The sequence below is a fragment of the Gemmobacter lutimaris genome, from assembly GCF_003570715.1.
GTDB classification, from domain to species: Bacteria; Pseudomonadota; Alphaproteobacteria; order Rhodobacterales; family Rhodobacteraceae; genus Gemmobacter; species Gemmobacter lutimaris.
Window position 1 is genome coordinate 278887 of sequence record NZ_QXXQ01000002.1, and the last position, 111981, is coordinate 390867.

The window sequence follows — 111981 nt, forward strand, 5'->3', positions numbered from 1 at the left end:
GTTTTCAGATCAGCGGAACGGCGGGGCGTATTGCAGGCCGCCCTGCGTCCACAGCGCGTTCAGGCCGCGGGCCAGACCGATCGGGGTGCCCGAACCGATGTTCGCCTCGAAGATCTCGCCATAGTTGCCGACCGCGGCAATGGCGCGCTTGGCCCATTCCTTGTCGAGGCCCAGCTTTTCACCCAGTTCACCCTCGACGCCCAGCAGGCGCTTCACTTCCGGGTTTTGGGTGGTCGAGGCGACTTCCTCGATATTGGCCTTGTTCACGCCGTATTCTTCGGCCGCGACCAGCGCGTAATAGGTCCAGCGGACCACATCGCCCCACTGGTTGTCGCCATGGCGAACCAGCGGCCCCAGCGGCTCTTTCGAGATGATTTCCGGCAGGATGATGTGGTTTTCGGCATCCGGCATCGAAGCGCGCGAAGCGGCAAGGCCCGAGGCGTCGGTGGTGTAGGCGTCGCAGGCGCCAGCCAGATACTGACGCTGGCCTTCCGAATCGTCGGCCACGGTCACGGGCGTATAGCTCATGTTGTTGGCCTTGAAGAAGTCGGCCAGATTGAGCTCGGTCGTGGTGCCGGTCTGGATGCAGACGGTGGCGCCATCAAGTTCCTTCGCGGACGACACGCCCAAGTCTTTCTTCACCATGAAGCCCTGACCGTCATAGTAGTTCACGGCGACGAAATCGAACTTCAGATCGACGTCGCGCATGAAGGTCCAGGTCGAGTTGCGGACCAGAACGTCCACCTCGCCCGAGGCGAGCGCGGTGAAGCGGGTCTCGCCGGTGGTCGGGATGTATTTCACCTTGGAAGCATCGCCCAGCACGGCCGCGGCCAAAGCCTTGCACATCGCAACGTCAAAGCCCTGATAGTTGCCGTTGGCATCCGGGGCGCCGAAGCCGGTAAGGCCGGTGTTCACGCCGCAGATCAACTCGCCGCGGCCTTTCACGTCGTCCAGCGTGGCAGCGCCGGCGATCCCGGCGATCAGCGCTGCGGCCGAAAGCGTGCCAAGGAATACGGATTTTTTCATGCGTACCTCTTCCTGAGTGTCCACCCTTTGCGGGCGGTGTTGTGGCCCCGTTCGGGACAGAAGACTGAGGGAGGCTTCCCTCTCAGTGACGGGCAGTTTCGTGTAAAGCGCTTTGGGCCGTCAAGTGAAACCGAGTTGGTAGCGCAAACCTGCGCATTTGCGCGGGATTTTTCGGAGATCACGAAAGAAGCGCCACATCTGCCCGAAAAATGGGCAAGATTGTTACCCGCACAATGCGTAGAACCGCGCAGCATCCTCGACGGCCTGACGCTTCACCGCTTCGGCGGCGGCAGCCTCGGTATCTTCGCCCCATTGTTCGATCTGCCAATGTTCGTCGATTCGGCTCAGGTCGAAAGCTTCGCCGGGGCTGAGGTGGCCGTCCGCGACGGCAAGACCCAGAACGGCAGAGCCGGTAATGGCAATCAGGTCGTGCAGGGCAGCCAGTTGAAACGGGCTTTGTGCGAATATGGCGGCGCGCAGCGCGGCAAGGCTGGCAGGCGCCTGCGGGATGTGCATGACACCCGCCGTGGCAATCAGGGGGGCACCATGCCGTTGCGCCGCCCAGTCCAGCAGCGGGTCCCACCCGGCCGCTTGCCGCAAGATCAGGGCCTGTGGCTCCTCGGCTCGATAGCACAGCAGGTCGGTTCCTGCATAATCCGCAAGCATTTCAGCCACTTGAGAAAATTGCGGTCGCACCTTGTCGATGGCGGAATTGGCAGCGCGGGTCGCGGGCATGGTTTCAGGGCGGACCTGACCTTCCTGCGCGTCCCATTCGGCGGCAATGGCGGCCGCCAGCGCCCGCGTCGGCAACACCAGAGCGGCCTTGGCCGGGGTCTTCACCGCACGGCCATCAAGGTGCACCGCAAAGCCGCCATCAACGGCTTCGGCGCTGGCCGATTTCCAGAAACGCTTCGGGGTCCAGTCGCTCATCCGTGCAGCTTTTCGAAGGGGTCTTCCGGCACATCGCTCTCTTTCCAGTCGAGCAGCTTCCAGGTGCGGGCCATATGCTCGGGCAGGGGGGCGGTGAATGTGATGGGTTGCTTGGTGATCGGGTGCTCGAAGCTCAGCCGCCGGGCATGCAGATGCAGCTTGCGTGACAGGTCGCCGCCGGTGCCCGCGCCCCAGCCATCGCCCAGATTTTCAGCTTCCGAACCGCCATATTTGCCGTCACCAAGGATCGGATGACCGAATTCGGCCATATGGGCGCGCAGCTGGTGGGTGCGGCCGGTGATCGGCTCCAGCGCCATCCAGCTCAGCCGGGTGCCAAGGAACCAGAGCGTGAAATAATCGGTCTGCGCCCGCTTGGCGTCGGGGTAATCACCGACCTTGGCGGGATGGATGCAGACCATCTTTTCGCCCTCGCCACCCCGGCCACGGCCCGGCGCCTTCATCAGCGCGTATTTGATGGAACCCTGCTTCGGCTGCGGGACACCGGCGACGACGGCCCAATAGATCTTGCGCGTATTGCGGTGGCGGAATGCCTCGGACAGCGCACGGGCCACCCGGTCGGTGCGGGCCAGAACCAGCACACCCGAGGTATCCTTGTCGAGCCGGTGCACCAGCTTTGGCCGATCCTTGTAGCCGAATTTCAGCGCCTCGGTCAGCCCGTCCACATGTCGGTCGCCCTGACCCGAGCCGCCCTGCGAGGGCAGGCCCGGCGGCTTGTTCAGCACGATGATATGTTCATCCTTGAAGATCACCGCGTTCTGGATCATCCGCGTATCCGCCGCACTGACGCCATCGGGACGTGGCCGCGAGGGCGCGTCGTTCTCTGGCAGCGGCGGCACGCGGATCACTGCGCCCGGCACAACGCGATCCGCCGCCTTGGCGCGCTTGCCATCCACCCGCACCTGCCCGGTGCGGCACATCTTTTCGACCGCGCCCTGCGTTACATGTGGAAAGCGGCGTTTGAACCAGCGGTCCAGCCGCTGTTCGCCCTCATCCTCGGAAACGGTCAGCAGTTTCACACCGGTCATGTCAGAATGCTCCGCGTCAGGTGGACGGCCAGCACAAAGGCCGCCAGTGCGATCAGGACCGAGGCCGCGACATACAGCACCGCCGCGGCCATCTGGCCGCGTTCGGCCAGCGCGACCGTATCCATGGAAAAAGCCGAAAAGGTGGTGAAGCCGCCCAGAAGCCCGGTCATCAGCAGGGGCGCCAGATGCTGATGCCCGCGATGTGCCAGCGCCACCATCAACACGCCCATCGCCGCCGAACCCAGCACATTCGCGGCCAGCGTATGCCAAGGGAAGCCGCTGCCCAGCAGGCGCTGCATGCCCAGATTGACGCCATAGCGCAGGCTCGCCCCCATGGCGCCGCCAAGCGCGACCTGCACCAGTGCGTTCATTCCAGCCCCGCGATGATGGCGCGCAAAGTGGCGATGCCATCGCCCTTTTCCGAGGAGGTCATCACGATCTCGGGGTAGGCGGCCGGGTGCTTTGCCAGCGCGGCGCGCACCTGATCGAGGTTCTTTTCACGTTCCGGGCGCGACAGCTTGTCCATCTTGGTCATCACCACCTGGAAGGTGACGGCGGATTTGTCGAGAAGCGTCATGATCTCCTCATCCACCGTTTTCACGCCGTGACGGCTGTCGATCAGCACAAAAGCGCGGCGCAGGGTCTGGCGGCCTTGCAGATAGGCCTTCAGCAGCGTCTGCCATTTCTGCACCGTCGCCACCGGCGCTTCGGCGAAACCATAGCCCGGCAAATCCACCAGATAGCGGCTTTCGCCGAGGGTGAAATAGTTGATTTCCTGCGTCCGGCCCGGCGTATTCGAGGCGCGTGCAAGGTTCTTCCGGCCGGTCAGCGCGTTGATCAGGCTGGATTTCCCGACGTTCGAGCGGCCTGCAAAACAGACCTCCAGCCGGTCGGCCGGGGGCAGGCCGGGCATGGCGACCACGCCTTTCACGAAATCGACCGGACCGGCGAACATCAGCCGACCACGCTCGCGCGCGAAATCGTCGGGCTCTTCGGCAAGCGGGAAGGGCAGGGCGGTCATTGGATGGTTACCTCCATGCCGGGGGCAATCTTGCCCCCTTCGACGACGACGGCGTAAACGCCGAAATCCTGATGCCCGAAAGCACCGCGCAGCGCGCCCAGCGTATCGCCTTCAATGCGCCCGGTCGCGGGGTTGGCCTTTGTGGCATTGCACCGCTCGATTCGCTCGCGCACTTCCAGAAGCGTATCGCCGATCCGCAGCTTGCGCCCGATCAGATCCCATTCCGCCCAAGGTTCCCAGCCCTCGATCCAGAGATTGCCGCGCCAGCGCAGCGGCGACAGGTCCATCCCCATCCGCGCGCCCAGATCGGTGTTCGAGGCCAGATTCAGGATAGAGACCGACGGATAATCGGTGTCCGACATGATCCGCCCGGCGCCGACGATGCGTTCAGGCATCGCCCGGCCTGCGGGGTTCAGTTCGCGCACCCAATCCAGAAACCGCGGCAGGTCGGCCGCATCATCGGGCCGGAAGCTCAGCGGTTCACGTTCCGGGTGGGTCAGCGTCACGGTTGCAGTCGATTCGTCCAGCGCGGCATTGATCGCCATCAATGCAGGCGCCTTGGACCCCCGCGCAAAGTTCACGCAAGGATTCCAGCCCTCGACCAGCCGGGCCGCATCATGCGCCACGGCCCAGTGCCGGTCCCACGGCAGACCGGCCCCCGCCGAAAGCCGAACGGACGCGAGGCTCTCGCGTCCGTGGCTCTTGATCGGATGTCGGCAGATGGTGTGCAGCCGTGCCGTCATTTCTTGCCCTTCGCAGGTTCCGGCTGCTTCTTCGAGAAGCCCGCCTTGATATTGCCGAATATATCCGGCTTGTGGCCATGGCTGCGCATGATCAGGTACTGCTGGATGAAGGTGATCGTGTTGTTGGTGATCCAGTAAAGCACCAGACCCGAGGCAAAGCTGCCCAGCATGAACATGAACACCCAGGGCATCCAGGCGAAGATCATTGCCTGCGCCGGATCGGTGGGGGCCGGGTTCAGCTTCTGCTGCAGCCACATCGAGATGCCCAGCAGGATCGGCAGCACACCGATGAAGATCATGGCGAGGAAGGTGCCATGCGCCGGGGCTGCCCAGGGCAGAAGGCCAAACAGGTTGAACAGCGAAGACGGATCGGGCGCTGACAAATCGTTCAGCCAACCGAAGAACGGCGCCTGACGCAGTTCCAGCGTGACGAAGATCACCTTGTAAAGGCTGAAGAAGATCGGGATTTGCAGGAAGATCGGCAGACAGCCCGCTGCCGGATTGACCTTCTTTTCCTTGTAAAGCTGCATCATTTCCTTTTGCAGCTTCGCCTTGTCGTCGCCGGCCCGTTCCTTCAGCGCCTCCATCTCGGGCTGAAGCTCCTTCATCCGCGCCATCGAGACATAGGATTTGTAGGCCAGCGGCAGCACGAGGATCTTCAGAACGAAGGTCAGCGCGATGATGGCCAGACCCATATTGCCGATCCAGCCGTGCAGATGGTGCAGCAGCCAGAAGATCGGCTTGGTGAAGAAGAAGAACCAGCCCCAGTCGATCGAATCGATGAACCCGGCGATTCCGTCATTGTTCTGGTAATTGCGGATGGTTTCCCATTCCTTCGCACCGGCGAACAGGCGCGATGAAACCTCGGTGCTGGCGCCCGGCGCCACGGTCACGACGGGCAGCCGCGTCTCGGTCTGATAGATGTCGGACTGGGCGTTGTATTTCACCACGGCGGTATAGGGTTTGCCCTGTTCGGGGATCAGGACGGTCATCCAGTATTTGTCGGTGAAGCCCAGCCAGCCATCGGCTGTCCCCTCGGTCACCTCTGCCTGCGCGCCTTCGCGCGCGACCTCCGGCAGATCGGCGACATCCTTGTATTTGACCTCGGCCAGCTTGCCGTCGGTCCGGCCTACAACGCCTTCGTGCAGAACGTAAAAGCTTTGCAGATCTGCGGGTTTGCCATGTCGGGCCACCACGCCATAGGGTTGCAGCGTCGCCGCCTCGGTGCCGCTGTTGGCAACGGAATCGGTGACGGTGAACATGTAATTGTCGTCAACGGCCAGTTGACGCGTGAAGGTCAGGCCCTTGTCATTGGCCCATTCCAGAGTGACGGGCTTGCCGGGGGCCAGAGTGTCGCCGCCCACCTGCCGCCATTCGGTCGCCGCACCGGGAACGTCAGCACTCGCCAGTGCCCCACCCGGAGCCCAGCCATAAAGCGCGTAATAGGCATGCGGCTCTCCCACCGGGGTCAGCAGGCGCACGATGTCCGATTTGGGGTCGATGGTCTGGTGATAGGCTTTCAGCGACAGATCGTCGATCCGCCCGCCCAGCAGTGAAACAGAACCCGACAGTTTCGGAGTATCAATCGGCAGGCGCGGCGCCTCGGGCACGGGGGCGACCTCGGGCTGTGCCTGTGCCGCCGTCACGGCGGCGGGCGCATCCGCCGGTTGCGTAACCGCAGCGGGGGCGGTGGTCGGGGCCGTCTCTTCCGGCGGGAACAGCACGAACCACACGAGGATCACGAGGAAACTCAGCGCCGTTGCCAGAATGAGGTTCTTGTTCTGATCGTCCATATGCGATCCCCACCGTTCCGCTTGAATAGGCCCGACCCCTGTGTGGGTCAGGCGTGGTTCAACAGAAGGGGGGCGGAAAGGTCAAGCGGTTTTCCCCGGCGCAGGGCTGCAACCGTCGCGCGATGGCCTTATTTCGTCGCGCCCGATCCGATCCGGGGCAATGGCGCCAGCCTGGAATCGTGCCGGGCCATCCAGTCCTGAACCTGATCGAAGGGCATGGGGCGGGCGATGCCGAAGCCTTGCACATGCCGGCAGCCCAATTGTGCCAGAATCGCATGTTCACCCGGTGTTTCCACCCCCTCCGCCAGCGTGTCGAGGTCAAGCTGTTCGGCAAGCGACAAAATGGCGGCCACGATCTTCTGCTGACCGGGGTCCGTGTCGATATGCGTTACAAAGCTGCGGTCGATCTTCAGCCGGTTTACGGCGAAGCGCCGGATATTGGTGATCGAGGCATGGCCAGTGCCGAAATCGTCAAGGTCGATCCCGCAGCCGAGTTTCGCCAGGGCTGCGATATTGCGCACGATCACGTCATTCTCGGTCGTGGCGACCACGGTTTCCAGAATTTCGATGCCAATACGGTCGGGGTTCAGGCCAAAGCGGTCGATTTCCCATTCCAGCTTTTCGACGAAACGCGGATTACGCAATTCGGCGGCCGACAAATTCACGCCGACCCGTGGCACTTTCAGCCCGGCGCGATCCCAGCGTGTAAGGGCGGTCAGGGCCTGAAAAAGCATCACCTCGCCCAGCCGTTCTGCCAGCCCTGCTTCCTCGATTGCGCCCAGAAATTCCGCAGGGGGCACGATGCCGCGTGCGGGATGCTGCCAGCGGGCCAAAGCCTCGAACCCGGTGATTTCCCCGGTATCCGTCGAGATTTGCGGCTGGAAATGCGCCCTGATCTCGCCTTGGTCCAGCGCGGTTTCCAACTGCCCGCGCAGCGCATCACGGTCGGAATGCTTGCGGGCCATGTCCGGGGCGAAAGCCCGAATGGCGGAGGGGCCGTTGCGCAACGCCTCATCCGCGGCGATCTGGGCAGCGTCCAGCAGGGACCGCCCGTTTGCAGACGGGGCTGCAAGACCAAGACAGAATCCGATCGAACAGCTGACATAAAGACGTGCGGCATTCAGGCTGATCGGCGGTGCGATGGCGGCCTGAAGGCGCGCCGCAAGCTGGATCATGCTTTCCAGATCCAGCCGCCGCTGCGGGTGCAAGGCAATGGCGAAGCCACCACCCTCCAGGCGGGCCACGACATCGCCGCTGCGCAAGGCGCTGCAAAGACGCTCGGCGCAGCGGGCAAGCACTTCGGTCTGGGCTGCGCGCCCGTGCCGGTCGAGCAAAAGGGCGGCGTCATCGAACTGCACGACAATACAGCCGGTCTGTAACCCGCTGACCGGGGCGTCACGCAAGGCGGTTTCCAGCACGCCGATCAGTTGTGGGCGCAGCGCAAGGCCCTGCAAGCCATCGGGCATGGGCGGTATGGCCGCTTCGGGCCGATTCAGGGCGCCGAGCGCAAATCCGGCAAGCGGGGCGCCAAGGGCAACAAGCAGCAGACCCGTCTCGCCCCCCAGCCAGAAGCCGGCCAGCGTTGCTGTCGGCAGCAGGAACAGAACTTCGGGCTGCCGCAATCGCCGCAGCATTTCTGTCAGGCCATCCGAAAGCCGTTTCCCGATTCGCCCCGACATCGCATCCCTCGCCGCATCCGCAGCCCTTCGGCCGCCGATGCACCCTAGGTGCGCATCCTCGACGCTTCGTTAAAATTCCTGCCCGAGATGCGGAGGATTTTCGCTAAATGTTCCGGTTTTCGGCGCCAGCGCCAGAAAATCGAAGATCGACGGGTCAAGCAGATGCGACGGGCGCGCATTCATCAGCGCGCGGAACATGACCTGCCGCCGACCGGGGCTGCGCGCCTCCCAGCCGTCCAGCAATTGTTTGACCTGCTGCCGCTGCAAGCCTTCCTGACTGCCGCAGAGATCGCAGGGAATAATGGGGTAATTCATGGCTTTGGCGAATTTCTCGCAATCGGCCTCGGCCACGAAGGCGAGCGGGCGATAAACGAACAGATCGCCTTCCTCGTTCAACAGCTTGGGCGGCATGGTCGCCAGCCGCCCGCCGTGGAACAGGTTCATGAAGAAGGTTTCCAGTATATCATCGCGGTGATGGCCCAGCACCACGGCGGAACAGCCCTCTTCCCGCGCGATGCGGTAAAGATTGCCGCGCCGCAGCCGCGAACACAGGCTGCACATGGTCTTGCCCGGACCGATCTTGTCCATCACCACAGAATAGGTGTCCTGATATTCGATGCGATGCGGCACGCCCATGCGTTGCAGGAATTCCGGCAGCACGGTCGCCGGGAAATTCGGCTGCCCCTGATCCAGATTGCAGGCCAACAGGTCAACCGGCAGCAGGCCGCGCCATTTCAGTTCATGCAGCACGGCCAGCAATGTATAGCTGTCCTTCCCGCCGGACAGGCAGACCAGCCAGCGGGCGCCGCGTTCGATCATACCGTATTTCTCGATCGCGTCGCGTACCTCGCGCACCAGACGCTTGCGTAGCTTGCGGAACTCCGTCGAGGTTGGTGCACCATGAAACAGCGGATGGATGTCTTCCGCCAGATCGTCGGTGGCCGGGTCATCATTGGAAAGGTGCAGGTCGTCCGCCATCGGCCCCTCACGCGCTGGAACGCGTTGCATATGCCAGAAGCGGCGCAAGCTTGCAAACCGGACGGGATCACCGGGAGACAGGATGTTGTCGCGTGACAATAAAGCCGGGCCAGCAAATGCAAAGGCGGCTATGCTCAGGGTGTGAGGCTGAAGGCGATCCTGCCCGACCCGCTCTCCTGCACCCGCGACTGTCCGCTGCACCCGCGACTGTCCGCGCCCGGCGCCATCGCACCAAGACCTGGGGTTGGGCCGCAGGATGGCCCTGACGCCCCCAAATTGTGGGTGGCCTCTTCGCCACGACCACCTTCTGTCGGCTGCTCGGGATGGCCCGGCTTGACCGCCTCTCGGCCGAAGACAACCTCGCCCCGCCGCCGCCCACCTGTCGCCACGATCTACCGCGCACGCGGAGGCGGCATCTGCTTGACGCGCTGAAAGAGCCGGTTGCCAGATCAGCACCGGACACAGGCCCTGCGCGTGGGGTGATACGCGAACAGGCGGGGTGGGGAGCCATACGCTCCGGCGGTCACCGGGATACTGTGGCCGTCACGCGGCGGGTAAAATGCGACGGGTCGTCGGCAATTTGGGCAGAGCGCAGCGAAGCCCGGCCGCGGCTGTATCGGCCGCCAGTTTCACGACGGGCGGGCTTTGTCATGGATGCGGAGCGGAACGCGACCAGAACGAGAGTGTTGAGAGGCTTGTTGAGAGCGGAAATCTGAAATCCGCTAACTGCCGGAGGCGGGTGGCGGGATCAAACCGGTCTTCACGGATTTGCAATCCGCACTGCCCTCAGGTCCAACAAGCCAGCGACAATTCCCCAGAGTGTGGGGCAAGATACTGATTTCATTGGTGACCCCGACAGGACTCGAACCTGTAACCTGCCCCTTAGGAGGGGGCTGCTCTATCCAGTTGAGCCACGGGGCCTTGCGGGCCTTCTTGCGGTGATTTGGCCAGCCTTGCAAGACTTTCCTGCCCTGACGGAATGAAAAAGGGGGAGCGCTTTTGGCCCATCGCTCCCCCTTGGTCCCTCGCGCCGGTTGAGAGCTTGCTGGCGCGGTGGATATGTCTGGCACATGTGCCGTTAGCGCTATCACTAACAGGGAAACAGCCCTTGGACAAGCGAAAGGTTTGGCGCTAACAAGGATTCACGTTCTTGCGAGAATTTTGCAGAAGGCCATCGCCCGTGTCCAAGCCACCCGTTGCCGACCCCCGCCGCACCCTGACCCTGCGCGATGTCTCCGAAGCCTCTGGCGTCAGCGAGATGACCGTCAGCCGGGTTTTGCGCAATCGCGGCGATGTGTCGGAAACCACGCGGGAACGGGTGCTTCAGGCCGCGCGCGCACTGGGCTATGTGCCCAACAAGATTGCGGGGGCGCTGGCCTCGCAACGGGTAAATCTGGTGGGCGTCATCATTCCCTCCATGTCCAACATGGTCTTCCCCGAGGTGATGACGGGAATTTCCGAGACGCTGGAAGATACCGGCCTGCAACCCGTGGTGGGCATCACCAATTACAGCCCCGAACGCGAAGAGGCGGTGCTGTATGAGATGCTCAGCTGGCGTCCTTCAGGCGTCATCATCGCGGGGCTGGAGCATAGCGAGGCTGCACAGGCCATGCTGGAAAGCGCGGGCATTCCGATTGTCGAGATCATGGACATCGACGGCATGCCCGTAGACAGCGCGGTCGGCATCTCGCACCGCCGCGCCGGTCTGAAGATGGCCGAGGCCATCGTGGCAGCGGGTTATCGGCGAATCGGGTTCCTCGGCACCAAGATGCCAGACGACCACCGCGCCCGGAAACGGCTGGAAGGATTCAAGGAAGGGCTGGCGGAGGCGGGGCTCACGCTTGCGGACGAGGAATATTATGCGGGCGGTTCCGCGCTGCTGAAAGGCCGCGAGATGACCGAGACGATCCTGACCCGCAGCCCGGATCTGGACTTCCTTTATTACTCGAACGACATGATCGGCGCGGGCGGCCTGCTTTACTGTCTGGACAAGGGCATTGACGTGCCGGGGCGGCTGGGTCTGGCGGGGTTCAACGGGGTGGAACTTCTGGACGGTCTGCCGCGCAAGCTGGCCACGATGGATGCCTGTCGCCGCGAAATCGGCGTTCACGCGGCCGAGATCATTGCGGGCAAGCACCCGACAGCGGTGGTTGGTGGCGAGGTGATCGAACTGTTCCCGACGCTTGAGCCGGGCGATACCATCCGCAAGGGATGATCGCGCCCGGCGCTTTGGGTTAGTAGACCAGCCCGTCAAACAGGCCGTAGACGCCAGCGGCGCTGCCCAGATCGCGGCCGCGCCCACGGTCGTTGGCATAGGCCACGATGGCGGAATAGGTGCCGGGCCCGAAAGCGCCGTCGATCCCGCCCCGATAATAGCCGCGCGCGGCCAGTCCTCCCTGGATGCGGCGGCGGTCATAGATGTTGTAGGAATTGAATGCCTGCGCGGCCGGTGTCATCCATATGCTTGGCCGGACCGGCGGCTGATAGCGATCATGGTGCGGGGCAGGGCGATAGACCTGCCGGTAAACCGGGCGCGGCTGCACATATTGCGGCTGCACATACCGCGGCTTTTGATTGCGCCGTGCCTCGTCCAGCAGGCGATCGACCAGCATGGCGGCGGCAACACCTTTCAGGAAGTTGCGTTCGTTCCGGCCAAGCGCCTGTGCCGGGGCGGCGGCGGTCAGCCCGATGGCCAGCGCGGTGACGGCGGCGATGGCTGCGCGGCCGAAGCGGCGCGGCGTGCGGGATACTGGGGCAGACACGGGGGCAGTGATGACAGCGGGCAGCATGTCCGTTCCTTTCGGTTTGCGGTTTCGCTGTCCCGACCGATGCGCCAAGGTGTCGCGCTAGGCAAAATCGGCGGCCTGTTATCCGATAACAGATGCGGATCGACGTGGACGTGTCACAAAAAGCGCCCTAAACGTCGGCAGATGTAACCCAGCAGTGGTGGTAGTGATGACCGTGCTTGCAAAAGGGGGGCCGACGCCCCAGACGATTGACCTGCACGAGGCTTTCCATGACCGGCTGGGCTGGACGCAGTTCGACACCGTCTATCGGGCCGACATCATCCTGCATTTCGGTCAGGGTCACCGCCTCCGCATCGACGTTCCGAACCCTGACCTCATGTATGCCAGCCGGTTGCAGGATTCGAGTGACGAGCGCGAGGTGCAGATTTCCGGCGATTTCGTTCTGTCGGACGACGGGATGATTACATCGGGCCGGGTGACCGAACTGCATGTCCAGCGCAGCGAATGGCCGGGGGACGGGTATTCCACCTTCACGCTGAGCGGCCTCGATCTGGATGCCGCAAGGGTAATGGCGGCTGCGGCGACATCGGGGATGGCCGATGACCAGCGCCTTTATGACAGCGCGCTGCGGGGCGACGACCTGCTGATCGGTCTGGGTCTGCCTGCGGCTGATCGCGTGCTTGACGGGCTTCGGGGCGATGACCTGATTCTCGTGACCGACGGGCCGGGCCGTCTGATCGGCGGTGCAGGGCATGATCTGCTGGAATCGCGCGAAGGGCGCGATTGGCTGCGGGGTGGCGCGGGCAACGATCTTCTGATGGCGGGCACCGGCGCGGACCGGATGTATGGCGGCGGCGGGGCTGATGTGCTGGCGGCGCAGGGCGGTGCCGATACGATGACCGGCGGTTCCGGCGCCGATGACTTTGTATTCTCCACGAAGGCACGCGGCATGGTGATCCGGGATTTCACGCCCGGCACCGATCGGTTGCTGTTCGCCTTCGCCGATGACTTGTCGGCCGATGATCTGCGCGTCGTCGATACCGCCGATGGCCTGCGTCTGCGCATGGATGGTTTCGCCGTCACGTTGCAAGGGCTGACCCGCGCCGATCTTCCCTTGGTCGATCTGGTCTTCGGGGCCGAGGCCGCCAGCCGGATCGACAGTGCCATCGACAGCTTTCTGGGCCGTTGGGACTACGCCTGACGCCGCAGGGCTATACAAGGGTCAGGATTTGCTGTAGGCGCGGAGGCAAGGCTCCGAATGATTCCGGGGCAGCACGGGCAGGGAGGCCCTGCTGCAAGGGGAATGGCAGGGCCGTCACAGGGCCTTCCCGCCCCTTCAGGTAACAGACATGACCGATCTTCCGATTGCGGCCCCGCTGGCAGCGGCGCTTGCCGCCAAGGGCTATGAAAGCCTCACCCCCGTCCAAGAAGCCGTGCTTGCGCCCGAATTGCTGGGCCGCGACGCGCTGGTTTCGGCGCAGACCGGCTCGGGCAAGACCGTGGCTTTCGGCCTTGCCATGGCGCCCGAGGTGCTGGGCGGTTCTGACATCCTCAAGCCCGCCGAGGCGCCGCTGGCGCTGATCATCGCGCCGACGCGCGAACTGGCGCAGCAGGTCGCGCGCGAGCTGGAATGGCTTTATGCCGAGGCCGGTGCCCAGATCGCCACCTGCGTCGGCGGCATGGACTACCGCACCGAACGCCGCGCGCTGTCCTTCGGCGCCCATATCGTCGTCGGCACGCCCGGTCGTCTGCGCGACCATATCGAACGCGGCAGCCTTGATATGTCGCTGCTGCACGTCGCCGTGCTGGACGAAGCCGACGAGATGCTGGACCTTGGTTTTGCCGAGGATCTGGAGTTCATCCTCTCTGCCGCGCCGGAAGGCCGTCGCACGCTGATGTTCTCGGCCACCGTGCCGAAAGAGATCGAGAAGCTCGCTTCCACCTTCCAGCGCGACGCGATCCGCCTGCAAACGGCGGGCGAGGCGAAGCAGCATGGCGATATCGAATATCGCGCCTTCAACGTCAGCCCGCGTGACCGCGAACACGCGATCTTCAACGTGCTGCGCTACTATGAGGCGCGCACGGCCATCGTGTTCTGCAAGACCCGCGCCAACGTCAATCATCTGCTGGCGCGGATGGGCAACCGGGGATTTCAGGTCGTCGCCCTGTCGGGGGAACTGAGCCAGACCGAACGTATGCATGCGCTGCAAGCGCTGCGCGACGGGCGGGCGCGGGTCTGTATCGCCACGGACGTTGCGGCGCGCGGCATTGATCTTCCGGGGCTGGAGCTGGTGATCCACGCCGATCTGCCGTCGAATTCGGAAACCCTGTTGCACCGTTCGGGCCGCACCGGCCGGGCGGGCAACAAGGGTGTCTCCGCGCTGATCGTGCCGCCGTCGGAATTCCGCAAGGCCACGCGCCTGCTGCAAGGCGCCAAAGTCGTGGCGGAATGGGCCAAGGCGCCTTCGGCAGACGAGGTGCAGGAACGCGACGACGCGCGGCTCATGGAACTGCCGCTGCTGTCCGACCGGCCGGGCGACGAGGCCGCGCTGGCGCGGGATCTGATCGAGCGCTACGGCGCCGAGCATATGGCGGCGGCCTTCGTGCGGCTGTGGCGCGATGCGCGTTCGGCGCCCGAGGTGCTTCAGGACATGGCGCCGCCCGCCTCTGCCGCGCCTTCGGCCCCGCGTGACCGCAATGCCTTTGGCGAGGCGGAATGGTTTCTGCTGACGGTCGGCCATGAAGGCCGGGCCGAGGCGCGCTGGCTGTTGCCGAAGATCTGTGATGGCGTCGGCATCACCAAGAACGAGATCGGCGCGATCCGCGTGCAGCAGACCGTGACCTTCGTGCAGATCGCCAAGGCGGCTGCAGGCCGCATCGGGGCACAGGTGGAGCTTGAGCCGGGCCTGAACATGGAACGTGTCGAGGGCGAGCCGCAGTTCGGCCGCCCGGAACGCGGTGGCCCGCGTCCTGAACGCGCCCCGCGCCCGGATCGCGGTGACCGGCCCGACCGCGCGCCGCGTCGGGACAAGCCTGCCTATCAGCCGAAGCCTTCGCGCTTTGTCGAGGAGGGCGAAACCACGCCGCGCCCGGCGCGTGACGACCGTCCTGCACGGGATCGGGACGAACGCCCGGCGCGCGCCTGGGAAGATCGTCGCCCCGCAGCGGCCGAGGGGACTCGCAAACCCTATGCCAGCCGCGAGCGTGACTATCCGCAACGCCCGGAAGGCGCCGAGACGGAAAAGCGCAGCTACAAGCCGCGCGAAGCCGCGCCGTATGGCCGCAAGGCGCAGGGCGATGATGCCGCCCCGGCGCGCAAGCCCTATACCCCGCGCGACTCGGGGGACCGCAAGCCCTATGCGCCCCGTGACGGAGGGGACCGCAAGCCCTATGGTGCCCGCGATGCCGGTGACCGCAAGCCCTATACCCCGCGGGACGGCGGGGATCGCAAGCCTTACGGCGCGCGGGACGAGGGCGACCGCAAACCCTATGCGCCGCGCGCAGCAGGGGCGGAAGGGGGCGAGCGCAAGCCGCGCTGGTCGGCCGGGGATCGTGTGACCAAGGGCGGCGATGCCAAACCGGCGACGAAATCGGCTGGCTTCAAGTCGCATGGCGGCGGCAAGGACAAGCCTGCCCGCGCAGCCGGAACGAAGTCGCACAAGACCGAAGGCGGTTTCGCTGCGAAGTCCGGCAAGGGCAAGCCCGCGCCGCGCCCGGTGGATGCGCGCGACACCTCCAAGCGCTTCGTGCCGCCGAAGAAAAGGTAACGCGCGGTTGCGGGGCATTCAGCCCCGCAGCGGCACCATTGCCTTGATTGCCGCGACATGGGCGGGGGTTGCCCCGCCCGCATCGCCCGCAAGCTCGGTCGCTGTCGGCATCAATGCCTCTGGCGCTACGATGCGGTCCAGAAGACCCCAGGCCAGCGCCTCATCCGCACTGGCTTTCGCCCCCGCCATCAGGATCATCTTGGCCCGTGACGGCCCGACGAGTGCCGCCAGTCGGCCGGGGTCCGATGGCTGCGGCAGGAAACCAAGCTTCATCACCGGATAGAAGAACTTCGCCCCCGGCACGCCGATCCGCAGATCGCAGGCCAGCACCATGCCCATGGCGCCCCCCGCCAGCGTGCCGTTCAGCGCGGCGATGGTCAGACAGGGCAGGGCGGCGATGCGTCCCGACAGCCGTTCCCAGACATCGGCGGTGGCAAGCCCCGCGCGCGCTTCGTCCAGATCGGCGCCAGCGGAAAACACCTTGCCCGTGCCGGTCAGCACCAGCACCCGCGCGCCCTCTGCCCCCGCCCTGATGGCGACGGCGTCCAGCTCCTCCAGCATGGCGCGGGTCAGGGAATTGGCCTTGTCGGGCCGGTTCAGTGTGACGGTCCAGACCCCGCCGTCAATGTTCAGTTCGATCATGCCACCAACCCCACCTTGCGCCGGATGTCCTCGTCCCGGAGAGAGATTTCCTCGCCCCGCCAAGCTTCGGCGCCGTCGCCGCACATCCACAGCAGCGCGCGCGCGGGCCAGTCGGCGGGGATGTGATCCGTAACCTCAAGCTGGCTGACCGGGTTGATGCCGGATGCCTTGATCTGCACCTGCATCCCGGTTGCAACCGTGCCGGGGGACAGGCCCATGACGCGCAGCCACTGGCCTTCCTCCAGATGCAGTGCACGGGTCAGCATCGCCGCCCCGGCCTTCGAGGCGCAATAGGCGCTCCAGCCTTCCAGCGGTCGGTGCGCCGCGCCGGAGGAGATGGTTATGATCGTGCCTGCCCCGGCGGATTTCATCACCGGAAGCGCCGCGCGGATACCGTTGAACACCCCGGCCAGATTGACCTGCACAGCCTGCGCCCAAAGCGCGGGATCGGCGTTTTCGATCCGGGCAATCGGCTCGATCATCCCGGCATTGTTGATCAGAACGTCAAGCTGGCTCCAACGCGCCACGATCTGTGCCACCGCCGCCGAAACCGCCGCTGCATCCGCCACGTCGCAGGCCAGTGCCATGGCGCGATCCGCACCGATTTCAGCCACCAACGCCTCGATTTCCGCGGCGCTGCGGGCAATCAGGGCGACTTTTGCCCCGGTTTCCGCGAAAACCCGCGCCGCTGCTGCGCCGATCCCCCGGCTTGCGCCGGTAATCGCCACTACCTTGCCGTTCATCATCATGCCTTCTTCCCTCCGTCACGCGGGCTTGATACCTCATATGCCATCGCGCCGGAAAGTCTTGACCGACCAAGGGCGCTCGCGGATGCTGTTGCATCATTTTCAGCAGAGAGGTTTCGTTATGACCCGGATTAAATTCATGTGCTCGACCGCCTGCCTGGCGCTGCTGGCGGGTAATGCCGCATTGGCGGATGTGACACCGGAACAGGTCTGGGAGAACTGGAAGAGCCTCAGCACCTCTTACGGGCAGTCGATGACGACCGGCAGCGAGGCGCGCGAAGGCGATACGCTGGTGATTCGCGGTATCGACCTCACCTCGAAGAACGAGGGCGCAGAGGCAGTGATCCATCTTGATGAGGTGCGGCTGAAAGATCAGGGCGACGGCACTGTCGAAATGACGATGAGCGACGCCTCCACAATGACCGTCAAGACCGAGGCCGATGGGGACCTTCCGGCCACAACGACCAGCCTGAACATGGGCATGTCCGGCCAGCGTATCCTTGTCTCCGGCACACCGGAAGAGGCGCGCTACGATTTCACCGTGCAGAACGTGTCGCTGGCGCTGGGCGCAATCGAAGGGCCGAAAGATGTGCCGACGGATCTGAAGGTCGAGGCGACGCTGCGCGGCATGAGCGGCAGCTATCTCGTTTCCGGTGCAGCCGACAAGGTGGTGACCAGCACTGTCGTGGCCGACAGCCTTGGCATCACCATGAGTGGCACCAACCCCGAGGATAATAGCAAAATTGACCTCAAGGCCGATATGAGCGGGCTTACGGGGCAGTCCACGTCCAAGATCATCGGTGGCGATGTCAGCGACCTTGTTGCTGCGCTGAAGGCGGGCAGCGCCATGGACGGCAGCTTCGCCTATGCCGGGGGCACGCTGGACATGAAGGTCGATGGCGCTGACGGGCCGATGCAGGTTTCGGCCTCGAACACCGGCGGCAGCCTGTCCTTTGCGATGGATGCCGCGCGGCTGGCCTATGGCGGCACCGCCAAGGATGCGCAGGTCACTCTGTCCGGTGCGCAGATCCCCTTCCCGCAGGTGAATTTCGGCTACAAGGAAGGCGCGTTCAATCTGCTGATGCCGGTCTCGAAAAGCGATACGCCGGCCGATTTTGCCTTCCTGACCAAGATCATCGGCCTGACCGTCTCGGACGAGATCTGGGGTATGCTGGACCCGACCGCGCAACTGCCGCGGGATCCGGTGAATGTGGTGCTCGATACCAAGGGCAAGGTCACGCTGACTGTCGATCTGATGAACGAGGCCGAAATGGCTGCCTTGGGCGAAGGTGCGCCGGGCGAGATCAATGCGCTGGACATCAACGAACTTCAGGTCACCGCTGCCGGGGCCGAGGTCACGGGGTCGGGCGCGCTGACCTTTGACAACAGCGATATGGAAACCTATGGCGGCGTTCCGGCGCCGACCGGCCAGATCGACCTCAAGGCCGTGGGCGTGAACGCGCTGCTGGACAAGCTGATGGCCATGGGTCTGGTCCCCGAGGATCAGATGATGGGCACCCGGATGATGCTGGGCATGTTCGCCAAGGTCGATCCCAGCGCGCCGGATACCATGACCTCCACGCTGGAGTTCAAGGACAAGCACTTCTTCGCCAACGGCATGCAGCTTCAGTAACCTGCACCCGGACCCCCTCGGGCCGCCCTTTTCGGGCGGCCTTTTTCGTGAAAGGAAACGCCCCTCATGCAATCAGACGCGCTGTTCGCCCAGTTGCACCGCGAAGCCGAGGCGCTGGGCGGCGCGCGGCTCTTTACCGTCAGTGTGCAGGACCCCGATGTGGGGCTGGCGCGCCGGGCCTACAGTTCGGATCACACGGCCTATCCGCTGTCCGTGCCAAAGCCGATCCAGCAAGACGCCTGGTCGCGCCGCGTGCTGATCGAGGGGCAGCCCTTCATCGCCAATACCACGGCGGAGTTTGCGCCTTATTTCTTCGATCACGCGCAGATCAATGCGCTGGGCTGTCATTCCGCGATCAACCTGCCGGTGCTGGATGGCGGGCAGGTGATCGGCACGGTGAACATTCTGGATGTGGAAAACCACTTCACCCCGGATCGGGTGACGGCCTTGCAGGACTTGCTGGCGGCGCGGCATGCGGCGCTGGTTGCTGCCATGCGCGCCGTGCCGGTGGGCGGTTCGGTGGCCGAGGCGCGTCTGGCGCGGCTGCGCGTGCGGATGGTCGAGGCGGGGGTGGATCTGGTGGCGCTGGCGCCCGGCGCACATCTCCGCTGGCTGCACGGGTTCGCGCCGATGCCGGATGAACGGTCCTGCCTCGCGCTGATCGGTCACCGCACCGCTGGCTGGCTGATGCCCGCACTGAACGGCGAGGAGGTGGCGGCGCACAGCGACTGGGCGCAATGGCGCTGGGCGGATGATCAGGGGCCAGCCGCCGCGCTGGCCGAGGCGCTGGCGGCTCTGGGTGACATTGGCACGGTCAGTCTGGATGAAACCATGCGCGCGGATCATGCGCTTTTGGTTCTGGACGCGCTGCCCGCTGCCCGTCGGGTGTTTGCTTCGGAAACCGTGGGGCATCTGCGGCTTTGCAAGGACGCGGCCGAAATTGCCGCCCTGCGCGAAAATGCCCGCATCGCCGATCTGGCGCAACAGGCCCTGCGCGCCGCGATCCGCCCCGGCCAGACGGAGCGGCAGGTGGCCGAAGCCGCCCGCGCCGCCTTCAAGGCCGAAGGCGCTGTGCCAGAGTTCACCATCATCGCCAGCGGCCCGAACGGGGCCTTCCCCCATCATCACACCGGCGACCGGGTCATCGCGGAAGGGGACATCCTCGTCTGTGACATTGGTGCCCGCAAGGACGGCTATTATTCCGACATCACTCGCATGGCGGCCTGTGGCCCTGCGCCAGAAGGCTATGCCGAGGTGCATGCTGTAGTCGAGGCGGCGGTGCAGGCCGCGCTGGCCGTCATTCGCCCCGGAACCCCTGCGCGCGAGGTCGATGCGGCAGCGCGCGCCGTGATCGTGGCGGCGGGCTATGGCGATTTCTTCACCCACCGCACGGGCCATGGCGTCGGGCAGGAAATCCACGAGCCACCCTATATCAGTGGGACGTCCGACGTGGTTCTGGCGCCGGGAATGGTGTTCTCGGTCGAGCCGGGTATCTATCTGCCCGGTCGGTTCGGCATCCGGCTGGAGGAACTTGTCGTCGTCACCGAAACCGGATGCGAGATCCTGTCGTCGCTGCCGCGCGATCTGCATATCGCATAAGTCTTGCACGCAGGCGCGGGGCGGCTTAGCTCGGTCCTGCACAGGAAGGACATGCCATGACCGATCTCGCCACCCTGACCCATGCCCTGCTCGACGCGGCCCGCAAGGCGGGCGCCGAGGCCGCCGATGCACTGGCGGTCGAGGGCACGGCGCTGTCCATCGACATCCGTCAGGGCAAGCTGGAACAGGCGGAACGCGCGGAACAGATCGACCTTGGCCTGCGCGTGCTGATTGGCGGGCGGCAGGCTTGCGTCTCGGTTTCCGATACCTCGCCGCGCACGCTGGCCGAGGTGGCAGAACGCGCCGTCGCCATGGCGCGCGAGGCGCCGGCCGATCCCTATGCCGGGCTGGCCGATCCCGGTCAGATCGCGCGCGACTGGGATCTGGCGGCGCTGGATCTTGCCGATGACGCGGCTGAACCCAGCCCTGCCACGCTGGAGCAGGCGGCCCGTGCCGCCGAAGAGGCCGCCATGGCCCGCGCCGGTATCCGGCAGGTGGAGGCCTCCGCCGGTCATTCGCGCCGCCGCATGCATCTGGCAGCCAGTAACGGCTTTTCTGGCGGCTATGCCCGCAGCGCCACCTCGGTTTCCGCCGTCGCCTTCACCGGCGAGGGCACGGGGATGGAACGCGACTGGGCCGGGGAATCCCGTATCCATATCGCCGACCTGCCGCCGCCCGAGGAAACCGGCGCCTTGGCCGCCGAACGTGCGCTGGCGCGTGCGGGCGCGCGTAAACCCGCAACCGGCACCTATAATGTGCTGTTCGACGAACGGATCGCGCAAAGCCTGATCGGCCATCTTCTGTCGGCGGTGAATGGCGCCTCCATCGCACGCGGATCAAGCTGGCTGCGCGACGCGCTGGGCGAACAGGTGCTGCCCAAGGGGCTGTCGGTGATCGAAGACCCGCATCGCGCCCGCATCTCCGGCTCGCGTCCCTTCGATGCCGAAGGGCTGCCGACGCGGCGCCGTGCCATCGTGGAAAACGGTATGCTGACCGGCTGGACGCTGGATCTGGCCACCGGGCGCAAGCTCGGGATGGCTTCCACCGCCAATGCCGCGCGCGGCACCACCTCGCCGCCCTCGCCCGCGACCTCGAACATCGACCTGACGCCGGGCACCGCGACGCGCAAGCAACTGATCGGGCAGATGGGGACGGGGCTTCTGGTCACCTCGATGATTGGCTCGACCATTAACCCGACCTCGGGTGATTATTCGCGTGGCGCCAGCGGCTTCTGGGTCGAGGATGGCGAGATCGCCTATCCGGTGAATGAATGCACCATCGCGGGCAATCTGCGGACGATGCTCCTGTCGATGATCGCCGCGAATGACGCGCGGCCGCATCTTTCGACCCGTGTGCCCAGCCTGCTGGTGGAAGGGATGACGCTTGCGGGACAATGAAGACGACCTTGCGCTGATCGCGGATGCAGCCCGGCAGGCGGGCGCGCTGGCCATGCGCTATTGGCGGCAATCGCCGAAATCCTGGGAAAAGCCGGGGCAGGGGCCGGTGACCGAGGCCGACCTCGCGGTGAACGCCCTGCTGCGTGACCTGCTGCTGGCGGCGCGTCCGGCCTATGGCTGGCTGTCGGAGGAAGATGCCGACACCCCCGAACGGCTGGAGGCCGCCCGGCTGTTCGTGCTGGACCCGATCGACGGCACCCGCGCCTTCATCGCGGGTGAGGATACCTTTGCCGTTTCGCTGGCGGTGGTCGAGCAGGGCGTGCCCGTGGCGGGCGTGGTGCATCTGCCCGCGCTGGAGCGCACTTATACAGCTGTGCCGGGGCAGGGGGCCAACAAGAACGGCATGCCGATAAGGGCTTCTGCTCAGGCAGGGATCGCGGGGGCGACGTTGCTGACCACCGGGCCGAACATGGCGGCCGAGCACTGGCCCGGCGGTGTGCCGGACCTGAAACGCAGCTTTCGCCCCTCGCTGGCCTATCGGCTGTGTCTGGTGGCCGAGGGGCGGCATGACGGTATGTTGACGCTGCGCGATGCTTGGGAATGGGACATCGCCGCCGGGGCGCTGATCGCGGCCGAAGCGGGCGCCACGGTGACTGACCGGCTGGGCCAACCCCTGCGGTTCAATATCGCCCATCCGCAGGCGGCGGGGGTGATCGCTGCGGCGCCGGGATTGCATGCGGCGCTGCTGTCGCGCTTGGGCCATGGCTGATCGGGCGCTCCACCTCTATCTGCCCGCACATCTGCGGGCCGATCACGAAGCGGGCAAGACCAATATCCTTAGCCGCATCATCGAGGCGCTGCCGGATTGGGTGCTGCATCACCACCCGGAGGCGGAAGGCGCCGAGCCGCCCGCGCGCGGCGGCTTTGCCCTGACCCATATGCAAGAGCCGCAGGACCGCCGCACACTGTGCCTGCGCCGCGCCTATTACTATCCGTTCTGGCGGATCGAGTCGACGAACGAACGCTGGAACTTCGCCGTTGCGCGCAAGGCGCCTGATTACAGCCGCATCCCGCCCCGCGCCCGAGCCTTCCATGCCCGGTTGCGCGAACGCGTGCTGGCAGGGCGCGAGTCCACGCGCGAAGGCTTTGTCTTCATGCCCTTGCAAGGCCGCCTGCTGGATCACCGCTCGTTCCAAAGCATGAGCCCGATGGCGATGATCGCCGAGACGCTGGCGCGTCAACCCTTGCCGGTGGTGGCGACTCTGCATCCCGGTGAGACCTATACCGAGGCCGAACGCGCCGCGCTGGCCGGGGTGACAGACCCGCGTTTCCGGCTGGTCGAAACGCCTGCCGCCGAGCTGATTGCGCGCTGCGATTATGTGGTCACGCAAAACTCCAGCGTGGCCTTGCAGGCGATGATCGCGGGCAAGGGGGCGGTGCTGTTTGCCGGGATCGACTTTCACCACCCCGCCGGTTCGGTCCCGCGCGACGGGATCGAAGCCGCCTTCGCGCGTGGGGCCGCGCCGCCAGACCGCATGGCCGAATATCTGTGGTGGTTTTTCCGGCACGAGGCGATTGACGCGCAGGCGCCCGACGCCCCTGCCCGGATCGCGGCGCTTCTTCGGGCGCAGGGCTGGCCAGTCGCATAAAACAACTCGCATAGAAAAGGCGGCCCCGAAGGACCGCCCTTTCCGAAATTCAGCGCAAAATCAGATGGCCGAGCTGATCCAGTTCGCCAGCGCGGCTTTCGGCGCGGCGCCGATCTTGTTCGACACGACCTGACCGTCCTTGAACAGGAACAGCGCCGGAATGCCGCGCACGCCCAGAACGGCCGGGCTGTCGGGGTTTTCATCCACGTTGACCTTCACGATCTTCACCTTGCCCGCATATTCGGTGGCAAGCTCTTCCAGCGCCGGGCCGATCTGGCGGCACGGGCCGCACCATTCGGCCCAGAAATCCACCACGACCGGGATCGGCGATTTGCGGACTTCTTCATCGAAGGTGGCATCGGTGACGGCTACGGTTGCGGCGCCCATGATCGTTCTCCAAGGGAATCTGTCAGGCAAGGAACGTAAGGAGCCGGGCGCGCAGCGTCAAGGACTAGCGGCTGCGGCATAGCCGACCTCACGATATCGGGATGCTTGCCAACCGCCGCGCCGCCGCGCGCCCCGCATGCAGGCCGGTGGCCCAGCTTGCGGTCAGAAGATAGCCGCCGGTCGGCGCCTCCCAGTCCAGCATTTCCCCGGCGGCAAAAAGGCCCGGCAGGGCTTTCAACTCCAGATCATTGGTGAGGGCCGCGCGCGCAATCCCCCCCGCCGAGGATATCGCCTCGTCCAGCGGGCGGGGGCCGCCATGGGGCACTGGCAGATGCTTCAGCAGGGGGGCCAGATCGGTGGGCAGGGGGCGGGCCAGTTCCATCACCAGCGCGGCTGTCGCGGGCGCCAGCCCCAGCTTGCGCAGCCGGTTGCTGGCGCTTTCGCCCTGCCTCATCCGCGCCAGCCGGTCGCGCAGTGCCGCCAGTGTCAGATCGGGGAACAGATCCAGCGCCAGAGGTGCCCCCAACCGCAAGTCGCGGCTGATTGTGTAGATCCCGCCGCCTTCAAGCCCGCGGGCAGAGATCACGAACTCGCCCCGCTCGCGCCGGTCGTCCGCAATCAGGCAGACGCCTTTGACAGGCTGGCCGAAATGCCGCGCCATATGGGGGGACCAGTCCATGCAAAAGCCCATGTTCGCCGGCGCGAAGGGGGTAATCTCCACACCGTGATTGGCCAGCCAGGGCAACCAGGCCGCATCCGACCCCAGCCGGGGCCAGCTTGCCCCGCCAAGCGCCTGCACGGTCACCTGCGGTTGCACGACCTGCGCGCCCTCCGGCGTGTCGAAGGTCAGCGCGTCGCCGTCAAATCCGGTCCAGCGCCAGCGGCGGCGCAGATCGACGCCCTTTTGCGCCAACCGCTCCAGCCATGCGCGCAACAGGGGCGAGCCTTTCAGCGCCACGGGAAACACCCGCCCCGACGATCCGGTGAAGACCTCTTGCCCCAACCCGCGACAGAAGTCCTGCACCTGTTCTGGGCCAAAGGCCGCCAGCATCGGCGCCAGCCACCCGGCATCGTAATGCGCGGCGAAGGCGGGCAGCGCTTCGTCCTTCGTCACGTTCAGCCCGGATTTCCCGGCCATCAGCAGCTTGCGCGCGGGCGAGGGCTTGGCCTCCGCCACCACGACCGGATACCCCGCATCGGCCAGCGCCTCGGCTGCCATCAGCCCGGCCGGACCGGCGCCGATGACCAGCGCCCTCATGCGACGTTGGCCTCGGGTGTGGCGTTGCGGATATGGACCACGCGCTGCGGGAAGGGCATCTCGATCCCGTTGTCCTTCAGCGCGTTCCAGATCGCGAACAGCACGGGCGAGCCGAAGCGGTTCTTGCCGTCGTCAATGCCGTTCACCCAGTATTCCACCGCGAAATCGACCGAGCTTTCGCCAAAGCCGCGCAATTCGCAATCGGGTCCGTCGGGTTCGGTCAGCACGAAGGGCAGGGCGGCGACGGCCGCCTCGATGATTTCCGGCACCTTGTTGATATCGGTGTCGTAGCTGACCGAGAACTCTGCCTCGTAACGGTTGGCAGAGCCCTGATCGGAATAGTTCACGACCCGTGAGGTGACGAAATGGTCATTCGGGACCACGATCCACTTGCCGTCAAAGGTTTCCAGAATACAGGCGCGGGCGGTCATCTTGACGATGGTGCCCTTTTCGCCGCCATCCAGTTCCACATAATCGCCGACGGTGGTCTGGCCCTCCAGCAGAAGGATGATGCCGGACACAAAGTTCGCGGCGATCTGTTGCAGACCAAGCCCGATCCCCACACCCAGAGCACCGCCAAGAACCGCAACGGCGGTCAGGTCGATGCCCATGATCGACATGAGCAGCAGGAAAGCCGCGCCGAAGATCATCACCTCTGTCGCCTTCACGGCCAGTTCGCGCGTGGCGGGGCGCAGTTCTTCCTGCTTCTTGATGTAATCGGCGCTTTGGCGGTTTGACCAGCTTCCCAGCCAGAACAGCAGTGATCCCACGATCACGCCGCGGATCAGCGCCATCACCGAAAACCGGATATTGCCAAGCGCGATGATGGTTTCTTCCAGCCGGAGCGAGATTTCGTCGAGAATGCCAAGCGCATACAGGGCCGCGACCGGGATCAGCACATAGCGCCCCAACAGCCGCAGGAAGCCGTCGCGCAACACCTCGCGCACAAAGATCCGGGCGGCGATGAACAGGAAGACGCGCTTGCCGAAGGCGATGACCGCGCCTGAACCAAAGAGCGAGCGTGTGATTTCCTCGCCCATTGCCGTCAGCCCCCAGGCGAACAACGGCAACAGCAGCGGCAGCAGGCGACTTGCGAAATGCCGTGCGGTGACCAGAGCGCCGGTCTTGCCCTCGGGCGGGGTGATGAACCGTTCCAGGACCGGACGGGCGCGCAGGCTCAGCAGGCGTGCGGCCATGAAGGCCACGATCAGCAGCGCGAATTGCGACCATGCAGCCGGTGACAGCAGCCAGAGTTTCGCGGTTTCTACCGCCGGAGCCAGCCATTCGTTCAGCATCAGGATGAATTCGGGTTGCGTGTCCATTGCCATGCCCTATTCCAACAGACTGGCCGATCAGGCCCTTGAGGGACGCTTCGCAGATGACCGCGCGCCGCGCAAGCTTTGGCAGATCTGCAGGGGGCTGCCGTGACGTCAGATCATGCGGATCGTATCTTTCTCGACCGACAGAACATAGCCACGCCGTGCGATGGTCTTGACCAGCAGTTCCGATACCAGTTGATTGCCCAGCGCATCGCGCAGCCGTTTGACACGCGTGGCGCCCGAAGCCTCGTCGCAATCGGCCTCGGTCCGGCCCGAGATGACCGCCTCGATCTGCGCGCCGGTCAGCACCTCGTCATCCATCCGTGCTTCGGCCAGCACCGACAGGGTTTCGATGGCGGCCTCGGTCAGCTTGAATTCCAGATCATTGATATAGACCGCCCGGCTTTCCCGGCTGATCATAAGCGAGGACACCGTGATCCCTGATCGCTGGATGGCTGACATGCGGCGGTTCTGCCCCACGATGGTCAGCAGGAACACAAGGCACGCGACCAAAAGCCCGGCCGAAAAGACCAGCAGCACGAAGATCACCATGCGATAGCTTGACAGCACCTCCTGAAAGGTGGTGCCGGATTGCGCGATGATCTCCAGCAGCTTGATCTCGGCCAGGGTGCGCAGGTCGTCGTTTTCGACGAACAGCTTTTCCACCCGCGCGTTGAAGGCATTGGCATCGGGCAGGCTGAGAAACAGGAACACCGCCGCCGCAGCGAGAATCGCAACGATTGCAGCGACGCCGAAAGCAGCCGTGCGGTTCCCCGCGCGGAGGCTTTCAGTAACGGAGGAAGTAGTCTCCGGCACTCGATCGCCTTTCATTGAGGCCCTCGGGGCCGAAGGTGGACACGATATTCAGAAGCTTCCAGCCCTGCGCGGCCAGACGTGGGGCCAGTTCTGCCCGAGCGCCCTTCTTGTTGCAGGCGGAAACCTGTGCCACGCCATAATGCAGGCGCAGCGGATTGTCCTGCTTGGCCTTGTAATCCGCATAGCATTCGGCGGCCGCAGGCATGGCGACAAGGCAGGCAAAGGCGGCTGCAAGAAGAACGCGGATCATGGCGCAGGCTCCGGTTGGGACATCTGCATACTGCGGGTGAAGCGCCTGTAATTCAATAACCTGAGCGAAGATTGGCCGTTGTTATCGGATAACGCGGCCGTGTCATTGCCTGTCGCACCGTGCCGGGCGAATATGCCTGCAATGACCGGCGAACGATGAGTCGCCGGCATCGACGCAGAGCAGAAAGAACAGGAGATTCCAGATGACCCAACCCCGGCACCGGGGACGGCTTTCGCCGCAAACCCGCTTTGCCCTGACCATGATGGCCGCGCTTGCGGTGATGACGGCGCTGACGCTTTCCGCCCTTCCGGGACAGGGAAATGCCACCACCACCTGCAAGCTGGAACTGTCGGAACCGGCGCATCGCGCCTGTGACGTCTGATCCGTGGCGCGTCCGGTTCCCGATCTGAGTCTTGAGGCCGAGGCCCTTGCCAACGGCCCCGGTCCTGTTGTCGGTATCGACGAGGTGGGCCGGGGTCCGCTGTGCGGTCCTGTTACGGCGGCGGCTGTGATCCTTGACCCTGCGCATCTGCCGCAAGGTATATCCGACAGCAAAACCCTGTCATCGGCGACGCGCGAACGGCTGGCCGAAGAAATTCACGCTTCGGCAAGGGTCGGCATCGGTCATGCCAGCGTCGAGGAAATCGACGCGCTGAACATTCTTCAGGCCAGCTTTCTGGCCATGCGCCGCGCGGTCGCGGCGCTGGGCGTCACGCCGGGTTTTGCCCTGATCGACGGCAACCGCCTGCCACCGGGCCTGCCCTGTCCGGGGCTGGCTGTGGTGAAGGGGGACGGGCGCAGCCTGTCCATCGCCGCCGCGTCGATTGTTGCCAAAGTGGCACGCGATCGCATCATGGTGGATTTGGCGCAACAGCATCCCGGCTATGGCTGGGAACGCAATGCCGGTTACCCGACCAAGGATCACCTTCAGGCGCTTCTAGATTTGGGGGTGACCCCTCATCATAGGCGTTCGTTCCGTCCGGTCCACAATATCTTGTATCAAGACGTTTCTATAACTCGTTGATTCAAAAAAGAATTTGACGGCGAATCGTCTCTGACTCATCTTGGGACACAAGATAACGGCCCGCAGAGGCCGCAGACCGAGGCAGTAATGACGATCAAGAAGACCCGTGCGGAGGCCCCCGGCCTGCCGCTTAACCAGATCATTGCCGGTGACTGTATCGAGGCGATGAACAGCCTTCCGGCTGGCTCGGTGGATCTGATTTTCGCGGATCCACCTTACAACCTTCAGCTGAAGGGCGAGCTTCATCGTCCCGACAATAGCAAGGTGGATGCGGTCGATGATCACTGGGACCAGTTTTCCAGCTTCTCGGCCTATGATCGTTTCACCCGCGAATGGCTGACTGCCGCGCGGCGCCTGTTGAAGCCTGCCGGGGCGATCTGGGTCATCGGCAGCTATCACAACATCTTCCGCGTCGGTGTCGCCATGCAGGACGCGGGCTTCTGGATGCTGAACGATGTGGTCTGGCGCAAGTCGAACCCGATGCCCAATTTCCGCGGCAAGCGCCTGACCAATGCGCATGAGACGCTGATCTGGGCGAGCCGCGACGAGGCGGCGAAATATACCTTCAACTACGAGGCGCTGAAGGCGCTGAACGATGGCGTGCAGATGCGCAGCGACTGGGTGCTGCCGATCTGCACCGGGCATGAACGGCTGAAGGATGAAAACGGCGACAAGGCCCATCCGACGCAGAAGCCCGAAAGCCTGCTGCATCGCATCCTGATCGCCACGACCAATCCCGGCGACGTTGTGCTGGACCCGTTCTTCGGCACTGGCACCACAGGCGCCGTGGCCAAGATGCTGGGCCGCGATTTCATCGGGATCGAGCGCGAGGAAAGCTACCGCAAGGTCGCCACCGAACGCATCGCCCGCATCCGCAAGTTCGATGCCTCGGGACTGGAAGTCACCGGCAGCAAGCGCGCCGAGCCGCGCGTCCCCTTCGGTCAGGTTGTCGAACGCGGCATGCTGCGTCCGGGCGAAGAGCTTTATTCCGTCGGCAACCGCTTCAAGGCCAAGGTGCGCGCCGATGGCACGCTGGTGGGCAACGACATCAAGGGCTCGATCCATCAGGTCGGGGCGGCCTGCGAAAAGGCGCCCTCCTGCAATGGCTGGACCTACTGGCATTTCAAGCGTGACGGCAAGATGATCCCCATCGACATCCTGCGCCAGCAGATCCGCGCCGAGATGGAGGCCGACGAGCGTCAGCACCACTGATGCGGGCCTTCTTTCTGTAAAGCACAGTTACGCCTGTGCCCCGGTTCCGCCGGGGGCACACCTCCCCGCCATGCCTGCATGGCGGGGCTTTTTGATGAAACTGTCCGGGCCGACGTTCCGGTTTTCTTGCCAAGTCGTTGCAATATGGGCGAAGTTTTCGGTTAGACCATATGCAGAACTGGCGTAACATATTGAAATTGATCGAATTCATAAAGGGGAGGTAAAGATGAGTCGCAGTAGTGTAATTGACGACTATGACAGTGACCATGCGGGCAGTCCGCGCGGAACCGTTCCCTATGAACTGGGTGCGCTGGGAATTGCACTGGATTATCTGCTTGGAGGCAATCTGTCGGCATTCCGCTACCTCAGCTTCGCCGGCAATCTGCTGACGCTGACCTATAGCGCGGCCCTGCTGCGCGAACTGGTCAGCCTGTCAGCAACGACTTTCAGTGGGATCGAACGAAACTCTACCGCCTCGGTTCAGTTGATTGATGGTGAAGTTGATTTCGGGCCGGACGGCAAGCTGACCACGCTGAGCGGCGACGTGCAGTTCTTCTTCCGGGAAAACAGCAGTGGCAGCCGCGAGACAGAGCTTTTCGTGCCGGTTTCCATCGAATCGCTGATCGAACGTGCGACCGGCATCGGCCCTGACAATTCGCTGCGTTATGCGGGCGAGATGATGAACAGCGTCATCCCCGACAAGTCGGTCGATTATTTCTATTCCGGGTCCGGGGCAGGCGAGGATGTTTATCTGGGGCGGGGCAGCAACTTCGCTTCGGTCTTCGGTGGAAATGATCGCTTCTGGGGCAAGCCCGGCGGCGGCGAGATGGATGGCGGCGTGGGCAATGACCGGTTCAACGTCAATCCCGGCGGCCGTGGTGCCCTGCTTGGGGGCGACGGCAAGGACGCATTCTCGGCAAGCACATGGAATGTGGGTGTAAAACTGAACCTTGATGCCGGAACCGCGCAGGGTGTGGGTCTGAAGGCCCGCTATACGCTGGACAGTATCGAGGATGGCTATGGCAGCAATCTTGCGGACCGGCTGATTGGTAACCTGCTGAAAAACACCCTCAAGGGCGCGGGCGGGGCCGATCTGATCGACGGTGGCAACGGCAATGACCGGCTGTATGGCCAGGGTGGGGCCGATACCGTTCTGGGCGGCGGCGGGCGCGATTTCATCTATACCGGCGAAGGAAATGACAACGCGGAAGGTGGCGCCGGTGGCGATACGCTGAAAGGTGGAAAGGGCAAGGACACGCTATCGGGCGGGGACAGCAACGATACGATTGACGGTGGCGACGGCAATGACGAACTGTTCGGCGGCAAGGGGGACGATTCCATCCTCGGAGGCACTGGCCGCGACGTCCTTGAAGGCGGGGAAGGCAATGACACGCTGAACGGTGGGGACGGCAAGGACCTTCTGAAGGGCGATGAAGGCAACGATGTGATGACCGGCGGCCGGGGCGCGGATGCGTTCCTTTTTGTGCCCAAGGTCGTGCAAGGCGATGACGTGATCGAGGATTTCAAGCAGGATGACCATATCCGCTTCATCCAGAACGCGCTGACCTTCGGGGATCTGCGGATCACGACGACACCGGAGGGTGACAGCCTGATCCGATATGACGATGGCGCGGGCGGCGAGAACTCGATCAGGGTCAAGGGCGTCATCGTGACCGAGGATAATTTCGAGTTCTTCGGGCTTTAAGCCTCTGCCCCGGCACGCCAGTCGATGATGTCGGGGTAGTATTGCCTGCGCCATGCCCGCACACGCGGATTCATGCGGCGGCGCCACAGCGGCGGGATCATCGCCAACACCCCCATGGCGGGGTATCCCATGGGCAGCATCGGCGCGTCATCGGTGGAATAGGTTTGCAGCAGCGGAAAGCGCCGGTCGGGCTTGTAATGGTGGTCAGAATGGCGTTGCAGGTTGATCAGCAGCCAGTTTGACGCCTTGTGCGGCGCGTTCCAGCTATGATGCGGGCGGACGGGCTCGTATTTCCCGCCCGGAAGCTGGCGACGGGTCAGGCCATAATGTTCGATGTAGTTCGTCAGCTCCAGCTGCCAGACCGCGAAGAAGGCTTGCAGCAAGAACAGCGCCAGACCAACCCAGCCGCCTACCAGCCAGGCCAGTGCCAGCGCTGCCAGTTGCAGCCCGCCATAGCGCCAGAACGGGTTAGACGGGTGCCAGACCGGGCGGCCCGCGCGGGCGAGCTTTTCCTTTTCCGCCATCCAGGCCGAAGCCGGACATTCGCGCAGCACCCGCCAGAAGAAGCGGTGGAACCCCTCGTTATACCGCGCCGTCACCGCGTCGCGCGGGGTGCCGACATGACGGTGATGCACCAGCAGATGTTCGGTGCGGAAATGGCTGTAAAGCACCGTCGCCAGCAGCAGATCGGCCAGCCAGCGCTCGCCCCGGTTGCTCTGGTGCATCAACTCATGCGCATAGACGATCCCGATCGTGCCCGAGGCGACCCCGACCCCGAACATCAGCGCCACCTGTTCCAGCACCGACAGCCCGCCAGACCGGGTGATCCACCAGATCGAGCCATAGATGACCAGCCCCTGAAGCGGCAGCCAGATCAGCGTGATGGCGCGATACCAGAACAGGTCGTCCTCGTCGGTCTGCGGGTCGGGGTTTTCCTCGTTCCGGCCCAGCAGCAGGTCCAGCAGCGTGGTCAGCGTCCAGGCGTAGGCGGGCATCAGAGCCACGGTCCAGCCGCCCTGCGTGACGCCAATCATGGCCAGAGGCACAAGGCCCAGCGACAGCCAGAAGGGCAGGGCGTTGCGAAAATCGGCGATGTTGCGCATGGGAGCCTCCGTCGCGGCGGAGTGTAGGCGGGCGCCGGGGCGGGCTCAACCACCCGTGATGTCGCGGGGCACCAGATCCCAGCCCTTGCGCATCACCGTGGGCAGGGCGGCGGGGCGGAAGGCGGCGCGCGGAAGGAAGGCGCCGCGCTCGGGGCGCGCATCGGTGACGGTGGTCAGCACCTGAAGCACCAGATGGAAATGGGTGAAGGTGTGGCGCACCTCGCCCACGCGCTGCCAGTCGGCCAACAGCGGGGCGGGGGCGTCCGTCCCGTCCCAGCCGGCGGTCGGAAAGCCTGCCATGCCGCCCAGCAGCCCGGATTGCGGCCGTTCCTCCAGCAGCACCGCGCCATCGGGGCGCAGGGCGATCCACAGCAGGCCTTCGCGCACGGGCTTCGCGGCTTTCGGGGTCTTGCGTGGCAGGTCCGCCTGCACCCCGGCGGCACGGGCCGCGCAATCAGCGTTCAGCGGGCAGATTGCGCAGGCCGGTTTGCGTGGCGTGCAGATCGTGGCGCCAAGGTCCATCACCGCTTGCGCATAGTCGCCCGGCCGCTCCGCCGGTGTCAGCCGCTCGGCATGGGCCACCAGAACAGGCTTCGCACCGGGCAGCGGTTCTTCGACCCGAAACAGCCGCGCCATCACCCGTTCGACATTGCCATCCACCACCGTCTCGGCCCGGTCAAAGGCGATGGAGGCCACCGCCGCCGCCGTATAGGGCCCGACGCCGGGCAGCGACAGCAACTCCTCGTGCGTGTCGGGAAAGCGGCCGCCGTGATCGCCCGCGACGGCGCGGGCGCATTTCAGCAGGTTGCGGGCGCGGGCGTAATAGCCAAGCCCGGCCCATTCGGCCATGACCTCGGCATCCTCGGCCGCCGCAAGCGCCGCGACATCCGGCCAGCGCGCGGTAAAACGGTGGAAATAATCGCGCACCGCCGCCACGGTGGTTTGCTGCAACATCACCTCGGACAGCCAGACGCGGTAGGGATCGGCCCGCATCCCGGCGGCGCGGTCGGCGGGCGAAACGCGCCAGGGCATGATCCGGTGGTGCCGGTCATACCAGGCCAGAAGCAGCGCCTGCACGGTGGCGGGGTCTGTCATGCTCGGTGTGGCTCAGGCCAGATGCGGGCGAAACTGCGCCACGACCTCTTCGTAGACCGCGCGCTTGAAGGGCACGATGGCGGCGACCATCGCATCGGCCTGCGTCCATTGCCAGCGGTCGAACTCGGGGTGTTCGGTGGCGATATTCACCTGATCGTCGCGGCCCAGATAGCGGAACAGGAACCATTTCTGCTTCTGCCCGCGATATTTGCCGCCCCAGACCTTGCCCAGAAGCTCGGCCGGCAGGTCATAGGTCACCCAACCGTCGGACTTGGCAACGAACTCCACCAGATCTTCGGTGATGCCGGTTTCTTCCCACAATTCGCGCAGCGCGGCCTTGCGGGGCTTTTCGTCCTCGTCGATGCCACCCTGCGGCATCTGCCATGCGGCGCTGGTGCTGTCCTTGCGGTTGCCGGTGAAGATCAGCCCCGCGGGGTTGATCAGCATGACGCCCACGCAGGGGCGATAGGGCAGGGATGCGGGATCTGTCGCCATGATATGTCGGGGCCGGTCGCCCGGCCCCCCTTTCCTGAACTTACTCGGCTTTCGGGGCGATGGCCTCGGCCCCGCGCAGGATGTCCACCGCATAGGCGAGCTGATAATCCTCGTCGCGCAGCTTGGCGGCTTCGGCGGCGCGCTCCTGCTCTTCCTTGTATTGGCGTTTTTCGTCCTCGGTCATCGAGTCGTTGGACAGAACGCCGCGCAGATCGGCTTCGCTGCGCGCCTTCGCCGCCGCTTCGGCCGCTGCCGCCTCGGTGCCGGCCTCGCCTTCCTTCTTCATCGGCTGGTTCACCACGATGTCGGGCGAGATGCCAAGCGACTGGATCGACCGGCCCGAGGGCGTGTAATAGCGCGCCGTGGTCAGCCGCATGGCGCCTTCGCCACGCAGCGGGATGACCGACTGCACCGAGCCCTTGCCGAAGCTTTTCGTCCCCACCACGATGGCGCGGCGGTGATCCTGCAAGGCGCCCGACACGATTTCCGAGGCCGAGGCGGAACCGCCGTTGATCAGCACGACCATCGGTTTGCCTTCGATCAGATCGCCCGGCGTCGCGTTGAACCGTTCTCCATCCTGCGGATTGCGGCCACGGGTCGAGACGATTTCGCCCTTGTCAAGGAAAGCATCCGACACCTTGATCGCCTGCGTCAGCAGCCCGCCGGGGTTGTTGCGCAGGTCGAGCACCACGCCGTTCAGCTTGTCCTTGCCGCCAAGCTGTTCAAGCGCCTTCTTCAGCTCGGTCTCCAGCCCCGGATAGGTCTGGTCGTTGAAGGTGGTCAGGCGCAGCACGGCGGTATGGCCGACCACGCGGCCCTTCACCGCCGTCAGCTTGATCGTGTCGCGGATGATCGACACATCGAACGGGTCTTGCACGCCGTCGCGCACCACGGTGATGACGATTTCCGAACCGACCTCGCCGCGCATCTTGTTCACCGCATCGTCGAGGCTGAGCCCCAGCACGCTTTCGCCATCGACATGGGTGATGAAATCGCCGGACTGGATGCCGGCCTTGTAGGCGGGCGTGTCATCCATCGGCGAGACGACCTTGATAAAGCCGTTTTCCTGCGTCACCTCGATGCCCAGGCCGCCAAATTCACCGCGCGTCTGCACCTGCATATCGCTGAAATCATCGGCGGGCAGATAGTTGGAATGCGGGTCGAGCGAGGTCAACATGCCGTTGATCGCGGCTTCGATCAGCTTCTTGCTATCGACGTCTTCCACATATTCGGCGCGGATGCGTTCAAAGATGTCGCCAAACAGATCAAGCTGTTCATACACCGAACTGTTCTTCGCGGCTTCCTGCGCGATGAGCGGGCCTGCGACCTGCGTTGACAGAAGCACACCTGCCACGGTGCCGCCCAGTGCGGCCATCACGAATTTCTTCATCGCCTTCGTCGTTCCCTTTCTCAAGGCTTCCGCCTGATCGCACCTTTACCCGTCACGGCACCTGCTGGCGCGCGGCAAGCGGGGCGGTGGCCTCGAACCACGGCATCGGGTCCACCGGCTCCCCCCCCTGCCGCAGCTCCACATACAGCGTCGCGGTTTCGCGCGTGGCGCCATCCTGTGCCGGGACGAGGAATTCGTCTACCCCCGGTTCGCCGCCACCCATCAGGCCAAGGGGGGCGCCCGCCGAAACGACCTCGCCCACCTCGCCATATACGGTTTCCAGCCCCGCAAGAACCAGAAGATAACCGGGACCGGGTTCAAGGATCATCACGTTTCCGAAATTGAGCAGGGGCCCGCGATAGCGGATCGTGCCCGACCACGGGGCGGTGACCAGCGCGCGGGGGCGGGTGGCCAGCACCATGCCGGGGCGGCGGACGCCCGCGCTGTCGGCCTCGTCCGGGCGGCGCAGCAGCGTGCCCAGCGCGGGCAGCGGCAGCTTGCCATGCGAGAAGCCGAAATCGGCCATGCCCTCGGCCTCGACCTCGTTCAGGGCCAGCCCGGCGGCAAAGGCATCCAGTGTATCGGCGCTTTGCAGCAGGTTTTTCAGCACCTCGGGATCTTCGGTGAACCGCTTCGGCAGTTGTGTGCGTTCCGAAATCGCCTGGCTCAGTGCGGTGCGGGCCTCTTGTGCGGCGCGCAACCCGTCGGCCAGCGTGCGCCCGGCGGCGGTTTGCAGGGCGCGCAGGTCGCGGACCTCCTGCAACTGGGCGCGCAGGGTTTCGGCCTCGGCCCGTATCGCGGGGGTCACATCGGCGATCATCATGCCCGAACGTACGGTGCCCAGTGGCCCCGAAGGGTGCAGCAGCAGCAGCGGCGCCGGGTCGGATTCCATTCGCCCCAGAACGCCCAGCAATTGCGCCAGCCGGTCGCGCTTGGCCTCGAACTGGTAAAGCAGCGTCGCCTCGCGGATCGAGGCCTGCCGCAGGCTTTCGCGCAGGGCGGTCAGCCCCTGTTCATAGGCGGTAATGGTGCGGGTCAACGCCTGCACCCGGTCGCGCGCCTGCCGCGCATCGCCCAAGGCGGTAACCGCCTCTTGCAGATTGCGCGCCGCCGTCTGCGCCTGTTCGGCAACGGAAGCCGCCGCCGCCGGCCCGCCAAGGGCCAGTGTCGTCGTCAGGACAAGGGCGGCGAGGCGGCGCATCATCCGGCGATCAGGCTCTGCCCGGTCATTTCGGCCGGTTGCGGCAGGCCCATCAGGTGCAGCACCGTCGGCGCCAGATCGGCAAGTCGCCCACCGGCGCGCAGATGCGCTCCTTCCGGCCCACCGACAAGGATCACCGGCACCAGATTGGTGGTATGCGCGGTATGCGGCCCGCCGGTCACGGGGTCCACCATCAGTTCGCAATTGCCGTGATCGGCGGTGACGATCATCGCGCCGCCCGCCTTTTCCAGCGCCGCCAGCGCAAGGCCAAGCCCGGTATCCACCGCCTCGCAAGCCTTCATCGCCGCCTGAAGGCTGCCGGTATGGCCCACCATGTCGGGGTTGGCGAAGTTCACCACGATCAGGTCATAGCCATGCTCAATGGCGCCGACCAGACGCTCGGCCACCTCGGGTTCGCTCATCTCGGGTTGCAGGTCATAGGTGGCGACCTTGGGCGATTTCGGCATGAACCGATCTTCGCCCGCCGAAGGGGTTTCCTTGCCGCCGTTCAGGAAGAAGGTGACATGAGGGTATTTCTCGGTCTCGGCCAGACGGAACTGGCTGCGGCCATGGCTCGCCACCCATTCGCCCAGCGTGTTCACGATGTCCTGCTTGGGGTAACAGGTGGTCATGAAGCCGTTGTGGGTGGTCGAATAATCGACCATCCCCAGCAGGGCGGCCCATTGCGGCCGGGCGCTGGCGTCAAAGCCGTCGAACCCGGGCTGACCCAGTGCCAGCAGGATTTCCCGCGCGCGGTCGGCGCGGAAGTTCAGGCAGAAGAAGCCGTCGCCATCCTTCGCACCCGCATAGCCCGCGACCACGGTGGGGGCGATGAATTCATCCGTCTCGCCGCGCTGATAGGCGGCATCGACGGCGCGGGCGGCAGTGGTCGCACACTCGCCCTCGGCTTTCACCATGGCGTCGAAGGCGCGGCCCACACGCTCCCACCGATTATCGCGGTCCATCGCCCAATAGCGGCCGATCACCGTGCCGATGCGCGCGCCTTCCGGCAGCCCCTCGACCAGTTCGCGCATGAAGGTCACGGCGGAAGAGGGCGCCACGTCGCGCCCGTCGGTGATGGCGTGCAGCACCACCGGCACCCCGGCACCTGCAATGGCGGTGCAGGCTGCCAGCACATGCCGTATGTGGCCATGCACCCCACCATCCGAGATCACGCCCATCAAATGCGCCGTGCCGCCGGTCTTCTTCAGCGTTTCGATGAAATCGAGCAGCGCCGCATTACGGAAGAAGCTGCCATCCTCGATGGCGAGGTCGATCTGCCCCAGATCCATCGCCACCACACGGCCCGCACCGATATTGGTGTGCCCGACCTCGGAATTGCCCATCTGCCCGGTGGGCAGGCCCACATCGGGGCCATGGGTGATCAGCAGTTCATGCGGGCATTCGGCCCAGATACGGTCGAAATTCGGCGTTGCGGCCAGCGCGGGGGCATTGGCGGCGCGTTCCTCGCGGTAGCCCCAGCCATCCAGAATGCACAGAACGACGGGTTTCGGGATGGTCATGCGCGGCCCCTCTGCTTGGCGTTGCCGGGGTTTTACGCCGCCCGGCGCTGTGCTGCAACTGCCCGCCGTGTGTCAGGCGCCTTCCGCCGGGCCCAACACCTTTTCTGCCGTTCCGGCATGCAGCATGTCTTCCAAAGTCAGCGAGTCGATGATGACCAGATAGGACCAGAACACCTCGGCAAAGACCTTGCGGATGCGGCAGGTCGCCTCATCCGTGCAATCCTCGCAGCGCTGATAGGCACTGCGCGACAGGCAGGTCAGCGGCGCGATGGGCCCGTCAATCTTGCGAAGAAGATCCGAGATCGAGACATCGCGCGGCGCCTTCACCAGCGAATATCCGCCCGAACGCCCGCGCGTCGAGGCAATCACCCCGGCATTGCGCACATCCAGCAGGATATGTTCCAGAAACCGTTTCGGCGTGGCGGCGCGGCGGGCGATTTCCTCGATGGTCAGCGGTTCGGGCCGATCCGCCCGCGCCTCGTCGGCGAGAACCAGCAGCGCCTTCAGCGCGTATTTCATCTTCTGGGTGATCATCTCGTGCCGGGCCGCTTGCGGAATGTTTCCCTGCATACCGGCGCGGCGCGGGCTGTGCAATGTTTCAGGCCCTGACGCAGGCGTGAACGGCGCGGATGTAGCAGTTCGCGCCAAGGTGCGTATTGCCTTATAGAAGTGGGATGGAGGCAGGCCGATGGCCAGCGGGCAGAGAGCAAGGGGAAACGGCATGAAACGGCCTTTGCTGTTTCTTGGATTGGCGGCGGGTGTCGTCGTGGCGGGCTTTGTGCTGCGCGACGCTGTGCCCGATCTTGCGACCCTGCGTGCGCATCTGGCCGGGGTCGAGGCGTGGCGTGCGGCGCATCCATGGCTGGCGGCCGGGCTGTTCTTCCTGCTTTACGTTGTGGTCACCGCGCTGTCCCTTCCGCTGGCGGTTTGGCTCACGCTGGCGGGCGGGGCGCTGTTCGGCTTCTGGGCCGGATTGGCGCTGGTGTCCTTTGCCTCCACCATCGGGGCGACGCTGGCCTTTCTGGCGGCACGGCACCTGCTGCGGGACTGGGTCCGCGCGCGGCTGGGTGAGCGGAGGGCGGCCCTTGATGCGGGCCTGAGCCGTGACGGCGCCTTCTACCTGTTCAGCCTGCGGCTGATCCCGGTGGTGCCCTTCTTTGCCGTCAACCTGCTGATGGGGCTGACTCCGATCCGCACCGGAATGTTCTACGGTGTCAGTCAACTGGCCATGCTGCCCGCCACGGCGGTTTATGTGAATGCGGGCACCCAGCTTGCGAAGATCGACAGCCTGTCCGGTCTCGTCTCGCCCGCGCTTCTGGCCTCTTTCGCGGTCTTGGGCCTGTTCCCGTGGCTGGCGCGGCTGGTCGTGAGCGCCTTGCGCCGCCGCCGGATGCAGGCGCGCTGGACCCGGCCGCGCCGGTTTGACCGTAATCTGGTGGTGATCGGCGCGGGCTCCGCCGGTCTGGTGACCGCCTATATCGCCGCTGCCGCGCAGGCGAGTGTCACGTTGGTCGAGGCCGGTGAGATGGGCGGCGATTGCCTGAACACCGGCTGCGTGCCGTCGAAGGCGCTGATCCGCAGCGCGAAGCTGGCGCAGGAGATGCGGCAGGCTTCGGTGCTGGGCATCGGCGGCCCGGAGCCGCAAATCCGCTTCGCAGAGGTGATGGAGCGTGTGCATCGCACCATCGCAGAGATCGCACCGCATGACAGTGTGGAGCGGTATACCTCCCTCGGGGTCGAGGTGATGCCGGGTCGTGCCCGTATCCTCGATCCCTGGACGGTGGAGGTGACGCTGAACGGGGGCGGCACAGAGCGGCTCACCACGCGCAGCATCGTCATCGCCACCGGCGCACGCCCGGTGGTGCCGCCGCTGCCGGGCATTGATACGGTGGACTGCCTGACCTCGGATACGCTCTGGTCCCGCCTGCGCGGGCGCGAAACAGCCCCGTCGCGGTTGGTGGTGCTGGGTGGCGGGCCGATCGGGACGGAGCTTGCACAGGCGTTTCAGCGGCTCGGGTCACAGGTCACGCAGGTGGAAATGGCCGACCGCCTGATGATCCGCGAAGACCCGGAGGTTTCCGCCCACATCCGCACCGCGCTGGAGGCCGATGGCGTGCAGGTGCTGACCGGGCACAAGGCGCTGGCCTGCGGGCGTGACGAAAGCGGCAAATGGATCGAGGTCGAGGGGCCGCAGGGCCGTCAGCGCCTTCATTTCGACGAGATCATCGCCGCCGTCGGCCGCGCTGCCCGCTTGAAAGGCTTCGGGCTGGAGGAGTTGGGCATTCCGACCGACCGTGTGGTGCAGACCAACGAATACCTCGAAACCCTTCACCCCAATATCTACGCGGCGGGCGATGTGGCCGGGCCTTACCAGTTCACCCATACCGCCGCGCATCAGGCATGGTTTGCCGCCGTCAACGCCATGGCCGCGCCGTTCTGGCGCTTCCGCGCCGATTACAGGGTCATCCCCTGGGCCACCTTCTGCGACCCCGAGGTCGCCCGCGTCGGCCTGTCCGAGACCGAGGCGCGCGACCGTGGCATCGCGCATGAGGTCACGCGCTACGGTATCGACGATCTGGACCGCGCCATTGCCGACGGTCGGGCGGAGGGCTTCGTCAAGGTGCTGACGGTACCGGGCAAGGATCGTATTCTGGGCGTCACCATCGTCGGCCATCATGCGGGCGATCTGATCGCGGAATTCGTGCTGGCGATGAAGCACGGGCTGGGGCTGAACAAGATCCTTGGCACCATCCACATCTACCCGACTCTGGCCGAGGCCAACAAATACGCGGCTGGCAACTGGCGTAGGGCGCATGTGAACCCGAAGCTTCTTGCGCTCGCCCGCCGTTTCCACGACTGGAGGCGCGGATGATCGACGCCGCGCTTCTGCCCCTGCAACACCGCCTGCTGCGCGCCCCGGCGCAAGCGCTGGTGGCGCGCGGCATCAGCGCCGATCAGGTGACGCTGGCGGGTTTTGCCCTCGGGGTATTGGCGCTGCCCGCGCTGGCTTTCGGCGCCTGGGGACTGGCGCTGGCGCTGATCGTGGCGAACCGGCTCGCCGACGGGCTGGATGGTGCAGTGGCGCGGTTGACGGGCCCGACCGACCGGGGCGCCTTTCTGGACATCGCCTTCGATTTCGCCTTCTACGCGCTGGTGCCGCTGGGCTTTGCGCTGGCCGATCCGGGCACCAATGCGCTGCCCGCCGCGCTGCTGATCGCGTCCTTCATCGGCACCGGGTCATCCTTCCTTGCCTTCGCCGCCATCGCCGCCAAACGCGGCGAGGTCGCGCCGGCCTATCCGTCAAAAGGCATTGCCTATCTGGGCGGGCTGACGGAAGGGGCCGAGACCATAGCGCTGTTTCTGGCCATGTGCCTCGTGCCCACGGCCTTTCCCTTGCTCGCCTGCCTTTTCGCCACCGCCTGCACGCTGACCACCGTGCTGCGCTGGTGGTGGGGCTGGCGCGCCTTCGCCCCTTGATGACAGGAGTTTTCATGCGCTTTCTTGCACTTGCCACCGTTCCCCTGACGTTGGCCCTTGCCAGCCCCGCGCTTGCCGACTGGCAGGCGACGCTTGATGCCGCGAAGGGCCAGACTGTCTACTGGAACGCATGGGGTGGTGACGACCGCACCAATGCCTTCATCCAGTGGGTCGGGCAGGAGACCGAGCGGCTGTATGGCGTGAAGGTCGAACAGGTGAAGCTGACCGATACCGCCGAGGCGGTGACCCGCGTCATCGCCGAAAAGGCGGCGGGGCAGGACAGCGGCGGCTCGGTGGACCTGATCTGGATCAACGGGCCGAACTTCCTTGCGATGAAGGAACAGGGGCTGTTGCACGGGCCCTTCACAGCCGATCTGCCCAATGCGAAATACGTCGATCTGACGGGCGCCGCGCCCTCGGCGGTGGATTTCACCGTGCCGGTGGAGGGGATGGAAAGCCCGTGGCGGCTGGCGAAATTCGTTTTCGTCCATGACAGCGCGCGCGTGCCGGAACCGCCGCGCAGCATGGCGGCCTTTGTTGACTGGGCGGCTGCACATCCGGGGCGCATGACGCATCCTGACCCGTCGAATTTCATGGGGGCCACCTTCCTGAAACAGGCGCTGATCGAACTCGCACCCGATCCTGCGGCGCTGCAACAGCCGGTGACGGATGCTACCTTCGCCACAACCACCGCGCCGCTTTGGGTGTGGTATGACGCGCTTCGCCCGAACCTGTGGCGCGGTGGTGCGACCTTCCCGGAAAATCAGTCGGTGCAGCAGCAATTGCTGAATGATGGCGAGTTGGATATCGCCATGAGCTTCGATCCCGCCTCCACCGCCGCCGCCATCGAACAGGGGCTGCTGCCCGAGACCGCCCGCGTTTTCGTGCCAGAGGGCGGCACCATCGGCAATGTCAGTTTCGTTGCCATCCCCTATAACGCCGCCCATGCGGCGGGGGCCGAGGTGGTCGCGAACTTCCTTCTGGACCCGGCAACCCAGGCGCATATGCAGAATATCGAGGTGCTGGGGTCGTTCTCGGTTCTTGATCCGGCGAAGCTGGACGATGCCGGGCGCGCGGCTTTCGCCGCCCTGCCCACCGCCCCGGCGCTGCCCAAGCTGGAGGATCTGGGGCCGACACTGCTGGAACCCCATGCGAGCTGGATGACCCGCCTGACCGAGGAATGGGCGCGGCGCTACACGAAATGAGCGATGGCCGGGGCCTGCGCGGGCTGGTGCTGCTGGTGGTCGGGACGGGGCTGCTGGTCCCGATTCTGGCCGGTCTGGCGGAAACGGCCGCTGCGGCCTTTGGCCATCTGCCCGCACTGGGGTTTGATGGCTGGAGCCTCACGGCCTGGCAGGCCCTCGCTGCCGAGCCGGGGCTGACCACCAGCCTGCGGCTGACGCTGGTGATCGGGCTGGGGGCGACGGCGCTTTCGGTCGTGCTGGCCATGGGCGCCGTGGCGGCGCTGGCCGGGCGGGTTCCGGCGGCGCGCGGGATGCGGGCGCTGGCGCCGTTTCTGGCGGTGCCGCATGCTGCCATGGCGATTGGCCTTGCCTTCCTTCTGGCGCCCTCGGGCTGGATCGCGCGCGGGCTGGCGCCGATGATGGGGTGGGTGCTGCCGCCCGGCCTTGCCAGTGTGAATGATCCGTGGGGGCTGGCGCTGATCCTTGGTTTGCTGGTCAAGGAGGTGCCCTTTCTCATGCTGGTCACATGGTCGGCGCTGGGCCAGATCGACGCGGCGCGGCAGATGGCGGCGGGCAGGGCGCTGGGTTATGCGCCTGCCGCAGTCTGGGTCAAGGTGCTGCTGCCGCAGCTTTGGCCGTTGGTGCGGTTGCCGGTGGCGGTGGCGCTGGCCTATGCGCTGTCAGTGGTGGATATGGCGATCATCCTTGGCCCGTCGAACCCGCCCGTGCTGGCCGTGGCCCTGACCCGCTGGTTCTTCGACCCCGATCCCGCCCGTATCCTGCCCGCCGCCGCCGGGGCGCTGGTGCAGGCGGGCATCGTGGCGCTGGGCCTTGCGTTGCTGTGCGGGGCGGAGCGTCTGGCCCGCTGGCTTGGCCGACGGTGGGTGCAGGCGGGTGGGCGTCGCGCCTTCGGGCCAGGACTGGCCGCCGTGCTGGTTGGTGGGCTGCTGACCCTCGCCGCCTTGGCATTGCTGGCTCTGGCCGTCTGGTCACTGGCCTGGCGGTGGAGCTTTCCGCAACTGCTGCCCGAAAGCTGGTCGCTGAAATTCTGGCTGGCCTCGGGGCGCTGGGGCGCCGCTTTGGGCATGACGCTCTGGCTTGCAATGGCCTCCACCGCACTGTCCGTCGCACTGGCGATCCTGTGGCTGGAGGCAGAGGATCGCGGCCAGCGCACCCGCGCCCGCTGGGCCGAAGCGCTGATCTACCTGCCGCTGATCCTGCCGCAGATCGCGTTTCTTTACGGGCTGAACGTGGTGGCGCTGCGGGCAGGCCTGTCGGGCCATCCCGGCGCGGTGATCTGGGGGCAGGCGATTTTCGTCTTTCCCTATGTGATGATCGCGCTGACCGCGCCGTGGCGGGCGCTTGACCCGCGCCTGACCCGTGCGGCGGCGGCGCTGGGGGCGGGGCCGTGGCGGCGGCTCGTCCGCGTCAAGCTGCCGGTGCTGCTGCGCCCGATCCTGACCGCGGCGGCTATCGGCGTGGCGGTATCGGTCGCGCAATATTTGCCGACGCTGTTTCTGGGCGCGGGGCGGGTGGCGACGCTGACGACCGAGGCGGTGACGCTGTCGTCCTCTTCCGATCGCCGGGTGGTGGCGGTTTATGCCAGCCTTCAGGCGCTGGTGCCCTTTGTCGCCTATGCGTTGGCGGCGCTGCTACCCGCATGGGTGCATCGCAACCGCCGCGATCTGGCCGGAGCCGTGCCCGCATGAGCCTTGTTCTGGAAAAGCTGATGGTCACCCTGCCCCGCGCCGACAGGCCGCTGTTCGAGGTTAGCCTTCGGGTCGAGCCGGGGCAGGTGGCCAGCGTCATGGGGCCGTCAGGCGTCGGGAAATCCACGCTGCTCGATGCGGTGGGGGGGCATCTGGCGCCGGGCTTTCGTTGCGCGGGTCGGGTCTGGCTGGCCGGGCGTGACGTGACCGCGCTGCCCGCCGAGGCCCGGCGCATCGGATTGATGTTTCAGGAGGCGCTGCTGTTCCCGCACCTGTCGGTGGGCGACAACCTTGCCTTTGGGCTGAGCCCCGCCGTGCGGGGACGTGCCGCGCGCCGTGCTGCCGTGGCTACCGCGCTGGAGCGCGCGGGGCTGGCCGGGATGGAGGGGCGTGACCCCGCCACCCTGTCGGGCGGGCAGCGGGCGCGCGCGGCATTGATGCGCACGCTGCTGGCCGATCCCGCCGCGCTGCTGCTGGACGAGCCCTTCTCTCGGCTGGACACCGGGTTGCGGGCCGAAATGCGCGCCTTCACCTTCGCCCATATCGCTGAACGGGGTATCCCGGTGCTGATGGTGACGCACGATCCTGAAGATGCGACCGCGGCAGCGGGGCCGGTGCTGCGATTATCTGCCAAGGGGGCTTGAAAAACTGAACGACTCGGTTCACTTTGCGAAAGTGAACCGAGTCGTTCAGTTTGTGGAGCCTTCCGATGCGCCTGACCTTTGCCGCCCTCTGCCTTGCCGCCTTGCCCACGCTTGCCACTGCGGGGGGCGCCCCCTTCGATCTGCCGCGCCTGACCTTCCCCGACCCGGCGCCGCCCGTCACACAATCCTGCACCGATCCGGTCGCCATTGGCAGTGCGACCTGCGCGCAGGGTCTGTGAGCGCCGGTGCTTGCGGGCGCCCGGTCGGCTCGTCTACTCTGGTGACATGGAAAGCCATGTCATGCCGCGTGCCCGCAAGGGTCGGAAGTTCGATCAGGTGCTGGAAGGCGCCCGCAACGTGTTTCTGCAACACGGGTTCGAGGGCGCCTCGGTCGATGACATCGCCCGCGAGGCAGGGGTCAGCAAGGCCACGCTTTACAGCTATTTCCCTGACAAGCGCCTGCTGTTCATGGAGGTGGCGCAGACCGAGTGTCATCGTCAGGCCGACGAGGCGGTGGAACTGATCGACCAGAACGCGCCGGTGCGACAGGTGCTGACCGAGGCTGCGCGGCGCATGGTCGCCTTCCTCATGTCCGATTTCGCGCAGAAGGTGTTTCGCATCTGCGTGGCGGAAAGCGAGCGCTTCCCCGAACTGGGGCATCAGTTCTACCATTCCGGCCCTGTGCTGGTGCGGGAGCGGCTGATGGAATACCTCGCCAAGGCGGTGGAGCGTGGCGAGTTGCAGATCGACGATCTGGCCTTCGCCGCCGACCAGTTCGCGGCGCTGTGCAAGGTGACACTGCACGAACAGACGATCTTCGGCGTCGCCGCCTGCTGTCCGCCGCAGGAGGCCGACAAGGTGGTCTCGGGCGCGGTCGAGATGTTTCTGGCGCGCTACGGGGTGCGTTAGAGCAGCCGGACGCTGCCGCCGGGCGTGGACTTGTCCAGCCTGAAGCGGTCGGAATGGGCAGACAGAAACTTGCCCCAGCTTGCGTGACCCGTCGCCTGTAATCTTCCCGTCATGGCTTGCCCGATCCTCGTGAGTGGCAAGGCGCCATTCGGTGCGACGGATCTTAACAGGGCTTCCACCTCTTGCAACAATACGGCTTCGGCCGATGTCGGCGCGGGGCATGCGGGCTTCAACTCCACAAACCCCGTGCAGCTCTTGCGCCAGTTTTGCGGCGCCGCAGCCTCGCCCATGCCATAGACCGGAATGCCGCGTTCGCGCAGGTGGATGGCGATATGGCTGAAGTCGCCGTCATTGCTGGCAAGCACCAGAACATCTGCAACGCGTTCGTGCGCCAGCGCCATGGCCTCGATGCACAACAGCAGGTCGGCGGCGTTCTTGCCACGTCCGGCATGGACCAGCCGGTAACCTGGCGCCGCGTCCCAGCGCGGCAGCCTGGCCGCATCGCCATACACGCGCCTGACTGTCACCGCACCATGTTTTGCGGCCTGTGTGATCAATGATCCGGCATGGCGGTCACCAAGATTCTCGCCATCAACCAGCAGGGCAACACGGGCGCGACCGGAGGTATGGGTCGCCATGAGTTCGGGGGACAGGGCATTCATCGGAGACTCGCACTGGTTTCAGCCAGTCAAGTCGCCGATTATGGCCCTGTCATGGCGATGGATCAGGAGCGGTCGCGCGCCAGCAGTTGACCACCCGGACCCGGTTTCACCTCGAACCGGCTGGAGATCTTGCGGATCAGGTCCGACAGCTTGGCGCTGCCATAGGTGCGGGTGTCGAAATCGGGATTGGCCTGAGTGATATACTGGCCGATCTGGCCAAGCGAATACCATTCACCCTCGGGGTCGATGGCGCGCATCGCGGCGGCGATCAGCGGGATGGCCTTTTGCGGAGATTCCGTCTCGCGCTTGCCACGCGGGGGGCGCGGTTCGGCCGGGGCGGTATCGGCGGGCGTGGTATCCACAGGCTCCGGCGCGCGGTCTACCCGAGGTTCTGGCGGGGTTTCCTCCGCCTCGTCAGCACCGAGGTTCTCGACATAGATGAACCGCTTGCAGGCCATGCGGAAGGCCTCGGGCGTTTTCTTCTCGCCGATGCCGTAGACATCCAGACCCTGTTCGCGGATGCGCGCCGCCAGTCGGGTGAAATCGCTGTCAGAACTGACCAGAACGAACCCGTCAAACAGGCCGGAATGCAGGAAATCCATCGCCGCGATCACCAGCCCGATGTCCGAGGCGTTCTTGCCCTTGGTGTTGGAAAACTGCTGATCCGCCACCATGCCCAGCCGCGCGACCTTCTTTGCCCAGCCACCAAGACGCTGTGCCGACCAGTCGCCATAGATGCGGCGCACGCTGGCCTCGCCCAAGGCGGCGATTTCCTCGAAGATCGCCTCGGCATAGCCGGCGGGCACGTTGTCGGCGTCGATCAGCACACACAGGCGGGGAGTTCTGGTTTCGGGCATCATGGTCCTCTTGTTCTTTTGCAACCATTGTCACAGGTTCGGCGCCTCAGGGGAAGCGGATTTGCCGGTTTCCCTTGCCCAAGGTCGCCATCAGGCGGGAAACACACGGAAAATCCCGCGACCCTGCACCGGGCGAGGGCAGGAGGACGGAATGGAGCAGGGACGCGGAACGCTGGCCGGGATCGGGCTGATGCTGGCGGCAATGGCGGTGCTGCCGTTTCTGGATGTGGTGGCCAAGACGCTTGGCCAGCAGGGCATGCCGATCCTTCAGATCGTCTGGGCGCGCATGGCGATGGGCACGCTGATGACCGCGCCCTTCGCCGCGCGGATCGGCGGGCTGCGGGGGCTCTGGCCCGCGCGTCCGGGGATGCATGCGCTGCGCACGGCCTTCCTGATCAGTGCAACCTTCTGCTTTTTCTTCGCGCTGAAATTCCTGCCGATCGCCGATGCCCTTGCCATCTTCTTCGTGCAGCCGCTGGTGGTGACGGCCCTGTCGCCGCTGGTGCTGGGTGAAAGGGTCGGGCCACGCCGCTGGGCGGCGGTGGCCGTGGGCTTCATCGGCACGCTGGTCATCATCCGGCCCGGCTTTCAGGCGATCAATCCGGGCATGTTGCTGGCGCTGGCCGCAGGGACGAGCCTTGCGCTTTACATGCTGATCACCCGGCGCATGGCGGGGCGCGATCATGCGATGGTCACCACCTTCCAGACCAGCCTGATTGGCGCTATTGCCGTCAGCCTTGCGGTGATCCCGGTCTGGCAGGCGCCCACGCCCGCGCAATGGGCGCTGTTCCTTGCCCTCGGCTTCGTGGCGACCTTCGGCCATTACCTGATCGTGATGGCCTATGACCGGGCGGAGGCGAGCCTGTTGGCCCCTCTGGCCTATACCGAGATGATCATGGCCGTCGCCGTGGGCTGGTGGTTCTTCGGCGATTTCCCGGATATTTGGACCTTTGTGGGTGTCGGCATCCTGATGGCCTGCGCGCTTTACATCTCGGCCCGCGAGCGCGTCGTGACTAAACCTGCGGAGTAGAGGCCGGATTTCAACCCCCTGCCGACTTGCCCTGCTGGCCTTGTCTGCCCAGCCTCTGCCCGCGACAGGCAAGGGGAACAGGAAATGCGCGCAGCGATATGCCGGGATTATGGCGGCCCCGGAGTAGTGAGGATTGAGGATCGGCCCGTGCCGGTGGCAGGGCGGGGGCAGGTGTTGGTCCGGGTGCTGGCCACCACGGTCAGCGCGGGCGACGCGCGTATCCGCGCGATGCGGATGCCTCCGGGAATGGGTTTGCTCGGGCGGGCGATGTTCGGTCTGCGCCGCCCGCGTCAGCCGGTGCTGGGAGCCGAGTTCTGCGGCAGGGTCGAGGCACTGGGTCCGGGTGCCACAGGCTTTGCGCCGGGTGATCTGGTGGTCGGCATGGCGCGCGGCGGGGTTCATGCCGATTATGCCGTTCTGCCTGCCAACGGCCCGCTGATTCCGAAACCCGAGACGCTGAGCCTGCATGAGGCCGCCGCCATGGCCTTCGGGGGCACCACGGCCCTGACCTTTCTGTGCGGCGTCACCCAGTTGCGGGCAGGCGAGCGGTTGCTTGTGATCGGCGGTGCCGGGGCCGTTGGTTCGGCGGCGGTGCAGATCGGCCGCGCGCTGGGGGCAGAGGTCGCGGCCCTGACCCGGCCTGGCAATACCACTTTGCTGGCTGCACTGGGGGCCGAGCCGCTGCCCTTTCACCCCGCGGCCCTGACGCGTGAGGCGCGGCGCTGGGATGTGGTGCTGGACACCATGGATCTGCCACGCCGCACCGCCCGCGCGCTGCTGGAGCCAGACGGAAGGCTGCTGATGGTCGCGGCAGGGCTGGGTGACATGCTGTCGCCGCTGGGCAATGCGCTGCGGCGACAGAAGCTGCATGTCGGCATGGCCGGGGAAACCCGCGCCGATCTGGAGGCGCTGGCCGATGTCGTTGCGCGCGGACAGTTTCGCCCCGTCATCGACCGTGTTCTGCCCTTCGACAGCATTGCCGAAGCGCATGCCATCGCCGACAGCGGCACGAAACGCGGCAGTGTGGTTCTGGATCTGACCGGCTGAGCGGGGTGGTTGCCGGAAGGCCACGGCTACGGCTTTCCTTGCCCGTCCCCTTTTTCCCGCACGCCGCCAAGATTATCTTGCGTCGGGAAGGGACGACCCTTCGACTGCATCCAACGCGGGACGGCCCGCCCGAAAGGAAAGGGCCGCAAGATGCGCAACTTCCGTGATCGCCTGCGCCATGCGCTGAGTTTCGAAATCCTCGGGCTGCTGCTGGTGACACCGCTGGCCATATGGTTGCTGGACATGCCCGCCGCGCATGTGGGTGTGGTGACGGCGGGCAGCGCCACGCTGGCCGTGATCTGGACATGGGCCTACAACTGGGGGTTCGATCTGATCCTGCATCACCGGCGCGGCGATACCCGCAAGGGTCCGGGTCTGCGCATCCTGCATGCGGTTCTGTTCGAACTGGGCCTTCTTGTGGTGCTGGCGCCCTTCATTGCCTGGTGGCTGGACGTGAGCCTGACCGAGGCGCTGCTGCTCGATCTGGGCTTTGCTCTGTTCTACATGGTCTACGCTTGGGCGTTCAACTGGGGCTATGACCGGCTGTTCCCGCTGCCGGAATGGGCCGAGGGCGGTTAAGGGGCTTGCATCGCGGCGGAGGCGGTCCATAATTTGATCAAATTATGGAGTTGAGACCATGCCTACCCATCCCCTCACGCTGCTTGCTCTTGGCCCCGAAGATGCCCGCCTCGCAGCAGATTTCGTGCACCGGCTGATCGTCGAGCTTTCCGGCGACCCCGATATCCCGACCAGTCCCTACCGGGAGGCGGCGGCGGATCTGCTCGGCTCGGGCCGTATCGGCGGCGCCAAGGCGCTGGTGGCGGGGCAGGTTGCCGGCCTGATCCTGCTGGATGATTGCGCCGCCATCTATGCCGGCGGCCGTTTCGGCGAGATCACCGAGCTTTATGTCCTGCCCGGGTATCGTTCGCAGGGGGTGGCCGCGCGGCTGATCGGCTGGGCCGTGGCGCAAGGACAAGCCCGGGGCTGGCGCCGGATCGAGGTCGGGGCGCCCGCGCTGCCGGAATGGCAGCGCAGCTTCGATTTCTACCGCCGCGAGGGCTTTGCCGAAGTCGGCCCGCGTCTGCGCCGCCTGCTATAGTGCCTCAGCCTTTCAATTCGGCGGTCAGGCGGATCGGGCCGGGGCTGCCGCGCAGGCGGGCGCGATAGATGGTCAGCGATTCGGCCACCCGCATCACATAGGCGCGGGTTTCGGTGAAGGGAATCATCTCGACCCAGTCCACCACATCCACCGTATCGCTGCGCGGGTCGCCAAATTCGGTGATCCAGCGGCGCGGTCGCCCCGGCCCGGCATTGTAGCCCGAGGCGACCAGCGCGATGGATGGCCCGAATTCGTCGACCAGCTTCGCCAGATAGGCCGATCCCAGCGTGGCATTATAGGCCGGGTCGGAGGTCAGCCGCGCCAGTTCATAGGGTTGGCCGATCTCGGCCGCCGTGCGTCTGGCGGTTTCCGGCATCAACTGCATCAGCCCGCGCGCCCCCACCGGGCTTTGCGCCGCCGGGTCGAACTCGCTTTCCCGCCGCGCGATGGCCAGCGCGAAGGCACGCGACACCGCCAGCCCCTCGGCTGGCACCAGATCAGGCATCGGGAAATAGGCGGCAGGCAGGATCACACCCCGCTCTGCCGCCTGTTTGGCGATCAGCACGGCGACATGCGGCTCGTGGATGGTCAGCGCCAGATTGGCGAGGCTGGCGGTATCCTGCGGGCCCAGACCTTCGGCCAGATGCAGGATGAACCGCTTGCCCAGCGTCCGGTCGCCCGCGTTGAACAGCAGAAGCGCCGCCTCCAGCACGCTGGAGCGGGCGAAGGTCCGGTTGCGCCAGTCGGGTGCTTGCAAGGGCGCCAGAAGCGCCGGGTCGAGCGGCTGGCCGATCCGTTCGGCGGCAAGCTGCCCGTAATAGGCGGTCTGCATCGTGGCCGCACGGGAATAGGCGGATTTCGCTGCGGGGTCGCCCAAAGCCTCCAGCGCGCGGCCCTGCCAGTAAAGCGCGCGCGACATCGAAATCGGCGTGGCGACATTCTGTTCCAGATGGCGGAAGTGGCCCAGCGCGGTCTGCGCATCGCCCAGCTTGCGCAGCGCGATGAAGCCCGCGAGGAACTCCAGATCCGCGTAATCGCCGCCCGAGGTCAGGTAGTGCCGCGCCGCGATCCGGTAAGCGGATTTCGCATCGCCATCGCGCAGGAGCTTGCGCGCAAGCTGCGCGCGGCGCTTGCCCCAGGCCTCGGGGCGGCCCAGCGTCTCGGCCTTGGCGGATGCGTCGAGCATCAGCGCCGTCGCCTCGGGCCAGAGATCGCGCGCGATGCGCCAGTCCATGCGGGCATGGGCGATCAGCGGATGGGCCGCCATGGCCGGGGGCAGGGCGGCTAGCCGGGCATCGACGCCAGTGTCGCGCGCCATCAGGGCCAGCCGGGCCTCGGCCAAAGCGCGCCAGTCCGGCGAAAGGCGCGGCAACAGCCGCTTTGCCTCGGCGGCGCGGCCGTCCCACAGCAGGCGTTCCAGCCGTTGTGCGTTCAGCGTCGTCAGACCGGGGTAAAGGCCCAGAAGCGCCGCCTCGTCCTCGGGTGTCAGCGGCAGGTCGGTCCATGCGCGGCGGGCCTCGGCCTCAGCCTCGGGTGCGCGGCCACTGGCCCGCAATGCACTGATGACGGCCAGGCTTCCGGTGCCGGTTTCGGGCAGGTGGCTGCCGAACCAAGCCAGAACACGGCTGGGCGTGGTGGACCGCGCCACTGCCTCCTCACCTTTTTCGCGCAGATAGGGCAGGCCAGGCCAGTCGGGGCGGCGGGCAAGAAAGTCCTCATACTCCGTCAGTGTGCCGTCGCCTGCGCGCAACCGTTGCCATTCGATGATGTCGCGGCCCACGGGGGAGGCATCGGCGGCCAGCCGCGCGGCCTCGGGCCAGTTTCGGCGCCCTGCCTCGTTCAGCGCCAGCCTCAGGGCGCCGGGTGTTTCGGTTTGTGCCGTGGCGGGGGCCGCGGTGGCGGGCAGGGCAAGGGCGAGGCTGGCGGCAAGGAGAAGGCGCTTCATGCCCCGAACCTGCCGCAAGCGTGCGGCAGGGGCAATTCACTTCGCCGCCAGCGGCGGCGACCGGCGCCCCGGCGCCGCCCAAAATTCTTCGCAAGAATTTTGCCGCCCGCAGGCGGGCGGGGCGCTGCGCTTTGCCTTGGCAATTGCCGCAGGGACGGCTAGAGGAAAGGCGTTCAACCGGGCGAGTCTGCCCCAGCTTCAGGAGATGCGTGTCATGTTCAAAGGGTCCATGCCTGCCCTTGTCACGCCGTTCAAGAACGGCGAGCTGGATGTGGAAACGCTCAAGAAACTGGTCGAATGGCATATCGCCGAAGGCTCCAACGCGCTGGTTCCGGTGGGGACCACGGGCGAGAGCCCGACGCTGAGCCACGAGGAACATGGCCGGGTCATCGAGATCGTGGTGGAAACCGTGGCGGGCCGCATTCCGGTCGTCGCCGGGGCCGGGTCCAATGCGACCGCCGAAGGGATCGGCCTGATCCAGCACGCCGAACGCGCGGGGGCCGATGCGGCGCTGGTTGTGACGCCTTACTACAACAAGCCGACCCAAGCCGGCCTGATTGCGCATTTCACCGCGCTGCACGATGCCTCGAACCTGCCGATCATCATCTACAACATTCCGGGCCGTTCCGTCGTGGACATGACGCCCGAGACGATGGGCACGCTTGCCAAACTGCCGCGCATCGTCGGTGTGAAGGATGCCACCGGCAAGATCGAGCGGGTAAGCCAGCAGCGCGCGAGCTGCGGCGCCGATTTCATTCAGCTTTCGGGCGAGGATGCGACTGCGCTGGGCTTCAACGCCCATGGCGGCGTGGGCTGCATCTCGGTCACCGCCAATGTGGCACCGCGGCTTTGCGCGGAGTTCCAGGCGGCGACGCTGGCCGGTGATTATGCCAAGGCGCTGGAATATCAGGACCGTCTGATGCCTCTGCATGAGGCGATTTTCATCGAGCCGGGTCTGGTGGGGGCCAAATACGGTCTTTCGCTGCTGGGTCTGTGCAGCGAAGAGGTTCGTCTGCCGCTGGTTGGGCTGACTGAGGGCACCAAGGCGCGTATCCGCGCAGCGATGGAGCATGCGGGGCTGTTGTAAGAGGGGGCTCTGCCTCCGCGCCTGCGGCGCGCGCCCGGGATATTTGGACCAAGATAAAGGCCCTGCACCTGCGGGGCCTTTTCGACGCGAGGGGACACGGATGACCGACAATCTGCGCGGCAGTCTGTTCATGGTGGCGGCCATGCTGGGCTTTGCCATCGAGGACATGCTGCTCAAGCGTGTCGCCGGGACCGGGGTGCCGGTGGGCGAGGTTCTGATGCTGTTCGGGGGCGGCGGGATGCTGTTGTTCGCGGCCCTGACGCGGCGCTCCGGTCAACCGCTGTGGCACCCGGCGGTATTGGCGCCACGCATGTTGTGGAAGGCAGGGTTCGAGGTCGCGGGGCGGCTGTTCTACACGCTCGCCATCGCGCTGACGCCCTTGTCCACCGCCAGTGCCATCCTTCAGGCGACCCCTCTGGTGGTGGTGGCGGGCGCCGCACTGATCTTTGGCGAGCGCGTGGGCTGGCGGCGCTGGACCGCGATCCTTGTCGGGTTGGGCGGGGTTCTGCTGATCCTGCGGCCGGGTCTGGAGGGGTTCAGCGCGGCCTCGTTGCTGGCCGTGGCCGGGCTGCTGGGCTTTGCCGGGCGCGATCTGGCGACGCGGGCGGCGCCGAAGGTGCTGAGCAACCTGCAACTGGGGATCTATGGCTTTGCCGCCATGGTGCCGACCGGGGCGGGCTTGTTGCTGTGGGAGGGCGGCGCGGTGGTTCCGGCTGCGCTGCAATGGGCTGAACTGGCGGGCGCAGTATGCGTGGGGGTCTTTGCCTATTGGGCGCTGACTGTGGCGATGCGCACCGGCGAGGTCAGCGTGGTGACGCCCTTCCGATATACCCGGCTGTTGTTCGCGCTGGTGCTGGGGATGGTGGTGTTCCACGAGCGCCCGGATGCGGCGACGCTGGCGGGATCGGCCATCGTGGTGGCAGCGGGAGTGTTCACGCTTTGGCGCGGACGGGTGGCGCTGCGCGGCTAGTCAGTGGCGGCGGCGCGCATCGACCTGACCGAGCCGCACATGACGCAGCGCCTCGACCAGAAGGGCGGTCATCAGGCCGAAGTTCAGAAAGCCGTTCGCCGCCGCCATGCCGCCCAGCAGCCGCCATTCATGCGGCGGCAGCACGTCGCCGAAGCCCAGCGTTGTAAAGGCCACCAGCGCGAAATAGACTGATTCCTCCAGAGTCGGAAACACATGCAGCAGGCGGAAGGCGAAGGCCCAGATCCAGACCGCCACCGTGATGGTGCCCAGCACCCACAACGACACACCCGCCACCGCGATCATCAGCTTCGGCCGGTGCGGCGGGCGCAACAGCCAGTCGTTCCAGCGCGTCAGCACCAGTTCCATCACCAGTGCCGAGAAGGCACCGATCAGGATCGAGATGATCAGCAGGGCTGAGCCGAGGGCGAGTTGCAGCAGCATGGCCTGCAATGCCATGCGCCAGCGCCTGCGGGAAGGGGTGATCTGGACTTTCGGCTGCGGCTCGCCTATCTCAACCCGATCATGGCCCAGAAATCCGACCCCAATTCCAAGCTGATCGCCGAAAACCGCCGGGCGCGTTTCGATTACTTCATCGAAAGCGATCTGGAGGCGGGCATCATGCTGCTTGGGTCCGAGGTGAAATCGCTGCGTCAGGGCGGTTCGAACCTTGGCGAAAGCTATGCCTCGGTCGAGGGCGGGGAGCTGTGGCTGATCAACAGTTATGTCGCGCCCTACCGCGAGGCAAAGACCTGGGGCCATGAGGAACGCCGCAAGCGCAAGCTGCTGGTGTCGCGGCGTGAATTGGCCCGGCTGTGGAATGCCACTGCGCGCGAAGGCATGACCATCGTGCCGTTGAAATGGTATTTCAACGAACGCGGGCTGGTGAAGGTGAAGCTGGGCATCGCCAAGGGCAAGAAGATGGCCGACAAGCGCGCTACCGAAGCCAAACGCGACTGGGACCGCCAGAAGCAACGCCTGCTGCGGCACGGCTGAAATTCCCCCTTCGAATCCGTCTGCGTGCCCTTGGCAGGCGGCGGTGGCAGGTGCAGGCTTGCCGCATCGGGCCGCTGTGGCCCGGCTGTAAGGGAACGAGTTCATGGAACTGATCATCAGTCTGATCGCGGGCGCGCTGGGTGGCAATGGTGCGGGCGCCGTGCTGAAGAACCTCAGCCTTGGTCCGCTGGGCAATTCGATCGTGGGGATTCTGGGCGGCGGTCTGGGCAGCCAGCTTTTGGCGATGCTGGGGGCGGGCGGCATGGCTGGGGCGGGCGGCGCCGATCTGGCCTCGATCATCGGCAGCATTGCCTCGGGCGGTGTGGGTGGCGGGGTGCTGCTGGCCATTGTCGGGGCGATCCGCAGCGCGATGGCAAAGTAAGCCCGGCAGCGCCGGGCGGTGGCTTGGCGCTTGCCTCGGAAGGCGGCAATCGGTAAGCCGGTCCTGATTAGACGAGGAGCCGCGCATGACTTCCGCCTTCCGCGACGACCCGAAAACGCTGGTCTCGACCGACTGGCTGGCCGCGCATCTGAAAGACCCCGATCTGCGGGTGCTGGATGCAAGCTGGTATATGCCCGACGCCGGGCGCGATGCGAAAGCCGAATATGACGCCGGTCATATCCCCGGCGCGCGCTTCTTCGACATTGACGAGATTTCGGACCAGCGCTCGGCCCTGCCGCATATGGCGCCGCCAGTCGAGAAATTCATCAGCCGTATGCGCGCCATGGGCGTGGGCGACGGGCATCAGGTGGTGATCTACGACGGCGCCGGGCTGTTTTCGGCCGCGCGCGTCTGGTGGACTTTCCGCCTGATGGGCAAGACGGATGTCGCGGTGCTGGACGGCGGCCTGCCGAAATGGAAGGCCGAGGGGCGCGAGATCGAGGACATGCCGCCGGTGCTGCGCGACCGCCATATCACCGTCAGCCGTCAGGCCGGGCTGGTGAAGGATGTGACGCAGGTCGCCCACGCCAGCAAGCTGGGCGAAGCCGAGATCATCGACGCCCGTTCCGCGCCCCGCTTCCGTGGCGAGGTGGCCGAGCCGCGGCCGGGTCTGCGCTCGGGTCGTATCCCCGGCTCGAAGAACCTGCCCTTCGGCGAGTTGTTCAACGCTGACGGCACCATGAAGGACGACGCCGGACTGCGCGCGGCCTTCACGGCGGCCGGGGTCGATCTGTCGAAACCGGCGATCACCACCTGCGGCTCGGGCGTCACCGCCGCCATCCTCGCGCTGGGGCTGGAACGCATCGGCCATCGCAACTGGGCGCTCTATGACGGCTCTTGGGCCGAATGGGGCATGTATGACGACCTGCGGGTCGCCAAAGGCTGAGCCCTGCCCGGTTTCCACGGGGCTCTACTTCTCTGGAAGGTGAACGGGATGTTTGACGCATTGAAGGCGCAGCCGCAGGACAAGATCCTGCAACTGATCGCCATGTTCCGCGAAGACACGCGGGCGGACAAGATCGACCTTGGCGTCGGGGTCTACAAAGACCCGACCGGGCTGACCCCGGTGATGCGGGCGGTCAAGGCCGCCGAGAAGAAGCTTTGGGAAGCCGAGACGACCAAGACCTATACCGCGCTGGCTGGTGAGCCCGCCTATAACATGGCGATGCGCCGCATGATCCTTGACGGTGCGGTGGCGGAGGATCGTCTGGCCTCGGTCGCGACGCCCGGCGGGACGGGGGCCATCCGGCAGGCGCTGGAACTGGTGAAGCTGGCCGATCCCAAGGCGACGGTCTGGCTGTCGGCGCCGACCTGGCCGAACCATCCGTCAATCATCAAATACCTTGGCATCCCGATGGCGGAATACCGCTATTTCGACGCGGCCAGCGGCGGTGTCGATTTCGCAGGGATGATGGAGGATCTGGGCCGGGTGAAGCCGGGGGACGTGGTGCTGCTGCACGGCTGCTGCCACAACCCGACCGGCGCCAACCTGACCGCCGACCAATGGGCCGAGGCGGTGGAACTGCTGGCCGGGCGCGGCGCGCTGCCGCTGGTCGATCTGGCCTATCAGGGCTTTGGTGACGGGCTTGAGGCCGATGCGGCCGCGACGCGGCTGGTGGCCGAAAGCTTCCCCGAGGTGCTGATTGCCGCCTCGTGCAGCAAGAACTTTGGTATCTACCGCGAACGCACCGGCGTCCTGATCGCCGTGTCGAAGGACGCGGAGGCCACGAAGATCACGCAGGGCAATCTTGCCTTCCTGAACCGCCAGAACTACAGCTTCCCGCCGGATCATGGCGCGCGGGTGGTGACGGTGATCCTTGAGGATGTCGCGCTGACCGCCGACTGGAAGGCCGAGCTGGAGGAGGTGCGGCTGAACATGCTGGGCCTGCGCGAGCAACTGGCCGAGGAACTGCGCAAGGCCACCAATTCCGACCGCTTCGATTTCGTGGCGCGGCATCGAGGCATGTTCTCGCGGCTGGGGCTGACCGAGGCGCAGGTGAACCGGCTGCGTGAGGAGCATGGTATCTACATGGTGGGCGACTCGCGCATCAACATCGCCGGACTGAACGCCAAGACCGTGCCGGTGCTGGCGCGGGCCGTCGCTTCTGTCCTGTGACGGCGGGGGTGGCGCAAAAGTTTTCCTGAAAACTTTTGCAAATTTCTTGAGAAGAAATTTGAAAGGCCCGGAGCAAGCTCCGGGCCTTTTCCTTTGCCCGAGGTCGGGCTGGGTATGGCGGGCCGGGGAGGAGGTCGGCCCGCCTGGGACGCTTAGCCGTGATAGGCGCTTTCACCATGCGAGGTGAGGTCAAGGCCCTGACGCTCGCTGTCGGTATCGACGCGCAGGCCGACGATCATGTCCACCAGCTTGTAGAGGATGAACGAGATCACGCCGCTCCAGACGATGGTGATGACGACCGACTGGAACTGCACCCAGGTCTGCGCCGCGATCGAGTAATCATCGCCGTTCACGCCGCCCAGCGAGGCCGCCGAGAAGATGCCGGTGCCGATGGCGCCGACGATGCCGCCCACGCCGTGAATGCCGAACACGTCAAGGCTGTCGTCATAGCCGAGTTTGATCTTCACCACGGTGACGAAGTAGTAGCAGATGGCCGCAGCGATCACGCCGAGAATGATGGCGCCCATCGGGCCGACCGTGCCGCAGGCCGGGGTGATGGCGACGAGACCGGCAACCATGCCCGAAACCGCACCCAGCATCGAAGCCTTGCCGCGCAGCATGCCTTCCAGCGCCGACCATGCGACAGCGGCCGCAGCGGTGGCAAGGAAGGTGTTGATCATGGCGAGCGTCGCACCGGCATTCGATTCGAGGTTCGAGCCGACGTTGAAGCCAAACCAGCCGACCCACAGCATGGAGGCGCCGATCATGGTCATCACCATCGAGTGCGGAGCCATGTTTTCCTTGCCATAGCCGACGCGCTTGCCAATCACGAGGCAACCGACCAAGGCCGCGACCCCGGCATTGATGTGCACCACGGTGCCGCCCGCGAAGTCGATGGCGCCCATGTTGAAGATCAGGCCCGCGCCGTCCCACACCATATGGGCGATCGGGAAATAGCAGAAGGTGCCCCACAGCACGCAGAACAGCAGGACTGCGGTGAACTTCACGCGTTCGGCGAAGGCGCCGATGATCAGGGCGGGGGTGATGGCCGCGAAGGTCATCTGGAAGGTGATGAACAGGTATTCCGGGATCACCACGCCATCGGTGAAGGTGGCCGACATGCTGTCAGCGTTCACACCGGCAAGGAACAGTTTGCCAAGGCCGCCCCAGAAAGCCGAGGTGCCGCCGCCGAAGGCGAAGGAGTAGCCGTAGATCACCCAGACCAGCATCATGACGCAGGCGATCAGCGTGGTCTGCATCAGGACCGACAACATGTTCTTGGTGCGCACGAGGCCGCCGTAGAACAGTGCAAGGCCCGGCAGGGTCATGAACAGAACGAGCACGGTCGAGGTCATCATCCAGGCGACGTCGCCCTTGTCCATCACCTGTGCGACCTCGGCTGCGGCTTCGGTGGCCTCGGCGGTGGCTTCCTGCGCCCATGCGGGCAGCGCGGTCACGGCCGCAAGCCCCGCGAGGCCAGAGAGTTTGGTCAAAGTTTTCATGGTCTTGGTTTCCCCTTCCACCCGCATCTCAAAGCGCGTCGTCATTGGTTTCGCCGGTGCGCACGCGCACGGCCTGTTCGACATCCAGCACGAAGATCTTGCCGTCACCGATCTTGTCGGTCCGGGCGGTGGAGCGGATCGTTTCCACCACCTGATCGGCAAGGCTGTCGGAGACCACGATCTCCAGCCGCACCTTCGGCACGAAATTCACGGCATATTCGGCGCCGCGATAGATTTCCGTATGACCTGACTGCGAGCCGAAGCCCTTGATCTCGGTTACCATCATCCCGCGCACCCCGATGGTGGTCAGCGCCTCGCGGACTTCCTCAAGCTTGAACGGCTTGATTGCTGCGATGATCAGTTTCACGTGCGTCCCCTTCTCTGGCAGACGGCCCGCTACGGGGCCTTGCGCACTCAGAAGGCGGATAATGCTGCGACTGCACAAGAAACGACGCCTTTGCCCAACGGCTTCACAGGGGCAAGTTGCACATTTTTTGCACTTATGTGCATATATGATTAAATTTTATGCGAATTGGGATTCCGAATCGAGCCCGCTTGCTCTCCACAAGCCGGGCACGACAGGGTAAGATTCCGCAAAACAAGAGCAGAGCAGGCGTGGCGGGCATGAGTGGATCGGGAAACAAGGGCAGGACGCTGGTGGCGGATCGCCGCTATGGCGGGGGCGGGGGCGGCGGCAAGACGCCGCCGAAAAAGCCGTCAGCTCCGAAGAAGCCACGCACACCCCGTAAGCCTCCGGCGCGCAAGCACGGGCTGATCATGGGGTTCATCCTGGGTGTGCTTGGCCTGATCTGGCGGGTGATCTGGGGGATCGGGTGGCGCGTCACCGCCGTTGTGGCGCTGATCCTGTTCGGGGCAACCTTCTTCTTTGAACAGCGCCTGCCGCAGGTGTCTGACCTTGTGGACGCGCGCGCGCGCGGGTCGGTCACCATGCTGGACCGGGACGGCAAGGTCTTTGCCTGGCGCGGCGAAACCTTTGGCGGCATGATTACCGCCGAGAATGTGTCGAAACACCTCAAGAACGCTGTGGTGGCGACCGAGGACAAGCGATTCTACAACCATTTCGGCGTCAGCCCGCGCGGCATCGCCTCGGCCATCCGCATCAACCTTGCCGAAGGGCGCGGCCCGCTGGAGGGCAACGGCGGCTCCACCATCACGCAGCAGGTGGCGAAACTGCTGTGCCTTGGTGTCGAATACGACCCGAAGCAATGGAAATCCGAGGCGGCGTATGAAGAAGACTGCCGCTCGGGCGGAGTATGGCGGAAGGTGAAGGAAATTCCCTTCTCCATGGCGATGGAGTGGAAATATTCCAAGGACGACATCCTCACGATCTATTTCAACCGGGCCTATCTGGGCGCGGGCGCGCGCGGCTTCGAGGCGGCGGCGCAGCGTTACTTCGGCAAGTCGGCCAATCAGGTGAACCCGGCCGAGGCGGCCATGCTGGCGGGCCTGCTGAAGGCGCCTTCGCGCTATGCGCCGACCAACAACCTGAAACGTGCGCAGGATCGGGCGAATGTCATCATCGGCCTGATGGAGGAGCAGGGCTATCTGACCCGCGCCGAGGCCGACGATGCCCGCGCCCATCCGGCACAACTGTCGGAAGCCGCGCAAAAGAACGCAGGTGGCTTCTTTGCCGACTGGGTGATGGAATCCGGCCCCGCCTTCCTGACCAAGGAAACCACCGAGGATGTCATCATCCGCACCACGCTGGACCAGAAGATCCAGCGCGATGCAGAGGAGGCGCTGCAATATATCTTCGATACCAAGGTTCAGGCCGGGTCCAAGGCGCAGGCCGCGATCGTGGTGATGAGCGCGGATGGCGCGGTCCGCGCCATGGTGGGCGGGCGCAAGATCGCCGCTGCCGGCAGCTTCAACCGCGCGACGCAGGCGCTGCGCCAGACCGGATCGGTGTTCAAGCCCTTCGTTTATGCCGCCGCGCTGGATCTGGGTTACAGCCCCGCGGATTATGTCGAGGATACGCCGCTCACGATCCGCATTCCCGGCTCCGGCCCCTGGACGCCTGAAAACTACGACAAGAAGTTCAAGGGCATGATCACACTGACCCAGGCGCTTGCCGAAAGCCGCAACATTCCGGCGGTGCGGGTGTCCGAGGCGGTGGGCCGCGATGTGGTGCGTCAGGTGGCACAGCAGTTCGGGGTGAAAAGCGATCTGGCGGCGGGGCCTGCGCTGGCGCTGGGTGCCTCGGAAAGCACGCTGCTCGAGATGACGGGTGCCTATGCCGGTATCCTCAACGGGGGGTCATCGGTGCAGCCCTATGGGTTGATCGAGTTGAAATTGCAGGGCGACGATGCCGAGTTGATCGGCCAGGCGGGTGGCATTGGCGAGAGGGTGATCAGCCAGAACGCGGCGCAGTCGCTGACCTACATGATGACGCAGGTGATCCAGAAGGGCACAGGCGGACGGGCGCGGTTGGGCGATACGCCTGTGGCGGGCAAGACCGGCACCACCAATGCCTCGCGCGATGCGTGGTTCATCGGCTTTTCCGCGCATTATGTCGCCGGGGTCTGGATGGGCTATGACGACAACACCCCGCTGAAGGGCGTGACAGGGGGCGGTCTTCCGGCCGAAATCTGGCACGAAGTCATGGCGCGGGTGCACAAGGGCATTCCGCCTACGGCCCTGCCGATGATCGTGCCGGAACCGCGCCTGCCGCCCAGCCCTGGCGCCTCGGCGTCGTCGGGTGAGGTTGGTGGCGTGCCGCAGGGGCAGCAGCCTGCTGCGCAGCCCGTCCCGCAGGCCCCGGCTCCGGGCAGCGATCCGATTGCCGATGCGTTGCGCGATGTGCTGGGAACGACTTCGGGGCTTTACTGAAACAGCCGCAGCACCAGCGGGGCGACGAAGGCGGTCAGCACCGCGTTCAATCCCATGCCCAGACCGGCGAAGGCCCCGGCGACCGGATGCACCTGAAAGGCGCGGGCGGTGCCGATGCCATGCGCGGCGACGCCGGTGGCAAAGCCCCGCGCCCGCCAGTCGCGGATGCCCAGCGCGTTCAAAAGCGGCGTGGTGCAGATCGCGCCGATGATGCCGGTCAGGATCACCAGAACGGCGGTCAGCGTGGGTGACCCGCCCAGCCGCTCGGATATGCCCAGCGCGACCGGCGCGGTGGCGGATTTCGGCGCCAGCGAGGCCAGAACCTCGCCGGTGATGCCGAAGGCGCGGGCAATTGCGACGGCAGACGCGGCCGCGACCACCGATCCGGTGACCAGTGCTGCCAGCAGCGGCAGGGCGGCGCGGCGCACATGGGGCAGGTTGTCCCACAGCGGCAGCGCGAGCGCGACCGTGGCAGGGCCCAGCAGGAAGTGCACGAATTGCGCCCCCTCGAAATAGGTGGGGTAAGGCGTATCGGTCAGCCACAGCAGTCCCGCCAGCAACGCGACCGCAATCAGCACCGGGTTGGCCCAGGGCTTGCGCCCCGCCGCGCGGAAACAGGCATCCCCCACCGCATAGGCTACCAGCGTTGCCGTCAGCCACAACAGCGGGCCGCGCGCGAGGTAAGACCAGATCTCGGCGAAATCGGTCATGCTTCCGGCTCCATCTTCATCAGTTTCGCCACGGCGGTAAAGGCCAGTGCCCCGGCGCCGATGGCGAGGACAGTCGAGACGACCAGCACCACCGCCAGCGCGGGGCCATAGCCCGCCAGCGTGCCCAGATGGCCCACGACGCCGGTGCCCGCAGGAACGAACAGCAGCGAGAGGTTGCCAAGTATGCCCTGCGCCAGCGGACGCACGATCGCGACCAGACCGGGAAACACTGCGAAACCGGCAATCAGGATCAACATGCCCAGCACCGGGCCGGGCAGCGGCAGCCCGGTCGCACGGGTCAGCGTTTCACCCGCGAGTTGGGCGCCAAGAAGGGTGAGAAGGGCTGGGATCATGCGGCCTCCGGGGTTTTGACGGAGACTGCGACAAAGCGTGGATTCAGGGAAGGGGCAAGACCGGCTTGCGGAAAGTCAGGCTTGTCGGGCGGTCATAGCCAGCATGCGCGGTGGCGCCGGTCTGCATGAAACCCATCGCCGTGAAAGCCGCATGGTTTTCCACCAGCTCCACCCGGCTTTGCAATTCCAGCGCGGGCAGGCCCAGTGCACGGGCGCGGGCTTCGGCGCGGACCATCAGGCGCCGGGCGAGACCCCGTCCGCGTTCCGGCTCTGCGGTGGCGAGCTTCCCGACATACAGCGCATCGGCCTTCGGTGTCAGCACCATGCAGGCCATCGGGGGTGTTCCGATCACCCAGACCTCGCCCGCCCCGGCCTCCGTGCTCAGGTCCGCTTCGGTCAGCCGGTGCATTGACGAGGGTGGGTCGATCCGTCCGTCCATATAGGCGAAGGCCGCGCGGATCAGCGCCAGCACCGGCGCCATGTCATCCTCGGGCGCCAGACGGCGCGGCGGCGGCGCGGCCAGCGCGGCCCAGGGCAGGTGTTCGTCGGTATGCACTTCGGTTTCCGCCACGAAATCCTGCGCGTGGTCCAGCGTGGCTGCATGCAGATGCACCTCGCCCGGAAACCGGGTGGAACGATAGGCCAGCGGGCTGCCGCAGGCGCCGCAGCGATCCCAGAAGGTGCCGGGGCTGCTGCAATGGCTGGCGCGATCAGGGCCAAACCAGTGCAGGGCCGCCTCTGCCGCGCCCAGATAGCTGGCAAAACCCGCCCCGGTCGCCTTGCGGCAGGACGCGCAGTGGCAATGCGCCGTCCACAGGGGCGGCGTGTCCAGCCGGTAGGTGGTGACACCGCAAAGGCAGGTGCCGGTGATCGGGGGCGACAGGCTCATGCCCTGATCCTCGCCGCAGCGCAGCGTTACGTCAATTGCCGGTTTCGGCGACGCTTTGCCGCTGCGGAATGGGCAAGATATTGGGGATAACCCTTGATCTTGCCGCCACATGCGGGGGTGACGATTGACAGCCTCCATATCAGACCCGAGGATACCACCCCCAAAGCGGAGATTCTCTTGCGGTTCACCCGCCTCAGACTGAATGGCTTCAAAAGTTTCGTCGATCCGACGGAACTTGTGATTCACGATGGCCTGACTGGCGTCGTGGGGCCGAACGGCTGCGGCAAGTCGAACCTGCTGGAGGCGCTGCGTTGGGTGATGGGCGAAAACCGGCCCACTGCCATGCGCGGCGGCGGGATGGAGGATGTGATTTTCGCCGGTGCCGCCACCCGCCCGGCACGCCATTTCGCAGAAGTGTCGCTGGTGCTGGACAACAGCGAAAGGCTGGCACCCTCGGGGTTCAACGATGCCGATGCGCTGGAAATCGTGCGCCGCATCACCAAGGACGCGGGTTCGGCCTACAAGGCCAATGGCAAGGATGTTCGGGCGCGCGACATCCAGATGCTGTTCGCCGATGCCTCGACCGGGGCGCAAAGCCCGGCGCTGGTGCGGCAGGGGCAGATTTCGGAACTGATCAACGCCAAACCCAAGGCGCGGCGGCGCATTCTGGAAGAAGCGGCGGGGATTTCCGGCCTTTACCAGCGGCGGCACGAGGCCGAATTGCGGCTGAACGCGACGGAACAGAACCTGACCCGCGTGGATGACGTGCTGGAACAGCTTGCGGCGCAGCTTGCAACGCTGGCGCGGCAGGCGCGGCAGGCGGCGCGCTACCGCGAGATTGGCGAGGAATTACGGCGCTCGGAAGGGATGCTGCTCTATCGTCGCTGGCGCGAGGCCGATCTGGCGCGGGCCGAGGCGGAGGATGTGCTGCGCGGGCGGCTTCTGGCCGCGGCTGCGGCTGAAAAGGCCGCGCGCGAGGCGACGAAGCGGCGCGAGGCGGCGGAGGATCTGCTGCCGCCCCGGCGCGAGGAAGAGGCGATCGCGGGCGCCATCCTTCAGCGGCTGGTCGTGCAGCGCGATGCGTTGGGCGATCAGGAGGCCCGCGCCCGGCAGGTCATCGAAACCCTGCATGGCCGCATCGCCCAGCTTGCCCGCGACATGGAGCGCGAGGCCGGGCTGAACCGCGATGCGGGCGAAACCATCGCCCGGCTGGAATGGGAGATCGAGGCGCTGGCCCGCGCCCATGACGGCCATGACGACCGGCTGGCCGAAGCGGTGGAAATCGCGCGCGAGGCTGGCGCGATCCTGTCGGAGCGCGAGTCGCAGCTTGCGGACCGGACCGAGGATGTGGCGCGTCTGGCGGCGCGGCACCAGTCGGCGCAACGCCTGCTGACCGATACCCGCGCCACGCTGGACCGGGCCGAGGCCGAGGCCGTGCGGGCGCGGGAGGCAGTGGCCACGGCGGCCGGGGCGCTGGAAACGGCGGCCGAGGCGCAGGACAGCGCGGCCGAGGCGCAGGAAGAGGCCATCGCACTGGCCGAGGCGGCGGAAGAGGCGCTGGCCAGCGCCGAGGAAGCCCGCGCCGAAACGCAGACCCGCGAGGCGGAAGCCCGTGCCGCGCGATCTGGTGCCGAGGGCGAGGCCAATGCTTTGCGCGCCGAGGTCGCGGCTTTGGCCCGTCTGGTGGACCGCGAGGCGCAGGCGGGGACGCAACTGCTCGACCGGGTGCAGGTGACGCCGGGCTACGAGGCGGCGCTGGGCGCCGCGCTGGCCGATGACCTGCGCGCCCCGGAACTGGCGGAAGGTGGGCGGTCCGGCTGGGCCTTGCTGCCCGATTATGACGTGGCGCAACCGCTGCCCGAGGGGGTGGAGCCGCTGTCGGCCCATGTCACCGTGCCCGAGGTGTTGCGCCGCCGGATCGCGCAGATCGGTCTGGCCGACCGGGCGCAGGCCGCCGCCTTGCAGGCGCAATTGCGCCCCGGTCAGCGGCTGGTCAGCCTCAATGGCGATCTGTGGCGCTGGGACGGGTTCCGCGCCGGGGCGGAGGATGCGCCCTCGGCCGCGGCGCTGCGCCTGCAACAGCTCAACCGTCTGGTGCAGTTGAAGCGGGATCTGGAAGAGGTCGCCGCGCGGGCCGAGGGCGCGAAACAGGCGCATGAGGCGCTTCAGGCCCGCCTGGGCGATCTGAACCGCGCCGATCAGATGGCCCGCGAGGCGCGGCGTGCCGCCGATCAGCGCGTGACCGAGGCGGGCCGGGCACTTGCGCGGGCCGAGGCGGACCGCTCGCTTGCCGCAGGCAAGCTGGAGGCCGCGCGTCTGGCGGTGACCCGTTTCGACGACGAGGCGATGGCAACGCGGTCGCGTCTGACCGAGGCGGAGGCCGGGGCAGGCGGGCTGGACGATCTGGAAACCGCGCGCGCGGGTGTCGAGGAGTTGCGCATGGCGGTCGAGGCCGCGCGCATCACCATGATGTCCCGCCGTTCCGCGCAGGATGAATTGCGCCGCGAGGGCGAAGCCCGTGTGCGGCGGCGGCAGGAGGTCACCAAGGAAATCTCGGGCTGGCGGCATCGTCTGGACACGGCGGAAAAGCGCAGCGCCGAACTGGCCGAACGCAAGGCCGAGGCGGAGGAGGAGCTGGTCGAGGCCAGCGCAGCGCCTGAGGAAATCGCCATCAAGCGCGAGGAGTTGGGCGAAGCGATTGACGCCGCCGAGGCTCGTCGCCGCAAGGCCTCCGATGCGCTGGCCGAAGCCGAGAGCAAGCTGCGCGAGGCGCAGATCGCCGAACGTGACGGGGAAAGGCTGGCGGGTGAGGCCCGCGAGGCGCGCGCCCGTGCCGATGCCCGCGCCGATGCGGCCCGCGAAACCGTGGCCCATGCGGCGGAACGCATCCGCGATGAGATGGAACTTGCGCCGGGGCAATTGCTCGACCGGCTGAAGGCCGACCCCGATGCCATGCCCGCCGCCGAGGTGCTGGAGGCCGATGTGAACCGGCTGAAACGCCAGCGCGAGGCGCTGGGTGCGGTGAACCTGCGCGCCGAGGAAGATGCCAAGGCGGTGCAGACCGAGCATGACCAGCTTCAGCAGGAAAAATCTGATCTTGAAGAGGCGGTGAAGAAACTGCGCGCCGGGATTCAGGGGTTGAACCGCGAAGGTCGCGAACGTCTGCTGACCGCGTTCGAGCAGGTCAACGGGTCTTTTGGCACGCTGTTCAATCACCTGTTCGGCGGCGGTGAGGCGCGTCTGGTGCTGGTGGAAAGCGACGATCCGCTGGAGGCCGGGCTGGAAATCATGTGCCAGCCGCCGGGCAAGAAGCTGTCGACGCTCAGCCTTCTGTCGGGGGGCGAACAGACGCTGACCGCGCTGTCGCTGATCTTCGCGGTGTTCCTTGCCAATCCCGCACCGATCTGCGTGCTGGACGAGGTGGACGCGCCTTTGGATGATGCGAACGTCACACGCTTCTGCGACCTGCTGGACGAGATGACCCGGCGCACAGAGACGCGGTTCCTGATCATCACCCACCACGCGGTGACCATGGCGCGGATGGACCGGCTGTTCGGGGTGACGATGCAGGAACAGGGGGTCAGCCAGCTGGTCAGCGTCGATCTGAAGAAGGCCGAGGCGCTCGTGGCATGACGCAATCAGAGATTCTGGCGGCTTTCGCCACCGCAGGGTTTTGTGGCGTCGAGGCCGAGGGCGGCGTGGTCTATGCCCGCGTCACCCCCCAATCGCCCGAGTTCCGGGCCGAGGAAACCGAGGCCGGCTGGCGGCTGGTGTTGCCATGGAACGTGACCCCGCCCGCCGAGGCGATGGCGGCATGGAATGCCCTGATGGGAGCCGCCCGCATGGAACTGCATCAGGGTGAGGCGCGGCTGGTCATGGCCTTTCCGGGGCCGCAAGTGCTGATCCGCTGGGCGGCGCTGGCGGCCGAGGCCGAGGTGCATTTCATCCGCTGGCGCCGCGACCGGCGGCCCTGGGAAGGCATGTGATCAGAAGGCATTGCCGATGACGAACGCCGCCGCCCGGATCACGCCCCACGATACCAGTCCCAGCCACAGGAACGAAACCACCGCCGCGCCAAGGCCCGCCAGCACCCAGAGCCCGTCACGCTCCATGATCGCCAGTGCGAGGATGCAGACGCTGAGCGAGGGCAGCAGATTGCCGAGCGGCACCGGCAGCGACAACAGGATCGCCAGCGCAAGGCAGATCACCCCCAGCAATCGTTCGGCCAGTGGCGCGGTCAGCAGCGGCCAGCGGTGGCGCAACAGGCTTTCGGCCCGGTGCAGATGCGGCAGCGCCCGCGCCACCAGCTGCCGGGCCTGCACGGTTGCCATGGACCTGTCGGCGATCAGCCGGGGCAGATGCGGCGGCCGTCCCAGCGCCATCTGCGCCGACAGAAAGATGATCGGCAAGCCAAGGATCGTCGCCACGCCCGGCGGGGTCGGCAGGATGTTCGGGAAGGCAAAGATGAACAATAACGCAGCACTTGCCCGGTCCTGCATTGCGGCCAGCATGTCTCCAATGCTCAAGCGGGGATGCAGATGGGTGTCCGCCGTCGTCTTCAGCAGATCGGAAAACCGCGCCTCACCGGGGCGGGGCGGGGGGCTTGGGGCGGCATCGGGCATGGCATGGCCTCTGGCATCGGATGCCTGCCGGTCTATCCCCGCCCTGTATCAGCCTGACGACAGCCGCGCCGGGGTGACAGGCCGGGGTCGCTGTGGCAGTTTGGCCGGGAATGACTGACTGGTGGGGACAGGGCCGATGACCGAAGCAGAACAGGGGCAGTTCGATCTGGACGGTTTTCTGCCCTATCTGCTCAATCAGGCGGCCGAGGCGACGTCAAAATCCTTCTATGCGGTCTATCGCGCCGATTACGGTATGACCCGCACGCAATGGCGCGTCATGGCCAATCTGGGCCGCTTCGGCGCCATGACGGCGCGGGACATCTGCCGTATCTCGCATATCGAAAAGACCAAGGTGAGCCGGGCGGTGGCGGCGCTGGAGGCCGAGGGCCATCTGGCGCGCAGTCCCAGCCCGACCGATAGGCGGGCCGAGATCCTGTCGCTGACCCCGGCCGGTCGTGAGGTGTTCCTGCGGCTTGGCCAGCGCGCGCTGGATTACGACCACATGCTGCGCGAAAGCCTTGGGGCGACCGAGGCCGCCCGGCTGGAAGCACTGTTGCGCGCCCTGATCGCGCAGGGCAGCGACGTGACGGACGAGGACTGACCGCTGCGCGCTTGCAAGCGGGCGCCGCCCCCCCTATGAGGCGGCAATCCCTGACGGACGGAGCGGCGGCATGAATATCCTGATCCTCGGCAGCGGCGGGCGCGAGCATGCGCTGGCCTGGGCGGTCAAGCAGAACCCGAAATGCGACCGGCTGATCGTGGCGCCGGGAAATGCCGGGGTCGCACAGATCGCCGAATGCGCCAACCTCGACATCCTGAACGGTCGTGACGTGGTGCGCTTCTGCGAGGAAAACGCCATCGACTTCGTGATCGTCGGCCCCGAGGCGCCGCTGGCGGCAGGCGTGGCCGATGCGACGCGCGCGGCGGGCATCCTGACCTTCGGACCCAGCGCCGAAGCGGCGCGGCTGGAAGCCTCGAAAGGCTTCACCAAGGAAATCTGTGATGCCTGCAACGCGCCGACCGCCGGTTACGCCCGCTTCACCGAGGCGCAGGCCGCGAAAGACTACATCTGCCGTGTCGGTGCGCCGCTCGTGGTGAAGGCCGATGGCCTTGCCGCGGGCAAGGGCGTCATCATGGGCATGACCGAGGCCGAGGCGCTGGCCGGTATTGACGAGATCTTCGGCGGTGCCTTCGGGGATGCGGGAGCCGAGGTGGTGATCGAGGAATTCATGGAAGGCGAGGAAGCCAGCTTCTTCATCCTTTCCGACGGCAAGACCGCCCTGCCCATCGGGACCGCGCAGGATCACAAGCGGGTGGGCGACGGCGACATCGGCCCCAATACCGGCGGCATGGGCGCCTATTCCCCGGCCCCGGTGCTGACCGATGCCATCGCTCAGGCGGCGCTGGACGAAATCGTTCTGCCCACCATCCGTGAAATGGCCCGGCGCGGCACGCCCTATCAGGGTGTGCTTTATGCGGGCCTGATGATCAGGGACGGCAAGGCGCGGCTGGTGGAATACAACTGCCGCTTCGGCGACCCGGAGTGTCAGGTCTTGATGATGCGGCTTGGCGCGCAGGCGCTGGACCTGCTGCAAGCCTGCGCCGAGGAGCGGCTGGCGGAGATGCAGGTGAACTGGGCCGAGGATCACGCGCTGACCGTGGTGATGGCGGCGAAGGGCTATCCGGGCGCCTATGAAAAAGGCTCGGAGATCCGGGGCCTCGCCGCCCTGCCGGAAGACAGCCGCAACATGGTGTTCCACGCCGGAACCGCCGCCCGTGACGGCGCCCTGATCGCCACCGGCGGCCGTGTCCTGAATGTCACCGCAAGGGGCGAGACTCTGGCCGAGGCACAGGCCCGCGCCTATGCCATGGTCGATGCGATCGACTGGCCGGGTGGTTTCTGTCGCCGGGATATTGGCTGGCGGGCGTTGTAACGGCGCCTTCAGTTCGGACAGCCGAAGGGCACGAAGGTGCTGGCCATGCCTTCATTCATGGTCATCACGGTCAACAGGTTCGCAAGCTCGATTTCCTTGCCGGTTTCCGGGCATAGCTTCGCATTGTCGGTGCAGCCGCCTTCGATGAAAGCGGTATTCCGGGCAAGAAAGGTCTTCCGTATCCCATCGCGCCCTATGGCGTGCAGGGCATCGTCGAAGGCTTGCTGGTAAAGGGCACATTTCCGCTCGGTCCATGTCTGCCCGTCCTGACTCGCATCCTGCGCCAACACGGGCTGCGCAAGAAGTGCCGCGAGGCTGAGAACGGCCACAGAAATGGCGTGGGTCATGTGGGCAGGGCCTTTATTCATTGCGGTGATCCGAAGGGCGACATACGTTCTCATTCAGGTGGTGGCCAGCCGCCGTGCCGCCAGCCAGCTGGCCAGCGCCATCGCCCCAGCGGTGGCAAGGCACAGGGGAAGGCCGCCGAACTGATAGCTGAGGCCGGACAGCAGCGTGCCGATCAATCGCCCTGCGGCATTGGCCATATAGTAGAACCCGACATCCCTTGTGATCCTTTCCGCCGAACCGAAGGCGAGGATCAGGTAGGAATGAACGGATGAATTGACCGCAAACACAAAGCCGAACAGCAGAAGGCCCGCGATCAGCGTCATGGTCAGCCAGGGGGCAGGCCCGCCCGAGACCCAGGCCGCCGCTGCCAGAGCGAAGGGGATCGGCACCAGCATCCCGGCCCAAAGGATCGCCTTGCGGGTGGTTTCCTCCTCGGGCTGGCTCTTCGCCCCCAGCAGGCGCGGGGCAAATGCCTGCACCGCGCCATAGGCGATGATCCAGAGCGCGAGGAAGCCGCCGATCAGGAAGAAGGTCTCGCGCCGACCCTCGGCCGTGCCGTCGGACAGCACGGACTGGAAATAGACCGGGATACCCACGACGAACCAGACATCGCGCGCGCCGAACAGGAACATCCGGGCGAGGGACAGGCGGTTGACCCGTGCATCCTTTGACCGCCAACCCGACCAGGCCTCTTCCGATTTCATCCGGCCCGGCAGACCTGCAGGCAGGAACAGGACAATCGCAAGCAGGATCGCGCCCAACACTGCCGCCATGCCCCAGACCGCCGTCTTGAACCCGGCAAGGCCCAGCAGTGCGGCGCCAAGGAAGAAGCCGAGGCCCTTGACCGCATTTTTCGACCCGGTCAGGGCGGCGACCCAACGGAACAGGCCGTCATTCCCGGCCGGAGCCAGCAGTTTCACGGCGGATTTCGAGGACATCTTGGCCAGATCCTTGGCCACACCCGACACCCCTTGCACCGCCATGACGAAGGTGACAGAGGCCGCAACGCCCCAGGACGGATCGAGTTGCGCAAGTGCGGCCAGCGCCCCGATCTGAAGCGCCAGCCCGCCATGGAGCGTGGCCGCAAGGCCAAAGCGCGCGGCAAGCCATCCGGCGGCAAGGTTGGTCACGATCCCCGCCACTTCATACAGCAGGAACAGCCATGCAAGTTGCACAGGCGTGAAGCCAAGGCTGTTGAAGTGCAGAAGCACCAGCATCCGCAGCGCACCGTCTGATAGCATGAAGGCCCAGTAAGCCGCCGTCACTGCCGCATAGGCCCGCAGGGGATTGGCATAGGAGGCCGCGCCGCTCATATCCCGCCCGCAATCATGCGCGTGATGTCGGCCAGCCGGCAGGCATACCCCCATTCGTTGTCATACCAGGCGTAGATCTTCACCTGCGTGCCGTTGATGACCATGGTGGACGGGCCATCGACAATCGACGACCGGGGATCGTTGGTGAAATCGCAGGACACCAGCGGGCGTGTCTCGAACCCGAGAATGCCCTTCAGGGGCCCATCGGCCGCGGCGGCGAAAAGGGCATTGACCTCTTCCGCCGTGGTCGTGCGTTCGACTTCGAACACACAATCGGTCAGCGAGGCGTTCAGCAGCGGCACACGGATGGCATGGCCATTCAGCCGGCCTTTCAGCTCCGGGTAGATCAGCGTGATGGCGGTGGCGCTGCCTGTCGTCGTGGGGATCAGGTTCATCAAGGCCGACCGGGCGCGGCGCAGGTCCTTGGCGGGGCGATCCACGATGGTCTGGGTATTCGTCACGTCATGGATCGTGGTGATCGCGCCGTGGCGGATGCCGAGGTTTTCGTGGATCACCTTGACCACCGGCGCAAGGCAGTTGGTGGTGCAGGAGGCGGCGGTGACCAGATCCTGCGACCCGTCGTAAAGGTGATGGTTCACCCCATAGACGATGTTCAGCGCGCCGCCGTCCTTGACCGGCGCGGAAACAATGACCTTCTTCACTCCGGCCGCATAATAGGGGGCGATCTTGGCGGCTGTCTTGAAGACACCGGTGCAGTCGATGACGACATCGACGCCCAGTTCGGCCAGTGGCAACGCCTCGATGGTTTTCTCATGTGTCAGGCGGATGTTTCGGCCGTTCAGCACAAGGGCGTCCCCGGCCGCCGCGACAGGTGTGCGCCAGCGGCCATGGACGGAATCGAACTCCATCAGCAGCGCATGCTGTTCGGCATCGCCGACAGGATCATTCAACAACACGATCTCGCCCTCCGCGCCGGTGTCGATCAGATCGCGCAGGACAAGTTTTCCGATCCGGCCAAGGCCGTTGAGGGCAATACGGGTCATGGGATCAGGCCTCCGTTTCGGGTGTGGCGCCAATGGCGTCAACGCGGGATTGCAGCGACATCCGGTTCAGGCTGGCAAAGGGCAATGCGACGAAAGCCGTGATCCGGCGGCGCAACGCGGCATAGGTCTGGGCAAAGACCAGCGCCTTTTCCGCATCGGTGCCGGTGGCTTTCACCGGGTCGGGCAATCCCCAGTGGCCGGTGATGGGCTGGCCGGGCCAGGGCGGGCATTCTTCGGCGGCGGCGGTATCGCAAACGGTAAAGACGAAATCCATATCCACCGAACCGGGTTGCTGAAACTCGGTGATATGTTTTGACCGCAGGTCCGAGGTGTCATGCCCGTTGCGGTTCAGGATTTCCAGCGCGAAGGGGTTCAGGCGGGTATTGGGGCGGGTGCCGGCCGAAAAGGCGTGGAACTTGCCTTCGCCCAGATCGCGCAGCAGCGCCTCGGCAAAGATCGAGCGGGCAGAATTGCCCGAACAGATGAAAAGCACGTTGAAATCCGTGTCGCGCATGGTGGCGTCCTTCCGGGAAGAAAGCAGGGGGGCAAGCAGGTCGGGCCGGGCGCGGCCCACATCAAGAGCGAGATAGCCGATCAACCCTTCAGCGGTGTCCAGATCGACGGAATAGAACAGCGACCGCCCCTCACGCCGTGCGCCGACCAGCCCCGATGCGGTGAGGTCTGCCAGATGATGCGACAGCGTGTTCTGTTTCAGGCCAAGCGCCTCTGCAATCTCGGTCGGGCGCACGCCTTGCGGGGCAAAGCGCATCAACAGACGAAAGACAGCCAGCCGGCCGGGATGGCCGAGGGTTGCGAAGGCATGGGCGGCGCGATTATTTTCCATATTTCCTGATTTAAGGAATTTAATGGCTGTGTCCAGTGAACCTTTGATGACAGTCCGCCTCGCGTGCGCCTTGGCGGTTGTCGAGAGGCCGGTGCCCTTTCGGGCATCTATGGCTACTGTGGCGAGGCAAAAGCGGAAGTTTCCAGCCCGGATGATCACAGCGCGCTGCCATGGTCTTGATTATCCGACATATCCGGCCTTCTGGTTTCCCGGCCGGAATGTCGAAAATCCCCTAATTTACAGAGAACCGGGGTCGATGTGCCGCTTGCGCAACATCCTTGTCTTTGGCCGCAGAGATGAACCCGATCATCCGCGTCAGACGGAACCGGCGCCCCATCACGACTATTACACCGCCTTCCGTGATGCGGTAATCAGCGGTGCGGCCCTGGTCAGTGCGGCACAAGGCGCGAAGGTCTGGCCGTTCTGGAAGCCGCGCGGCAAGCGCGGCCGATGGCTTGTCGGACTTGACCTGACAGACAAACGGCCGAAGTGGCCAGAGCAAGGAATACGAAGATGCTGAAAGTCGGACTTCTGGGGGCAGGGCGCATTGCAACCGTCCATGCGCGGGCCATCACCGGCCATCCCGGCAGCAAACTTGTGGCGGTTGCCGATGTCGTTACGGCGGCTGCCGAAAAGCTGGCGGCGGAATTCGGCTGCGAGACACGCAGCGCCGAGGCCATCCTGAACGACCCCGCCATAGACGCGGTGCTGATTGCCACCTCGACCGACACGCATTCCGGTTTCATCGAAATGGCCACCGCCGCGGGTAAGGCGGTGCTGTGCGAAAAGCCGGTGGACCTTAGCCTGGAACGCGCGCGGGCGTGTCTGGCCAAAACCGCGAAAACTGGCCGGCCAGTGATGATCGGTTTCAACCGCCGCTTCGATCCGAATTTCGCCGCGCTGAAGGCTGCGGCTGATGCGGGCGAGATCGGCAAGCGCGAATTGCTGACCATCACCTCTTTCGATCCAGCCCCGCCGCCGGTGGCTTATGTCAAGGTGTCGGGCGGGCTGTTCCGCGACATGATGATCCATGATTTCGATATGGCCAATTTCATCATGGGCGCGGCGCCGGTGAAGATTTCGGCCACGGGTTCGTGCATCGTCGATGCGGAGATCGGGGCGGCGGGTGACGTGGATACCGCCGTCGTCACCATGACCTATGCCGATGGCCGGATCGCGGTGATCAAGAATTCCCGCCGTGCGGTCTATGGCTATGACCAGCGGATCGAGCTTCTGGGCGCCGAGGGCTTGCTGGAGGCGGAAAACGTGCTGGAAAACACCGTTGTCAAATCCACGGCTGCGGGCGTTACTTCGGCCAAGCCCACCTATTTCTTCCTTGAGCGCTACATGCCTGCCTATATGGCTGAATGGGCGGCTTTTGTTGCGGCGGTCTCGACCGGAAAGCCGGTTCCGGTGTCGCTTGCGGATGGCGTGCTGGCGCTGGCCATGGCCGAGGCCGCGGCGCAAAGCGTGGCGACCGGCATGCCCGTTGCGGTGCCTGTGGTCTGATCGCCGGGCGCTGCGGCCAGCCTGAACAAATTGCTTCCCCGGCCGGTTCGGCATTTGCCCGATGGCCGGGGCCGCGTGCCAAGGTCAGGTCCAGCTTACATCGCCAAGGAAAATATATCCCGCGCCATAGATCGTCTTGATCAGCGTCGGGTTCTTCGGGTCTTCGCCCAGCTTGGTGCGCAGGCGCGAGATGCGGACATCCATGGCGCGGTCAAAGCTTTCCCCCGCCGCGCCACCAAGGCTTTCCTGCATCTGGGCGCGGCTGATCAGGCGGCGGGGGCTTTCAAGGAACAGGCGCAGCACCTCGCCCTCGGCATGGCTGAAGGGCACCTCTGTCCCGTCTGCGGCAATCAGCAGATAGCGGTCGAACTGCGCGGTCCAGCCGTTGAAGCGGGCGGTCTGGGCACCGCGCTCCGGCTCGGTCCGGGTCTTGCGCAGGCGGGCGCGGACGCGCGCCACGACTTCGGCGGGGTCGAAGGGCTTGATGATGTAGTCGTCGGCGCCAAGCTCCAGCCCGGTCACCCGGTCCTGCACCTGCGCGCGGCCCGAGATGATGATGATCGCCGCGCCGGATTCCAGCGCGAGCCTGTGCACCACCGCCAGCCCGTCGCGGTCAGGCAGGCCCAGATCGACAAGGCAGACATCCGGTGCCATGCGCTTCAGCGCCAGTTCGAATTCGGTGGCACGGGCATGGGTGGTGACGCGAAAGCCCGCTTCCTCCAGCGCATCGGCCAGCATGCGGCGGATTTCCGGCTCGTCGTCCAGAATGGCGATATGGGCGGGTTTGCTCATGCGCGGGCGGCTCCGATGGCGGTGGCAAGGGCGGCGGCGTCGAAGGGTTTCGACAGGACGGGCACACGGGCGGCGGCGCGGCGCGGGTCTGTGGCGGGCAGGGCGCTCATCAGCAGAACCGGGGCGGGGTGGCCGCGGGCCGCCAGCGTTTCGGCCAGCGCCGTGCCTTGTGTGGCGCCCAGCTGGATGTCCGACAGGATCAGGCCGATGCCCGGCACCTCGGCCAGGGCCAGTGCCTCGTCCACACTGGCGGCCTCGATCACGGCATGGCCCTGCGCGCGCAGCATCTCGCGCACTGCCTCGCGGATGTCGGGGTCGTCTTCGACCAGCAGGACCAGCAAGGGCGGCTGCCCGTCGGCCAGCCCCTCGGCCACGGGCCGGAAGGGCAGGCGGACCGAGATCGACGCCCCGCCGCCGGGGCGGTTTGACAGCCGCACCGTGCCACCTGCCAGCGTCGCATGGTCATAGACCATCGACAGCCCCAGCCCCGACCCCTTGCTGCCCTTGGTGGTAAAGAAGGGGTCCAGCGCCTTGTCCAGCGCCTCGGGGCTGAACCCCGGCCCGTCATCCTCGACCCGGATATCCAGCCATGTGTCGCGCACACAGGTCAGCGTGATGCGAATGGTGCCGCCTCTGGCGCCCATCGCATCCCGCGCATTCAGCACGAGGTTCAGCAGCGCATCCTGCACCCCGCCCGCATCCAGCATCAGAACCGGCATCTGCGCGGGCAGGACGATGTCCAGCCGGGTCTGAACCGGCAAGGTGGGGGTGGCCAGCAGCCGCAGGTCTGCCAGCAGGGCGCCAACATCAGTGGGCGCCGGCTTCAAGGAGGGGCGGCCCGAGATCGAGGCGATCCTGTCCAGCAGCACGCCCCCGCGCCGGGCGGCCGCCTGAATGCCGGTTGCCAGCGCGCGGGCCTCATCCGGCAGGGGCAACCGCTCCAGCCGGCTTTGCAGGCCAAGGATGACGGTCAGCAGATTGGCGAAATCATGCGCCATGCCCGAAGTGAACTGCGCTGCAAGCTCTCGCTTGCGGGTCTGCGCCAACGCCGACCGCGCCTGCGTTTCCGCCGTCACATCCGCCGACAGAATATAGACGCCGTTCACCGGCCCGTCGTCGATCTGGTCGGGGGTGAAAGCCGCGCGAATGCGGCGGCCGGAGTCCTCATCCGTGAATTCGAAAACCGAAGCCTCGCCCGCCAGCGCACGGTGCAGATAGGGCAGGATCTTGTCGAAGGTCGCATCACCCAAAGCCTCGCGCCCGGTCAGGCCAATGATTTCGGCAGACCGGCCGGGCATGACGCTGCCCAGTCTGCGGTTGGAGTAGGTATAACGCAGATCGCAATCCACATGGGCGATATGGGCGGGCATCATCTCGGTCGTCAGGCGGGTGCGGGCCTCCATCTCGGTCAGTTCGCGCTTGGCCTCGGCCAGCGCCGCATTGGTGGCGGCTAGCGCCCGATTGGCTTGCGCAAGCCGTTCGGCATTGGCCAGCACCTCGTCCGACAGTTCGGCCGAACGGTTGCGCAGCATCTTTTCCTGCAGCTTCACTTCGGTGATGTCGGTATAGACCGTAACCCAGCCGCCCTGCGGCAGCGGGGCGCCTTCGACCGAAATCCAGCGCCCGCCGGGGCGTTCGCGTTCCATGTAATGCGGCTGGAAGGCGCGCGCGGCCTCGACCCGCGCCTGCACGGCGGTCCAGGGGTCGTCCACCGGGCCATATTCGCCGCGCTCCACCAGATAGAGGATCGTATCCTCGAACGAGGCGCCCGGCGTCACCAGTTGTTCGGGCAGGTCGAACATTTCCTGAAAGCGGTGGTTCCACAGCGCCAGCTTCAGATCGCGGTCATAGATCGACAGCGCCTGCTGGATCAGGTTCAGCCCGGCGCGCATCAGGCCGGTGCGGGCATCGTTGACTGGCATCGCATTCCCCCCGGCCATGGCTAACACCCGTCACCACTCGCGGAAAAGAGGAAATCCCGCCCTGCAACAATTCGCAAGGATTGGGAAAAAGTCGCGCAAGTTTTGGCGGCAAAGGTGGCATCGTTCGGCAAAGGCGACATAGATTCGCCCCGGACCGACCGCCCGGAGGAGGGCGCAGGGAGGAATATGTATGGCTGCGACGGACGGGTTGAACTCGATCCCAGCGCTGCTTGACCGGAACGCGCGCCTGTTCGGCGACCGTCCGGCATGGCGCGAAAAGGAATTCGGCATCTGGCAATGCTGGACCTGGGCCGAAGGGGCCGCTGAAATCCGCGCCATTGCGCTGGGTTTTCTGGCGCTGGGTCTGAACCGGGGGGATCATGTTGCTGTGATCGGCCGCAATCGCCCCTCGCTTTACTGGTCGATGGTGGCGGCGCAGATGTGCGGCGCGGTGCCGGTGCCGCTGTATCAGGACGCCGTGGCCGAAGAGATGGCCTATGTGCTGGATCACTGCGGCGCGCGCTTCGTCGTCTGTGGCGATCAGGAGCAGGTGGACAAGGTGCTGGAGATCCAGGACCGGCTGTCCAATGTCGAGCAGATCATCTATGTCGACAAGCGTGGCATGCGGAAATACGACCATTCCCACATGAATGCGCTGGCCGATGTCGAGGCCGAGGGCAAGGCGGGGCACTACCGTTTCGACGCCGAACTTGAAACGCGCATCGCGGAACTGGATTACGACAGCACCTGTGTGATGCTTTATACTTCGGGCACAACCGGCAAGCCCAAGGGCGTGGTACTGTCGAACCGCAATATCATCGAGACCTCTAAGAATTCCTCGGATTTCGACAAGCTTCGTCCCGGCGACGATGTGCTGGCCTATCTGCCGATGGCATGGGTGGGCGACTTCATTTTCTCGGTCGGGCAGGCGATGTGGACCGGCTTCTGCGTGAACTGCCCGGAATCGGCGGCCACCATGATGACCGACCTGCGCGAGATCGGGCCGACCTATTTCTTCGCGCCCCCGCGGGTGTTCGAGGGACAGTTGACGCAGGTGATGATCCGCATGGAAGATGCGGGTCGCCTGAAGAAGCGGATGTTCGATCACTATATGGCGGTTGCGCGGCGCGTTGGTCCTGCGATCCTTGACGGCAAGCCCGTCTCCACCGCCGACCGGCTGGCCTACTGGATCGGCGACAAGCTGGTCTACGGTCCGCTGAAAAACACGCTGGGCTTCAGCCGCGTGCGCGTGGGCTATACGGCGGGCGAGGCGATCGGGCCGGAGATCTTTGATTTCTACCGCTCGCTGGGCATCAACCTGAAACAGCTTTACGGTCAGACCGAGGCTTCGGTCTTCATCACCCAGCAGCCCGACGGTCAGGTGCGGTCCGATACCGTGGGCGTGCCCTCGCCGGGGGTGGAGGTGCGGATCGCTGAAAATGGCGAGGTGTTCTACCGCAGCCCCGGCACCTTCATGTCCTATTACAAGAACCCGGAAAGCACCGCCTCGACCAAGGATGCCGAGGGCTGGGTCGCCACCGGCGACGCGGGGTTCTTTGAAGAGGCCACCGGCCATCTGCGCATCATCGACCGCGCGAAGGACGTGGGCAAGATGGCGGACGGCAGCCTGTTTGCGCCCAAATATGTGGAAAACAAGCTGAAATTCTACCCCAACATCCTTGAGGCGGTGGTCTTCGGCAATGGCCGCGACCGCTGCACCGCCTTCATCAACATCGACCTGACGGCGGTGGGCAACTGGGCGGAACGCAACAATATCGCCTATTCCAGCTATCAGGAACTGGCCGGTCATCCGCGCGTCTACGAGGCCATCAAGGCGCATGTGGAGGAAGTGAACCGTTCCGTCGCCGAAGACCCGATGCTGTCAGGCTGTCAGGTGCATCGCTTCTGCATCCTGCACAAGGAACTGGATGCCGACGACGGCGAGATGACCCGCACCCGCAAGGTGCGCCGGAACATCATCGAACAGAAATACGCCGATCTGATCGCCGGTCTCTATGACGGGGCGGACAGCGTCTACACCGAAACCGAAGTGACCTACGAGGACGGCCGCAAGGGCGCGATCCGCGCCACGGTCAGGATGATGGACGCGGCCACCGTCGCCGGTCAGCGGAGGGCGGCATGAACGCGATGAACCCCGAAGGCTATGTCACCGCCGACGGCCGTAAGATCGGCGGCGTGCTGATGGAGATGAAGAACATCACCCTACGCTTTGGTGGTGTGAAGGCGATCACCGACATCAGCTTCGACATCCGCGAGGGCGAGATCCGCGCCATCATCGGGCCGAACGGGGCGGGCAAATCCTCGATGCTGAACGTCATTTCGGGCTTCTATGTCCCGCAGGAGGGCGAGGTCTGGTTCCACGGCAAGAAGCGCGCGCCGATGAAACCCTATCAGGTGGCGCAGCAAGGTATCGCCCGCACCTTCCAGAACATCGCGCTTTTCGAGGGCATGAGCGTGCTGGACAACATCATGACCGGCCGCCTGACCCTGATGAAAAGCGGCCTCATGGATCAGGCGATGTGGTGGGGCCGCGCGCAGCGCGAAGAGACCGAGCACCGCGAGAAGGTCGAGAAGATCATCGACTTTCTGGAAATCCAGCACATCCGCAAGACGCCCGTGGGCCGTCTGCCCTACGGGTTGAAGAAGCGGGTGGAACTGGCCCGCGCGCTGGCGGCGGAGCCGAAGCTCCTGCTGCTGGATGAACCCATGGCGGGCATGAACGTCGAGGAGAAAGAGGACATGTGCCGCTTCATCCTTGATGTGAACGATGAATTCGGCACCACCATCACGCTGATCGAACATGACATGGGCGTGGTGATGGACCTGAGCGACCGCGTGGTCGTGATGGATTACGGCAAGAAGATCGGCGACGGCCCGCCCGACGAGGTGCGCAGCAACCCCGACGTGATCAACGCATATCTGGGGGTGTCGCATGACTGACCGCATCATGGGCCGCAGCACCGGCAAGGAGGCACGCCATGCCTGATCAGCTTCTTTATGCGATGGAGGTCTCGCTCAACGGCCTCATGGCGGGGATCATGTATTCCCTCGTTGCGCTGGGCTTCGTGCTGATCTTCAAGGCCAGTGGCATCTTCAACTATGCGCAAGGGGTGTTGGCGCTGTTTGCGGCGCTGACGCTGGTGGGCCTGCAACAGGGCCAGATCCCGTTCTCGCATGTCATCAACGCGATCTTCGGGACCGAACTGCACAGCTTCGGCTGGACGCTGCCCGCGCTTGTCGCCATCGCGCTGACCGCGCTGGTGATGGTGGGGCTGGCATGGCTGATCGAGCGGCTGGTGCTGAAGCATCTTGTGAATCAGGAGCCGATCATCCTGTTCATGGCGACCATCGGCCTTGCCTATTTCCTTGAAGGGCTGGGCGACGTGATGTGGGGCGCCGACATCAAGAAGCTGGACGTCGGCCTGCCGCAGGGCATTTCGGAAACCATCGACGCGATTACCTTCAACGCTTTCGGCTATGGCTTCTTCATCGACCGGCTGGACATTGTGGCCGCCGTGGTCGCTGCCCTGCTGGTGGCGAGCCTGACGCTGTTCAGCCAGTATACCAAATACGGCCGCGCCCTGCGCGCGGTGGCCGACGACCATCAGGCGGCGCTGTCGGTCGGCATCTCGCTGCGCTTCATCTGGGTGCTGGTCTGGTCGATCGCCGGTTTCGTGGCGCTGGTCGCAGGTATCATGTGGGGTTCGAAATCCGGTGTGCAGTTCTCGCTGTCACTGATCGCGCTGAAGGCGCTGCCGGTGCTGATGCTGGGCGGCTTCACCTCGATCCCCGGCGCCATCGTCGGCGGGTTGATCATCGGCATGGGCGAAAAGCTGTTCGAGTTCTTCGCGGGCCCGCTGATCGGTGGCGCCACCGAAAACTGGTTCGCCTATGTGCTGGCGCTGCTGTTCCTCGTCTTCCGGCCGCAGGGCCTGTTCGGCGAACGCATCATCGAGAGGGTCTGAACGATGGGTATGCGATTGGTGTCGGATTGGGGGCCAGCCCCGTCGCCAAGCGGGCTTGACCCGATGGCGCTGGATCGGTGTCCCCCGGGATATTTGGACCAAGATAAAAGCCGGACGATGGGAGGGCGGGGCTGATGTTTTACCGTGAGGCGGGGGACTTCAAGACCTCCTATGTCGATGACAGCCAGACTTTCCCGATCCGTTTCGACCGGATGCGCTATTACGCGGTGCTGGTGCTGGGCTTCGGCATCCTGCCCTTCGTGATGAACGATTACTGGGCCAATGCGGTTTTCGTGCCCTTCCTGATCTATGCGATCGCGGCGATCGGGTTGAACATCCTGACCGGCTATTGCGGGCAGGTCAGCCTTGGCACCGGCGGTTTCATGGCGGTGGGGGCCTATGCCTGCTACAAGCTGATGACGGCCTTCCCCTGGATGCCGATGCCGGTGAATGTGTTGCTGGCCGGTCTGGTGACTGCCGGGGTGGGGGTGCTGTTCGGTCTGCCGAGCCTTCGGATCAAGGGTTTCTATCTGGCGGTGGCGACGCTGGCCGCGCAGTTCTTCCTTGTCTGGCTCTTCAACAAGGTGCCGTGGTTCTACAACTATTCGGCCTCGGGTCAGATCACCGCGCCGGAGCGCACGCTGCTGGGCGTGGCGGTGACGGGGGCAAGCACCCCGGCCTGGGCGAAATACCTGTTCTGCGCCGTGTTCCTGTTCGCCTTGGCCTGGCTTGCGCGCAACCTGACGCGGGGCACGGTGGGGCGCAAATGGATGGCCATCCGCGATATGGACATCGCGGCCGAGATCATCGGGGTGAACCCGCTGACCACCAAGCTGTCGGCCTTCGCGGTGTCGAGCTTCTATATCGGCATCGCCGGGGCGCTGTTCTTCGCGGTCTATCTGGGCGCGGCCGAGGTGGGCGAGGCGTTCGGCATCCAGAAAAGCTTTCTCATCCTCTTCATGGTCATCATCGGCGGGCTGGGGTCGATCTTCGGTTCCTTCGCGGGCGCTGCCTTCCTTGTGCTGTTGCCGGTGCTGTTGAAGAACCTGCTGGTGGGCGGGCTTGGCTGGCCCACCGATCTGGCGGCGCATATCGAACTGATGATCGTCGGCGCCCTCATCATCGTTTTCCTGATCCTCGAACCGCACGGGCTGGCACAGCTCTGGCGGGTCGCGAAAGAGAAGCTGCGGCTCTGGCCCTTCCCGCATTGACGGGGCGGGCGGAATAAACCCCGGCGCGGAGGCGCCTGAGACAACCAAATCCGGCGCGGGAGGCGCCGGAGATAATCAAACCGGGAGGAATACGAATGAAGAAGACCTTTACCATGCTGGCGGCGGCGGCCATTGCGGCCACCACGGCAGCCCCGGCGCTGGCCGATCTGGTGGTGCCGAACCTCAGCTACCGCACCGGCCCCTTCGCGGCAGGCGGTATCCCCTATGCCGATGGCTTCAACGATTACTTCACCCTGCTGAACGAACGCGATGGCGGTATCGGCGGCGAGAAGGTGCAGGTGCCGGAATGCGAAACCGCCTATAACACCGAGAAGGGTGTTGAGTGCTATGAATCGACCAAAGGTCAGGGCGCGCTGGTTTACAACCCGCTCTCGACCGGCATCACCTACCAGCTGATTCCGAAGGTCACCGCCGACAAGATCCCGCTTTATACCCCCGGCTATGGCCGCACCTCGGCCGCCAACGGCAAGGTGTTCGAATGGGTGTTCAACTACCCGGCGAACTACTGGGATGGTGCCAGCGTGGCGATCAAATATCTGCTGGATGAAAACGGCGGCAGCCTTGAAGGCAAGAAGATCGCACTGCTTTACCACAACTCGGCCTACGGCAAGGAGCCGATCCGCACGCTTCAGGAACTGGCCAAGAAACATGGCTTCACGCTGAGCGAACTGCCGATCGACAGCCCCGGCCAGGAACAGAAAAGCCAGTGGCTGCAAGTGCGCCGCGACAAGCCCGACTATGTGCTGTTCTGGGGCTGGGGCGTGATGAACTCGGTCGCCGTGCAGGAAGCCGCCAACATCCGTTTCCCGATGGACAAGTTCATCGGCATCTGGTGGTCGGGTTCGGAAAATGACGTGCTGCCGGCGGGCGATGGCGCCAATGGCTACAAGGCGCTGACCTTCAACGGCGTGGGCGGCGACTATCCGGTCTATGCCGACCTGAAGAAATACGTCTTCGATGCCGGCAAGGGCAGCGGTGCGGGCGATGCTGCCGGCTCGGTGATCTATTCGCGCGGCATGTATGCGGCGGTCATCATCTCCGAGGCGATCCGCAAGGCGCAGGAAATCGCCGGGACGCCGAAGGTGAATGCTGCGCAGGTGCGTGACGGGTTCGAGGCGCTGGAAATCACCGATGCGCGTCTGGAAGAACTGGGCCTGAAAGGCTTTGGCCAGCCCTTCGCGGCGAGCTGCGGCGACCATGGCGGTGCCGGTGGCGCGATGATCCAGCAATGGGATGCGGCGGCGAAGAAATGGAGCCTGATCACCGGCTTCATCGAGCCGGATCATGATGTCCTTGACCCGCTGGTGGCCGAGGATTCGGCGGCTTTCGCGGCCGAAAACAACATCGCCGAGCGCTGCAACTGATCTGACCCGGGGGCCCCGCGTGCCGGGGCCCCCCTTTCCCTGCCGGAGCCAAGCCATGCTGGACGCCACCCCGACCCCTGCCGAGACCCTGCTGGAGGTCAACAATATCGAGGTGATCTACAACCACGTCATCCTCGTGCTGAAAGGGGTCAGCCTTTCGGTGCCCAAGGGCGGCATCACCGCGCTTCTGGGCGGCAATGGTGCGGGCAAGACCACCACCCTGAAAGCCGTGTCCAACCTGCTGCATTCCGAACGCGGCGAGGTGACCAAGGGCCAGATCCTTTATCGCGGCGACCGTGTGCAGGACCTGAACCCGGCCGAGCTGGTGAAGCGCGGCGTCATTCAGGTAATGGAGGGCCGCCACTGTTTCGAACACCTGACGGTCGAGGAAAACCTGCTGACCGGCGCCTATACCCGGACCGATGGTTCCGGCGCGGTCAGTGCCGACCTTGAGATGGTCTACAATTATTTCCCCCGTCTGAAAGAACGTCGCAAATCGCAGGCGGGCTATACCTCGGGCGGCGAGCAGCAGATGGTCGCCATGGGGCGCGCGCTGATGTCGCGGCCTGAAATGATCCTGCTGGACGAACCCTCGATGGGTCTGGCGCCGCAGTTGGTGGAGCAGATCTTCGAAATCGTGAAAGCGGTGAACGAGGGTGAGGGCGTGACCTTCCTTCTGGCCGAACAGAACACCAACGTCGCCCTGCGCTACGCCCATACCGGCTATATCCTCGAAAGCGGCCGCGTGGTGATGGAGGGCAGCGCGCAAGAGCTGCGCGAGAACCCGGATGTGAAGGAATTCTATCTCGGCATGTCGGACAAGGGCCGCAAATCCTTCCGCGACGTGCGCAGCTATCGCCGCCGCAAGCGGTGGCTGTCGTGAGGGGGCTTGCAGCATGACTTCCTCATCGCCCGAAGACATTGAAAGCAGACTGCTTGCCACCCGCGAGACGCGGGTCGGGGCCGACAATCACCGGGCCTATGTCGGCCCGCCCGAACTCTATGATCTTATCGGGGCTGCACAGTTCAGGCTTCTGACCGGCCTCGGTTTGCGTGAGGATCACCGGCTGCTGGATTTCGGCTGCGGTTCGCTGCGGGCGGGGCGGCTGTTCATTCCTTACCTTCTTCCCGGCCGCTATTACGGGATCGACCCGAATGCCTGGCTGATCGACGAGGCGCTGCGGCTTGAGATCGGGGAAGACATGTTGCGCCTGCGCGCGCCACGCTTCGATCATAACGATCAGATGCGGATGGATGTTTTCGACACCCGCTTTGACATGATCCTCGCGCAGTCGGTCTTCTCGCATACGGGGGCCGATCTGATGTTGCGCGGCTTCCAGCAGGCGGCGCAGGTGTTGATGCCGGAAGGGCAGTTCCTGTTCACGGTCATGCCCAAGGGGCGCCCGTGGACTGCGCCTTTTCCTGATGGCGTCACCCATGATGGCTGGGTCTATCCGGGTTGCACGCGGTTCACGGATCCTGAGGTTGCGGATCTTGCGGCCCAGGCCGGCCTGAGGGCCGAACCGCTGGCCTGGTTCCATCCGACGCAGCGCTGGTTCCGGGCCGTGCTGCCCGGCCAACCCGCCCTGTGTGCGCAAGAGCATGACGTGCTCGGTTCTGGCCGTTTGTTGAAAGTTCCGCGTTTTCCCATCGGATTTTCCGGTGGGGCGCTGGGGGATGACGAAAAATGAACACCTTCTTCGACGCATTGGAAACCCGTTCCGCCGACCAGCGCGCTGCCGATCTGGCCCGTGATTTGCCCGCGCTGATCGCCCATGCGAAAACCGCCCCGGCGCTGGCCGAAAGTCTGGCTGACGTTGACCCGGCGCAGATTACCGGGCTGGAGGCGCTTGCGCGTCTGCCGGTGATCCGCAAGGCGGACTTGTCTGGCGCACAGAAGGCGCGGCCACCGATGGGGGGCTTTCTGCCTGCCGGGGGCGCTTTTGAACATGTATTCCAGTCGCCCGGCCCGATCTATGAAATCGGCCGCACGACTGCCGACTGGTGGCGCATGGGCCGCTTCCTGCATGCCTGCGGCGTGGGCAGGGGCGACATCGTGCAGAACTGCTTTGGCTATCACCTGACACCTGCGGGCATGATCTTTGAATCCGGCGCCCGTGCCGTCGGGGCCGCCGTGCTGCCCGCAGGCACCGGGCAGACCGATTTGCAGGTGCGGGCCGCGGTGGACATCGGGACGACCGCCTATGCGGGCACGCCGGATTACCTGAAGGTCATCCTCGACCGGGCCGACGAGATGGGCGAGAAACTCGCGATCACCCGCGCGGCGGTGGGTGGCGGCGCGCTGTTCCCCTCCTTGCGCAAGGAATATGCCGACCGGGGCATCCTGTGCCTGCAATGCTATGCCACTGCCGATCTGGGCAATATCGCCTACGAATCCGAGGCGATGGAGGGCATGATCCTCGACGAGGGCGTGATCGTGGAAATCGTGCGCCCCGGCACAGGCGATCCTGTGCCCGTGGGCGAGGTGGGCGAGGTGGTGGTGACCACGCTGAATCGCGATTACCCGCTGGTCCGCTTCGCTACCGGCGATCTTTCGGCGCTGATGCCGGGCGTCTCGTCCTGCGGCCGCACCAATCTGCGTATCCGTGGCTGGATGGGACGGGCCGATCAGACCACCAAGATCAAGGGCATGTTCGTTCGCCCCGAACAGGTGGCCGAATTCGTCGCCCGCCATGACGAGGTCGCCCGCGCCCGCGTCATTGCCACCCGCGAGGGCGAGATGGATGCGATGACGGTGCAGGTCGAAAGCCGCGCCGCGAATCCCGGGCTTTACGAACAAAGCATCGTCGATGTGTTGAAGCTGAAAGGCCGCGTGGAAATCGTGACACCGGGCAGCCTGCCCAACGATGGCAAGGTGATCGAGGATCGCCGTAACTACGGCTGATTGCAACCTGACCTCCGACTGGCCGCGCTGGGGCGATATGCCGCAGCGCGGCGTGTTTTTTGCTGGCATGCCGCGACAAACTGTCCCATCCTGCACCCGCGCGCGCGTGGTTTTGGGAGGAACCATATGAACAAGCTTGTTGCCCTGATCTGCGTGATCAGCTGGTCGGGTTTCTGGGCCTTTGGCTATCTGGCGCTTTCGGCCGGGGTCGAGGACAGCGGCCAGATCACCGTGGCCGCCGTTCTGGCCGCCATCGGTTTCTTCTCGGGCATGGTGGCCTGGCTGAAACTGGCGCGCGCCGATAACCTGCCACTGCGCGCCTGAAGGGGCGGCGGCTCAGCGCCGCCGCAGCAGTTCCAGAACGTCACGGTCAGGATAGCCGTCCGGCACCAGCCCGCGCGTGGTCTGGAAAGCCTTGACGGCGGCAATGGTCTTTTGCCCGACATTGCCGTCGGTGCCGCCGGTATCGAAGCCCATGGCGGTCAGCCGTTCCTGCAATTCCATCCGTTCGGCCATGCGCAGGGTGGTATCGCCCGCGGGCCAGGGGGTTTTCAGCCCCGGACCACCTTTCAGCCGGTCAGACAGGTGGCCGACCGCGATGACATAGGCATCGGCCTGATTGTAACGCTCGATAGCGTGGAAGTTGCGGTAGATCAGGAAGGCCGCGCCCTTCACCCCGGCGGGCAGCAGTAGCGCCGCCTGACCGTCGGGCACCGGACGCCCGTCGGCGCGGGTGATGCCCATGGCGCGCCAGTCCGCACCGGCGCGTTTCGCCGACTTGCCCGACACCGCCGCGCCAAAGCCCGGCGGCAGGGTGACTTCCATCCCCCAGGGCTGCCCGCGCTGCCACCCCGATTTCGCCAGATAGGCGGCGGTCGAGGCCAGCGCGTCGGTCGGATCGTCCGACCAGATATCGCGTTTGCCGTCCCCGGTGAAATCCACCGCGAAGGCAAGGTAAGAGGTCGGGATGAACTGCGTATGCCCCATGGCACCGGCCCAGCTGCCCAGCATGTGCCGGGCATCGGTATCGCCCGCCTGAAGGATCTTCAGCGCAGCAATGAGCTGACCCTGAAAGAACTCGGCCCGCCGCCCGTCATAGGACAGTGTCGCCAGCGCCTCGATCAGCGGCAGATCGCCTCGCTTCTCGCCATAGCTGCTTTCCATGCCCCAGACGGCGACCACGACTTCCTTGTCAACGCCATAGGTCGCCTCGATCTGGTTCAGCACGCTCGCATGCCGCGCCAGCATCGCCCGGCCATTGGCCACACGCTTGTCGGAAACGGCGGTTTCCAGATATTCCCACAGCGATTTGGTGAACTCGGCCTGATTGTTCGACCGCCGGATCACCTCGGGGTTATAGACCACCTCGCGGAAGGCCGCGTCATAGGTGCCTGCCGACACGCCGGAGGCCAGCGCGCGCGGCCGGAAGGCCGCAATCCACTGTTCCAGCCCAGTCACCTTGGCCGGGTCCGGGTTCTGGTCGCGGCCATATTTGATCACGGTCGGGCTGCTCCCTGATTGCGACACCGCGCTGCCACCTCCGACACAGGCCGAAAGGGCGGTCGTCAGGGCGAGGGTCAGGAGGGTCTTGGAAAGGCGCATGATAAGGCCCCTTTTCGGGTTGTTCGCGTCTGCTCGGCCTCAGTGTAGCGGGAAGCCGGCGTCTGCGAAAGGCGGCGATGACGGAAGGGGGGCTTTCCGCCCCCCGTCTCCTGCGGAGCCTCCCCGGAGGATATTTTTGCCAAGATGAAGGCGCGAAGTTCATCTTGGCCCAAGTATCCTCGGGGGTGAGCCCCGAAGGGGCGAGGGGGCAGACAGCCCCCTGCTTCAGTGCCGCTTGCGCACCACCTTGCGTTTGGCGATGGCGGCGCGGGCGGGTTTGCGCGGGCCGCGGCCCTGCCCGGCCTTGCCGCGTTTTGGGGCGGGCAGGGCGCCGCCGTCGATCTCGATCAGTTCCAGAAGCAGCCCGCCGGTTACCGGCACGGCCTCGGCCAGCCGCACGGTGACGCGCGCGCCGGGGCCGATGGTCAGGCCGGTATCGGCGCCGGTCAGGGTCTGGCTGTCGGCATCAAAGAAGAAGAACTCGCGCCCGACCTCACGGATCGGCACAAGGCCATCGGCGCCGGTTTCATCCAGCTTCACGAAAAGCCCGAATTTCTGCACGCCGGAAACCCGCCCGGTGAAGGTCTGTCCCACGCGGTCCGAGAGGTAAGAGGCAAGATAGCGGTCGATGGTGTCGCGTTCGGCAGCCATCGACCGGCGCTCGGAATCCGAGATCAGCTTGGCGGTCTCGTCGAGGTTCTCGACATCCCAGGCACTGAGGCCATCCGCGCCCCAGCCATGCCCGGCGATCAGCGCCCGATGCACGATCAGGTCGGAATAGCGCCGGATGGGCGATGTGAAATGCGCGTAATTGCGCAAGGCCAGCCCGAAATGGCCAAAGTTCTGCGGGCTGTAGTAAGCCTGCGTCATCGACCGCAATGTGGTGATGTTGATAAGCTCGTCCTGATCGGTGCCTTCCGCCTGCGCCAGCAGCCGGTTCAGATGCGCGGTTTTCAACACCTGCCCCTTGGCCAGCGTGAATCCCGAAGCCTCGGCCACTTCGCGCAAGGCATCCAGCTTTTCCTGACTCGGTTCCTCGTGGATGCGGAACAGCAGCGGACGTTTCAGCCGGATCAGCTCTTCGGCGGCGCAGACATTGGCCAGCACCATTGCCTCTTCGATGAGCTTATGCGCGTCGAACCGTTCGCGGAAGGCGACCGACAGCACTTTACCCTCGTCCGAGAGGATGATCTTGCGTTCCGGCAGGTCCAGTTCCAGCGGCTGCCGCACGGCACGGGCGTGTTTCAGCGCGGCATAGGCGGCGTATAGCGGGCGGATCACGCTGTCCATCAGCGGCTCCAGCTTCGGCTCCACCGCGCCGTCGATCGCGGCCTGCACCTGCCCGTAATGCAGCGACCCGCGCGAACGCATCAGGCCGCGGGTAAAGCGGTGGCCGCGCTTGCCGCCCTGCGCGTCGATGGTGATGCAGACCGCCATGCAGGGCCGGTCCACCGCTTCGTGCAACGAGCACAGATCGCCCGACAGCACATCGGGCAGCATCGGCACCACACGGTCGGGGAAATAGGTGGAATTGCCGCGCTTGCGGGCCTCGCGGTCCAGTGCGGAACCGGGCGTGACGTAATGCGCCACATCGGCGATGGCGACCCAGAGGTGAAAGCCCCCGGCATTGCCGGGATCGGTGTCGGGGATGGCCAGCACCGCATCGTCGCGGTCGCGGGCATCCACCGGGTCGATGGTCACGAGGTCGAGGTGGCGCAGATCCTCGCGGTCACCCAGCGTCACGGGTTCGGCGCGGTCGGCCTCGGCCAGCACCGCTTCGGGGAACTGGTCGGGAATGCCGTGCTGGTGAATGGCGATCAGGCTGACCGCCTTCGGCCCGGACGGGTCGCCCAGCCGGGCGACGATGCGGGCGCTGGGCAGGCCCAGACGCTTCGGACCGGCCTGTTCGGCCTCGACCAGCTCGCCATCCTCGGCCTCCAGCGTCAGGCCGGGGGGCACGCGCCATTCCTTGTCGGCGCCCTTGTCGATGGGCAGGATGCGCCCGCCTTCGTGGCTGCGGCGGAAGATGCCCAGAACGCGGATGGCCGAGGTGCCCAGCTTGCGGATCAGCCGCGCCTCATAGGCGTGGGCCTCGCCCTCCACCTTTTCCAGCCGGGCCAGAATGCGGTCACCCTGACCCAGCGCCGGGTCGCCTGTGCGCGCGATCACATGGATCAGCGGCGCGTCCTCGCCTTCCCATTCATTCGGCCGGGCAAACAGGTCGCCCGCCGCATCGGGCGGCAACAAGCGCAGGATGGATACCGGCGGCAAGGTGCCCGCCTCGCGGAACTGGCGCTTGCGCTTCTGGATGCCGCCCTCCTGCTCCATCTCTTTCAGCAGGCGCTTCAATTCGATGCGGGCGGGGCCACCCTTGATGGAAAACGCCTTCGCGATGTCGCGTTTCGAGGCGAGGCCGGGATTGTCGGTGATCCACTGGCGGATCTGCTCTTTGCTGGGCAACTGGTCCATGCGCCTGCGTAGCACGCTGGCGCTGCGGCGTCATCCGCGAAACACCGACAGGATTTCGGCCAGAGGCTTCTTCCGCTTGGCGACCTCCGGCACGGTGGCGTGATCGGCGGGCCAGCCGACAGGCAGGATCATCACCGCCTTTTCGTGATCGGGCCGCCCGCAGAGTTCATTGAGGAATTTCATCGGGTTGGGCGTATGTTCCAGACAGACCAACCCGGCGTGATGCAAGGCGGTGATCAGCAGGCCGGTGGCGATGCCGACGCTTTCCGGGACGTAGTAATTCTTGTAGCGCTGCCCGTCTTCGGTCACGCCATAGCGCTGGGCAAAGACGACGATCAGCCAGGGCGCATCGGTCAGATGCGGCTTGGCGGTGCCGGTGCCGATGGGTTCCAGCGCCGCCAGCCATTCGTCGCCCGCGCCACCGGCGTAGAAGGCGGCTTCCTCCTCCTCGGCAGCCGCGCGGATGCGGGCCTTCATCGCCGGATCGGCGATGGCCACGAAATGCCAGGGCTGGTGATTGGCACCCGAGGGTGCGGTGCCTGCCGCTGCGATGCAGGCTGCAATGACCTCCTCCGGCACCGGGCGGGTGGCATAATCGCGGACCGAATGACGCTTGCGCATGTAATCCAGAAACGCCTGAGCAGCGGCCAGCGCCTGATCATCGGGTTTCTGAACGCGGTCGGGCAGGGGCAACGGCTGGTAAGCCACTTCGCCGGATTTATACATGACGCCTCCCATTGCGGTCGCTACCGCTGGGGGGAGGGGAGCATTCCGGGCGGCGAATGGCAAGGGCGAACCCCGCCGGGCAGTCAGGCCGCGCGCCAGCTCATGCCGTTGCGGTTGAGTGCGGCGAGAAGCGGCATCGCCTCGAACCCGCGCAGCTGGCGCAGCGGCGGCGGGGTCGCTGGCGCTCCGGCATGGCTGGCCGACAGGAAGGCCATGCCGTCACCCTGCACAAGATCGGGAGCGCCAATATCCAGCGAAATGGTGCGCAACACCATATGCCCAGTATCGAACAGTGCGGCGAGACCATCGGTCAGATGCTGCGCCGCCACCAGAACCTCCTCCTCGTCGAACAGATCCTCGATGTCGCCGCCCGTCATCAGAATGGGCAGATCGGCGCTGACCAGATGGTCGCGGCCGGGCACGATATAGGGCGCGCGCAGGCGCACCGGCGTGTGGCTGCCGCGACCGGGCAGATCGCAGCGCCGAACCGATTGAAGGCGCCGCGCGGTGCCGTCATGCAGCAAAACGGTCTCGCCGGGGTTCAGGCTGCCCGCTTGCCGCAGGCCCGAGGGCGTGGCGATTGCGGTCTGGTGATGCACCCAGCTTGCTGCCCGCGGGGCGGCGTCATGCGTGGTGGCGCCGAACCACAGCAGCGCATCGTGCCGACGGACTTCGGGTGTCAGCGCGCAAATGCGGTCCAGATCCTCCAGAGGAAGAGCAAGCGGGGCAGTGCCCGATGCTGTCACGGAACTGCCGCTGCCCGGCCGCATATAGCTCAGGCTCCAGCTTTCGCGGTGGATGTCGAAGGCCAGCGTAATCTGCGCGATGCCGGGCTCGGCGGGCAGGCGGCCCTCCAGTCGGCAAATGGCCACGGCGGGGCCCTGCCTGTGCCGGATCGTCAGGCCGCGCTCGGTGTCATGCAGGATCGAGAAGGTGCGTTCCCAGCCATTCGTCGCGGCATGGTAATCCAGCAGAACCTGAGCGCCGCGCAACGGCACCGCCAGTTCCAGCACCAGCGCGCCGCGTGTCATCAACCCGGCGCGGGTGGCACCGCCCCCCGGCGGGGGGGGATCGTGCTGCGACAAGGCCAGCCAGCCGCCCATGCACGCCCCATCCGTCACGCTGCGCGCCGCGCGTCGGTCAGAAGAACCTGCGCTTCGAATCCGCGCAGGGTGGGCCGGGCGGCAGGGCCGTAACCCAGCCCCGTCTCGGGGTCGAGTGCGGGGAACAGCGCGCGGATTTCCTCCAGCACGGGCCGGTCGAGAATTTCCATCGTCTGCGGGCCGGGCAGGAAGCTTTCCGTTACCAGCCCCTCGGACCAGACCAGTTGATGCCGGTCGAACATCAGATGCACATAATCGACCTCGCCGCCCTGCTGAACGGTGATGCTGCGGCCGTTCACCAGTTCTTTGGCAGCAACCAGAACCTCCGCCTCACCGAACAGCAGTTCGGCCAGCCGGTCGCGCAGCAGAACCCGGTGCTGGGGCGAAACGAACAGTGTGCCATGCGCGCCGAACGTGCCTGCCTTGATGCGGATCGGGGCAAACGCCCCCGACGCCGCGACCCGGCGGCTGCCAATCCAGCGCAGCGGCTGCGGACCGTCATCCATGGTCATCACCAGATCGCCCGGCTCCAGATCTTCCACCGGCACATCGCCGTCGGGTGTGCGGATCCGGGTGCCGGCCACGAAGCAGGGCACCGAATTGATGGTGACGATACCCACATCGGTAACGCCGTTGCCATTGCCGTTGCCGACCGTATAGGTGAAGGACGAACTGCCGGTCTGCCCGTTGCCGACGATGGTGAATGTGCCGTCGGCGTTCAACGTGATCTGCTGCCCGCTGGCCAGCGTCACGGTCTGCCCCGCAACGACATTGGTGCCGTTGATCTGGGTAATAACAAGCTGGCTGTTGCCCGGTCCGTGGTCATTGGCCAGCGCGTTCAGCGTCTTGGTGCCATCCGGCGCCATGGTGATGCTGTCATCCACCGCCACCAGCGCGGTCTGCACCGAATTGCCGGCGATGAGCAGGTTGCTGTCGTAATTCGCGTCCGAGGTATCCGCGATCCCGATGCGGATGGAATTCACCTGACCCGCGATCACGCTCATGTCCAGCGACAGCGTGATGGTGAAGCCGTCCATCTCGGTGTTGTAGGCGTCATTCGTGTTGGAGACGGTCAGGTTCGGCTGGGTGTTCAGGTTGATGTTGTTCACCGCTGTCTTGCCGTTGCCGACCGAGATCGGCACATGTGTGCCGTTCACCCAGACCCCCACCACATCGTTGAACTGCGAATTGACGTATTCGGGGTATTCCTCCGAGGCGAAAACGAATTTCATCGTCATCATGTTGCCGGTCGGAATGAAATCGACATCCAGCCAGACCGCGTCATAGGTGCGGGCCCCGGCAATGGCGTTGAACAGGTTGTTGTTGTCCACGCCCGAGGTATTGGTCGAGGTACTGCCGCTGCGGTTCGGGTCGCCCGAACTCTGCGTGAAATTTGTCGCGTTGCCGGTGGACAGGATGACCCCGTTGTCGCCCGGCATCACCCCGGCCGCGCGCTGCCCGTTGGAATAGATCGCGGAAGAGCTGCTGGGTCCGGTATAACTGGCCCCGGTGACGGTCACCCCGTCCCCGAAAATCGTATTGGCCATCTGCAACGCCGAGGCGTTGGTCTGATATGTCAGCTCGGAGCCGGTCGCCATGTGCCTGTCTCGCCCTTTTCTCAGGCCCCCACCGGCTGCGGAGTTTTCTCCGTCATCTGCCGGCCTGCTCGGGGGTGGACGGTTGCTCCGCCCTTTTGAAATGCGCGGATTGCCCGCCGCGCCTTCAACCAGAACGATATGTCGCCATTGCGACATATGTCATCCTTATTCTCGCCACATTTCGCGCTGCGCGAACGGGCGGTTGCTTGCTTGCCACAGTTTCAGGGCGCGGCGCTTGCGCTCTATATGATCGCACCTCAATTGGCGCTGCGTGGGCGGGGTGCACTGTTGCGCATGCCCCGGTCTTGCGAGCCATGCTTTGCCGCCGTATCCCTGTGCCCAGCAGAAGGAGCACCCCATGACCATGCCCGTCGATCCCGTCCGGCTGACCGCCGATCTGATCCGTTGCAATTCGGTGACGCCGGCCGAAGGCGGCGCGCTGGTATTGCTGGAGCGGCTGCTGACCGAGGGTGGCTTCACCTGCACCCGCGTGGACCGGGGCGGCATCGCCAATCTGTTCGCGCGCTGGGGGGCAAGGGGCGCCAACCGCAGCTTCGGCTTCAACGGTCATACCGATGTGGTGCCGGTCGGCGACGCGGCCGCCTGGACGCATGACCCGTTCGGGGGCGAGATCGTGGATGGCGTGCTTTGGGGGCGGGGGGCCACGGACATGAAATCGGGCGTCGCCGCTTTCGCCGCCGCCGCGCTGGATTTCGTGCGCGAAACACCACCTGACGGCGCGGTGATCCTGGCCATTACCGGCGACGAGGAAGGCGATGCCGAGGATGGCACCACTGCGCTTCTGGACTGGATGGCCGCCAATGGCGAGCGGATGACGCATTGCCTTGTCGGCGAACCGACCTGCCCGAACGAGATGGGCGAGATGATGAAGATCGGCCGTCGCGGCTCGATGACCTGCTGGTTCACGGCCGAGGGCGTGCAGGGCCACAGCGCCTATCCGCACCGGGCGAGGAACCCGATGTCGGCGCTGGTGAAATTGCTCGCCCGGCTGGAGGAAAAGCCGCTGGACGAAGGCACCGCGCATTTCGATGCCTCGACGCTGGCGATCACCACAATCGACTGCGGCAACCCGGCCACCAACGTGATCCCGGCGCGCGGCACCGCCACGGTGAACATCCGCTTCAACGATGCCCATTCGGGGGCGAGCCTGACCGACTGGCTTGCAGGACACGCCCGCGCGGTCGAGGCGGAAACCGGCGTGCGCATCACCATGCGGGTGCAGATCTCGGGCGAAAGCTTCCTGACGCCGCCCGGCCCCTTGTCCGACCTGATCGCCCGCGCGGTGGAGGCCGAAACCGGCCGCCGCCCCGAACTTTCCACCTCGGGCGGCACCTCGGACGCGCGCTTCGTCAAGGATCATTGCCCGGTGGTGGAGTTTGGTCTGGTGGGCAAGACCATGCATCAGGTCGATGAACGGGTCGAGGTCGCGCAGATCGAACAACTCAAGACGATCTACAGCCGCATCCTGCGGGAGTATTTCGCGTGACCCCGGTCATTGCGGAAACCGCCGATATTGCCACCTGTGTTGCCCTGCGTCGCAAGGTGTTCATCGAGGAACAGGGCATCGCCGAGGCGGATGAACTGGATGACCTCGACGGTCAGGCCATTCACCTGCTGGCCACAATCGACACCCGCCCCGTCGGCACCGCCCGCCTGCTGCGCAAAGGGGCGACCGGCAAGATCGGCCGGGTGTGCGTGCTGGCTGAAGCGCGCGGCACCGGACTTGGCGCCGCCCTGATCCGCGCCGGCATCGCGCATTTCGCGGCCGACCCGTCCTGCGATACGGTCTATCTCAGCGCACAGGTGCCCGCGCTGGGCTTCTACGAAAAGCTCGGCTTTACCGCCGAAGGCCCCGCCTATGATGATGCGGGCATCCCGCACCGCGACATGACGCTGCCGCTGTCGCGCTGAGGATTCATTTACCTTGGCTCAAATATCCTGCGGGGGTCCGGGGGTGCAAAACCCCCGGCCTCACCGCCCGCGCCAGGCGGCGAGGATATAGGCCGCCGTCATCAGATCCAGATGCGCGCCGCCGCCGTTCTTGGCAATGGTGATCTCATCGGCGGAACGGCGGCGATAAAGCCCCTGAGGGATGTCGTAGAAATCGGCCTGAATATCGGATTCCGAAATCACCCCGCGCGCGATCGGGTCTTTCAGTTCGCCGATGTGATGGATCGTGGTCGCCCGCGAATCCACGAAAAGCTGCGCGCGGCGCAGTGCCTCGTCATCGACCTCGCGCATGTCGGGGCGATAAGCGCCGATCAGGTCCAGATGCTGACCGGGGCGCAGCCATTCGCCCATGACGACCGGCTCGGTGCTCATGGTGCAGGTGCAGACGATGTCGGCCGCCGATACCGCCGCCGCCAGATCGGTTGCCACTTCTGCCCCCGTTTCGCGTGCCAGTGCATTGGCGCCAGCGGGGCTGCGGTTCCAGATGCTGAATCGCGCCTCCGGGAACCCGGCCCGGTAGGCCTCGATCATCGACTTGGCCACTGTTCCCGCCCCGACGATCAGGATCGCACGCGAATCCGGCCGGGCCAGACGCCGGGCCGAGACCAGACTGTCGCCCGCCGTCTTGAACTTGGTGACAAGGTGGAAATCCACCACCGCCTCCAGCTCGCCCGTGGTGTCGGCGTAAAGCGTGACCGAGCCGTTGATGCTGGGTTTGCCAAGGGCGCCGTTCCCCGGAAACACGGTCGCGCATTTCACCAGCTGCCCCAGCCCGTCGATCCATGCGGCACGATTGAGCAGCGTATCCTTGCCGCGATAGAGGAAGGCATCGGCGATTTCGGCGCGCGGCAGGCCGTGGCCCGCCTCGATCGCGTCACAGAGCGTCAGCCAGTCCAGTTCGGCTTCCGCCTCGCGCCCGATGATCTCCACTGTCACAGTCCAGCCTCCTTCTCGTTCAGCAATCCTTCCGCCACCAGCCGACGTGCCCAGCCCTGCCAGCCCTCGAACAGGTGGCAGCGCCAGCCGCGCGCGCGGGCGACGGCGATATTCGCCTCCCGGTCGTCGGTGAACAGCAGCGAACCGGGCGGCAGGCCACAATCGGCCTCCACCCGTTCATAGATGCGCGGGTCGGGTTTCGTCACCCCCAAATGGCCGGAAACATAGGCCCTGTCGAATTCCGACAGGAAATCATAGCGGGTTTTCGCGTAATCGAAGCTGCCGATGCCGAAATTCGTCAGGGCGAAGACCGCGACGCCGCGCGACCGCAAGGCCCGCAGCAGCGTGACGGATCCGTCAATGCGCGGGGAGGCCATGTCGAGCCAGTTGTCATGCCACATGCGGATTTCTTCGGCCCAGTCGGGGGTGCGGTCGGCCAGATCGTAGATCGTATCGCGGAAGGGGGCACCTGCGTCGATGGCCTCGTTCATCGCGTGCAGGTCCACTTCGGCGAACAGCGCCTCACGTTGGGCGCGGCCGATCTGCCAGTCGTAGAACCGTTCAGGGTTCCATTCCAGCAGCACATTGCCGATGTCGAAGATCACGGCCTGCGGTGTTGTCATCTCCGTCTCCTGTTCACGGTTTCACGCCAGAGCGTATAAAGCCCGGCGCCGCAGATCAGCGCGATGCCGGCCCAGGCGGTCGCATCGGGCCACTGGCCGAAGACCGTGACACCCCAGAGAATCGCCAGCGGCATGGCCACATATTCAAAGGGCGCGATCAGCGCCGCCTCGCACAGACGGTAGGCCTGGCTGACCATCAACCCGCCGATGCCCACGGCAAGACCTGTCGCCAGAAAGACCGGCCAGTCCTGCGCGGGCGGCCAAACCCAAGGGCGGAACAGAAACTCCAGCGAGGGGTTGCCGCTGCCCGCAAGATGGCCGTCGCCGACGATCAGGCCCATGCAGGTGCTGACCAGAATGAAACCGCACTGGACGTAGAAATTCAGCGTTGCTGCGCTTTCGGTATCGCGCAGGCGCCGCGTCATCATATGGGTCGAGGCATAGGTGAAGGCCGAGATGAAAACCAGAACTGCCGCCGGATGCAGCGCCCCCGCACCGGGGCGCATCATGATCAGCACCCCCGCCAGACCTGCCGCCACCGCAGCCCAGCGGCGCGGGCCGACATGTTCGTGCAGCACCACGACTGACAGCAGCGTCACCACCAGCGGGCTGACAAAGGCGATGGCCACCGCATCGGCCAGCGGCAGCGCGGCGAGGCCAAGGAAATAGGTGATGTTCGACAGCATCACAAAGCTGACACGCAGAAGATGCCCGCGCGGGCGGCGGGTGCGCAATTGCCGGAAACTGCCGGTCAGGCCGATGAAGGTCAGGATGAAGGCCATGCTGATGGCCGACCGGGTCAGGATCACCTGATGCAGCGGATAGCCGCCCGACAGCGCCTTGATCGCCACATCGTTGATCGACAGGACCGAGGCGCCGCCGATGGCGCAAAGGATACCCAACAGGGTGGTGCGGGGGGATGCCTGCGAAATCATGGCCGCAGCTTAGTCCCCCTCCACGCGCCGTCTGTTCCGCCCGCGACGGCGGGACGGAACATTCGCGTCACCGCCGCAGCGCGCGTTCCAGCGCGTCAAGAAAGCGCGAGCGGTCGGCCTTGGCGAAGGGCCGGCCGCCGCCCTGACGGAACGGATCGGCGCTGCGCAGATCGGCCATCAGGTCGCGCGTGGCCAGTGCCATGCCGATATTGGCGGTGGTCAGCGCCTCGCCATTGGGTTTCAGCACCGCCGCCCCTGCCGCCACGCATTTCGCCGCCAGCGGGATGTCGCCCGTCACCACCACATCGCCGGGTCCGGCGGTGGCGGCGATCCATTTGTCAGCCTCGTCCGGGCCTTCTGCGACGAAGACGCTTTCCACCAGCGGATTGGCCGACGGCCGGATGCCGCCATTCGACACCAGGACCATGCGGATGCGGTGGCGCGTCGCCACCGTTTCCGCCTCGGCCTTCACCGGGCAGGCATCCGCGTCGATGAGGATGCGGCGCTCAGTCATACAGCGCCGCGGCGTGGAAGCCGATGTGATCCTCGATGAAGCTGGAGACGAAGAAATAGCTGTGGTCGTAGCCCTTCTGCATGCGGAAGATCCCCCCCTGCCGCCGCGCCGCCATCGCCTCGGCCAGTGCCTCGGGTTTCAGGAGGTCAAGGAACTGGTCGGCCGAGCCTTGGTCGATCAGGATCGGGCCGTCAAAGCCGCGCTTGCGCATCAGCAGTGTCGCGTCATGCGGCGCCCATTTTGCCTCGTCCGCGCCCAGATAGGCGGTGAACTGCTTGCGGCCCCAGTCGCTTGCCGAAGGGTTGGCAATGGGCGCAAAGGCCGAGACAGAGCGGAACCGGCCCGGAAAGCTCATGCCGATGGTCAGCGCGCCATGGCCGCCCATGGAATGCCCGGTGATCGCCTGCCGTTCCTCGGCCACAGGGAAGGCCTTGAAGATCAGCTCGGGCAGTTCTTCCGTCACATAATCCCACATGCGGAAATGGGTGGACCACGGCTTTTCCGTGGCATTGACGTAGAAGCCCGCACCCTGACCCAGATCATAGGCCTCGTCATTCGGCACATCGGCGCCGCGCGGCGAGGTGTCGGGGAAGACCAGCGCAACGCCCGCCTCGGCCGCCCATTTCTGCGCGCCCGCCTTCACCATCGCATTCTCATGCGTGCAGGTCAGGCCGGACAGATACCAGATCACCGGCACAGGGCCACGCTCGGCCTCTTCCGGCAGGAACAGGCCGAAGGTCATGTCGCAGCCGCAGGCGGTGGAGCCATGGCTGTAGACGCCCTGCACGCCACCATAGGCGCGGTTTTCGGAAACGGTTTTCATCGTCGGTCCTCCTTAGCCCGTGATCCAGGCGATGATCATTGTGACGGTCAGGATACTGGCCGCCGTGGATACAAGAATGGCAGTGGACACCCGTTGCGGGGCCACGCCGTAATGTTGCGCAAGGATATAGACATTGCCCGCGACCGGAAGGCTTGCCGCCGCCACCATGACGCCCGCCGCCGACGGATCGACCGGGAAGATCACGAAGGCCGCCAGCGCCACCAGCGCCGGATGCAGCGCCAGCTTGGCGAAGGACAGCCAGATCGCGACGCCCAGCCGATCCGCCCCGCGCCCGGCCAGCGAGGCGCCGATGGCGAACAGCGCGCCGGGGGTGGCGGCACCGCCGAGGATGCCCAGAAACTCGTTCACCGGGCCGGGCACCGGCAGCGCCGCGCCGGACCAGATCAGCCCCAGCACGATCGACACCACCATCGGGTTCTTCAGCCAGCCCATTGCCAGCATGCGCAGCGTCTGCAACCCCGGTCGCCCGCCCCGCGCGGCGGTGATGATCAGCGTGATGAGGGACGAAAACACCACCATGTCCACCGTCAGCACCATCAGCACCGGCCCGGCCGCCTGTGGCCCCAGCAGCACGACCAGCATGGGCACGCCCAGAAAGCCGGTATTGCCCGATTGCGCACATTGCGCCTCCATCGCCGCTTCCTCGACCCCGCGGCCACGCGCCATGGCGATGGCCATGACCGCCGCATAAAGCAGCAGCGAGGCCGAAAGATAGGCCAGCACGAAGGGCAGGTCGAAGATTTCCGCAAGGCTCAGGTTCGCGGCAAAGCGGAACAGCATGGCCGACAGCGCGAAGTAGAACACGAATTTGGTCAGCCAGGCCACACCTTCGGGCGGGAAGAACCGTTTCCGGCCCGCCAGATACCCCACCGCGATCAGGGCGAAGAAGGGCAGGGTTTTCACAAGTATCGGCAGCATGTTCCGGGGTCCGAGCGTTGGCCCAAGCTTTCACGCCGCGCGGGCGGATGCAAGGCAGGTTCAGCTCTGCGTCTGCGCGTCGGGGTTGTGCTGTCCGGGCAGGCTGCGGCCATTGGCGCGCAGGGTTGCCACCAGCCGGCCGTCGCCGCCGGTGACCATGATGTCATAAATCGCGCTGCGCCCGCTGCGTGACAATTCGGTCGCCGTGGCGGTCAGCGTCTCGCCCCCGCGCGCCGGGCTGACGAAGGTGATCTGGTTCACCTGCGCCACCATCGGCACGTTATGGCTGTTGGCGGCATAGGCAAAGGCGCTGTCGGCCAGCGCGAAGATGAACCCGCCGTGGCAGATGCCGTGACTGTTCAGATGCTGCGGCCCCAGATCGAGGCACATCACAGCCCGGCCCGGCGCCACCTCGACCAGCCGCGTGGCAAGGGTCCGGTTGGCCTCGTCCCCCGCCCACATGGTTGCGGCGCAGGCTTCGGCAAGCGCCTGCGGCCCCATCAGCCGTTCTCTTTCAGAACGGTGCCCGCAAGGTAAAGCGAGCCACAGATCAGCACCCGTGCCTGCGGGTTGCGGTCGGCGACTCCGGCCAGCGCGGCAGCGACGCTTTCGGCCTCTGCGGCCACGATGCCCGCCTTGCGCGCGGCCTCGGCGGTCACTTCGGCGGGCAGCGTATTCTTCTCGCCCGGAATCGAGACGGCATGCAGTTCTGCCAGATGCGGTGCCAGCGGGCGCAGGTAACCGCCGATATCCTTGGTGTTCAGCATACCGCAAATGGCGAAAGTCGGACGCGCAGGCATGGCGGCCAGTGTCGCGGCAATAGCCTCGCCCCCCGCCGGGTTGTGGCCGCCGTCGAGCCACAGCTCCACCCCCGGCGCCAGATCGACCAGCGGACCCTGACGCAGACGCTGCATCCGGGCGGGCCAGAAGGCGCGGGCTACTGCCGCCTCGCAGGCGGTCTCCGACGCGCCCAGATGGCGCAGCGCGGCCAGTGCAGCCCCGGCATTCTGGATCTGGTGCGGCCCCGGCAGGTTGGGCAGCGGCAGGTCCAGAAGGCCGGTTTCATCCTGAAACACCAGCCGCCCGCGTTCAGTTGTCACATGCCAGTGCTGGCCATGCACCAGAAGCGGCGCCCCGAGCCGCGCCGCGCGCGCCTCGATCACGTCCAGCGCCGCATCTTCCTGCGGGCCGACCACGCAGGGCACGCCGCGCTTGAGGATCCCGGCCTTTTCGCCCGCAATCTCGGGCAGGGTTTCGCCCAGATATTGCTGATGGTCGATGGAAATGGGCGTCAGCACCGTCAGTGCCGGGCGATCCACCACATTTGTGGCGTCCAGTCGCCCGCCAAGCCCCACTTCCAGCAGCGTGTAGTCCGCCGGGGTGCGGGAAAAAGCCAGCAGCGCGGCGCAGGTGGTGATCTCGAAAAACGTGATCTCTTCGCCACCATTCGCCGCGACGCATTCATCAAGCAGCGCGGCCAGCGCGTCCTCGGAAATCAGCTCGCCCGCCAGCCGGATACGTTCATGGAACCACGCCAGATGCGGCGAGGTATAGGCGTGGACAAGTTTTCCATCGGCCTCCAGCCCGGCGCGGATCATGGCCTGGGTCGAGCCCTTGCCATTGGTCCCGGCCAGGTGGATCACCGGCGGCAGCACCCGTTCCGGGTGGTCAAGCGCCGCCAGAAGACGGTGCACCCGGTCCAGCGTGAGGTCGATGATCTTGGGATGGAATTCCATCATACGCGCCAGAATCGCGTCGGAACGGCTGGTATCGGTCATCGCGGCCTCGGAGGCGGAATGTGTGGGGAAGGGGCGGGCCAGCCTTGGCCCGCGAAAGCTCAGCCCTGCGCGGGCGCGGGCTGTTCCACCGGCTGCGCCGGGGGCAGATCGCCATGCACGGCGGGCGTCTGTCTTGTCAGCATACGCAGGATGGTGACCAGCTCCTCCCGCAGCTTCTTGCGGTGGGTCACCCGGTCCAGCATGCCGTGATCCAGCAGATATTCGGCGCGCTGGAACCCCTCGGGCAGCTTTTCGCGGATGGTCTGTTCAATGACGCGCGGCCCGGCGAAGCAGATCAGCGCGTTCGGCTCGGCGATCTGCACATCGCCCAGCATGGCGTAAGAGGCCGTCACACCGCCGGTCGTCGGATGGGTCAGCACCACGATATAGGGCAGCCCCGCTTCCTTCAGCATCTGCACCGCCACGGTCGAACGCGGCATCTGCATCAGCGACAGAATGCCTTCCTGCATCCGGGCGCCACCAGCGGCGGAAAACAGGATCAGCGGCCGCTTCAGCGCCACGGCCCGTTCAGCCGCTGCCACGATGGCATTGCCGACATACATGCCCATCGAGCCGCCCATGAACGAAAAGTCCTGCGCCACGGCGACAACCGGGGTGCGCAGCATCTCGCCCTCGGCGACCAGCATGGCATCCTTCTCGCCGGTGGCTTTCTGCGCGGCCTTCATCCGTTCGGGGTATTTCTTCTGGTCGCGGAAATGCAGTGGATCGGCAACCGGCTCGGGCACCTTCACCTCGACAAAGACGCCGCCGTCAAACAGCGCCGCAAACCGTTCGCGCGGGGTGATCGCCATATGGTGATCGCAATGCGTGCAGACATTCTGGTTCTCCGCCAGCTCGCGGTGAAACAGCATCGTCCCGCATTCGGGGCATTTCGTCCAAAGGTTCTCGGGCACCTCGCGGCGCGAGAACAGCGAGTTGATCTTCGGGCGGACGTAATTGCTGATCCAGTTCATCCCGGCGGGCCCCTCTTGCGCAGTCGCGTTCCGAAATAAGCCGCGAAGCCCGGAATTGCAATCGCGCGCGGCGTTCTGCCGATCATGCCGCGCGCCAGCTTGCCCGGATACATCCCGCGCAGTATGACGGCGCGGTTCCCCGGAGACCTGCCCTTGACCGCTTTTTCGCGCCTTTGCCGCCAAGCCCGATTCCCCGCCGTGCTTGCCCTTGCCGCCCTGCTGCTGTCGGGTTGCGTCCTGCCTGCGGGTGGACCCGCGGCGGATTATCACCGACGCCCGGTCACGCCCGGCAAGGTGGTTGTGGCCGCGCCTTCGGGCTATTGCATCGAGCCCGCTTCGGTGGTCGAACGCGCGGATACCGCGCTGGTCCTGCTGGGGCGTTGTGCCGGGGCCGAGACGCGTGGTCCTGCCGTGCTGACCGCCAGCGTGGGCGCGGCGGGTTCGGCTTCCGGTCTGGATATTGTTTCGGGAGGGCAGGAACTTGCCGCCTTCTTCCGATCGGAGCGCGGACGCGCCGCGCTCAGCCGGCGCGGGCGGGCCGGGGATGTTACGCTGCATCAGGCGGTGGGCATTCCGGGGGCTTTCCTTCTGCGCTTTGACGACAAGGGGGCAAAGGCTGCCGCCATGCAGCCGGAAAGCTGGCGTGCGATCCTGACCTTGCGGGGCCGGCTGGTCAGCCTCTCGGTCAGTGGAATCGCGGGGCAGCCCGGTCTGGGCCGCACGGAGAGCCGTGCCCTGCTGGAAGCCTTCGTAACCGCGGTGCGACGGGCCAATCCGGGTGCGGCTGTGACGCAATGAAGCGCGAAAAGACGCGAAATTCCGGCAGCTTGGGGTGGCGTTCTTAATCATTTGAGGTGATAAACGAATCGTTTCCGCATGTGAAACGGTTTACCCGGCGGCAAGCGTCGTCCGGCGGATCATCAATGGTGACATGGGCAACAAACTTGACAACCTTCTGGACCGGCTGACCCAGCGCAGGTTCGAACGTCGCTGGGCGGGATGGGCCGACCGTGCCACCCAGATGGGGCTTGAGGAACTGCGCGACCTGCGCGGCCGCGCCCGCGCCGCGCGCCGCCAGCTTGACCGCGTGATCCATGTCGCCGAACATCGCCTTGCCCTGCCGGTCATCGGCTCCAACGCCCTGCGCAAACCCATGGGCTCGGACTGGGTCTGGCGCCCCGATCTGTGGAAGGGCGAGATCCCGGTGCCGGGCTTTTCATCGGTCCCCTCGAAACAGCCAATCTGCGAGGGTGCGACTCTGTTCCACGATTGCCGCCGGTCAGAACTGACCGTCCGGCAGGTGCGCAACACCCGCGAATCCGATCTGGCGCCCTTTGGCCTGCGCATGGATGTGTTCCGCTTCGACGGTTCGTTCCTGTCACTGGTGCTGGACCTGCCGCCTGAGGCGGTGCAGGGCCTGCGCCTGCGCCACCTGATCCGGCTTGACGTGATCGTCGAGATGGAAAAGCCGCTGGAAATATTCGCCCGTCTCAATGTGCGTCACGGCCCCAATGTCGAACAGATCGTGCGCGAACTGCCGCTGGCGGAAGAGGAGGTGATGGTCGAATTCGACCTCGCCTATACGAAGATGAGCGAGAAGCGCGTCGAAAAGATGTGGGTCGATCTGATCTTCGAAGGCCCGGAAATGAACCAGATCATCCTGCGCGACGTCACCCTGTCGCGTCGGCCCCGTGCGGATATTTGAGGCAGGCGTCATGGCGGAAGCGAAGCTGACAAAGACCAAGGTTCGGGCGGGGATCTGGGAAGGGCTGCTGACGGCGGAAGGCGGCATCCCCGCGCTGGAAGTGCTGCATCTGGAACAGAAGCTGCCCGGCCTGACTGTGACCGAAGTGCCGGGCCAGCCGGGCCACTACGCCGTGCGCTTGCCCATCCCTGTTACCGTGCTGACCGAAGGGGTGCAGACCTTCCTGTTCCGCGATGCGATCACGGGCGACAAGCTGGGGCATTTCACCATCATCACCGGGGTGGCGATGGAGGATGACCTGCGGGCCGAAGTTGACCTGCTGCGCGCCGAACTCGACATGCTGAAACGCGCTTTCCGGCGGCACTGCCTGGAAACCACGGGCTGAGCGTTGCGCGCCGCTTCTGCCGGGCGCGAGCAAAAGTTTTCCTGAAAACTTTTGCAAATTTCTTCAAAGAAATTTGCGGGCTCTGGACTTTCCGGCCGGGGTGACCAGATTCACCCCGACAGGATCAGGAGGCCGCATGTCCCGCTTTGCCAAGACCGCCGAGGCCGTCGCCCGGCTGACCCCCGAACAATACCGCGTCACGCAGGAAAACGGGACCGAGCGTCCGTTCACCGGTGAATACGATCATCATTTCGAGCCGGGTATCTATGTGGACATCGTGTCAGGCGAGCCACTGTTTTCCTCGGCCGACAAATATAACAGCGGCTGTGGCTGGCCCGCCTTTGCGCGTCCCATCGACGAGGCGCATATGGTGGAGCTGCGCGACATCACCCATGGCATGATCCGGACCGAGGTGCGGTCAACCCATGGCGACAGCCATCTGGGCCATGTGTTCCCGGACGGCCCCCGCGAAATGGGCGGGCTGCGCTACTGCATCAATTCCGCCAGCCTTCGCTTCATCCCGAAGGACCGGATGGAAGAGGAAGGCTATGGCGACTGGCTCGACCGGGTGTAACCCCGGTCGCTTCATGCCCAGGTTCGGAAGAACTTGCCGGCAGGGGACAGGGTGAAGATCTCGCAGCCCTCTGCCGTCACACCCACCGAATGCTCGTATTGCGCCGAAAGTGACTTGTCGCGGGTGACGGCGGTCCAGTCGTCGGCCAGCACCTTGGTTTCGGGGCGGCCAAGGTTCACCATCGGTTCAATGGTGAAGAACATACCTTCCTCCAGCACCGCACCGCTGCCCGCGCGGCCGTAGTGCAGCACGTTCGGCGGGGCGTGGAACACCCGGCCAAGGCCGTGGCCGCAGAAGTCGCGCACCACCGACATGCGGCTGGCCTCGACATAGGTCTGGATCGCGTTGCCGATATCACCGAAAGTATTGCCCGGCTTCACCGCCGCAATCCCGCGCATCAAGCCCTCGTGCGTGACCTCGATCAGCCGTTCCGCCTTGCGGCCCAGATTGCCCGCCACGAACATGCGGCTGGTGTCGCCATACCAGCCGTCCACAATCACGGTGACGTCGATATTCAGGATGTCGCCATCCGCCAGCACCTTGTTGCCGGGGATGCCGTGGCAGACCACATGGTTGACGCTGATGCACGACGCATGGCGATACCCCTTGTAGCCGATCGTGGCCGAGATCACGCCACGGCGTTCAACCTCGGCGGTGATGAATTCGTCCAGCTCGCCCGTGGTCGCGCCCGGTTTCACCAGCGGGATCACCGCATCAAGGATCTCGGCCGCCACCTGCCCGGCGGCGCGCATCCCGGCGAAATCAGCCGGGTCATAGATGCGGATGCCATCCTTGGTCACGCGGCCGCGAGTCTCTTTCACGGGGTATCCTTTCCTTAAGGCTTGCGTCTAGATAAAGCCTCGGGCAGCAAAAGACCAGAGCCGGGCCGAAGTCAGGAGCGTGACAGGCGCGGCTTTCGCGGATCGGCAAGGAGAGCGCCATGACCAACCCCACCGCCGCCATGCTGGTGATCGGCGATGAAATCCTGTCGGGGCGCACGCGCGACAGCAATACCCATTATCTTGCGGGCGAACTGACACAGCGCGGCATCCGGCTGATGGAGGCGCGGGTGGTGGCCGATGATCATGCGGCCATCGTCGAGGCGGTGAATGCACTGCGCGGGCGCTGGGATCATCTGTTTACCAGCGGCGGTATCGGGCCGACGCATGACGACATCACCGCCGATGCCGTAGCGGCGGCCTTCGGTCTTGGTATCAGCCACCGCGCCGATGCCATGGCGCTGTTGCAGGCGCATTACGACCGCGCGGGGCTGGAATTCAACACGGCCCGGCAGCGCATGGCGCGTATCCCGGACACGGCAACCCTGATCGACAATCCGGTCAGCACAGCGCCCGGCTTCACGCTGGGCAATGTGCATGTGATGGCGGGCGTGCCCAACATCTTTCAGGCCATGGTGGCCAGCGTGTTGCCCACGCTCACGGGGGGCGAGCCATTGTTGAGCCAGTCGCTCCGCGTCAATCGCGGCGAGGGCGAGATTGCCGGGCCTTTCGCGGCCTTGGCAGCCGATTTCCCCGATCTGTCGATGGGCTCTTACCCGTTCATCCAGAACGGTGCCCATGGCACTAATCTTGTCATCAGGGGCACCGATCCCGCGCAGCTGGATGCCGCGATGACCCGGCTTTGCGCGTTGTTCTCGTGATGGGGGGGCAACTCAGTCCTGCACGGCTGGCCGAGGTGATGGAGGCGACATGGCCCCCTGCCCGCAGCTTTATCGAAGGCCCGTGGCGTCTGCGCGACGGGCAGGGCGGTGGGCAGCGGGTGTCGGCGACCACGGCGGAAGGGGATTGGACCGACGCCGATCTGCCGCTGGCCGAGGCTGCGATGACGGCGCTGGGGCAGAAGCATCTCTTCCTGATCCGCGCAGGCGATGCAGCGCTGGATGCGGCACTGGAGGCACGGGGCTACCGGGTGAACGATCCGGTGGTGGCCTATGCCGCCCCTGCCGAGGATCTGGCGCAGCCGGTCAGCGGCATGGCGGCCTTCCTGCACTGGCCGCCCCTTGCGATTGCCGCCGACATCTGGGCGGCCGGGGGCATCGGTCCGGCGCGGCTGGCGGTGATGGACCGGGTGGCGGGGCCAAAAGTGGCGATCCTCGGGCGCACCGATGACACGCCTTCCGGCGCGGCCTTTGTGGCAGTTTCCGGTGATGTGGCCATGCTGCATGCGCTGGAGGTGCCCACCACGATGCGGCGGCGGGGCGCGGCGGCGGTGATGATGCGCGCGGCGGCGGGCTGGGCGGTGGCGCAGGGGGCCACCACCTTCGCCGTGGTGGTGACCGAGGCAAATGACCCCGCCCGCGCGCTTTACGCGCGGCTGGGTATGGTCGAGGCCGGACGCTACCATTACCGGCTGAAGGATTGAGGGATGTGGCGCGGACCCGGCCTTGCTCTGGCATTGGTGATCCCTTCCGCCACGCTGGCGGCGCCGCTGGCGCTGAACCTGCCCGGTCCGGCGACCGAGACCGCACGCATCACCGAACCCGGTGCCAGCTACCGCATGCCGGTCGGCCCCTGGCGCGAGGGGGAGATGGAGACGCGTCTCGCCGAAGGCACGGTCGAGCAGGTGGCCTGGCGCATCGCGGAAGCCATGACCACGCTGGATTTGCTGGGCCCCTTGCGGGCGCAATTGCAGGCGGCAGGCTGGCAGGTGCTTTACGAATGCGAAACCGAAGCCTGCGGGGGTTTCGACTTCCGCTATGACCTGTTGTTGATGACCGAGCCGGACATGCACGTCGATCTGGGCGATTTTCGCTATCTCGCTGCCGTGCAAGGGGACGAGGTGCTTAGCCTGATGGTCAGCCGGTCGCAGGCCTCGGGCTTCGTGCAGATGACGCGGGTGCAGCCGGGCGAGGCGCCCGAGGAAACCGGGGGGCAGGCAGTGCTGCTGCCCGATGCGGAAACACCGCCTTCCGTCGTCTCGGGTGCGGCCGCAAGCATCGGCGCCACGCTGGAGGCGCAGGGCCATGCCGTGCTGGAGGGGCTGGATTTCGCTTCGGGTGCGGCGCGGCTGGAGGCCGGGGACAACCCGGCCCTGATGGCACTGGCCGACTGGCTGGCGACCAATCCGGCTCGGCGCATCGCACTGGTCGGCCATACCGATGCCTCGGGCAGCCTTGCCGCCAATCTGGCGTTGTCGAAGCAGCGTGCGGCGGCCGTGCGGCAGGCGTTGATTGCCGCGGGCGCCGATGGCAAGCGGATCGAGGCGCAGGGCGTGGGCTATCTTTCCCCGCGCGCCAGCAACCTGACCGAAGCCGGCCGCATGGCGAACCGGCGTGTCGAGGTCATCCTCACCTCTACCGAATAGCGGCGCCTTCCCACGCCGCGCACTTTGGCGTAAAGGCAGCGCAAAGGAGTGCGCCCCATGAGCCTGAACACCTTCGGTCACCTGTTCCGCGTCACCACATGGGGCGAAAGCCATGGCCCCGCGCTGGGCGCCACGGTCGATGGTTGCCCGCCGGGGGTCGAGATCGAGGCGGCGGCGCTGCAACACTGGCTCGACCGGCGCAAACCAGGGCAGAACAAGTTCACCACCCAGCGGCAAGAGGCCGATGCGGTGAAGATCCTCTCGGGCGTGTTCGAGGGGCGCTCCACCGGCACGCCGATACAGCTGATGATCGAGAATACCGACCAGCGGTCCAAGGATTACGGCGACATCGCCCGCGCCTTCCGCCCCGGTCATGCCGATCTGGCCTATCACCTGAAATATGGCCTGCGCGATTATCGCGGCGGTGGCCGGTCCTCGGCGCGCGAAACTGCCGCGCGGGTGGCGGCAGGGGGCGTCGCGCGCGCGGCACTGGCCGCGCTGGTGCCGGGGCTGACGATCACCGGCTATATGGTGCAGGTCGGCCCGCATGGCATCGACCGCAGCCGCTTTGACGCGGC

At 65.6% G+C, this 111981-nt stretch carries 109 protein-coding genes, 1 tRNA gene and 1 pseudogene (1 of these 111 only partly in view); 54 read left to right on the top strand and 57 right to left on the bottom strand.

Annotation, left to right across the window (positions count from 1 at the left end):
* Positions 1–9 precede the first annotated feature (9 nt).
* The 10 genes from D2N39_RS04520 to D2N39_RS04565 form a co-directional block, all read right to left on the bottom strand.
* Positions 10–1026 (bottom strand): amino acid ABC transporter substrate-binding protein, encoded by a 1017-nt coding sequence (locus D2N39_RS04520; RefSeq protein WP_119133588.1) that lies wholly within the window; start codon positions 1024–1026, stop codon positions 10–12.
* Between the two features lie 222 nt (positions 1027–1248).
* Positions 1249–1956, bottom strand: coding sequence for an ATP12 family chaperone protein (locus D2N39_RS04525; RefSeq protein ID WP_119133589.1), 708 nt, complete (start codon positions 1954–1956; stop codon positions 1249–1251).
* Positions 1953–3002 carry an RluA family pseudouridine synthase gene (locus tag D2N39_RS04530; protein WP_119133590.1) on the bottom strand — a complete coding sequence of 350 codons (1050 nt, stop codon included), beginning with the start codon at positions 3000–3002 and terminating at the stop codon, positions 1953–1955. The genes D2N39_RS04525 and D2N39_RS04530 overlap by 4 nt, the downstream gene beginning before the upstream one ends.
* Complete coding sequence (gene crcB / locus D2N39_RS04535; protein WP_119133591.1) at positions 2999–3373, bottom strand: fluoride efflux transporter CrcB; 375 nt, start codon at positions 3371–3373, stop codon at positions 2999–3001. The genes D2N39_RS04530 and crcB overlap by 4 nt, the downstream gene beginning before the upstream one ends.
* Positions 3370–4023: a ribosome biogenesis GTP-binding protein YihA/YsxC gene (yihA, locus tag D2N39_RS04540; protein ID WP_119133592.1), complete on the bottom strand. Its 654-nt coding sequence runs from the start codon at positions 4021–4023 to the stop codon at positions 3370–3372. Before yihA ends, crcB begins: the two co-directional genes overlap by 4 nt.
* Positions 4020–4766: an MOSC domain-containing protein gene (locus tag D2N39_RS04545; protein ID WP_119133593.1), complete on the bottom strand. Its 747-nt coding sequence runs from the start codon at positions 4764–4766 to the stop codon at positions 4020–4022. Before D2N39_RS04545 ends, yihA begins: the two co-directional genes overlap by 4 nt.
* Positions 4763–6559: a membrane protein insertase YidC gene (yidC, locus tag D2N39_RS04550; protein ID WP_119133594.1), complete on the bottom strand. Its 1797-nt coding sequence runs from the start codon at positions 6557–6559 to the stop codon at positions 4763–4765. The genes D2N39_RS04545 and yidC overlap by 4 nt, the downstream gene beginning before the upstream one ends.
* 128 nt (positions 6560–6687) lie before the next feature.
* Positions 6688–8238 (bottom strand): putative bifunctional diguanylate cyclase/phosphodiesterase, encoded by a 1551-nt coding sequence (locus D2N39_RS04555; protein ID WP_119133595.1) that lies wholly within the window; start codon positions 8236–8238, stop codon positions 6688–6690.
* Positions 8239–8307: 69 nt separating this feature from the next.
* A complete protein-coding gene (gene ttcA / locus D2N39_RS04560) occupies positions 8308–9216 on the bottom strand; it encodes a tRNA 2-thiocytidine(32) synthetase TtcA (protein ID WP_119133596.1) in 909 nt (302 codons plus the stop codon).
* Between the two features lie 844 nt (positions 9217–10060).
* A tRNA-Arg gene (locus D2N39_RS04565) sits at positions 10061–10137 on the bottom strand.
* 259 nt (positions 10138–10396) lie between these two features.
* Between D2N39_RS04565 and D2N39_RS04570 the strand changes: the two genes are divergently transcribed.
* On the top strand, positions 10397–11431 hold the full coding sequence (locus tag D2N39_RS04570; RefSeq protein WP_119133597.1) for a LacI family DNA-binding transcriptional regulator: 1035 nt from the start codon (positions 10397–10399) through the stop codon (positions 11429–11431).
* A gap of 19 nt (positions 11432–11450) precedes the next feature.
* On the opposite strand, the gene D2N39_RS04575 is transcribed toward D2N39_RS04570, so the two are convergent.
* Positions 11451–12005, bottom strand: coding sequence for a peptidoglycan-binding protein (locus tag D2N39_RS04575; protein ID WP_233557051.1), 555 nt, complete (start codon positions 12003–12005; stop codon positions 11451–11453).
* Between the two features lie 166 nt (positions 12006–12171).
* On the opposite strand from D2N39_RS04575, the gene D2N39_RS04580 reads away from it, so the two are divergent.
* Entirely contained in the window at positions 12172–13164 is a 993-nt protein-coding gene (locus D2N39_RS04580) for a calcium-binding protein (RefSeq protein WP_119133598.1), read from the top strand.
* 148 nt (positions 13165–13312) lie between these two features.
* Entirely contained in the window at positions 13313–15730 is a 2418-nt protein-coding gene (locus D2N39_RS04585) for a DEAD/DEAH box helicase (RefSeq protein ID WP_199725200.1), read from the top strand.
* 18 nt (positions 15731–15748) lie between these two features.
* Here the strand turns inward: D2N39_RS04585 and D2N39_RS04590 are convergent, their stop codons facing one another.
* Complete coding sequence (locus D2N39_RS04590) at positions 15749–16372, bottom strand: enoyl-CoA hydratase/isomerase family protein (protein ID WP_119133599.1); 624 nt, start codon at positions 16370–16372, stop codon at positions 15749–15751.
* Complete coding sequence (locus tag D2N39_RS04595; RefSeq protein WP_407645523.1) at positions 16369–17121, bottom strand: SDR family oxidoreductase; 753 nt, start codon at positions 17119–17121, stop codon at positions 16369–16371. Before D2N39_RS04595 ends, D2N39_RS04590 begins: the two co-directional genes overlap by 4 nt.
* Before the next feature lie 118 nt (positions 17122–17239).
* Here D2N39_RS04595 and D2N39_RS04600 point away from each other — a divergent pair, with 118 nt between their 5' ends.
* The 5 genes from D2N39_RS04600 to D2N39_RS04620 all read left to right on the top strand — a co-directional run bounded on the left by D2N39_RS04600 (position 17240) and on the right by D2N39_RS04620 (position 23396).
* Positions 17240–18751 (top strand): DUF2125 domain-containing protein, encoded by a 1512-nt coding sequence (locus D2N39_RS04600; RefSeq protein ID WP_158589774.1) that lies wholly within the window; start codon positions 17240–17242, stop codon positions 18749–18751.
* A 66-nt stretch (positions 18752–18817) separates the two neighbouring features.
* A complete protein-coding gene (locus D2N39_RS04605) occupies positions 18818–20350 on the top strand; it encodes a M24 family metallopeptidase (protein WP_119133602.1) in 1533 nt (510 codons plus the stop codon).
* A gap of 56 nt (positions 20351–20406) precedes the next feature.
* Positions 20407–21747 (top strand): TldD/PmbA family protein, encoded by a 1341-nt coding sequence (locus D2N39_RS04610; protein WP_119133603.1) that lies wholly within the window; start codon positions 20407–20409, stop codon positions 21745–21747.
* Complete coding sequence (locus D2N39_RS04615; protein ID WP_267899566.1) at positions 21734–22516, top strand: 3'(2'),5'-bisphosphate nucleotidase CysQ; 783 nt, start codon at positions 21734–21736, stop codon at positions 22514–22516. The genes D2N39_RS04610 and D2N39_RS04615 overlap by 14 nt, the downstream gene beginning before the upstream one ends.
* Positions 22509–23396 carry a hypothetical protein gene (locus tag D2N39_RS04620; RefSeq protein WP_119133604.1) on the top strand — a complete coding sequence of 296 codons (888 nt, stop codon included), beginning with the start codon at positions 22509–22511 and terminating at the stop codon, positions 23394–23396. Before D2N39_RS04615 ends, D2N39_RS04620 begins: the two co-directional genes overlap by 8 nt.
* Positions 23397–23456: 60 nt before the next feature.
* On the opposite strand, the gene trxA is transcribed toward D2N39_RS04620, so the two are convergent.
* From trxA to D2N39_RS04645, 5 genes are all read right to left on the bottom strand, one after another.
* Positions 23457–23783 (bottom strand): thioredoxin, encoded by a 327-nt coding sequence (gene trxA / locus D2N39_RS04625; RefSeq protein WP_054304256.1) that lies wholly within the window; start codon positions 23781–23783, stop codon positions 23457–23459.
* Positions 23784–23871: 88 nt separating this feature from the next.
* Positions 23872–25041 carry a TIGR03862 family flavoprotein gene (locus tag D2N39_RS04630; protein ID WP_119133605.1) on the bottom strand — a complete coding sequence of 390 codons (1170 nt, stop codon included), beginning with the start codon at positions 25039–25041 and terminating at the stop codon, positions 23872–23874.
* Positions 25038–26363 carry a mechanosensitive ion channel family protein gene (locus D2N39_RS04635; protein ID WP_119133951.1) on the bottom strand — a complete coding sequence of 442 codons (1326 nt, stop codon included), beginning with the start codon at positions 26361–26363 and terminating at the stop codon, positions 25038–25040. Before D2N39_RS04635 ends, D2N39_RS04630 begins: the two co-directional genes overlap by 4 nt.
* A 108-nt stretch (positions 26364–26471) precedes the next feature.
* The gene (locus D2N39_RS04640; protein ID WP_119133606.1) at positions 26472–27176 is read right to left on the bottom strand and encodes a response regulator transcription factor; all 705 of its coding nucleotides are present in this window, start codon (positions 27174–27176) and stop codon (positions 26472–26474) included.
* Positions 27148–27426 (bottom strand): hypothetical protein, encoded by a 279-nt coding sequence (locus D2N39_RS04645; RefSeq protein ID WP_119133607.1) that lies wholly within the window; start codon positions 27424–27426, stop codon positions 27148–27150. Before D2N39_RS04645 ends, D2N39_RS04640 begins: the two co-directional genes overlap by 29 nt.
* 202 nt (positions 27427–27628) lie before the next feature.
* On the opposite strand from D2N39_RS04645, the gene D2N39_RS04650 reads away from it, so the two are divergent.
* The 4 genes from D2N39_RS04650 to D2N39_RS04665 all read left to right on the top strand — a co-directional run bounded on the left by D2N39_RS04650 (position 27629) and on the right by D2N39_RS04665 (position 31367).
* Positions 27629–27808, top strand: coding sequence for a hypothetical protein (locus D2N39_RS04650; RefSeq protein WP_119133608.1), 180 nt, complete (start codon positions 27629–27631; stop codon positions 27806–27808).
* A gap of 3 nt (positions 27809–27811) precedes the next feature.
* A complete protein-coding gene (locus tag D2N39_RS04655) occupies positions 27812–28450 on the top strand; it encodes a ribonuclease HII (protein WP_119133609.1) in 639 nt (212 codons plus the stop codon).
* Positions 28451–28537: 87 nt separating this feature from the next.
* Positions 28538–29662, top strand: coding sequence for a site-specific DNA-methyltransferase (locus D2N39_RS04660; RefSeq protein WP_119133610.1), 1125 nt, complete (start codon positions 28538–28540; stop codon positions 29660–29662).
* A gap of 226 nt (positions 29663–29888) precedes the next feature.
* Entirely contained in the window at positions 29889–31367 is a 1479-nt protein-coding gene (locus tag D2N39_RS04665) for a calcium-binding protein (RefSeq protein WP_119133611.1), read from the top strand.
* On the opposite strand, the gene D2N39_RS04670 is transcribed toward D2N39_RS04665, so the two are convergent.
* The 7 genes from D2N39_RS04670 to D2N39_RS04700 all read right to left on the bottom strand — a co-directional run bounded on the left by D2N39_RS04670 (position 31364) and on the right by D2N39_RS04700 (position 38708).
* Positions 31364–32470, bottom strand: a complete 1107-nt coding sequence (locus tag D2N39_RS04670) for an alkane 1-monooxygenase (protein ID WP_119133612.1) — start codon at positions 32468–32470, stop codon at positions 31364–31366. The two genes, D2N39_RS04665 and D2N39_RS04670, sit on opposite strands and share 4 nt — an antisense overlap.
* 45 nt (positions 32471–32515) lie before the next feature.
* Positions 32516–33565 (bottom strand): A/G-specific adenine glycosylase, encoded by a 1050-nt coding sequence (gene mutY / locus D2N39_RS04675; RefSeq protein ID WP_119133613.1) that lies wholly within the window; start codon positions 33563–33565, stop codon positions 32516–32518.
* 12 nt (positions 33566–33577) lie between these two features.
* Positions 33578–34060, bottom strand: coding sequence for an RNA pyrophosphohydrolase (locus tag D2N39_RS04680; protein ID WP_119133614.1), 483 nt, complete (start codon positions 34058–34060; stop codon positions 33578–33580).
* Positions 34061–34100: 40 nt separating this feature from the next.
* On the bottom strand, positions 34101–35450 hold the full coding sequence (locus D2N39_RS04685; RefSeq protein ID WP_119133615.1) for a S41 family peptidase: 1350 nt from the start codon (positions 35448–35450) through the stop codon (positions 34101–34103).
* A gap of 52 nt (positions 35451–35502) precedes the next feature.
* Complete coding sequence (locus D2N39_RS04690) at positions 35503–36651, bottom strand: murein hydrolase activator EnvC family protein (RefSeq protein ID WP_119133952.1); 1149 nt, start codon at positions 36649–36651, stop codon at positions 35503–35505.
* Entirely contained in the window at positions 36651–38174 is a 1524-nt protein-coding gene (gpmI, locus tag D2N39_RS04695; RefSeq protein ID WP_119133616.1) for a 2,3-bisphosphoglycerate-independent phosphoglycerate mutase, read from the bottom strand. The genes D2N39_RS04690 and gpmI overlap by 1 nt, the downstream gene beginning before the upstream one ends.
* A 72-nt stretch (positions 38175–38246) precedes the next feature.
* A complete protein-coding gene (locus D2N39_RS04700) occupies positions 38247–38708 on the bottom strand; it encodes an RrF2 family transcriptional regulator (RefSeq protein WP_119133953.1) in 462 nt (153 codons plus the stop codon).
* Between the two features lie 187 nt (positions 38709–38895).
* Between D2N39_RS04700 and D2N39_RS04705 the strand changes: the two genes are divergently transcribed.
* The 7 genes from D2N39_RS04705 (at position 38896) to D2N39_RS04730 (ending at position 46097) form a co-directional block, all read left to right on the top strand.
* The gene (locus D2N39_RS04705; protein ID WP_119133617.1) at positions 38896–41046 is read left to right on the top strand and encodes an FAD-dependent oxidoreductase; all 2151 of its coding nucleotides are present in this window, start codon (positions 38896–38898) and stop codon (positions 41044–41046) included.
* The gene (locus D2N39_RS04710; RefSeq protein ID WP_119133618.1) at positions 41043–41651 is read left to right on the top strand and encodes a CDP-alcohol phosphatidyltransferase family protein; all 609 of its coding nucleotides are present in this window, start codon (positions 41043–41045) and stop codon (positions 41649–41651) included. Before D2N39_RS04705 ends, D2N39_RS04710 begins: the two co-directional genes overlap by 4 nt.
* A 14-nt stretch (positions 41652–41665) precedes the next feature.
* Positions 41666–42856, top strand: coding sequence for an ABC transporter substrate-binding protein (locus tag D2N39_RS04715; protein ID WP_119133619.1), 1191 nt, complete (start codon positions 41666–41668; stop codon positions 42854–42856).
* A complete protein-coding gene (locus D2N39_RS04720; RefSeq protein WP_119133620.1) occupies positions 42853–44544 on the top strand; it encodes an ABC transporter permease in 1692 nt (563 codons plus the stop codon). The genes D2N39_RS04715 and D2N39_RS04720 overlap by 4 nt, the downstream gene beginning before the upstream one ends.
* On the top strand, positions 44541–45188 hold the full coding sequence (locus D2N39_RS04725; RefSeq protein ID WP_119133621.1) for an ATP-binding cassette domain-containing protein: 648 nt from the start codon (positions 44541–44543) through the stop codon (positions 45186–45188). The genes D2N39_RS04720 and D2N39_RS04725 overlap by 4 nt, the downstream gene beginning before the upstream one ends.
* Before the next feature lie 65 nt (positions 45189–45253).
* Positions 45254–45427 (top strand): hypothetical protein, encoded by a 174-nt coding sequence (locus tag D2N39_RS22795; protein ID WP_158589775.1) that lies wholly within the window; start codon positions 45254–45256, stop codon positions 45425–45427.
* Between the two features lie 61 nt (positions 45428–45488).
* Positions 45489–46097, top strand: coding sequence for a TetR/AcrR family transcriptional regulator (locus D2N39_RS04730; RefSeq protein ID WP_119133954.1), 609 nt, complete (start codon positions 45489–45491; stop codon positions 46095–46097).
* Here the strand turns inward: D2N39_RS04730 and D2N39_RS04735 are convergent.
* Entirely contained in the window at positions 46094–46759 is a 666-nt protein-coding gene (locus tag D2N39_RS04735; RefSeq protein ID WP_119133622.1) for an NYN domain-containing protein, read from the bottom strand. The two genes, D2N39_RS04730 and D2N39_RS04735, sit on opposite strands and share 4 nt — an antisense overlap.
* Positions 46760–46821: 62 nt before the next feature.
* Positions 46822–47616 (bottom strand): NYN domain-containing protein, encoded by a 795-nt coding sequence (locus D2N39_RS04740; RefSeq protein WP_119133623.1) that lies wholly within the window; start codon positions 47614–47616, stop codon positions 46822–46824.
* A gap of 151 nt (positions 47617–47767) precedes the next feature.
* Here D2N39_RS04740 and D2N39_RS04745 point away from each other — a divergent pair, with 151 nt between their 5' ends.
* From D2N39_RS04745 to D2N39_RS04760, 4 genes are all read left to right on the top strand, one after another.
* The gene (locus D2N39_RS04745; RefSeq protein WP_158589776.1) at positions 47768–48646 is read left to right on the top strand and encodes a DMT family transporter; all 879 of its coding nucleotides are present in this window, start codon (positions 47768–47770) and stop codon (positions 48644–48646) included.
* Between the two features lie 84 nt (positions 48647–48730).
* Positions 48731–49693 (top strand): NAD(P)-dependent alcohol dehydrogenase, encoded by a 963-nt coding sequence (locus tag D2N39_RS23630; RefSeq protein ID WP_119133625.1) that lies wholly within the window; start codon positions 48731–48733, stop codon positions 49691–49693.
* Between the two features lie 150 nt (positions 49694–49843).
* Entirely contained in the window at positions 49844–50272 is a 429-nt protein-coding gene (locus D2N39_RS04755) for a PACE efflux transporter (protein ID WP_119133626.1), read from the top strand.
* A 58-nt stretch (positions 50273–50330) separates the two neighbouring features.
* The gene (locus tag D2N39_RS04760) at positions 50331–50792 is read left to right on the top strand and encodes a GNAT family N-acetyltransferase (RefSeq protein ID WP_119133627.1); all 462 of its coding nucleotides are present in this window, start codon (positions 50331–50333) and stop codon (positions 50790–50792) included.
* 4 nt (positions 50793–50796) lie between these two features.
* Here D2N39_RS04760 and D2N39_RS04765 read toward each other — a convergent pair whose 3' ends face one another.
* The gene (locus tag D2N39_RS04765; protein ID WP_119133628.1) at positions 50797–52737 is read right to left on the bottom strand and encodes a lytic transglycosylase domain-containing protein; all 1941 of its coding nucleotides are present in this window, start codon (positions 52735–52737) and stop codon (positions 50797–50799) included.
* Between the two features lie 214 nt (positions 52738–52951).
* Between D2N39_RS04765 and dapA the strand changes: the two genes are divergently transcribed.
* Together dapA and D2N39_RS04775 are read left to right on the top strand one after the other, a co-directional pair.
* Positions 52952–53824 carry a 4-hydroxy-tetrahydrodipicolinate synthase gene (dapA, locus tag D2N39_RS04770; RefSeq protein WP_119133955.1) on the top strand — a complete coding sequence of 291 codons (873 nt, stop codon included), beginning with the start codon at positions 52952–52954 and terminating at the stop codon, positions 53822–53824.
* A 100-nt stretch (positions 53825–53924) separates the two neighbouring features.
* Positions 53925–54794, top strand: coding sequence for a DMT family transporter (locus tag D2N39_RS04775; RefSeq protein WP_119133629.1), 870 nt, complete (start codon positions 53925–53927; stop codon positions 54792–54794).
* Here the strand turns inward: D2N39_RS04775 and D2N39_RS04780 are convergent, their stop codons facing one another.
* Positions 54795–55250: an ion channel gene (locus tag D2N39_RS04780; protein ID WP_233557053.1), complete on the bottom strand. Its 456-nt coding sequence runs from the start codon at positions 55248–55250 to the stop codon at positions 54795–54797. It abuts the gene before it with no gap.
* 66 nt (positions 55251–55316) lie between these two features.
* On the opposite strand from D2N39_RS04780, the gene smpB reads away from it, so the two are divergent.
* The 4 genes from smpB to D2N39_RS04800 all read left to right on the top strand — a co-directional run bounded on the left by smpB (position 55317) and on the right by D2N39_RS04800 (position 58345).
* Complete coding sequence (gene smpB / locus D2N39_RS04785; protein ID WP_119133956.1) at positions 55317–55787, top strand: SsrA-binding protein SmpB; 471 nt, start codon at positions 55317–55319, stop codon at positions 55785–55787.
* 103 nt (positions 55788–55890) lie between these two features.
* Positions 55891–56169, top strand: coding sequence for a hypothetical protein (locus D2N39_RS04790; protein ID WP_119133631.1), 279 nt, complete (start codon positions 55891–55893; stop codon positions 56167–56169).
* Positions 56170–56254: 85 nt separating this feature from the next.
* Entirely contained in the window at positions 56255–57115 is an 861-nt protein-coding gene (gene sseA, locus D2N39_RS04795; protein WP_119133632.1) for a 3-mercaptopyruvate sulfurtransferase, read from the top strand.
* 48 nt (positions 57116–57163) lie between these two features.
* Positions 57164–58345, top strand: coding sequence for an amino acid aminotransferase (locus D2N39_RS04800; protein WP_119133633.1), 1182 nt, complete (start codon positions 57164–57166; stop codon positions 58343–58345).
* Positions 58346–58497: 152 nt separating this feature from the next.
* Here the strand turns inward: D2N39_RS04800 and D2N39_RS04805 are convergent, their stop codons facing one another.
* A complete protein-coding gene (locus tag D2N39_RS04805; protein ID WP_119133957.1) occupies positions 58498–59847 on the bottom strand; it encodes an ammonium transporter in 1350 nt (449 codons plus the stop codon).
* 28 nt (positions 59848–59875) lie between these two features.
* Positions 59876–60214, bottom strand: coding sequence for a P-II family nitrogen regulator (locus tag D2N39_RS04810; protein ID WP_054302595.1), 339 nt, complete (start codon positions 60212–60214; stop codon positions 59876–59878).
* A gap of 257 nt (positions 60215–60471) precedes the next feature.
* Between D2N39_RS04810 and D2N39_RS04815 the strand changes: the two genes are divergently transcribed.
* On the top strand, positions 60472–62697 hold the full coding sequence (locus D2N39_RS04815) for a transglycosylase domain-containing protein (RefSeq protein ID WP_119133634.1): 2226 nt from the start codon (positions 60472–60474) through the stop codon (positions 62695–62697).
* On the opposite strand, the gene D2N39_RS04820 is transcribed toward D2N39_RS04815, so the two are convergent.
* The 4 genes and pseudogenes from D2N39_RS04820 to D2N39_RS23275 form a co-directional block, all read right to left on the bottom strand.
* On the bottom strand, positions 62691–63407 hold the full coding sequence (locus D2N39_RS04820; RefSeq protein ID WP_119133635.1) for an LrgB family protein: 717 nt from the start codon (positions 63405–63407) through the stop codon (positions 62691–62693). The genes D2N39_RS04815 and D2N39_RS04820 overlap by 7 nt on opposite strands.
* Entirely contained in the window at positions 63404–63760 is a 357-nt protein-coding gene (locus tag D2N39_RS04825) for a CidA/LrgA family protein (protein ID WP_119133636.1), read from the bottom strand. Before D2N39_RS04825 ends, D2N39_RS04820 begins: the two co-directional genes overlap by 4 nt.
* 43 nt (positions 63761–63803) lie before the next feature.
* The gene (locus tag D2N39_RS23270) at positions 63804–64241 is read right to left on the bottom strand and encodes a GNAT family N-acetyltransferase (RefSeq protein WP_233557069.1); all 438 of its coding nucleotides are present in this window, start codon (positions 64239–64241) and stop codon (positions 63804–63806) included.
* A gap of 78 nt (positions 64242–64319) precedes the next feature.
* Positions 64320–64787 (bottom strand): annotated as a pseudogene (locus D2N39_RS23275) (GFA family protein); the annotation flags it as partial.
* A 39-nt stretch (positions 64788–64826) separates the two neighbouring features.
* Between D2N39_RS23275 and smc the strand changes: the two are divergent.
* Together smc and D2N39_RS04840 are read left to right on the top strand one after the other, a co-directional pair.
* Positions 64827–68282 (top strand): chromosome segregation protein SMC, encoded by a 3456-nt coding sequence (gene smc / locus D2N39_RS04835; RefSeq protein WP_119133638.1) that lies wholly within the window; start codon positions 64827–64829, stop codon positions 68280–68282.
* On the top strand, positions 68279–68635 hold the full coding sequence (locus D2N39_RS04840; RefSeq protein ID WP_119133639.1) for a hypothetical protein: 357 nt from the start codon (positions 68279–68281) through the stop codon (positions 68633–68635). Before smc ends, D2N39_RS04840 begins: the two co-directional genes overlap by 4 nt.
* Here the strand turns inward: D2N39_RS04840 and D2N39_RS04845 are convergent, their stop codons facing one another.
* Positions 68636–69271 carry an exopolysaccharide biosynthesis protein gene (locus D2N39_RS04845; protein WP_119133640.1) on the bottom strand — a complete coding sequence of 212 codons (636 nt, stop codon included), beginning with the start codon at positions 69269–69271 and terminating at the stop codon, positions 68636–68638.
* Positions 69272–69407: 136 nt separating this feature from the next.
* On the opposite strand from D2N39_RS04845, the gene D2N39_RS04850 reads away from it, so the two are divergent.
* Both D2N39_RS04850 and purD read left to right on the top strand, forming a co-directional pair.
* Positions 69408–69872: a MarR family winged helix-turn-helix transcriptional regulator gene (locus D2N39_RS04850; protein WP_119133641.1), complete on the top strand. Its 465-nt coding sequence runs from the start codon at positions 69408–69410 to the stop codon at positions 69870–69872.
* 70 nt (positions 69873–69942) lie between these two features.
* Positions 69943–71205: a phosphoribosylamine--glycine ligase gene (purD, locus tag D2N39_RS04855; RefSeq protein ID WP_119133642.1), complete on the top strand. Its 1263-nt coding sequence runs from the start codon at positions 69943–69945 to the stop codon at positions 71203–71205.
* A gap of 8 nt (positions 71206–71213) precedes the next feature.
* Here purD and D2N39_RS04860 read toward each other — a convergent pair whose 3' ends face one another.
* From D2N39_RS04860 to D2N39_RS04875, 4 genes are read right to left on the bottom strand one after another with little or no spacing between them, the layout of a single operon-like run.
* Entirely contained in the window at positions 71214–71552 is a 339-nt protein-coding gene (locus tag D2N39_RS04860; protein WP_119133643.1) for a hypothetical protein, read from the bottom strand.
* A 54-nt stretch (positions 71553–71606) separates the two neighbouring features.
* Positions 71607–72866, bottom strand: a complete 1260-nt coding sequence (gene arsJ, locus D2N39_RS04865) for an organoarsenical effux MFS transporter ArsJ (protein ID WP_119133644.1) — start codon at positions 72864–72866, stop codon at positions 71607–71609.
* A complete protein-coding gene (locus D2N39_RS04870; protein WP_119133645.1) occupies positions 72863–73870 on the bottom strand; it encodes an ArsJ-associated glyceraldehyde-3-phosphate dehydrogenase in 1008 nt (335 codons plus the stop codon). Before D2N39_RS04870 ends, arsJ begins: the two co-directional genes overlap by 4 nt.
* A gap of 4 nt (positions 73871–73874) precedes the next feature.
* A complete protein-coding gene (locus D2N39_RS04875) occupies positions 73875–74714 on the bottom strand; it encodes a metalloregulator ArsR/SmtB family transcription factor (RefSeq protein WP_119133646.1) in 840 nt (279 codons plus the stop codon).
* Between the two features lie 513 nt (positions 74715–75227).
* On the opposite strand from D2N39_RS04875, the gene iolG reads away from it, so the two are divergent.
* Complete coding sequence (gene iolG, locus D2N39_RS04885) at positions 75228–76223, top strand: inositol 2-dehydrogenase (protein WP_119133648.1); 996 nt, start codon at positions 75228–75230, stop codon at positions 76221–76223.
* 84 nt (positions 76224–76307) lie between these two features.
* Here iolG and D2N39_RS04890 read toward each other — a convergent pair whose 3' ends face one another.
* Positions 76308–77015, bottom strand: a complete 708-nt coding sequence (locus tag D2N39_RS04890; RefSeq protein WP_119133649.1) for a response regulator transcription factor — start codon at positions 77013–77015, stop codon at positions 76308–76310.
* The gene (locus tag D2N39_RS04895) at positions 77012–78937 is read right to left on the bottom strand and encodes a hybrid sensor histidine kinase/response regulator (RefSeq protein ID WP_119133958.1); all 1926 of its coding nucleotides are present in this window, start codon (positions 78935–78937) and stop codon (positions 77012–77014) included. The genes D2N39_RS04890 and D2N39_RS04895 overlap by 4 nt, the downstream gene beginning before the upstream one ends.
* A gap of 190 nt (positions 78938–79127) precedes the next feature.
* Here D2N39_RS04895 and D2N39_RS04900 point away from each other — a divergent pair, with 190 nt between their 5' ends.
* From D2N39_RS04900 to D2N39_RS04940, 9 genes are all read left to right on the top strand, one after another.
* A complete protein-coding gene (locus tag D2N39_RS04900; RefSeq protein ID WP_119133650.1) occupies positions 79128–81080 on the top strand; it encodes a long-chain fatty acid--CoA ligase in 1953 nt (650 codons plus the stop codon).
* Complete coding sequence (locus tag D2N39_RS04905) at positions 81077–81898, top strand: ABC transporter ATP-binding protein (protein ID WP_119133651.1); 822 nt, start codon at positions 81077–81079, stop codon at positions 81896–81898. The genes D2N39_RS04900 and D2N39_RS04905 overlap by 4 nt, the downstream gene beginning before the upstream one ends.
* A gap of 38 nt (positions 81899–81936) precedes the next feature.
* Positions 81937–82923, top strand: a complete 987-nt coding sequence (locus D2N39_RS04910) for a branched-chain amino acid ABC transporter permease (RefSeq protein WP_119133652.1) — start codon at positions 81937–81939, stop codon at positions 82921–82923.
* A 134-nt stretch (positions 82924–83057) separates the two neighbouring features.
* Positions 83058–84134, top strand: a complete 1077-nt coding sequence (locus D2N39_RS04915; RefSeq protein ID WP_119133653.1) for a branched-chain amino acid ABC transporter permease — start codon at positions 83058–83060, stop codon at positions 84132–84134.
* Between the two features lie 95 nt (positions 84135–84229).
* A complete protein-coding gene (locus D2N39_RS04920; RefSeq protein WP_119133654.1) occupies positions 84230–85519 on the top strand; it encodes an ABC transporter substrate-binding protein in 1290 nt (429 codons plus the stop codon).
* Between the two features lie 55 nt (positions 85520–85574).
* Entirely contained in the window at positions 85575–86402 is an 828-nt protein-coding gene (locus D2N39_RS04925; protein ID WP_119133655.1) for an ABC transporter ATP-binding protein, read from the top strand.
* Between the two features lie 13 nt (positions 86403–86415).
* Positions 86416–87210 (top strand): methyltransferase domain-containing protein, encoded by a 795-nt coding sequence (locus D2N39_RS04930; protein WP_119133656.1) that lies wholly within the window; start codon positions 86416–86418, stop codon positions 87208–87210.
* Positions 87207–88424, top strand: a complete 1218-nt coding sequence (locus D2N39_RS04935) for a phenylacetate--CoA ligase family protein (protein WP_119133657.1) — start codon at positions 87207–87209, stop codon at positions 88422–88424. The genes D2N39_RS04930 and D2N39_RS04935 overlap by 4 nt, the downstream gene beginning before the upstream one ends.
* A gap of 126 nt (positions 88425–88550) precedes the next feature.
* Positions 88551–88748, top strand: a complete 198-nt coding sequence (locus tag D2N39_RS04940) for a hypothetical protein (RefSeq protein ID WP_119133658.1) — start codon at positions 88551–88553, stop codon at positions 88746–88748.
* Between the two features lie 12 nt (positions 88749–88760).
* Here the strand turns inward: D2N39_RS04940 and D2N39_RS04945 are convergent, their stop codons facing one another.
* From D2N39_RS04945 to D2N39_RS04965, 5 genes are all read right to left on the bottom strand, one after another.
* Complete coding sequence (locus D2N39_RS04945) at positions 88761–90026, bottom strand: lytic murein transglycosylase (protein WP_119133659.1); 1266 nt, start codon at positions 90024–90026, stop codon at positions 88761–88763.
* A 225-nt stretch (positions 90027–90251) separates the two neighbouring features.
* The gene (gene rnr / locus D2N39_RS04950; RefSeq protein ID WP_119133660.1) at positions 90252–92495 is read right to left on the bottom strand and encodes a ribonuclease R; all 2244 of its coding nucleotides are present in this window, start codon (positions 92493–92495) and stop codon (positions 90252–90254) included.
* A 30-nt stretch (positions 92496–92525) separates the two neighbouring features.
* The gene (locus tag D2N39_RS04955) at positions 92526–93221 is read right to left on the bottom strand and encodes a nitroreductase family protein (protein WP_119133661.1); all 696 of its coding nucleotides are present in this window, start codon (positions 93219–93221) and stop codon (positions 92526–92528) included.
* An 83-nt stretch (positions 93222–93304) separates the two neighbouring features.
* Positions 93305–94324 carry a Hint domain-containing protein gene (locus D2N39_RS04960; RefSeq protein ID WP_119133662.1) on the bottom strand — a complete coding sequence of 340 codons (1020 nt, stop codon included), beginning with the start codon at positions 94322–94324 and terminating at the stop codon, positions 93305–93307.
* A gap of 14 nt (positions 94325–94338) precedes the next feature.
* Positions 94339–95922, bottom strand: a complete 1584-nt coding sequence (locus D2N39_RS04965; RefSeq protein WP_119133663.1) for a Hint domain-containing protein — start codon at positions 95920–95922, stop codon at positions 94339–94341.
* 364 nt (positions 95923–96286) lie between these two features.
* On the opposite strand from D2N39_RS04965, the gene dapE reads away from it, so the two are divergent.
* Together dapE and D2N39_RS04975 are read left to right on the top strand one after the other, a co-directional pair.
* Positions 96287–97429: a succinyl-diaminopimelate desuccinylase gene (gene dapE, locus D2N39_RS04970; RefSeq protein ID WP_119133959.1), complete on the top strand. Its 1143-nt coding sequence runs from the start codon at positions 96287–96289 to the stop codon at positions 97427–97429.
* Positions 97426–97854, top strand: coding sequence for a GNAT family N-acetyltransferase (locus D2N39_RS04975; RefSeq protein WP_119133664.1), 429 nt, complete (start codon positions 97426–97428; stop codon positions 97852–97854). The genes dapE and D2N39_RS04975 overlap by 4 nt, the downstream gene beginning before the upstream one ends.
* Before the next feature lie 60 nt (positions 97855–97914).
* On the opposite strand, the gene D2N39_RS04980 is transcribed toward D2N39_RS04975, so the two are convergent.
* The 9 genes from D2N39_RS04980 to accD all read right to left on the bottom strand — a co-directional run bounded on the left by D2N39_RS04980 (position 97915) and on the right by accD (position 105415).
* The gene (locus D2N39_RS04980; protein WP_119133665.1) at positions 97915–98829 is read right to left on the bottom strand and encodes an ornithine cyclodeaminase family protein; all 915 of its coding nucleotides are present in this window, start codon (positions 98827–98829) and stop codon (positions 97915–97917) included.
* Positions 98826–99452: an HAD family hydrolase gene (locus D2N39_RS04985; protein WP_119133666.1), complete on the bottom strand. Its 627-nt coding sequence runs from the start codon at positions 99450–99452 to the stop codon at positions 98826–98828. The genes D2N39_RS04980 and D2N39_RS04985 overlap by 4 nt, the downstream gene beginning before the upstream one ends.
* On the bottom strand, positions 99449–100387 hold the full coding sequence (locus D2N39_RS04990; protein WP_119133667.1) for a DMT family transporter: 939 nt from the start codon (positions 100385–100387) through the stop codon (positions 99449–99451). Before D2N39_RS04990 ends, D2N39_RS04985 begins: the two co-directional genes overlap by 4 nt.
* 67 nt (positions 100388–100454) lie before the next feature.
* Positions 100455–100901 carry a YaiI/YqxD family protein gene (locus D2N39_RS04995; protein ID WP_119133668.1) on the bottom strand — a complete coding sequence of 149 codons (447 nt, stop codon included), beginning with the start codon at positions 100899–100901 and terminating at the stop codon, positions 100455–100457.
* Complete coding sequence (gene fghA, locus D2N39_RS05000; RefSeq protein ID WP_119133669.1) at positions 100894–101724, bottom strand: S-formylglutathione hydrolase; 831 nt, start codon at positions 101722–101724, stop codon at positions 100894–100896. Before fghA ends, D2N39_RS04995 begins: the two co-directional genes overlap by 8 nt.
* A gap of 12 nt (positions 101725–101736) precedes the next feature.
* Positions 101737–102663 carry an AEC family transporter gene (locus D2N39_RS05005; RefSeq protein WP_119133670.1) on the bottom strand — a complete coding sequence of 309 codons (927 nt, stop codon included), beginning with the start codon at positions 102661–102663 and terminating at the stop codon, positions 101737–101739.
* Between the two features lie 60 nt (positions 102664–102723).
* Complete coding sequence (locus tag D2N39_RS05010) at positions 102724–103164, bottom strand: hotdog fold thioesterase (RefSeq protein ID WP_119133671.1); 441 nt, start codon at positions 103162–103164, stop codon at positions 102724–102726.
* Entirely contained in the window at positions 103164–104441 is a 1278-nt protein-coding gene (locus D2N39_RS05015; RefSeq protein WP_119133672.1) for a bifunctional folylpolyglutamate synthase/dihydrofolate synthase, read from the bottom strand. The genes D2N39_RS05010 and D2N39_RS05015 overlap by 1 nt, the downstream gene beginning before the upstream one ends.
* 59 nt (positions 104442–104500) lie before the next feature.
* The gene (accD, locus tag D2N39_RS05020) at positions 104501–105415 is read right to left on the bottom strand and encodes an acetyl-CoA carboxylase, carboxyltransferase subunit beta (RefSeq protein ID WP_119133673.1); all 915 of its coding nucleotides are present in this window, start codon (positions 105413–105415) and stop codon (positions 104501–104503) included.
* Positions 105416–105568: 153 nt separating this feature from the next.
* Between accD and D2N39_RS05025 the strand changes: the two genes are divergently transcribed.
* The 4 genes from D2N39_RS05025 (at position 105569) to msrB (ending at position 108079) form a co-directional block, all read left to right on the top strand.
* On the top strand, positions 105569–106213 hold the full coding sequence (locus D2N39_RS05025) for a cation transport ATPase (protein ID WP_233557054.1): 645 nt from the start codon (positions 105569–105571) through the stop codon (positions 106211–106213).
* Between the two features lie 133 nt (positions 106214–106346).
* Positions 106347–107120 carry a DUF6478 family protein gene (locus D2N39_RS05030; protein WP_119133674.1) on the top strand — a complete coding sequence of 258 codons (774 nt, stop codon included), beginning with the start codon at positions 106347–106349 and terminating at the stop codon, positions 107118–107120.
* Positions 107121–107130: 10 nt separating this feature from the next.
* Positions 107131–107505: a hypothetical protein gene (locus tag D2N39_RS05035; RefSeq protein WP_119133675.1), complete on the top strand. Its 375-nt coding sequence runs from the start codon at positions 107131–107133 to the stop codon at positions 107503–107505.
* Between the two features lie 136 nt (positions 107506–107641).
* Complete coding sequence (gene msrB, locus D2N39_RS05040) at positions 107642–108079, top strand: peptide-methionine (R)-S-oxide reductase MsrB (RefSeq protein ID WP_119133676.1); 438 nt, start codon at positions 107642–107644, stop codon at positions 108077–108079.
* Between the two features lie 11 nt (positions 108080–108090).
* On the opposite strand, the gene map is transcribed toward msrB, so the two are convergent.
* Complete coding sequence (gene map, locus D2N39_RS05045) at positions 108091–108900, bottom strand: type I methionyl aminopeptidase (protein ID WP_119133677.1); 810 nt, start codon at positions 108898–108900, stop codon at positions 108091–108093.
* 119 nt (positions 108901–109019) lie between these two features.
* Here map and D2N39_RS05050 point away from each other — a divergent pair, with 119 nt between their 5' ends.
* The 4 genes in view from D2N39_RS05050 to aroC are tightly spaced (at most 57 nt apart) and all read left to right on the top strand, a layout consistent with a single transcriptional unit that may run on beyond the window.
* The gene (locus D2N39_RS05050) at positions 109020–109739 is read left to right on the top strand and encodes a competence/damage-inducible protein A (RefSeq protein ID WP_119133678.1); all 720 of its coding nucleotides are present in this window, start codon (positions 109020–109022) and stop codon (positions 109737–109739) included.
* On the top strand, positions 109739–110461 hold the full coding sequence (locus tag D2N39_RS05055; protein ID WP_119133679.1) for a GNAT family N-acetyltransferase: 723 nt from the start codon (positions 109739–109741) through the stop codon (positions 110459–110461). The genes D2N39_RS05050 and D2N39_RS05055 overlap by 1 nt, the downstream gene beginning before the upstream one ends.
* A 3-nt stretch (positions 110462–110464) precedes the next feature.
* Positions 110465–111403 carry an OmpA family protein gene (locus D2N39_RS23530; RefSeq protein WP_119133680.1) on the top strand — a complete coding sequence of 313 codons (939 nt, stop codon included), beginning with the start codon at positions 110465–110467 and terminating at the stop codon, positions 111401–111403.
* A gap of 57 nt (positions 111404–111460) precedes the next feature.
* On the top strand, positions 111461–111981 hold the 5' end (the start) of the coding sequence (aroC, locus tag D2N39_RS05065; protein WP_119133681.1) for a chorismate synthase. 580 nt of this gene lie beyond the right edge of the window; the window shows 521 of its 1101 coding nt (coding positions 1–521); its start codon is at positions 111461–111463; the stop codon falls past the right edge of the window.

Bases quoted from the DNA above. Each gene is read 5' to 3' on its own strand.
- D2N39_RS04960 (WP_119133662.1), bottom strand. From the start codon at position 94,324: ATGGGCGGCTGGCTGGCCTTGTCGCAGCACGATCCCCCCCCGCCGGGG.
- dapE (WP_119133959.1), top strand. From the start codon at position 96,287: ATGCCCGTCGATCCCGTCCGGCTGACCGCCGATCTGATCCGTTGCAAT.
- msrB (WP_119133676.1), top strand. From the start codon at position 107,642: ATGTCCCGCTTTGCCAAGACCGCCGAGGCCGTCGCCCGGCTGACCCCC.
- fghA (WP_119133669.1), bottom strand. From the start codon at position 101,724: ATGAAAACCGTTTCCGAAAACCGCGCCTATGGTGGCGTGCAGGGCGTC.
- mutY (WP_119133613.1), bottom strand. From the start codon at position 33,565: ATGACAGACCCCGCCACCGTGCAGGCGCTGCTTCTGGCCTGGTATGAC.
- D2N39_RS04935 (WP_119133657.1), top strand. From the start codon at position 87,207: ATGAACACCTTCTTCGACGCATTGGAAACCCGTTCCGCCGACCAGCGC.
- D2N39_RS04585 (WP_199725200.1), top strand. From the start codon at position 13,313: ATGACCGATCTTCCGATTGCGGCCCCGCTGGCAGCGGCGCTTGCCGCC.
- D2N39_RS04850 (WP_119133641.1), top strand. From the start codon at position 69,408: ATGACCGAAGCAGAACAGGGGCAGTTCGATCTGGACGGTTTTCTGCCC.
- purD (WP_119133642.1), top strand. From the start codon at position 69,943: ATGAATATCCTGATCCTCGGCAGCGGCGGGCGCGAGCATGCGCTGGCC.
- D2N39_RS04630 (WP_119133605.1), bottom strand. From the start codon at position 25,041: ATGAGGGCGCTGGTCATCGGCGCCGGTCCGGCCGGGCTGATGGCAGCC.
- D2N39_RS04870 (WP_119133645.1), bottom strand. From the start codon at position 73,870: ATGACCCGTATTGCCCTCAACGGCCTTGGCCGGATCGGAAAACTTGTC.
- D2N39_RS05050 (WP_119133678.1), top strand. From the start codon at position 109,020: ATGACCAACCCCACCGCCGCCATGCTGGTGATCGGCGATGAAATCCTG.
- D2N39_RS04580 (WP_119133598.1), top strand. From the start codon at position 12,172: ATGACCGTGCTTGCAAAAGGGGGGCCGACGCCCCAGACGATTGACCTG.
- D2N39_RS04895 (WP_119133958.1), bottom strand. From the start codon at position 78,937: ATGCCAGTCAACGATGCCCGCACCGGCCTGATGCGCGCCGGGCTGAAC.
- D2N39_RS04965 (WP_119133663.1), bottom strand. From the start codon at position 95,922: ATGGCGACCGGCTCCGAGCTGACATATCAGACCAACGCCTCGGCGTTG.
- D2N39_RS05030 (WP_119133674.1), top strand. From the start codon at position 106,347: ATGGGCAACAAACTTGACAACCTTCTGGACCGGCTGACCCAGCGCAGG.
- D2N39_RS04620 (WP_119133604.1), top strand. From the start codon at position 22,509: ATGGCTGATCGGGCGCTCCACCTCTATCTGCCCGCACATCTGCGGGCC.
- D2N39_RS05035 (WP_119133675.1), top strand. From the start codon at position 107,131: ATGGCGGAAGCGAAGCTGACAAAGACCAAGGTTCGGGCGGGGATCTGG.
- arsJ (WP_119133644.1), bottom strand. From the start codon at position 72,866: ATGAGCGGCGCGGCCTCCTATGCCAATCCCCTGCGGGCCTATGCGGCA.
- D2N39_RS04660 (WP_119133610.1), top strand. From the start codon at position 28,538: ATGACGATCAAGAAGACCCGTGCGGAGGCCCCCGGCCTGCCGCTTAAC.
- D2N39_RS04530 (WP_119133590.1), bottom strand. From the start codon at position 3,002: ATGACCGGTGTGAAACTGCTGACCGTTTCCGAGGATGAGGGCGAACAG.
- D2N39_RS23630 (WP_119133625.1), top strand. From the start codon at position 48,731: ATGCGCGCAGCGATATGCCGGGATTATGGCGGCCCCGGAGTAGTGAGG.
- D2N39_RS04955 (WP_119133661.1), bottom strand. From the start codon at position 93,221: ATGTATAAATCCGGCGAAGTGGCTTACCAGCCGTTGCCCCTGCCCGAC.
- D2N39_RS04990 (WP_119133667.1), bottom strand. From the start codon at position 100,387: ATGATTTCGCAGGCATCCCCCCGCACCACCCTGTTGGGTATCCTTTGC.
- D2N39_RS05005 (WP_119133670.1), bottom strand. From the start codon at position 102,663: ATGCTGCCGATACTTGTGAAAACCCTGCCCTTCTTCGCCCTGATCGCG.
- D2N39_RS04670 (WP_119133612.1), bottom strand. From the start codon at position 32,470: ATGCGCAACATCGCCGATTTTCGCAACGCCCTGCCCTTCTGGCTGTCG.
- D2N39_RS04740 (WP_119133623.1), bottom strand. From the start codon at position 47,616: ATGCCCGAAACCAGAACTCCCCGCCTGTGTGTGCTGATCGACGCCGAC.
- D2N39_RS04710 (WP_119133618.1), top strand. From the start codon at position 41,043: ATGATCGACGCCGCGCTTCTGCCCCTGCAACACCGCCTGCTGCGCGCC.
- sseA (WP_119133632.1), top strand. From the start codon at position 56,255: ATGACTTCCGCCTTCCGCGACGACCCGAAAACGCTGGTCTCGACCGAC.
- rnr (WP_119133660.1), bottom strand. From the start codon at position 92,495: ATGGACCAGTTGCCCAGCAAAGAGCAGATCCGCCAGTGGATCACCGAC.
- yihA (WP_119133592.1), bottom strand. From the start codon at position 4,023: ATGACCGCCCTGCCCTTCCCGCTTGCCGAAGAGCCCGACGATTTCGCG.
- D2N39_RS04825 (WP_119133636.1), bottom strand. From the start codon at position 63,760: ATGATCCCAGCCCTTCTCACCCTTCTTGGCGCCCAACTCGCGGGTGAA.
- D2N39_RS04665 (WP_119133611.1), top strand. From the start codon at position 29,889: ATGAGTCGCAGTAGTGTAATTGACGACTATGACAGTGACCATGCGGGC.
- D2N39_RS04600 (WP_158589774.1), top strand. From the start codon at position 17,240: ATGACCCGGATTAAATTCATGTGCTCGACCGCCTGCCTGGCGCTGCTG.
- D2N39_RS04555 (WP_119133595.1), bottom strand. From the start codon at position 8,238: ATGTCGGGGCGAATCGGGAAACGGCTTTCGGATGGCCTGACAGAAATG.
- dapA (WP_119133955.1), top strand. From the start codon at position 52,952: ATGTTCAAAGGGTCCATGCCTGCCCTTGTCACGCCGTTCAAGAACGGC.
- D2N39_RS04775 (WP_119133629.1), top strand. From the start codon at position 53,925: ATGACCGACAATCTGCGCGGCAGTCTGTTCATGGTGGCGGCCATGCTG.
- D2N39_RS04725 (WP_119133621.1), top strand. From the start codon at position 44,541: ATGAGCCTTGTTCTGGAAAAGCTGATGGTCACCCTGCCCCGCGCCGAC.
- D2N39_RS22795 (WP_158589775.1), top strand. From the start codon at position 45,254: ATGCGCCTGACCTTTGCCGCCCTCTGCCTTGCCGCCTTGCCCACGCTT.
- D2N39_RS04790 (WP_119133631.1), top strand. From the start codon at position 55,891: ATGGAACTGATCATCAGTCTGATCGCGGGCGCGCTGGGTGGCAATGGT.
- D2N39_RS04730 (WP_119133954.1), top strand. From the start codon at position 45,489: ATGCCGCGTGCCCGCAAGGGTCGGAAGTTCGATCAGGTGCTGGAAGGC.
- D2N39_RS04910 (WP_119133652.1), top strand. From the start codon at position 81,937: ATGCCTGATCAGCTTCTTTATGCGATGGAGGTCTCGCTCAACGGCCTC.
- ttcA (WP_119133596.1), bottom strand. From the start codon at position 9,216: ATGGCGGACGACCTGCACCTTTCCAATGATGACCCGGCCACCGACGAT.
- D2N39_RS04680 (WP_119133614.1), bottom strand. From the start codon at position 34,060: ATGGCGACAGATCCCGCATCCCTGCCCTATCGCCCCTGCGTGGGCGTC.
- D2N39_RS04840 (WP_119133639.1), top strand. From the start codon at position 68,279: ATGACGCAATCAGAGATTCTGGCGGCTTTCGCCACCGCAGGGTTTTGT.
- D2N39_RS04765 (WP_119133628.1), bottom strand. From the start codon at position 52,737: ATGAAGCGCCTTCTCCTTGCCGCCAGCCTCGCCCTTGCCCTGCCCGCC.
- D2N39_RS04945 (WP_119133659.1), bottom strand. From the start codon at position 90,026: ATGCGCCTTTCCAAGACCCTCCTGACCCTCGCCCTGACGACCGCCCTT.
- D2N39_RS04755 (WP_119133626.1), top strand. From the start codon at position 49,844: ATGCGCAACTTCCGTGATCGCCTGCGCCATGCGCTGAGTTTCGAAATC.
- D2N39_RS04930 (WP_119133656.1), top strand. From the start codon at position 86,416: ATGACTTCCTCATCGCCCGAAGACATTGAAAGCAGACTGCTTGCCACC.
- D2N39_RS04745 (WP_158589776.1), top strand. From the start codon at position 47,768: ATGGAGCAGGGACGCGGAACGCTGGCCGGGATCGGGCTGATGCTGGCG.
- D2N39_RS04595 (WP_407645523.1), bottom strand. From the start codon at position 17,121: ATGATGATGAACGGCAAGGTAGTGGCGATTACCGGCGCAAGCCGGGGG.
- crcB (WP_119133591.1), bottom strand. From the start codon at position 3,373: ATGAACGCACTGGTGCAGGTCGCGCTTGGCGGCGCCATGGGGGCGAGC.
- D2N39_RS04645 (WP_119133607.1), bottom strand. From the start codon at position 27,426: ATGATCCGCGTTCTTCTTGCAGCCGCCTTTGCCTGCCTTGTCGCCATG.
- D2N39_RS23270 (WP_233557069.1), bottom strand. From the start codon at position 64,241: ATGGCGCCGGTGCTGGCGCTGATCCGCGCGGCCTTCGCCTATATGGAC.
- yidC (WP_119133594.1), bottom strand. From the start codon at position 6,559: ATGGACGATCAGAACAAGAACCTCATTCTGGCAACGGCGCTGAGTTTC.
- D2N39_RS04735 (WP_119133622.1), bottom strand. From the start codon at position 46,759: ATGAATGCCCTGTCCCCCGAACTCATGGCGACCCATACCTCCGGTCGC.
- D2N39_RS04805 (WP_119133957.1), bottom strand. From the start codon at position 59,847: ATGAAAACTTTGACCAAACTCTCTGGCCTCGCGGGGCTTGCGGCCGTG.
- D2N39_RS04690 (WP_119133952.1), bottom strand. From the start codon at position 36,651: ATGCGCCGCCTCGCCGCCCTTGTCCTGACGACGACACTGGCCCTTGGC.
- D2N39_RS04525 (WP_119133589.1), bottom strand. From the start codon at position 1,956: ATGAGCGACTGGACCCCGAAGCGTTTCTGGAAATCGGCCAGCGCCGAA.
- smpB (WP_119133956.1), top strand. From the start codon at position 55,317: ATGGCCCAGAAATCCGACCCCAATTCCAAGCTGATCGCCGAAAACCGC.
- iolG (WP_119133648.1), top strand. From the start codon at position 75,228: ATGCTGAAAGTCGGACTTCTGGGGGCAGGGCGCATTGCAACCGTCCAT.
- D2N39_RS04760 (WP_119133627.1), top strand. From the start codon at position 50,331: ATGCCTACCCATCCCCTCACGCTGCTTGCTCTTGGCCCCGAAGATGCC.
- D2N39_RS04925 (WP_119133655.1), top strand. From the start codon at position 85,575: ATGCTGGACGCCACCCCGACCCCTGCCGAGACCCTGCTGGAGGTCAAC.
- D2N39_RS04700 (WP_119133953.1), bottom strand. From the start codon at position 38,708: ATGATCACCCAGAAGATGAAATACGCGCTGAAGGCGCTGCTGGTTCTC.
- D2N39_RS05015 (WP_119133672.1), bottom strand. From the start codon at position 104,441: ATGACCGATACCAGCCGTTCCGACGCGATTCTGGCGCGTATGATGGAA.
- D2N39_RS04545 (WP_119133593.1), bottom strand. From the start codon at position 4,766: ATGACGGCACGGCTGCACACCATCTGCCGACATCCGATCAAGAGCCAC.
- D2N39_RS04685 (WP_119133615.1), bottom strand. From the start codon at position 35,450: ATGAAGAAATTCGTGATGGCCGCACTGGGCGGCACCGTGGCAGGTGTG.
- D2N39_RS04860 (WP_119133643.1), bottom strand. From the start codon at position 71,552: ATGACCCACGCCATTTCTGTGGCCGTTCTCAGCCTCGCGGCACTTCTT.
- D2N39_RS04590 (WP_119133599.1), bottom strand. From the start codon at position 16,372: ATGATCGAACTGAACATTGACGGCGGGGTCTGGACCGTCACACTGAAC.
- D2N39_RS04715 (WP_119133619.1), top strand. From the start codon at position 41,666: ATGCGCTTTCTTGCACTTGCCACCGTTCCCCTGACGTTGGCCCTTGCC.
- D2N39_RS04920 (WP_119133654.1), top strand. From the start codon at position 84,230: ATGAAGAAGACCTTTACCATGCTGGCGGCGGCGGCCATTGCGGCCACC.
- D2N39_RS04985 (WP_119133666.1), bottom strand. From the start codon at position 99,452: ATGACAACACCGCAGGCCGTGATCTTCGACATCGGCAATGTGCTGCTG.
- D2N39_RS04995 (WP_119133668.1), bottom strand. From the start codon at position 100,901: ATGACTGAGCGCCGCATCCTCATCGACGCGGATGCCTGCCCGGTGAAG.
- D2N39_RS04820 (WP_119133635.1), bottom strand. From the start codon at position 63,407: ATGACCGATTTCGCCGAGATCTGGTCTTACCTCGCGCGCGGCCCGCTG.
- D2N39_RS04605 (WP_119133602.1), top strand. From the start codon at position 18,818: ATGCAATCAGACGCGCTGTTCGCCCAGTTGCACCGCGAAGCCGAGGCG.
- trxA (WP_054304256.1), bottom strand. From the start codon at position 23,783: ATGGGCGCCGCAACCGTAGCCGTCACCGATGCCACCTTCGATGAAGAA.
- D2N39_RS04520 (WP_119133588.1), bottom strand. From the start codon at position 1,026: ATGAAAAAATCCGTATTCCTTGGCACGCTTTCGGCCGCAGCGCTGATC.
- D2N39_RS04650 (WP_119133608.1), top strand. From the start codon at position 27,629: ATGACCCAACCCCGGCACCGGGGACGGCTTTCGCCGCAAACCCGCTTT.
- D2N39_RS04890 (WP_119133649.1), bottom strand. From the start codon at position 77,015: ATGAGCAAACCCGCCCATATCGCCATTCTGGACGACGAGCCGGAAATC.
- gpmI (WP_119133616.1), bottom strand. From the start codon at position 38,174: ATGACCATCCCGAAACCCGTCGTTCTGTGCATTCTGGATGGCTGGGGC.
- D2N39_RS04875 (WP_119133646.1), bottom strand. From the start codon at position 74,714: ATGGAAAATAATCGCGCCGCCCATGCCTTCGCAACCCTCGGCCATCCC.
- D2N39_RS23530 (WP_119133680.1), top strand. From the start codon at position 110,465: ATGTGGCGCGGACCCGGCCTTGCTCTGGCATTGGTGATCCCTTCCGCC.
- D2N39_RS04575 (WP_233557051.1), bottom strand. From the start codon at position 12,005: ATGCTGCCCGCTGTCATCACTGCCCCCGTGTCTGCCCCAGTATCCCGC.
- accD (WP_119133673.1), bottom strand. From the start codon at position 105,415: ATGAACTGGATCAGCAATTACGTCCGCCCGAAGATCAACTCGCTGTTC.
- D2N39_RS04720 (WP_119133620.1), top strand. From the start codon at position 42,853: ATGAGCGATGGCCGGGGCCTGCGCGGGCTGGTGCTGCTGGTGGTCGGG.
- D2N39_RS04610 (WP_119133603.1), top strand. From the start codon at position 20,407: ATGACCGATCTCGCCACCCTGACCCATGCCCTGCTCGACGCGGCCCGC.
- D2N39_RS04635 (WP_119133951.1), bottom strand. From the start codon at position 26,363: ATGGACACGCAACCCGAATTCATCCTGATGCTGAACGAATGGCTGGCT.
- D2N39_RS05010 (WP_119133671.1), bottom strand. From the start codon at position 103,164: ATGGGGCCGCAGGCGCTTGCCGAAGCCTGCGCCGCAACCATGTGGGCG.
- D2N39_RS04915 (WP_119133653.1), top strand. From the start codon at position 83,058: ATGTTTTACCGTGAGGCGGGGGACTTCAAGACCTCCTATGTCGATGAC.
- D2N39_RS04900 (WP_119133650.1), top strand. From the start codon at position 79,128: ATGGCTGCGACGGACGGGTTGAACTCGATCCCAGCGCTGCTTGACCGG.
- D2N39_RS05055 (WP_119133679.1), top strand. From the start codon at position 109,739: ATGGGGGGGCAACTCAGTCCTGCACGGCTGGCCGAGGTGATGGAGGCG.
- D2N39_RS04905 (WP_119133651.1), top strand. From the start codon at position 81,077: ATGAACGCGATGAACCCCGAAGGCTATGTCACCGCCGACGGCCGTAAG.
- D2N39_RS04705 (WP_119133617.1), top strand. From the start codon at position 38,896: ATGAAACGGCCTTTGCTGTTTCTTGGATTGGCGGCGGGTGTCGTCGTG.
- D2N39_RS04845 (WP_119133640.1), bottom strand. From the start codon at position 69,271: ATGCCCGATGCCGCCCCAAGCCCCCCGCCCCGCCCCGGTGAGGCGCGG.
- D2N39_RS04815 (WP_119133634.1), top strand. From the start codon at position 60,472: ATGAGTGGATCGGGAAACAAGGGCAGGACGCTGGTGGCGGATCGCCGC.
- D2N39_RS04940 (WP_119133658.1), top strand. From the start codon at position 88,551: ATGAACAAGCTTGTTGCCCTGATCTGCGTGATCAGCTGGTCGGGTTTC.
- D2N39_RS04780 (WP_233557053.1), bottom strand. From the start codon at position 55,250: ATGGCATTGCAGGCCATGCTGCTGCAACTCGCCCTCGGCTCAGCCCTG.
- D2N39_RS04800 (WP_119133633.1), top strand. From the start codon at position 57,164: ATGTTTGACGCATTGAAGGCGCAGCCGCAGGACAAGATCCTGCAACTG.